The organism is Thalassolituus alkanivorans, assembly GCF_020447205.1.
Classification (GTDB): domain Bacteria; phylum Pseudomonadota; class Gammaproteobacteria; order Pseudomonadales; family Oceanobacteraceae; genus Venatoribacter; species Venatoribacter alkanivorans.
The window spans coordinates 335580-417354 of record NZ_JAJAEL010000049.1 but is presented as its reverse complement, the minus strand read 5'-3'; the positions used below and the strand labels follow the sequence as shown (position 1 = coordinate 417354).

Below are 81775 nucleotides of genomic sequence, written 5' to 3'. Positions count from 1 at the left end.
GATTGATACTGGAAAATCATCGACTTAACCGGGTGAGTGACATGCAGATTTGCGAGGTCCACTTAACCGCCGCAACAGGTTCCTGTGTCTTTATTGCCCTGTGACAACTGTATCGGCGGGCATGGTACCGAGCCATAGGAACAGTAGACACAGCAGTCACCGAGCTTCGGCTTCAATAAAACATGGCACTGCTCACACTCGTAGAACCACTGACACGCGTCGGTGGGCATGGATTCTGTTTTTTTATGGCCGCATTCGGGACAAGTCAGCTCGGACTGCAAAATCACCTCTGACATCATGGTGTTTCCTTTTTTACAATAGTTGACGGATAACCGGCATTGGTGGTCGCTTCGACCAATCTGTCAGCGTTGGTCAGAGAATCCTCAAAGGTCACTACGGCTTGCTTATGCTCATAACTGACCTCGGCTTCTATCACGCCTTGGACCCTGGTCAGCGCCTTTTTAGCCGTGATCGGGCACATGGCACAGTTCATGGTTGGCAGATCCAGCGTGATGGTTTGTGGCTTGGCCCAGGCCGAGAAGCTGGCGATGGTGAATACGAGACCGAGAATGATTTTCTGCATGGTTAGCTCCAGGGTGTTCATGCGAACAGAGGAATCCAGTGGGTACTGGTAACAAGAACCAGCGCGACGATTACCGCGATCCAGAAAACTATTTGCCGCCGTTTCCGAGTATGCGGCACAGCGCAGGCGGTTCCCGGTTCACAGGCCTCGACCGGTCGATGTATCTGCCAGCCCGCCCAACCGAACAACAGCATAACCAGCATGACGAATACGGGACGGTAGGGCTCCAGCAGGGTCAAATTACCAATCCAGGCCCCGCTGATACCTAGTGACAAGAGCAGGAAAGGCCCAATACAACACAGGCTCGCGCCGATGGCAGCGGTAATGCCACCGATGATAGGCAGCCTTGTGTTGGTGAATCTCTCTTTTCCCGGCATCGCCGACTCCACTTTATTGATCTGATGAAATCAGTGTAAATGCCGTACCAAAGTACGGAGTCAAGCCCAATGCCTTTTATTGACGAGGATCAGGTTGGAGGGATTCAACAATAGGACAAGCCGCATTATCAGGATTGGTCCGACACTTTGTGACGAGTTCTTCCAACACCTGTTCCAGGCGGTGTAGATCGTTAATTTTTTCACGCACGCTGGCCAGCTTTGCTTCGGCCAGCTCCTGGATTTCCGAGCAATGCGACTCGCCCAATGACAGCAGGTTGTTGATCTCCTCCAGCGTAAAACCCAGTTCCTGGGCGCGTTTGATGAATAAAATCCGAGCCAAGGTTGCGTTTGGGTAGGTACGGTATCCCTCTGCGGGTTTGGGTGGTTGACGGATCAAACCACGGCGTTCGTAGTAGCGGATGGTTTCGACGTTGACACCTGCTGTCTTGGCCAGCTGGCCAATGGTGTGGTTTTCGTTCATGACCAGAGCGCTCCCAGCGGGACAGCAAAGAGATTGTCACCAAAAGCCGTCGTATGATCGCCATCGTAGAGCAGGACACCGATTTTAAAGCGCTTGCCGGCCACACTTTGAAAGCGTTTCAAGCCGGTAAAATCTTTCGTGCTCAAGGTTGCCGCCGCTTTGACTTCAATGGCAAAACAATCGCCCATGGCGTTTTCAATGATCACATCGACCTCCACCTTGTCCTTGTCACGGTAGTGGTAGAAGTTCAAGGGCTCCTCGATCCACACCGCCTGTTTGCGCAATTCGTTGTAGACGAAGGATTCCAGCACCAACCCAAAATCACCTGGCTGTTTCAGCAGGCGCTCCCGATTGAGGCCCCGCACGGCGCACATCATGCCGGTATCGACCGAGTGCAGTTTGGGTGTTTTCACCAGGCGCTTATATTCGTTGGAATGCCAGGCCGGCAGCTGTTCCACCAAAAACAACTGCTCCAACAACGCCATGTATTTTTTGATGGTCAGTCGATCCAGCCCAAGTTTAGCGCCCAGTTCGGTCAGGTTAACCAGTTTCCCCGCATAAAAGGCGGTGAGTTTGAGTAACTTGGCCATCAGATCGGGGTGATCGATATGGGTCAGATCGCGGATATCCCGCTGGATCAATGTACTGACGTACTGTTGATACCAAGCGGTGCTTCGCCGCTCATTGGCACGTTGCAGAGGCTCGGGGAAACACCCCGTAATCAACCGTTGCAGTAGATGATCCCGCACACGAATGTCCTGAGCCGAAGGCGCTTCCTGGTTCAGTAGTTTGCTTAAAAAGCTGGGGGGTCGTCCATGGATCTCACATTCGGAAAGCGTTGTCAGGCGAACCGACTCCATCCGGCCGGCCAGGGAATCCGATAGCCGGGGCAATAACAAGGCATTGGCAGAACCCGTCAGGAGAAAGCGACCTGCCGTGCGTTGTTCATCCACAGCCTGCTTGATGGAGACGAACAGTTCAGGCAGGCGCTGAACCTCATCGAGCGCAATTCGTTTCGGTGGCAGATTACGGATGAACCCGACGGGATCAGCTTGTGCAATTTCGAATTGGGCCTGATCGTCCAGGGTAATGTATTCCCAGTTTTCAGCGCCCATCTCACCAATCAGCGCCTTCACCAGAGTGGTTTTACCGACTTGGCGCGGCCCCATCACAAAGACCACCGGGGTGTCGCTCAGCGCTTCTTTGACATTGATTTCAGAATAACGTGGGTACATAAAATAAGCGCTCGGCTAATTGATGGTTGAAATTCGTCTATTCGTTATTTTATTATCGTCTATTCGTGATTACAATGCCGTCTGATTGTTAGATACGACAATAGCGACTCACGAATGTAAAAAAAATCAATAAAAACAACGCTATAGGAATAGTTGGCGTGACTGAGCCCAAGTGAGAACCCATGACAGCCAAAGAGCAGTTCTTAACCAACCAGCAGCGAAACCAGCCGTTAATGCTGCCACAACGATTTTCCGACGAAGAAATGGTTCGCGATTGGACGCTGAGCCGACGCGATTGCCAGGTGGTCAACAAGTACCGTAAGCAATACCGTCTGGGATTTGCTATCCAACTGTGCGCCATGCGTCTCTATGGCCGGTTTCTTAACCAACTCCATGATCTATCCCCCCGGGTAATCAGCTACCTGAGCAGTCAACTCGACCTCCCGCCCACGCTAACCGTGGACGTGCCCGAGCGGGAAGCGACACTATTGGAGCATCGGAACAACATCCTCAAGTATCTGGGCTTTCAGCGGTTTGATGACAAAGCGGAAGCGGATCTGGACCGCTGGATTGAAGAATATGCTCGCCAGGGGCTGCTGCCGGATGAACTTTTTCACCGGGCAGAGCGCTACCTGCTGCTGAACCGTATTGTATTACCCGGGCCCTCGACCATCGAACGGCAGATCATCCGTATTTGTAACCAGGTTCACACTCAGCTTTTTGAGCAGGTGTTTGATCAGATGTCCCCTGAACTGCGCGGTGCCATCGACGATCTGTTGCAAACCACAGACGGTAATCAGCGAACCTACTTCAACCAACTCAAAGAGTATCCACCGGCCGCCAAAATCTCATCACTGAAACGCTATTTGGAGCGCTATGACAATCTGGTGGCCACCGGCGTTAATGAATTCGAGGAAAAGGTCATTGATACCGCTTTTCTTCACTACCTGTATCGACTGACCAAGCGCTACAGCGCCAAGGACATGAAACGCTTCAAAGACCACAAGCGCTATGCCCTGATGGTGTGCTTCCTGTTAGAATCCCGCAAGATTCTGCTGGATAACCTGGTCAAAATGCACGATCAGTACATGACGGAACTGTGCCGACAAACCAGAAACAGTCACGACAAAAAGCACAAGGAATTCCGCAAACGCCAGAAGAAAGCTATCGACGCCGTGCTCGATACCACGCATGTTTTGCTGGAATGGCCGGATGAACAGCCGTTGTACAAGAATGACTTATGGCAGCGTATTGACGAGAAACACTTGCTAGCCTCCATTGACGACCTGCACATTTTTAAACGCCTGGAAGAATGCGGCTACTGCGATTTGTTGCTGACCCGTTACCCCAGTTTACGAAAGTATTTTTCCGACTTTATACGGTTACCGTTTGAAGTGGCGAAAGGTTCTGGGCCACTGATAAAAGCCATCCAGTTCGTCCGGCAGTTGGATGACGGCGATCTGAAAAAACTGCCGGAGAATACACCGACTGCGTTCATTCCCCGCGAGCTGCGTCGCAGCCTTAAAGATCAAGCCGGCAACATCAATCGCAATGTTTGGGAAATGGGCCTTGCTCTCGCGATGAAAGATGCGTTGCGTTCCGGCGATTTGTATTTACCACAGAGCAAACAGCATGTGTCGTTCTGGGATCTGACCTTGAACGAGCCCAACTGGGATGAAACCAAACACACCGTCTATACCGGCTACAGCAGCCTTTGCCACACGAAGTGCGTTCCGCCATTTCAACCCAGTTCCACGAAGCGGTGTCAGCAGCGCAAAAGCGTTTTGGACTGGATAATTTCGCCGAGATACACAATGGCCGGCTGAAACTCAAGCGTGACGACAAGCTGGACGTACCGGATAAAGTCAACCAACTGCAAAAGGTGATCGATGCGCATATGCCCAGCATACGCATCGAGCAATTGCTGATGGAGGTGGATCAAATGACGCATTACAGTCGTCACTTTGTCCCTATCCAACATCACCAGTCACGGCCCAAAAACTTTTACAAAAGCCTGATGGCTGCCATTATTTCACAAGCCACAAACCTGGGCGTCGTGTCCATGAGTAACAGCGTCAATGGCGTTACTGTCGATATGCTAAGGCATATCCTGCAATACTATATTCGCGAAGAAACCCTGATCAACGCCAGTGCTGAAATTGTGAATCAACACCATGAGCTGCCGTTGAGTGCGGTGTATGGCTCCGGTACATTGTCCTCTTCAGATGCGCAACGCTTTAAAATCCGCGCCGACAGCCTGTTGGCTTCATACTATCCCCGCTATTACGGCTACTATGAAAAAGCCATCGGGATCTACACCCACGTATCCGATCAATATTCCGTGTTCAGCACCAAGATCATTTCCTGTAGCCCTCGTGAAGCCCTGTATGTTCTGGACGGTCTGCTGGAAAACAACACAATTCTGAAAATCCGAGAGCACACCACCGATACGCATGGGTACACTGAAATCGTCTTCGCCCTCTGTCATTTGCTCGGCTTCTACTTTATGCCACGCATTCGGGATCTGAAGGATCAGCAGCTATACCGTATCGACAAATCCGTCGATTACGGTGACCTCAACCATTTACTCACGAAAACAGCTGATTTGGCGATTATTGAGGAGCAATGGGAATACATGATGCGGGTGGTCATTTCTCTGAAACAAAAAACTGCGCCAGCACACGTCATCGTTCAACGGTTGACCAACAGTTCACCCTCCGATCGCCTCACCAAGGCCTTTACCAACCTGGGCCGGATCATCAAGACCGAATACATTCTGCGGTACCTAACTGACAAAGACCTGCGCCAAACCGTCCAGCGGCAACTGAATAAAGGGGAATACCGGCACAAACTGCCGCGCTGGATATTCTTTGCGGACCAGGGTGAATTCACCACTGGGGACTATGAGGAAATCATGAACAAGGCCAGCAGCCTCAGCTTTGTATCCAATGCCATTCTGTACTGGAACACGATCAAGATAAATGACGTGGTTGAGCAGCTCCGGCAGCAGGGGGAGGATATCGACGACAAGACCTTATCCCATATCTCGTTATTGCCCTATAAGCATGTGTTGCCCAATGGTACGTACTTTATTGAAGATGAGGGGAAGGGGTGATTATTCGGAAACCTACGGTTACGCGGAGGGCCTGGGAGTCAAAACCGCAGGTTTTCGTTCAAATGCCCCCGCTGGTCCTACTTGAGTTAATTCTGACAAAGAATAGCTTACAACGCTTGATATTACTGGGTTAGACTACATATCACATGTTCAGTCAGCGAGCTGAGGGCATAGTGTCTGTCTCAATGAAAGTACTCACAAGGCTTCACCGAATGAAGCGAGGTGAGCCGTTCCCTATAACAGGGTTCTATGCCTTGGGAAGTCGTACATCTGTTCAAAAAGCCATCAGCCGCCTTGCCCAAGAAGGAGAGGTAGTAAGGCTGCGAAAAGGTTTATATGTGCGACCAAAACCTTTAGCGAGCCTGCCCTCGATCAAAACAACCGCCAGTGCTGAGCAGGTCGCTAAAGCCTGGGCAAAGCAATATGGCTACAAACTGGTAAGTCAGGGCCTGGAAGCTGCATATCGTATAGGCTTCCAAACCCAAGCTCCCATGAAAAAAGTATTCTGGAGCAATGGCAATAATGCGCAATTCAAAATCGGAAACCAAATTGTAGAAGTCAGACATGTAAGCCAGCAAAAGCTGCTCTGGGAAGCCAAACCTGAAGGCATTCTACTAAGAGCCATGTTAGTGACGCCTCCAGAAGCAGTTGACACAGCGAATTTAAAGAAAGCAATTCAACGACTATCACTCACTCCAGCTCAAATTGCTGAGATTGCGGAGAAACTCATTACTCTCAATATCCTGAGCAACTGGAAGGAGAACCTGAAAAGACTAAAGGAACTAGCATGATGGATATATTGGATTTCTACCGTTCAGAAGAAAAGTGACAAGAGCTAAAGCAGTTACTGACAATGGCTGCACAGAGCCACCCGGACGGACTGCCGGATTTTTTTATTTTATTGGCTGTTAGATTTTGCTTGTCGATGGCCTTTATAAGAACCGTTGTCATAAAATAGTCTTTAAGGATGCTGATCGTCCGAAGTCATTAGAGGATGCTACTATGAGCACCACCACTCAAGCCACCAACGTACTGAACACGAAGAGCGCCGCGGCCACCGCCATTAAACTGGCCGCCCGCATTCTGTCCAGCTGGGGCGCCACCTACGATCAAGCAGCCGCAGTGCTGCGCATCAGTCGCAGCGTGTACGCTAAAGCAATCAACGGCGCACTGTCCGAAGTGAAGCTCGACCGCGACCAGGTTCAGCGGACTGCCCTGGTGGTGGATATGCACGCCGCTATCCGCACCGTATTCAGCAACCCGGACAACGTGAAGCAGTTCATGGGACTTCCAAACAACAATCCGTTCTTCGACGGCCAAGCTCCGATGGCTGTCATCCAGGGAGGGGACTTCATTGCACTGTACGAAACCCATAAAAGGATCGACGCGCTGCGAGGTGCGAGATGGTAACGGTTGCTGAATTGCCAGTACTGGTAGACGGCGGCCATTGCCGGCCACCGCCTTGTGAACTCCAAGCTTCCACCAATCAGCCTATTTGACGACGTACCACACAGGATGAGTTTGAGGTGGCGTATGCGCTCCAGGTGCTGGTTAACCCGCGAATTCAGACCGAGATCAGCAACCCTTACCTGCTGCGCCGCGATGAAATCCATCTTAGCACTCCAGGCTAGGCTGCTCTTGCGCCACAGCGCCGTTCACTAACGTAAACCCGTCCGGCTCACGCTTCTCTACTGGGAGCTTTGGCGTACTGTATCTGGTAGACACGCCTGAAACTGCGGTTGCTGAAGTAGCACGCCACCAGAAAACGTACTGGAATAACGTGCCGGGCCTGAAATTCGACCGGTATGCTTTTGGCGGATTTCGGATGTATAGGTATTCACGATGCTTCCTTGCTTCCTTGCTTCCTTGCTTGCTTGCTTGCTTGCTTCCTTGCTTCCTTGCTGCCGGCGAACCACCCGATCTATGCACCTGCGAGCTATGCAGCCTCTCATGCGCTTGGCCGCGAACTGCACGCCATTGATTCTCAATACCGCTCTGTGCGTAATACTGGTGCGACTTGTTGGGGTCTTTTAACCCCGACCAACGTAACCCGCGTGATTCAGGCTGCGCACTACAAATGATCTGGATTGGCCCCGGCGCTGATGTTTAGGTGTGCAAAATATCCAGCGTCTGATCGAGTACCCATTTCACCGCTAATTTGTACCGGTAGCAAATCGACTAAAAACAATTCACAGGCAAAGAGATTCGAGACAGTCAAACTGAAAGGCTAGAGGAATGGGCTATCTGCTATAGAAAACGCGCAACTTCCTGTCAGGCCAATCAGTATCAGTCACTCAGCATGGTGCTAACGACTTTAGTGCTTTTTGTGATTGCCCATTGATCCCATTTTACTCAACAAATGAGAACGATATTTTAGCGCTTTTTGTGGATAACATTACTATAAGTAATTGATATTGCTGTGATATTTCAAGGTATTGGTTTAGCACTTGTTGTTGTCATCCACGTCCATCGGCACGAGTTCTAATAAATCTGCACATCTTTGATTTATACGCCGGATGCAATCCTGCACCGCTAATCACAAACCTGCCCAGCGTGACGTTCACTTGCAACCCGTTCAAGAATCTGCAGCCTAGCTGAATCTCTGGTCCAGCTGAGTCTCAGGCCCGGCGCCGTTGCCTGAGTATGACGACTCAGGCGTTATCACCACTGATAGTCCGCACCGGCATAAACCTGATGCTGAGTGAAATCGTACAGCTCAAAACGGTCATTCGCTTTACCCGCCATCACTCCGGCATGTAGTCGCCACTGGTTTGTACGCCATTGCAGATCGGCACTGATACGCCAGAGCTCCTGACGGCGGCGAGCAGTTTTTTCTGTACCATCGAGATCAATGATCGTCAGTGAGTCATGGTACAGAGCATGGCGTTTTTCCAGCTGAGCGCGCAGGCTCAGTCCCTGCGCCCAGCTCATTTTTGCGCCGGTAAACACTGAGCGCAGCATGCGGCCGCTATTGGTGAATGATGCCTCCGTGCCTGATTGGCTGGTGTCTTCCAGCTGGTAACCCAGCCAGCCACGCCAATAGTAATTGCCCGATTCCAGACTCAGGCGCAGGCGTTGCTGCAGGCGGTCATCCGTATTGTCGCCAAAACGATACTCATAACCGGCGGAATATAAGGCTGAGAGCTCAGCTCCATATTTCCGATAATTTGAAGATATATCTACAAAAGGTGTTGCGGCATATTGCTGGCGGAATCGACCGGAGCATCAGTCACATTCAGTGACAGGCGGCCGGTATCTGAACCGGAGGAGCTGCTGTTACAACCAGCAACCAATGCAGACGTCACCGCCAGAAACAGTGAATTGCGTAACCAGTTAGTACGAAACATCGGAGTACCTCTTTATATGTTGGCGTGTGTGCAGTAACACGAACCAGGGCGGCAAAGGGTTCCATCTTTTTTTATTTTCTTTTCCAGCAGGCTTTAACCACTACCAAGGGATGATGGAAATCATTAAATATCAATAACTTAAAAATTTTATTTAAAGTGAAATGCATTTCGCATCCTGAGCGTTCAACCCCGTTCGAACGCACTCTGGCCTCCTCCGGCGTTAGCCGTTATGCTTCAGCAACTCTGAATTTCCGATAATTGATAATGCTAAACACCCCTCCCGCTCCACTAATAGACCAGCTCGACTACCTGGGCAATCCACTGAGCAGCGCCCGCCGCATTCTGGCACTGCACCCCGAGCTGCAGCGCATTGATGGTGCCTTTGAAGATCTGGTGCACAGCTTCAGTTTTCTGGTCAGCTATAACGGCAGTACCGCTACCTTCAACAGCTACCGCCGTGAAGTTGAGCGCCTCTTGCAATGGTGCTGGCTGGTGCGCGGTTGTGGTCTGGGCGAGCTTAAGCGGCAGGATCTTGAGGCTTACATCCATTTCTGTCAGTCACCTCCCAAAGCCTGGATTGGCAGTAAGCAGGTGGCGCGTTTTAAAAACCATCAGGGTGAACGGGTCGCCAACCCCGACTGGCGCCCCTTTGTGAATCAGGCGATCAAGGCCGATCCGCAGGCCCGTACGGCTTTTTCACTGTCACAGAAAAGCCTGCAGGCGTTGTTCGCCGTACTCTCAACCTACTTTAATTATCTGCTGCAGGAAGATTACCTGCGCATCAATCCGGTGGCGCTGATTCGCCAGAAGAGCAAGTTTCTGCAACGTCATGCCTATCAGGAGCCGGTGCGGCGCCTGTCGAATCTGCAGTGGGATTTCATTCTGGAAACCGTCGAACAACTGGCGAAAGAAAGCCCGGCCGAGCACGAGCGCTCGCTGTTTGTGATGCGCCTGCTGTTTGGTATGTATCTGCGCATCTCCGAACTGGTAGCCGATGAACGCTCAACACCGGTTATGGGTGATTTTCATACCGATGCCGATGGTAACTGGTGGCTCAGGGTTGTCGGTAAAGGCAACAAGGCGCGCCTGGTAACAGTGTCTGACGACATGCTCGCCGCGCTGCGCCGCTACCGCGAGCATCTGAACCTGCCACGCCTGCCCTATGTCGGCGAGCAGACACCACTGGTGCAACGACTGAAAGGACGCGGCCCGGTGACCAGTACCCGCCAGATCCGCTATCTGGTGCAGTCCTGCTTCGATCAGGCCTTTGAGCGCATGCGCAGTCAGGGGCTGGAAGATGAAGCACAGGAGTTACGCGTGGCCACCGTGCACTGGCTGCGCCACACCGGTATTTCCGAAGACGTAAAATTCCGCCCCAAGGAACACGTTAAGGAAGACGCCGGTCATGCCAGCATGGCCACGACCGACCGTTACATCGACACCGAGCTGCGTGAGCGCCACGCCAGTGCCCGCCATAAAAAGCTGAAGCCGGAGCTGTAACCCCGGCTTCGCCTCTTTAATACCGGAATACACCGCATGAAATGCGGTGCGAAACAGCAGGCTCAGTGCATATACTGACCGCCGTTAGCGGAGATATTGGCACCAGTCACAAAACCCGCCTTTTCATCGGCCAGAAAGCTCACCACGCGGGCGATATCTTCTGGCTCGCCAAAACGTCCGACCGGAATACCCTTACGGATGTCTTCACGGATCTCTTCCGGCACGTCCATGATCATGCTGGTGGCGATATAGCCTGGCGATACTGTATTCACGGTAATACCTTTGCTGGCGACCTCCTGCGCGACGGCCTTGGTAAAGCCGTACATGCCGGCTTTGGCGGCAGAATAGTTAGCCTGACCGAACTGGCCTTTCTCGCCGTTAATGGAAGAGATATTGACGATACGCCCCCACTTTTTCTCCAGCATGTCATTAATTACCAGACGGGTCATATAGAACACCGAGGTCAGGTTGGTCTCAATCACATCGTGCCAGTATTCCGGAGACATTTTACGCAGCGTAGTGTCACGGGTGATGCCACCATTATTGATAAGTACATCGATGGTGCCGAAGTCCTTGCGGATCCCCTCAATGCAGGCTTCACAGGAAGCAAAGTCGCGGATATTGCCGTACGCCAGGGCGATGTCGTACCCCTCTTCTTTCAGCTTATCCTGCCAGGTCTGCGCTTTGTCGTGATTGCCGCCGTGGTAGTAGCCTGCCACCACCTGATAGCCATCGTCATGCAGCTGCTTGCAAATCGCGGTGCCAATGCCGCCGGTTCCGCCGGTTACCAGTGCAATTCGTTTTGTCATGTCCTACTCCTTCAGTTTCATGATGAGACCCCAAGCCTGTGGGGCGCTATAACAGAGATTGCTGAGCCAATATGACACTACGATGACCCTGCCCCATATAGCAGCACCGCCTGCGGAAGCCTCATACTTTGGACTTGGTTCCGTCCTGAGCAAAGCGGTCGAAATTGACACTGGCTCACCCCGCGGATGCCCCGGACATGGAAGTAGGATATACTTCGCGCCCCAAATTTTACCGCCCCGCCTCCCTATGAAGCTCGTAATCAAGCTGTTCCCGGAAATCACCATCAAATCCACCAGTGTGCGCAAGCAGATGACCAAGATTCTGCGCCAAAATCTGCAGAACATGTTCCGTCGCCACGCCATTTCGGTGGACGTACAGAACCGCTGGGACAGCCTGATCGTTCTGGTCAACCGCGATGACGATGCGGCCCGCCGCCAGACCATTCAGATCCTGTCGCACACGCCAGGCATTGCTGCAGCACTGGAAATCACGGAATACACCTTCAGCACGCTGGACGAAGCCTATCAGCGCGTACGCGATGCCTACCGTGAGCGCGTCGCCGGTAAATCCTTTTGTGTGCGCATCAAGCGCGCGGGCCAGCACGATTTCACCTCCCACCAGGCGGAAATCTATATGGGTGGCGGCTTTCTGAAAGAAACCGAGGCACTGCGCGTCGATCTGCACCGCCCGGAAGTGACCGTGCTGGCGGAACTGCGTAACGACAAGGTTCAGGTGGTGCAGCAAACCATCAAAGGCCTAGGCGGCTATCCGCTGGGCAGTCAGGGCGAAGTGCTGAGCCTGATTTCCGGTGGCTTTGACTCCACCGTTGCCAGCTACCTGATGACCCGCCGCGGTCTGAAAACCCACTTTTGCTTCTTTAACCTTGGCGGCAGCGCGCATGAAATCGGCGTGAAGCAGGTTTCCCATTACCTGTGGAGCACCTTTGGTGAAAGCCACCGGGTTAAGTTTGTTACCGTGCCGTTCGAGAAGGTTGTGGCCGAAATTCTGACCAATGTAGATACCGGCCAGATGGGTGTTGTACTCAAGCGTATGATGCTGCGCGCCGCCTCGCGCGTGGCTGAAAACCTGAACCTGCCGGCACTGGTGACCGGCGAAGCCGTGGCTCAGGTCGCCAGCCAGACCATTACCAACCTGGCAGTGATCGATGAAGTGGCCGACCGTATGGTGCTGCGCCCGCTGGCGGCTATGGATAAGCAGGACATCATCGATACCGCCCGTCGTATCGGCACCGAAATGTTCGCGGCCACCATGCCGGAATACTGTGGTGTGATTTCAGTGAACCCGACCACCGTGGGTGATCGCAGCAAAGTGGCCGAAGCTGAAGCCAAATTTGATATGGCAGTACTGGAGCAGGCGCTGGCCGATGCCACCTACCAGCGCATCGACGATGTGCTTAATGGCGCCGAGAGTGGTCTGGAGAATGTCGATATTATTACTACTCCGGGCCTGAATGATGTAATCATCGACATCCGCCACCCGGCGGAAGCGGCTGACGCGCCACTGACGCTGACCAACAACAGCGTGCTGACCATTCCGTTCTTTGATCTCGATAACCGCGTGAACGAACTGACAAAACAACAGCCGGACACCCGCTTCCTGCTCTACTGCCAGAAAGGCACCATGAGTAAGATTCATGCCCATCACCTGATGAGCGAGCAGCGTGGTAACTTTGCGGTGTTTATGGAACCGGGCTTTGTTAAACCAGCCTATAAGGCCGAAGCCGTCGACCACAGCGAAGACTAACGCTCTGCTGTGCGCATAAAAAAGCCGGAGCGGCTGTCGGTACTGAACAGTCACTCCGGCTTTTTTATGACCGGCAGGCTATGCCGGTCATACCCTCAATCCTTAACCTCGCTTCTCACTCCCTGCGATTTACAGGCCCGCGCTGATCTCAAAGCGATAGCCGGTGCCCGGCGCTTCAATAAAGCCACTGTCGATATAGTCCGCGTCCAGCACATTGGTCGCCGCAACGGCCCAGCTCCAGCCATTATTCTGCTGCTTTAAGCCCAGATCCCAGATGCGGTAGCCATTCTGGTCGTAGCGGTCTTCGAATTTATACAGCGAAGTTGCACTCAGCCCCGGCAGCAGCTCATAGGTCAGCGCCAGAACCACCTGGTGTTCAAGCTGTGATTTACTGTAGCGGGCCTTTTCATACTGATTGGTAAAGTCCTGAATCAGGCGGGTATAGCTCAGACTTGCCTTCTGCAGACCGCTTGCCGCCAGCAGGCCGGTGGCATCCAGCTCGGCATCGTAACCTTTGGTGTCAATCGCATCGATATTACGTGCGGTGTAGTAATTAATGGCCGGATCGGCGACTTCGGCCGCGGTCTGGGTGTAATCGATGGCATCTGTGGTGTTGCGCTTAAAGACCGCCAGACGGGTCTGCAGCCCGGCCAGATTCAGACGCGCACCCAGCTCAGCGCTGCGGGTTTCTTCTGCTTTAAGGTCCGGGTTACCCTTGTTGGTGCTTTGATTCAGATACAAATCATTCATGGTCGGCACACGCACGCTTTTGCCTGCATTCAGATACAGCTGCTGACCAGCCGCCAGCGGCAGGGTCAGACCCAGCACCGGCAAGGTATAGCTGTCGCCGCCGTCATAATCGAGATACGACAAACTGCCCGCCAGCTGCACGGCGCCAAAGTCGTACTGACCAAACGCAAAGGCGCTGCCGTATTCACGCTTATGGCGATCACCCAGCGTCGAGGTGCTGTCGATGTCTTCCTGATTAAACTCATAGCCCAGCGCCAGTGATTCATTCAGACGAAAACGCAGGCGGCTCTGCCAGGCGTTGGTCTGATGCACAGAAGGCGCATAATTCAGATAGTAAAATTCATCGTCGTGCTGGCGCCAGTTAACGGCAACATCGACACTGCGCCCGGTGGAATAACGCTGCTCGTGGGTAAGGTAAGCGTAGCGCTGAATGGTGTTTTCGTTCGCGCGCTTGTCGGCTCCGGCATAAAAGCCCTGAGCACCAAAGCCCCGGTCCAGATAGCCCAGTCCAAGCACCGTGGTGTACGCATCGTTCTGATGCACTAAACGGTAATTACCCTGCTGGCTGATGTAATCCAGATCAGCCCCCTTAATGTAGGTGTCCGACTCCTGCTGGCTGATCGCCGCAAAGTGGCTCCAGTTGCCCTGGGTTTTGGCCAGACTCAGTAAACCACGGGCGTAATCTTTACTGCCGGCTTCGGCTTTTAACAGCGCGCTGCGGCCATTTTCAGACTCCACCTGCTTGCGGGTAACCAGATTGATCACCCCGGCATTACCGTTCGGGCCATACTGTCCGGCACCCGGGCCGCGGACAATCTCAATGCGTTCAATATCTTCCAGAGTAACCGGCAGATCGAAATTATGATGGCCGGTCTGCGGATCATTCATGCGCACACCATCGACCAGAATCAGTGTCTGCTCATAACCGGCGCCACGGATGCCAAGATCAACCTGAGCACCGCTGCCACGCTGGCGCACATCCAGTCCGCCCACCCATTCCAGCGCATCAGCCAAATTGGTCACCGGTAATAATTTCAGGTCGGCGCGTTCAATCACCTCAACCGCAAATGCCTGCTCGGCAATGCTCTGGCTGAATAACTGGCCGGTAACGCGCTGCGCATCCAGCTCGACGGTATCAGCTGCCTGAGACTGACTGGCAAGCATCTGAGCAATCAGTGCCGCCAGAATGGCCGGTTTAAAAGGTGTGCGGTTCATGTTGACCTCATCGGTTGCAATGGCCGGACTGGCCGGTAAAAACAATGGCGCTCAGTGTAGTGATTTTGACTGATCACCCAACAGGAGTGATCAGTCCGGGTTTTCATCTGCTTGTTTTTCAGTCAATCAACTTGTGCTGCCCTGCTCCGGCCGACCAACACTCGACCTGACCTGATGTTGTCAGGCTGTTATTATGGCGGCTGTTTTTATTAGGGCCTGTCGACACTAATTGAATAGGTCCTGCTGAGAGCCAGTTTTTCTCAGAACAAGGAGAGAGACGTGATATTAGCGGGCTAAATGAATGACGAACGACGATGTTCATGGGGGAAACTGGCCTCAGCCCGAAGGGTTATGGCTAAAAATCCCTCATCCTGCGTTGCTGTTCGTTCGCTTAACCCGTTACCAATCTGTCTGGAACAGATTGGCGTGCCAACCCCGAAGGGGTGAGGCACAGGGATGTGCTGAACATCCCACACTCTCAGCGCCTTGTTTGAGATATTTTTAGCCAATAACAGGCCTGTTTAATTAGTGTCGACAGGCCCTAGCGTCAGGATCAGCCATGACCACCATCATCAGTTTCAATATTAACGGCGTACGCGCCCGGCCTCATCAACTGGAAGCCATTCGCGACCAGCTTAATCCGGATGTGCTTGGCCTGCAGGAAACCAAGGTGCAGGACGCCGAATTTCCGCTGGCGGATATTCAGGCACTGGGATTTCATGTCGAGTTTTTTGGCCAGAAAGGTCATTACGGTGTAGCCCTGCTGAGTAAAACCGCCCCCGTCTTTGTGCAGAAAGGCTGGCCATGGGATGACGCCGAAGCGCAGAAACGCATTATTCATGCACGCTACGAAATTGACGGAAAAATCTGGAATGTGCTGAACGGTTATTTCCCACAGGGGGAAAGCCGTGACCACGAAACCAAATTCCCGGCTAAAGAAAAGTTTTACGCCGACCTGCAGCGTTACCTGAGTGAAAACTTCACCCCGGCCGACCGGGTGATCGTGATGGGTGATATGAATATTTCACCGGAAGACACCGACATCGGTATTGGTGAGCCGAACCGTAAGCGCTGGCTTAAAACCGGCAAGTGCAGTTTCCTGCCGGAAGAGCGCGAATGGTATCAGCGCCTGCTCGGCTGGGGTTTGCAGGATACCTATCGCAAACATTATCCGGCCAGCAACGACACCTTCAGCTGGTTTGATTACCGCTCCAAAGGCTTTGATGACGAGCCCAAACGCGGCCTGCGTATCGACCATATTCTGGCAACGCCTGCGGTATACGAAGAATGCACCGCAGCGGGTGTCAGCTACGATATTCGCGCACTGGAAAAACCGTCAGATCACGCACCGATCTGGGCAACCTTTTCCTGAGCAGGCTTTATCTCCGGCAATAAAAAACGGCGCCTTATAAGCGCCGTTTTTTATTTAAATCCGCATGGTCAGATATCAGCCCGGATACTGCTCCAGCGTATCCAGATAATCCAGCCATACGCGGGCGTTGGCTGCAACCGCCGCCAGCGTCAGCGCCTGCTGGAAATAGCGCCGTGCCGCGGCAAAATCTTTCAGTTCATAAGCACAGCTGCCGGCCAGCATAAGTGCCCGGGGTTTATCCCGCTCTGACAGGCCTTTTTTCAGCGCCGCTTCGCTGTCATTCAAAGCTTCCTGATATTGTGCAGCCTGTTGCTGCATCTGTGCCGCACGGTACAGCAGACTGCCGTCGTCCATAAAAGCACTGGCTTCACGCATGGCGATTACGGCTTTATCGCGCTCGCGCCCCTGCTGCCAGGCCGCCGCCAGTAAGCGCCAGTTACGCTCATTTAATTCAACGGTCCCGTCTTTGATATGTGCCTGCAGAATACGTCCGGCGCGCTCAGGGATATTTTCGCTGATCAACAATTGCACCAGCAGCAGAATGCTGTCGGCTTTTTTCAGATAGTGTCCGGCGTATCCCAACTCCAGTGTGCGCAGGGCCAGCTTCGGCTTTTCCAGCAACTGATAAATAGCCGCCAGCTGCTGCCAGTAATCTTCTTTGCCAGGATTTATACGCAGCAGATCGTCCAGCACCATGGCGGTTTTCAGATAGGATTTTTGCTGATAGTGCGCCGCCATCAGCATCTGCAGCCAGTTTTCTTTCGGCTTGTCGCCACGTGCCTGTGTGCGTTCAATGCCCTGCAGCAACCAGGGAATGGAGGCGGCGTAATTTTTTTCCAGCTGATAGGCCGAAGCCAGCGTGATAAAGCTCAGCGGCTGAATCCAGTCGGCATTTTTTTCTTTGTCGCCTTTTCTCTTGCTGCTGTTTTTATCTTTTTCCAGCTGCAGGATCTTTGTCAGCCGTGGTTCAAGCTCAGCGATAGCCGCACTGGTATTTTCTGCTGCCAGATGCAGTTGCGCCAGCGTGGTCGACAGCGCTGATTCCTGCGCCGGAGCCAGCGCACTCAGGCTTAGCGCTTTGCTGTACCAGGTCATGGCTTCAGTGTTTTTTTCCTGCAGCAGATACAGCTGGCCGTGCAACTGATAGCTTAGCGCCAGACCGAATCCGGGCGTTAAATCCTCTTCCAGCTCCAGCAAGGCCTCTTCGGCTTCGCTGTACTGCTGTGCCGCCAGTTGCTCCTGAATAGAATTCAGTTCTTCGTAGGTTGACTGTGACAGGCTGTTATTGGCAGCCAGCAATGCCGGAGACTGCAGACAGAACAACAGACAGAACAACAGCGTAATAAAGGCACGCATCAGGAATCACCCAGCTTAAATTCAATGGTCTGGGTTGCCTGTTGCGCAACCGGCCGGCCATTTTCCATTTTCGGTTTGAATTTGTATTTATACAGTGCACGGATGGCTTCACGTTCAAACACGCCACGCGGCTCAGCTTCGATGATTTCCACATTATCGACTGTGCCTTCGGGGTTGATCGCCAGGCGCGCCGTCACATAGCCTTCGATTTTCTGACGCACTGCTTTTTGTGGATACACGGCATTCATCCGCACCAGCGGAATAACATCGGTATCGCCAAAGCCCATGCCGACCACGGCGTCGCCCAATAGCGAGTTCTGCGCCAGTGATAAATCCGGATTTACATCAGGCATATTAAACGGCAGTTGCTGCATCGGCGTATTTTGCTCGGCCACCGATTCTTTTGGCAGTTGCGGTTTTTTCGGTTTGGGTGGCTCCTGCTTGCGCCGTTCTTTCAGCTGGGTTTTGCTTTCCTGCTTCAGGCGCACAAAGTCGACATAGGTGTTGTCGCGATTATCGCGCTTAAGCTCACCCGGACCAGACACCATCTGATGCATTGCCCAGAACAAGCCGAGACTGACCCCGCAAGCCAGTAATAAAGCAATCGCAAAACGGGGCATCAGTTAGCCGCCTCGGCGGAAATAGATATATTGGTAATTCCGGCCAGGCGTACCTGATCCATCACCTTGACCAGAAGGCCGGTCGGTGAAAATTCGTCAGCCTGAATAATCACAGCCCCTTCCGGGTTTTCTGCTTTCATGCGCTCAATGTTCGGACGTACTGCGCGCACATCAATGGCGCGGCGGTCGATCCAGATTTCACCATTGGCGCGAATCGCCAGCAGAATATTACTGCCCTTTTTCTCTTCGGCGGTCTGCGCACTCGGGCGGCTGACGGTTACGCCGCTTTCTTTAACGAAAGAGGTCGTAACAATAAAAAAGATCAGCATGATAAAGACGATATCCAGCATCGGGGTGATATCGATATCGTTGCCATCGGCTTCACTATCGGTGTGACGACGTGCCATAACAAATAATCCGTAAATTCAGTCGGTCGTTAGCCATTCGGCGAGCTGATGCACGCCGCGCTCACTTAAACGTTTAAAGCGGGTGCGGAAATACAAACCGGTCAGCGCCACCACCAGTCCGGCCATGGTCGGAATGGTCGCCTGAGAGATGCCCGACGCCATAGCCCGCGCATTACCGGTACCGGTCACCGCCAGCACATCAAACACGCTGACCATACCCGTCACCGTTCCCAGCAAGCCCATCAGCGGACAGATGGCGATCAGAATGCCAACCAGTGACAAATATTGCTGCGCCGCCTGCTTTTGCTGACTGAGCCAGGCCGCGCGGATTTTGCGCGCATTCCAGCTCTGGTGTTCGCTGCGCTGTACCCAGCGTTCGGCAATAGCGTGATTCAGGCGTGGCATCTCGCGGTAGAAAAACCACAGGCGCTCAATGATCAGACTCCAGAGCAGCACGCACAGCACCAGAATGCCGTACAGTACCGGGCCGCCCTGGGCCATAAAGTCCAGCAGCCACTGCATCTCAGTTGCCTTTCGGGTTCTGGCCGGAGCGGTTTTCCAGCGCCTGGGCGATCAGTCCGGCAGACTGTTCATCCAGCAGCTGAATCAGCGCCTTGCTGCGTGATGCCACCCAGTTGTGTGCCAGCAGCAGCGGGATTGCGGCCAACAGACCCAGTACGGTGGTGATCAGTGCCTGAGAAATACCGGACGCCATCAGCTTCGGATCGCCGGTGCCGAAATTGGTGATTGCCTGAAAGGTCGCGATCATGCCGGTTACCGTACCCAGCAGACCCAGCAGCGGCGCGATGCCGGCAAAGAGTTTGATGATGGTCTGGCCACGCTCCAGCGCCGGCAGTTCGCGCAGAACCGCCTCGTCCATTTTGGCTTCCAGTACATCCACATCCAGCGGTTGCGGCAGATTGCGGTAGCTGGCCAGTACACGTCCGAGAGGGTTGTCTTCTGCAGCGCTGTCGATGTTATCCAGCTGCTGACGAACCTTGCGACCAACCGTACCCAGCACGACTAAGCGCCAGCCCGCCAGTGCCAGACCAATCAGGCCCAGGCCGATAATGATGTAGCCAACCAGCGCGCCCTGCTGTACCCGCTCCAGCAGGTCCGGGCTTTCCAGTGACAGGTTCAGCAAGGCGCCACGGCTTGGGTCCAGTGCAAAAGGCGCGACGGCCGCATTGGCGTTCAGCCATTCAGGGATCATATCCGCCGCACCCGGCTGACGGCCCAGCATCTGCAGCTGCTTCAGTTCGGCGTCATAAGCCAGATAACCGCTGTCATCCACGGCATTGAACACACCCAAACGGGTAACGCTGCGCTTCTGTGGCTTGCCATCGGCGCCAATCACCACGCTATCAAAGGAAGATACTGCACCATTGATGGTCATTTCCTGCTGCAGGCTGAACCACAGCGCTTCCAGCTCGGCGATGGTCGGCAATTCTTTGGCTTCCGCCAGCTTGTTCAGATCGGCTTTGCGCTCAGGAATCTCAACCGAGGTCAGGCTGTCGCCCAGCACGGTGTTCAGATCGTTAGCAACCTGACGCACCACGCCAAACATCTCGCCCAGATTCCCCACCCGCAAACGCAGTTCTTCTTCACGTTCGGTCAGTGCCTGCTCGTTATTGTCGAAGCGATCTTTCAGCGAGTCGGCCAGTTGCTGTTCACGTTTCAGTGCGGCGCGAGCCTCGCTCAGCATGCGCTTCTGGGTATTCAGGTCGCTGAGGAATTTGGCTTCACGGGCCTTGTTCTGTGCCGCTTCTTCACGGCTGTAACTGCCGATCTGATTCAGCAGACCCGTCAGTGGATCGCTGTTTTTAGCGGTTTGTTCAGCAGCATCCGCGGCGATTGCCGTAGCGCTGAAGGTGAAGCTCAGAAGCGCCGGCAGTAACACGGAGGACAGGAAAGGTTTCATTATTGTGCCTCCGCCTGATTGTTGATTGAGGTTGTCATAACGGACTCAAGGGAGGCCTGAGTCGGCAGAGGCAAAACCATCAGCTCGGGGGCGGCAATCTGCTGCGCCACTTTGAGTGCTTTGCGCAGGTCGCGCATATAGCCATCATCCAGTGCCAGCCAGTTGCCCTGCCCTTTATGCCAGAGCCAGGCATGCTGGCCGTCATTGCTGATGCGGTACAGCGCCAGACGTCCGACCCGCAGAAAATCGTAAGAAATGTTATCCATCTGGCCACGGTAGGCTTCGATATTGCGGCCGTAATCCACTTCCACCTGATAAGCCTCCAGCACCCGGCGGAATTTTTCTGACACGGTAACGTCGGCACGGGTCAGCAGGTCTTTCAGCAGTGCGATACGGGCACCGCGCTCCTGTGGCAGAAAAGGTGTATCCAGTGCCACGAACTGCTCAAGAGAATCCAGCATGCGGCTCATCAGCGGCAGAATGCCTCGTTCGGTACGCTCAATTTCGGTAATCTGACGCGCGAGCGACTCCAGCTCTTTATCCTGGTTATAAACGATGGCGGCCATCTGACGGTTATAGAGCGCCAGCTGTTCCGTTTCGGCACGCAGCTGACGGTACTCGTTCAGCAGCAGCTGGGTCTGATCATCCAGTTTCTCAACCTTCTGCTGGCTGTTGCGGCCACTGTTGTCGGTAGCACTGATCTGCTGCTGAGCGCTGGTCAGAGTATCTGACTGGCTGTCGGCCCGGGTTCCGGTTTGAGTCCCGGTTTGAGGGGCAGCCTGAGCACTGAGCGTGCAGGCCAGCAAGCATGTGGCGAGGATATACGGGGTTTTCATGACCGGTCGTGTCCCTGTCAATGTGAAGTGATATTTCAAGCGAGAAGTCTAACGGCTTTGTATTAACAAAAACTGAATGCGCCCGGGTATGGCTGCAAACCGGCGGCATTATGCCGCCGGATTAGTCCTCAATCAATAATCATTCGCAATTAAGCCAAGATTATTTGCAACTTTGTCAGTTCCGCGTGGCGCAATAACGGCCTTGCTGCCTGTCTGGTTGTGCAGATATTGCTCAGCAACGCGCTGCACATCTGCCCAGCAGGTGGCCAGAATGCGCTCACGGAATTGCTGACGCAGTGCCCGCGAGCGGCCGCTCTTATCCTGATGGAAGCATTGCTTGGCTTCACCTGCTGGTGAGCCCGGACGATCCATACCACCGATCAGACCCAGCACCGATTGCTCAATCAGGTCGTCACCACTGCTGCGCGCCAGTAACCAGTCGATGGAGGCGGCGAAATCCGCAAAGGTGCCTTCCACCCGCGGATCACGGTAGGAATAAAATTTAAAGCAGCCCAGCGCCGAATCCTGGGTCGCGCCGGCACCGTAAGCACCGCCGCGTTCACGAATAGCGGTGTGCAGGAAGGCATTGCGTAACAGGCCTGCCAGTACCGCTAGCGGTGCAGCATCGGCGTGATCCATGGTCACCGTCGGCAGCGCCCAGGCACAGAAATTCACCTGCGAATCCACCATCCAGTAGGTTGCGGTTTCCGGCATTTCCCAGCTCAGTGCCGCTGCAGGTGCGGCAGCCTGTGGCGTCCAGCAGTTGTGCAGGCTGGCAAGATGCGCGGCCGCGCCCTGCTCGTCATGCACCAGCAGCGCCTCCTGTGGCAAAGCGATCTGCCGGTAAATATCCTGCAGGGCGGCTGACAGGAAACCTGCGCCTTCTTTCTGCGCACGCTGCAGACGTTCTTTCAGGCGTTTTACCTGCGGCAGGCCGCCGAGGTCATTTGACACATTGGCGGCGCGGTTCAGTGGTGCTGCCGCCAGCGACATAGCCAGGCCGTGACCATTACCGGTAATCCCCTGTTCACGGCGTGATTTGGCCTGAGTCAGCAAATCGAGCAGACGATTCTCCTCAGCAAAGGTCGGTGCCTGCCAGGTTTCCTGCATCAGCGCACTGAAATCATCAGCCTTGGCTGCCAGCGCCTTACCGCTCATAACCAGATAGCCTTCCAGCTGGTCGGCATTATCGACCTTGCCTTTCAGGCTGGCATACGCCGACAGGCTGCCAACCAGCGCGGTCTGTTTCTGTTGCTGGTAGAGGTAATCGTTACCACCGGCGCCTACTTCACTCCAGGCCTGGGTAAAGAACGGCAGCCAGCTCAGCTGTTCGGCATTAAACGCAGGCAGGTCTACCAGCAACTGCTGGTAGATCAGACCGTTGGTGCCGGCAACGTATTCGGTGGCCGGCAGACCATCCTGATAGGTGCTACTCGGCGCCACATAACTGACTTGTGGGCGCACATCGGCCAGCGTCACCTGTGGCAGCAGGCCCGGATCATCCTCCTGCTGCTGGCGTTCTTTCAGTGCCTGAGCCTGATCGAGGATTGCTTGTTTCTGCTCAGCAGTCAGACCGGCTTTAATCTCTGCCAGACGCTGCTCTTCCAGGCGTTTCATTTCGTCGTTTACGCCGTTATCCGGGCGCAGGGTAAAGCGCACACGGTGGCGGTTATTGAGCAGCAGACGCTGTACCGCCTCCTGCATAAAGCCTGGCTGACTGGCTTTGGCGCGCAGACGCTCAAGCGCCGGATCAAGGTTCAGCAGGGCTGCCGGATCGCCGTAATGGGTCGCCGCCGGTAACGAGTTAAAAATAAGCTGCAGACCATAAGGGTAATGGTCGCCACCGATTTCACGCTGATGCAGTTCCAGCTGATGCAGCGCGGCATCAATCATGCTCTGCTCCACGCCGTTGTCGGCGACGTTCTGCAGGGTGTCGAGCACCAGCTGCTCCAGCGCCTGGGCGTGTTCCGGCTCACTGCCTTCGATGCCGCACATAAAGCTCATTTCGCGGTTGGAATCTTCCAGCCCGCACAGCGGTGATGGTGAGCCACCCAGATCGGTTTCTTCCAGCGCGCGGCGCAGTGGTGAGGCGCTGTTGTCGAGCAGCACCTGACTGACCAGATGGGCTTCCAGCTGGGCGTCCAGATCGGTTGATTCGCCCAGCAGCCAGCCCAGCACATGATGGGTCTGGGCGCTCAGATCGTCGCTGTCGATGCCGTAACATTGCTCAACCGCCAGTGGCGCGGCGTAGCGTTTTTCCGGTTCAACACGCCATTGTTTGTCCTGACGCTCAAAGCGGCTCAACGCCTGGGTTTCAAGGGTTTCGTGCAGCTCACTCACGTCCAGATTACCGAAGGTCATAAAGATGGCATTCGATGGGTGGTAGTGGGTTTTGTAGAAGCTGACCAGTTGCTCATAGGTCAGATCGGTGATTTCTGCCGGCTCACCACCACTGTTGTAGTGATAGGTGGTGGTCGGGAACAGGTAGCTGCTGATGCCCTGCCATAACTGGCTGACCGTGGACGACATCGCCCCTTTCATCTCGTTAAACACTACGCCTTTGTATTCCAGCGGCGAGTCGGCGTTGCCTTCTTCGCTGAATTCAATGCGGTGACCTTCCTGAGCAAAATCCAGCTCGTGCAGACGCGAGAAAAACACTGCATCCAGATACACATCGAGCAGGTTTTTAAAGTCTTTGTCGTTTTGTGAGGCAAAAGGATACGCGGTCCAGTCACTGCTGGTCATGGCGTTCATAAAGGTATTAAGCGAGCGGCGCGTCATCATAAAGAACGGATCGCGCACCGGATATTTCTCGCTGCCGCACAATGCGGTGTGCTCCAGAATGTGCGCTACGCCGGTGGAGTCGTGGGGCATGGTGCGCAGGGCGACCATAAAGGCTTTTTCATCGTAGTCGGTAGCCAGATGATAATGCACTGCGCCGGTGGTGATGTGCTCGTAATGAAGAATATCGATATTCAGCGATTCAACGCGGGTGCTGCCGAGATGACGAAAAGCGTTTGATGATGACATACAGCTCTCTGCTTATCCTGATGTGTAAACTCAGGTATGTTAACAGGTGTCTGACAGGCACAGAACCTCAGCCGTACAACCGCGTTGCACCAGCCTGTTCTTTCTGTGCACTAATGCCCTATGTAATGAAACCGCAGGAGCCCTATGAATACCGAAGCGCGCTGGGACGATGAATTCCCGGTCAATCACGAGTGTCTGTATCTGAATCACGCTGCCGTTGCGCCCTGGCCAGAGCGCGCGCGCGTGGCGGTCAGCGAATTTGCTGCCGAGAATACCGCCCTCGGCGCCAGCCGCTATCCACAATGGAGCTCGATGGAAGCTGGCCTCAAACGCAACCTGGAAGCCCTGATCGACGCCCCGAAAGGCTCGGTCGCTCTGGTTAAAAATACCTCAGAAGCGTTGTCTTTTGTGGCTGCCGGGCTCGACTGGCAGCCGGGTGACATGGTGGTGATCAGCGATCAGGAATTCCCGTCCAACCGCATCGTCTGGGAAGCGCTGGCACATAAAGGGGTGCAGGTTGTGGAAGTCGCACTGCCCTGGGATGACCCGGAATCCCTGCTGCTGGAAGCCTTAGAGCAGAAGCCACGATTGTTGTCGGTCAGTGCAGTGCAGTACGCCACCGGCCTGACGCTGGATCTGGTCCGGCTGGGCGAAGCCTGTCGGGCGGCGGGCACTCTGTTCTGTGTTGATGCTATTCAGGCGGTGGGCGCCCTGCCGTTTTCGGTTCAGGCGATTCAGGCCGATTTTGCTATGGCTGACGGCCATAAATGGCTGCTTGGCCCGGAAGGTCTGGGGTTTTTCTATGTACGGCCACAGATTATGGATCAGCTGAGCCTGTCCGAATTCGGCTGGCATATGGTTGAGGATATGGGTAACTACGACCGTAAAGACTGGCAACCCGCCGCCGATGCGCGGCGTTTTGAGTGCGGCAGCCCCAATATACTGGCCGCTACTGCCCTGAAAGCCAGCACCGATTTGCTGCTCGAAGTCGGCATGGATCAGGTCGCTACCCGCGTGGTAACCAACGTGCTGTACCTGAAGGAATTACTGGACGACAAGGGTGCCACCTTTATCAATCCACTGTTGCATCAGCGTCCGTCGGGCATTCTGACCTTCCACTTTATGGGTAAAGACAGCACACAGCTGTACAAACTGCTGATGCAGGCTGGGGTGATTTGCGCTAATCGCGGCGGCGGTATCCGCTTCTCGCCACACTTTCATACCACTCAGGAAGTGATGGAAGACGCCGTAGATGCCGTGGAGTGTTTGCTTGAAGCGCTCTGAGCGCAGCTTGCGGGCATAAAAAAGAGCGCATCTGCGCTCTTTTTTCTTTCCGGTGTTCGCTACAGCATGGCTGCCGCTTACATCGTATGGGTTATGCGATCCGACTTCAGGGCACCAGCCAGATAGGTTTCGATCTTGTCGCGGGCCATGCTTTCGTCGCCGGTAAACTGCACGCCGATGCCGGCCACTTTGTTACCCTGAGCACCCTTTGGCGTAACCCAGATAACCTTACCGGCCACCGGGATTTTTTCCGCCTCGTCCATCAGCTTCAGCAGCATGAAGACTTCATCGCCCAGCTGATACTGCTTGTTGGTCGGAATAAACAAACCGCCTTCTTTGATAAACGGCATATAGGCGGCGTAAAGAACCGATTTATCTTTAATGGTCAGCGACAAAATGCCGCTGCGGGCACCTAAATTGGCGGTCATGCATGCTCCCCGCGATGACTGTCCTGAACGATCTGCTGCCAATCCAGCAACAGGGATTCAAGCAGCAACTGCTTATTATAGTTACCGCCACCGGACAGCAACTGCCCGAGTACGGCCTGAACTTTATGCTGCAAGGTTATCAGCTTTGCCGGATTCAGGGTAGCGCACGGCAGCAACTGAAAAACCTGATCGGTAAACACCAGCTGCTCCGGACCGACACCCAGCTTCGCTTTAAGACAATCAGACAAAATTGAATAAAACCAGGAGGTTACGTCCTGAAACTCAAGTTTATTCCAACCTTCCGCCGCGGCCTGCAGCGGAATTTGCCCCTGACTCCACTGGCGCAGCAGCTCAAACCACTTCTGCTGCTGACTGCTTTGCTCACGCGTCAGCCAGTCCAGCGCTTTCAGCGGCGCCTGATGATTCATGCGCAACGCCTGTTCTGCCACCTCGGCGCTGAAGCCTTGCTGCTGCAGCCAGCTCAGGGCTTCGGCCTGCCCCGGCGGACTGAGCTGCAGGCGCTGGCAGCGGCTGCGGATGGTCGGCAACACCGAGCCGAAACGCTCGGTTTCCAGCAACAGAAAGCTCTCACCCGGCGGCTCTTCCAGAGTTTTCAGTAAGGCGTTGGCGGCATTGGTGTTCATCACTTCCACCGGACGCAGGCTGACCACCTGGCAGCGGCTGATCTGCGGTGTCTGGGCGAGAAAATCATTCACCTTACGGATCGCATCAATACGGATCTGGCGACTACCATCTTCCGGCTGACACAGCATAAAATCGGGATGCGTCCCTGCCGCCCAGAGCTGACAACTGTGGCACTGGCCACAGGGTTCAGCCTCATCGCGCAGACATAACAGCCATTGTGCCACATGCAGTCCCAGCTGATGCTTGCCAATACCCTCAAGGCCGGTCAGCAGCAGCGCGTGGGGCAGCCCTCCGCTTTGCTGACGGCGCACCAGTTCATGCCAGACACTCTGATGCCAGGGCTGCACACTCATGCCTCACCTCTCATTGCATTCCGCCCGATGGCAGCAAACTTTGCAAAACCTGTTCGATCTGCTGCTGTACCTGTGCCAGCGGCTGTGCGGCATCGATACGGCGGAAGCGTTCATGCTGAGAGGCCAGCCAGTCAAAGCCCTGCTGGACCCGCTCAAAGAAATCCAGCTGCTCCTGCTCAAAACGATCAACCGCTTCGCCGGCCTGATCGGCACGGCCACGGGCACGACCCATGCCGACCGCTAATGGCGCTTCCAGCAGTAAGGTGCAGTCCGGTTCCAGCCCCTGCTGCACCAGTGCTTTCAGCTGTTCAATCTGTGCCAGTGGCAGCTGGCGGCCAAAGCCCTGATAGGCGATGGTGGAGTCGGTAAAACGATCACACAACACCCAGGCACCGCGCGCCAGTGCCGGTTGAATGAATGCCTGCAGGTGCTGGGCACGGGCAGCAAACACCAGCAGCAGTTCGGTCAGAGGCTGCATGATTTCAGTGTGATGAGCCTTAAGAAGGCGCTCGCGGATGGTTTCGGCAATTTCAGTGCCGCCCGGTTCACGGGTAACGACCACTTCAATGCCGCGGGCGTGAAGCCACTCAGCACAGAAGGCGATATTGGTGGATTTACCCACACCTTCTCCGCCTTCAAAGGTAATAAACAAGCCCTGTTGCGGCTTTGTCATACGGGATGTTCCTGCTCAGGATTCTGACGCGGCGGCTTCAGCCGGCGCCGATCGGTAATCTTTTTTACGGCGGAAAATCTGGTATTTCCGCACCGCTTTATTGTGTTCTTCCAATGTTGCCGAAAACTGATGACTGCCGTCGCCGCGGGCAACAAAGTACAGCTCATCGCCATCAGCGGGATTCAGCGCCGCATCGAGCGCGGCACGCCCGGCCAGCGCAATCGGCGTTGGCGGCAGGCCTTTCTGGCGGTAGGTATTGTACGGATTTGTCCGGTCCTGCAGATGTTTTTTGCGCAGATTGCCATCAAATTGTGGCCCCAGGCCATAAATAACCGTCGGATCGGTCTCCAGGCGCATATTTTGTTGCAGGCGGCGCACAAAAACGCCGGCAATCACCGGGCGTTCAGCCACTACGCCGGTTTCTTTCTCCACAATCGACGCCATGATCAGTGCTTCATAAGGGCTTTTGTACGGCACGTCCGCCGCACGGGCCTCCCACGCAGCAGCCAGTTGCTCACGCATACGCTGGTAGGCCTGACGGATCACCGACGAAACCCCTTCACCGCTGTGATACACGTAGGTATCCGGATACAGCCAGCCTTCCGGGTTGCCCTGCAGGCCAAGCATTTCGCCAACCCGTTCCGGTGTCAGCGGGTTCAGATCCTGAGTCAGACGCGGCGCCTCGGCCAGCGCCGTCAGCGCTTCACGCAACTGCAGCCCTTCAATCAGGCTGACGCGATAAGTTACCGGTGTCGCATTGGCGAGAAAGTTCAGTAATTCAGTGCCACTGAGCGCTGCCGGCACATCGTATTCGCCGACGCGCAACACCCGCTCCTGACCGGTCAGTCGCGCCTGAAGTCGCAACAACAGCGCCGATGGCAACCAGCCGTCGGCCTGCCAGCGGCGACTGAGGCTGCTGATGGTGTCACCACTGACTACTTCAATACGGACAGGTTGCTCGTTACTGGTTGGCAGCTGCCAGAAGGCCAATACGGTGGCACTCAGTAACAGGAAAACAAGGGAGGACAAAGCCAGCAGGCGTTTGCTCAGTGTCATGCGTAAAGATTCTCCAGATCCTTCTGCAGCGTTGCGATCTGATGCTGCGCTGCCGGGTGTTCGAATTGCCGCCCGTCTATGCGGCTGACCATAACAATCCCCTGCAGCGTATTGCAGAAGAAGACGGCATCAGCGGCCAGCAGGCGTTCGCGTCCAAAAGGGGTAATGATGACATTCTGATGCGTCAACAGCCAGCGCCGCACAACGCCATTCACTCCGCTGCTACTGAGATCCGGGGTTACCAGTTGTCCATTTTCCAGCAGAAACAGATTGCTCATACAGCCTTCAATCACCTGCCCCTGCGCATCCAGCATCACCGCTTCCTGCCAGTCGGGCTCAAAGCGCTGGCGCGCCAATACCTGTTCTAAGCGGTTCAGATGTTTGAAACCCGCCAGTGCCGGCTGAATCGCCAGCCGGATATCGCTGAATCCGGCCACCATGCCCTGCGGCAGACGGAGATAGCCCCAGTCAGGCGGCGTAAATTCCTGCCACTGTAACAGTAGTTCCGGCTCTGCCGGCGGCGCATAGCCACGCGGGCCGGCGCCGCGACTGATCAGCAGCTTACCGGCCAGCAGCGGGCTTTGCGGGCGCTGAGCCAGAGCCTGTTCGATTTGCTGAAAGCTGTCGATCGGGAAATCCAGTGCACATAAGCCCTGCAGCAGACGCTGTTTATGGTATGGCCATAATGGAATGCTGCCATCGGGTGCAAAACGAATGGTTTCAAACAGACCATCGCCGTAGTGCAGCGCGCGGTCATTGGACGGCCAATGGCTCTGAGCTTGGCTATGACCCTGCCCCCGCCACTGACCGTTAACCCAAACGTATGCAGTGCTGACTTCAGACATCATAACGACGGAACAGCAGGCTGCCGTTGGTACCACCGAAACCAAAGGAGTTGGAAACAGCAGCACGGATATCCATTTTACGCGCTTTATGCGGAACGTAATCCAGATCGCATCCTTCGGCAGGATGATCAAGATTAATGGTTGGCGGCGCGATGCCATCGCGTACCGCCAACACTGTAATCAGAGCTTCCAGAGCGCCGGCAGCCCCCAGCAGGTGGCCGGTCATGGACTTGGTCGAAGAGACAGCCAGGCGGCTGACATAATCACCAAACAAATCCTTAATCGCCTGGGTCTCGGCAATATCGCCAATCAGTGTCGAGGTGCCGTGAGCATTGATGTAATCAATATCCTGCGGCTGCAGACCGGCATCGTTAAGCGCATTGGCCATCGCCATGCGCGCGCCCTCGCCATTTTCCGGCGGACTGGTGATGTGATGGGCATCATCACTCATGCCCAGACCACTGAGTTCGGCATAAATAGTCGCGCCACGGGCCTGAGCATGTTCAAGAGATTCCAGTACCAGTACAGCCGCGCCATCGCCCAGCACAAAACCATCACGGTCTTTATCCCAGGGGCGGCTGGCTTTTTCCGGTTCATCGTTGCGGGTACTCATGGCGCGGGCCGCGGCAAAACCGGCGACACCAAGAGGCGACGATGCCATCTCGGACCCGCCGGCAATCATCACATCCGCATCGCCGTAAGCGATGGTACGGGCGGCATAACCAATATTATGAGTACCTGTGGTGCAGGCGGTGGTAATAGCAAAGTTAGGGCCGCGGAGTTTGTGGCGGATAGCAATATTGCCGGACGCCATATTAATCACGGCAGCAGGCACAAGAAACGGTGATACCCGGCGCGGGCCACTGCTCTGTAATTGCTGGTAATTCTGTTCAATAGTCGTGATGCCGCCGATGCCTGAGCCAACAGCCACACCAACACGGTCACGGTTTAACGATTCGGGAAAGGCTGCATCAACAATGGCCTGCTCTGCCGCCACCATGGCGTATTGCAGAAAGAGATCCATTTTGCGCGCATCTTTTTCGCTCATCACACTGGTGACGTCGAACTGTTTAACAGCGCCGCCAATCTTCGTGGCGTACCCTTCCGTGCCAAAGTGTTCAATACGGGTGATACCACTTTCTCCGGCGCAGAGTGCGCGCCAGGTATCCGCCACATTCAGACCAAGCGGGTTAACACTGCCCAGTCCCGTAATTACCACACGTCGCTTTGTCATATTCCGTTTTTCATCCCAGTAGTCGCAAACACGGCCGCCAAAAGGTCACATAACAGGCATAAAAAAAGCCGCGTCAGAAGAGGCGGCTTTCGGGCTCGCTGACCTTACAGGTTGGCGATGATGTAGTCGATCGCTTCCTGAACGGTAGTCAGCTTCTCAGCGTCTTCATCAGGAATTTCAGTTTCGAATTCTTCTTCCAGAGCCATAACCAGCTCTACAGTATCCAGAGAATCCGCGCCCAGATCGTCAACAAAAGAGGATGAAGCCTTAACATCTTCTTCTTTAACACCCAGCTGTTCACATACGATTTTCTTTACGCGTTCTTCAATGTTGCTCATGGTTTTTTCCTACCGTTTCAAGTTTCCTGGTGGTCTTAATGACCTCAGCCCATATTCATGCCGCCATTCACATGAATGGTCTGGCCTGTAATGTATTTCGCGTCGTTTCCGGCCAGAAAAGCAACCGCACCAGCGATTTCTTCTACCTGTCCGAAGCGCTTGCCTGGAATGGTGGCTAGGATCGCCTCTTTTTGCGTTTCAGGCAAGATTTCCGTCATATCTGTTTGAATAAATCCCGGCGCGACACAATTCACCGTGATGTTCCGGCTGGCAATTTCCTGCGCCAGAGAGCGGCTGAAACCTTCCAGACCCGCCTTGGCAGCAGCGTAGTTTGCCTGCCCGCCATTACCGGTAGTACCGATAATGGAACTGATATTAATAATGGCGCCGGCCTTCTGCTTCAGCATCGGCTTAACCATGGATTTGCATACGCGGAATACGCCGGTGAGGTTGGTGTTAATCACCTCGCCCCACTCGTCATCCGACATGCGCAGAAACAGGTTGTCGCGCGTGATTCCGGCGTTATTCACCACAACCCGTGGCGTGCCGTAATTCTGCAAAAACTCTTTCAGGGCGTTGTCTGTTTGTGCCGCATCGGCAATATTCAGCACCAGTGCATCGTTATCACCGTCAATCTGCTGCAGCGCTTCGCGTACAGAAGCTGCACCGGATTCGCTGGTTGCGGTACCAACAACACGATAGCCGTCACGCGCCAGACGTTCGGCAATCGCGCGACCAATGCCGCGGGAAGCGCCAGTCACCAGGGCGAGTAATTTTTCACTCATATTCAGGATCCTTGAATAAAGGCAATGGTTGCCTGTAAGGACGCGGCATCACCCGTATTATGGGTTGCCAGCGTTTTATCGATGCGCTTGTTCAGGCCGCTGAGCACTTTGCCCGGGCCGAATTCAATCGCATTATCGGCGCGTCCGCGGCAAGCCTGTACGGCACCAGTCCAGTTAACCGGGCTGTACAGCTGCGCCAGCAGACGCGATGGAATTTCTGCCAGAGTTGCCACCGCATTATCAACGTTGTGGTACACCGGAAATGCCGGTGCGCGGAAGGAAACCGCATTCAGTGCTTCGCCAAATTCTTCGGCTGCGGCTTTCATCAGGCTGGAGTGGAACGGACCGCTGACCGCCAATGGCAGTGCGCGCTTGGCGCCTGCAGCCTTGGCAAGCTCAATGGCTTTTTCCACACCGCTCATGGCGCCGGCAATAACAATCTGGCCGGGTGCATTAAAATTCGCTGGCTCAACCACACCGGCAGCAGAAGCCTCAGCACACACGGCGCGAATCTGATCTTCTTCCAGGCCCAGTACGGCGGCCATGCCACCCTGACCCGCCGGTACCGCAGCTTCCATCAGCTCACCACGTTTTTTTACCAGACGCACAGCATCGGCAAAATCGATCGCATCGGCAGCAACCAGTGCGGAATACTCTCCCAGAGAATGTCCTGCTCCGGCAATAACATTCAGCGCCGGACAGGTTTCCTGCAGTACACGCCATAAAGCAACGCTGGCCGTCAGCAACGCTGGCTGAGTGTTATAGGTCTGATTCAGCGTTTCTGCCGGGCCGTCCTGACACATGGCCCAGAGATCAAGATTGATGGATTCAGACGCTTGTGCAAAGGTGCTCTGAATCTGAGGATATTCGGCCGCCAGATCCGCCAGCATACCAACCTGCTGCGCGCCCTGACCGGGGAAGAATGCAATTACATCGGTCATCACTTGCCCTGTATTCACGGTAAAAATCACTGTTGTACGAATTCTGAATAACGTTTCTGAATACGCGCTATCAATTGCGTTCCAACATCAGTGCCGAAAGCCGGACACATAATATGGAGAGCAATTGTTACAATAAATAGTCAACAATGCACAATATTATTGAATCAGATTCACCGCTCAATGATTTTGCAGACGATTAAGCTCGGCCAGCAAACGGGGTTTGTCGAAGCGCTCAACCTTCTGTAGCAGGTACTCCAGCGCATAGCGATAAGCGCGCTCGTCGGATTTGCCATGGGTTTTAACTACCACACCATCCAGCCCCAGCAGCAAAGCACCACCATGACGGGCCGGTGATATGCGCCGTTCAATGCGACCAATGGCCGGCGCCCAAAGGAATGACAGCCAGCGCAAAAACCAGGTATTGCGGAATTCGCTCTGCAGCTGCTCACTGAGCCATTCCGACAACCCTTCGCTGGCCTTCAGGGCGATATTGCCGGCAAAACCATCGGTTACCAGTACATCCAGCTCGCCGCGGTAGAGGTCATCACCTTCGTAAAAGCCGACATAGTAGTCCGGCATAATACGCTGCAGCTGTTCGGCCGCATGACGCACATTATCCGTCCCCTTGGTTGACTCGCGCCCAACATTCAGGAGACCAAGGCGTGGCGCCATCGCACACTGGGTGCAACTCCAGGCCGCACCAATACAGGCAAACTGCACCAGCTGATCAGCGCTGACACCTAAATTGGCGCCCAGATCGAGCATCAGCAGTGGTTTTTTGCGCGTGGGCAGCTGGGTTGCCAGCGCCGGACGGTCAAGACCAGGCAGCATCCCCAAAAGATGACGGGCAAGCACCATCAGTGCCCCGGTATTGCCAACAGAAAGCACACCCTGTGCGCGACCCTGCTGATATTCATGCAGCACCGCAGCCATGGTTGACTTCAGCCCCTGGCGCAGCATTTGCGCGGGTTTATCCTGCATGGATATCTGGGTTTCACAAAGGAGAATGCGTACCCGAGATTTACGGGAAGCAAAGAACGACTCCGCTTCATCAGCGAAGTCCTGAGTCACCGCCACAATCAGATGAACATCCGGGCGCGACTTGAGGAATTTCTTACAGGCCTGAAACGCAACGCGGGGACCTAAGTCCCCGCCCATTACATCTACCGCAACGGTAAACATATTAGTTGTTGCCAGTCTCCACGACTTTTTTGCCACGGTAGAAACCGTCAGCGCTTACGTGGTGACGACGGTGAGTTTCACCAGAAGTCGGATCGGTAGACAGTGCCATTACTGCAGTGTCCAGAGCATCGTGTGAACGACGCATGCCACGCTTGGAACGAGTTACTTTGTTTTGCTGAACCGCCATTTTAGGCTCCTAACTATTCGCTATTTCTGTTTGAGCTTAGCTAAAACGTCAAACGGGTTGGGTCGTTTGTCGTCTGAATCTGTTGTTTCCGGCTTCGACTCAGGTTGCTTAAACTGACAATCGCCTTCCGGGTGTGTTGGAAACATGGGCAGTGCCAGCAGCACTTCGTCTTCCATCACTGACCACAGATCCAGCTGACCATTTTCGTCAACTTCGACCGGCTCAAACCGTTTCGGTAATTGCTTGGCCTGATCATCGTCAAATACAAGTCCCAGCTGAAAGCTGCTTTCCACAGGAATGGTGACATTCCCGAGACAGCGCTGACAGATCATGACAACACTTGTATTACAGCTGCCCTGCAGTAACCGGTGCTTTTCCTGATCACGTTCGAAACGAATTTCGCAGTGAACAGGAGCGACGCAGTCTTCGACTGCTTCGTTAAGCCTGGTTAGCTGTTTGCTGTCAATATCGGCACTGAATTGCTGTCCAACAGTAACCAGTTTTACCGCATCAACACGCTTGGGAAGCTGAGCCTCTGCCATAGTGCGCGACATCATAGGTACGCAAAGCCCCTCTGTCAAAATTATTTAACGCAGACTCAGAGTCTGCTCAGTCAGCAGCGTCGCAAAGCCACGCCCCATACTTGCACCGAAGCGCTTCACCAGCTCATCCCAGGGGCTTGGCTGGTAGGTAAAGTTAACCAGTTCTTCGGTATCCAGTTTTTCCCGGGCAATCTGACTGCTGGATGCCAGCCCGTCAATCAGCCCCAGATCCAGCGCCTGCTCACCAGACCACACCAGACCAGAAAACAGATTCGGATCATCTTTCAGACGCTCACCGCGACCCAGCTTCACCTGCTCGATAAACTGCTTATGGGTAACCTTGAGCACGCCCTGCCAGAAGGCTTTTTCATCTTCATTCTCAGGCAGGAAAGGATCAAGGAAGCCCTTGTGCTCACCGGCAGTATACTGGCGACGCTCGACGCCGAACTTCTCCATCGCTTTCACAAAGCCAAAGCCGGAGCCCACCACACCGATAGAGCCCACCAGACTGGCTTTATCGGCATAGATTTCATCCGCCGCCGCGGCAATGTAGTAAGCGCCGGAAGCACCCAGATCCATAATCACCGCATACACAGGAAAATCAGGACGGGTTTCTTTCAGACGTTTGATTTCGTCATAGACGTAACCGGCCTGTACCGGACTGCCACCCGGGCTGTTAATGCGCAAAATTACACCCAGTGCCTTCTCATCATCGAAGGCGTCACGCAATGCACCAATAAGCGCATCAGCGCTGGCGTCCTGATCGGCAGCAATTACCCCATTCACCTCAATTACGGCCGCATAATTTCCTTCCGGCAGCATTTCTGTTCCATGCTCGCCCGGCATGCGCAGCAGCCAGATAATGGCGAACAGGTAAATAAAGGTGAGCGCTTTAAAGAAAATACCCCAGCGACGGGCGCGCTTCTGCTCGCCCTGCATATCCATCAGTACTTTTTCGATCAGCTTCCATTCTTTGCTGTTATCGTCCGGGCGGTTTGCCGGCTGATTCTGGTTAAGGTTTTCGTTATCCATTAATACGTATCCAGTCGTTAAGTTCTTGAATGCTATGGCAGATGGCCAGCGGACCACAAGCCAGAAGCACGCGATCATCATGCGCGCCATGCCCCATGGCCACAGACGCCATACCGGCAGCATTGGCCATATCCAGGTCGTAGGTGGTATCGCCGACCATCAGCGCCTCATCCGGCGCAATGTTCAGCTCACTCAGCAATTCCCTGAGCATCTGCGGATGCGGCTTCGAGCGGGTTTCATCGGCACAGCGGGTCGCAGCGAATCTGTGCCCTATTTTCAGGTCGCGCAGCATCCGGTCGAGTCCGCGCCGGCTTTTGCCAGTAGCAACCGCCAGTAAATGGCCCCGCTCAACCAGACCTTCCAGAAACTCCGGAGTTCCGGGAAAGAAGCCCATGGCAACCTGACTGTCAGCGACGAAATAGCGCGCATACACCTGCGTCATGGCCTGCAATTGCGGCTCATCAATCGCCGGCCATACCGTACGAAGCGCCTCCGGCAAGCCAAGACCAATAATGTTCTGTACTGCAGCATCTGGCACCTGCGGCAGTCCCACCTCGCCGGCGGCCTGCTGCATACTGTCAACAATGCGCTGGGTGGAGTCGACCAGCGTACCGTCCCAGTCAAAAATAATCAGTTTAAAGCGCAAACTCACACCCCGCCTTCTTTAAAATACTGCTGAATTCATCGTCCGGCAGCGCACTGATCTGCAGGCGCTCACCACTGTCAGGATGGCGGAAAGACAACTGCCAGGCATGCAGAAACAAACGCTTAACCCCCTGACGCTTGTCGATATCCTGCTGCGAGCGGTCGCAGTACTTCACATCACCGGCAATACTGCAGCCCTGAAACTGACAGTGCACCCGAATCTGATGGGTACGCCCGGTCACCGGCTCTGCTTCTATTAATGAGTAATGCGACCCCGAGGCCTTCAGGGTGGTTTTGGTCAGTGACGTTTTACCTTCCGGACTCACCATCACCATGCGCTCACCGGACTGGCGTTCAAAACGCAGCAGCGGTTCGCGCACTTCGGTCACAGAAGCAGGCCAATGCCCGTGCACCATGGCCAGATACTTTTTACTGATACCTGATTTGTTCGCCAGCATGCGCTGCAAAGCCGTCAGTACTGAACGCTTTTTGGCAATCATAATAACGCCCGAGGTATCACGATCGAGACGATGCACCAGTTCAAGAAAGCGATGATCCGGGCGCATTTTACGCAAGGCTTCAATCAGCCCCAGATTCACCCCGCTGCCACCATGCACGGCCAGCCCGTGGGGTTTATTCACCACCAGAAGACCATCATCTTCATGCAGGATGGCATTCTGCAGAATTTCCTGCAGTGCCGGTGATACATCCGGCGTCTCATCGCGCTCGGCAATCCGCAGCGGCGGCACCCGCACCACATCACCAGACACCAGGCGGGTATCCGCCTTCACCCTTCCTTTATTTACCCGCACCTCGCCTTTACGGATGATGCGGTACACCAGCGTCTTGGGCACACCTTTTAAAACAGAGATAAGAAAATTATCGACACGCTGACCATCGTTATCGGCGGTCACCGTCAACAGCGATACTTTACCGGTATCGATTTCGTGATTTGACATAGGTTCGAAGCAGCCCAGGCGGCGGATTTATTTGTGGTATGGCATTTGCGGGGCGCAACCAATGTTGCTATATTCGCCCACGGCCTTGGTCGGCACAGAGAAAGCGTACAACCCAGCCGACGATCAAGATCAGCCGAAAGGCGAGGCCAGGCCGATCAAGCGGCAGAGTATAAGGAAGAAGACATACTGTTAAAACTCTTCCTGACGAATAATTACGGCGAGCGCAGGCCAATGGCCGCCCGCCCAGTGAGATAAACCACGCAGCGACCTGCGGGCAATCTCGCATTATCAAATTATGGACAGTGTTGGTGCACAACAAACCAGAGGCACCACTGCGAGACAGGTCAGGCGACCCGAAAACGGCGCTGACAACTGCTGCAAAGCACCCATAAATATTTTGGTAGTGGCCGGAATAGTCCGGCATTGCCAGCCGGTACGTTGCCAGAACGAGCTTAACGTACAGCATGAAAAGAATGCTTATCAATGCAACTCAGCCTGAAGAGTTGCGTGTAGCCCTTGTAGATGGCCAGAAACTCTACGACCTCGATATTGAGTCCGGCTCCCGCGAGCAGAAGAAGTCCAATGTCTATAAAGGTAAAATCACCCGCATCGAACCCAGCCTGGAAGCCGCGTTTGTCGACTTCGGTGCTGAGCGTCACGGCTTTCTGCCACTGAAAGAAATTGCCCGCGAATACTTTGTTAAAGACCCAGGCCCAGGCCGCATCAACATCAAAGATGTGCTGCGCGAAGGTCAGGAAGTCATCATTCAGGTCGACAAAGAAGAGCGTGGTAACAAAGGTGCCGCACTGACCACTCAGGTATCCCTGGCTGGCCGCTACCTGGTACTGATGCCAAACAATCCACGTGCCGGCGGCATCTCCCGCCGCATCGAAGGCGACGAACGCACCGAACTGCGTGAAGCCATGAAAGGTGTGACCGTACCGGACAAAATGGGCGTTATCGTCCGCACGGCCGGTATTGGCCGCAGCGCCGAAGAACTGCAGGCTGACCTGAATTATCTGGTTCACCTGTGGGACGCCATCAAGCGCGCCTCCGACGAGCGCCCTGCTCCTTGCCTGCTGCTGCAGGAAAGCAACGTTATCATCCGTGCCATCCGTGACTACCTGCGTCAGGACGTCGGTGAAGTACTGATCGACACCGATGCCGCCTACGAAGAAGCTCTGGGCTTTGTGCAGCAGGTCATGCCGCACTACCAGAACAAGTTCAAGCGCTACACCGATGCCGTACCGCTGTTCAACCGCTATCAGATTGAAAGCCAGATCGAATCGGCCTTCCAGCGCGAAGTGAAACTGCCATCCGGTGGCTCTATCGTTATCGATCCAACCGAAGCCCTGGTGTCTATCGACATCAACTCGGCGCGCGCCACCAAAGGTGCCGATATCGAAGAAACCGCACTGAACACCAACCTGGAAGCGGCCGACGAGATTGCCCGCCAGCTGCGCCTGCGCGATATGGGCGGCCTGGTAGTGATCGACTTTATCGACATGCTGTCCAGCAAGAATCAGCGCGAAGTTGAAACCCGCCTGAAGAAAGCACTGGAAGTGGATCGTGCCCGCGTACAGGTTGGCCGTATTTCCCGCTTCGGTCTGATGGAAATGTCGCGTCAGCGTCTGCGTCCGTCGCTGGAAGAAACCAGCGGCCACGTATGCCCGCGCTGTAACGGTACTGGTGTTGTGCGTGATATTCAGTCTACCGGTCTGTCAATTCTGCGCCTGATCGAAGAAGAAGCCGCAAAAGAGAACACCGGACAGATCCGCGCCATTGTGCCGGTATCCGTTGCTACCTTCCTGCTGAACGAAAAACGCACCCTGATCGCCGGTATCGAAGCCCGTCACGGCAGTAAAGTCGTGGTTCTGCCGAATCCGAACATGGAAACACCGCACTACGAAGTATTGCGTCTGCGTCCGGATGACAGCCTGATCGGCGAAGTCAGCTACGAACACAAGATGGAAGAAGAAGAGACCGAATACGGTCTGGATCTGACCATCCGCGAAACCAGCAAAGTACAGCAAGCTGCGGTTAAAGCCGGTGCTCACAGCGTTCCTGCCGCTGCACCGGTTGCAACGACAAGCGAAGCAACAGCCAGCAAAGGTCTGTGGAGCAAAATTGGCAGCGCCCTGTCTGCGCTGTTTGATGGCGGTGAAAAGCAGGAAGAAAAACCTGCGCCGAAAAAAGCCCGCGAAGAAAGCAGTAACGGCCGCAATGAGCGCAACCGTAACGAACGCAACCGCAATGACCGTGGCCGCAACCGCAATCGTAACGAGCGCAACCGCGATGACCGCAGCGATGGTGATAACGAGCGCGGCAATCGCAGCGAAACCCGTAGCGAAAGCCGCAACGAAGGTCGTGGCGAACGCTCCGGTCGCAACCGTAATGACCGCCCTGCCCGCAATCGCAACGATAACCGTAACGACGGTGAACGTAACGACAACCGTGCCGAGCGCAATGAAGCCGAAGCCAGCAACGAACCACGTGCACCACGCCGTGACCGCAGCGGCAATCGTGCACCACGCAACGAAGTCCGCAATGACAAAGTTGAACTGACCGAAAACGAAGCAGCCAGCAGCGTAGTGGCCAGCGAAACCGCCGATGCCGGTAACCGCAGCAGCGAAGGCCGCCCAGAGGGTCGTCGTCGTCGCAACCGTGGTGAACGGGGCGAGCGCAACAATACCCAGGCTAACACTGCCAACACTGAAGAAAACAGCAACGAACAGGCCGCTGAAGAACAGGCTGTAGTAGCTGCAGATAGTGCTGTAAGCGAAAATGCAGCACCCCCTGCCGATGCCGGTAACAGCACGGATGCGGGCAGCGAAAGCAACGCTGATGAGAATGGCGAAAAGACAACCCGCCGCTCACGTAACAGCCGTCGCCGCAACCGCAACCGTGACGACCGCCCGGCCAAAGCCGGTGCCGCTGAAGCAGACAACGGGGAAAACACTGACGCCAATGCAGCGGATGCCGCTGTCGAAGCAGCCAATGCTGAGACCAGCGAAGTAAAAGCAGAAACCGCTGAGCAGTCAGCAGCTGTTGAAAGTGCTGATGCTCAGGAAGCCGTAGCGGAAGTTCCGGCGACTGAAGCTCCTGCAGCTGCAGAAACCCAGACTACAGAGGCTCATACCACTGAAACTCTGGCCACTGATACTCAAGTCACTGAAGCCCCTGCTGCTGAAACACAAACTGCAGAAGTACAGACTACTGAAGCAGCTGAAGCGCAGGAAGCTGTCGCTCAGCCAGCTGAAGGAACGGCCTCCCAGCCTGAAGTGACTGTTGCTGAGGAAAAACCAGCCGCCACAGAAAAGGCCCTGGCAGAAGCAACCGAAGCAGAAACAAGCGAAGCAGAAGTAACGACTTCTCAGGAAGAAGCAGCTACAGCAACCCAGGGCAATGATCGTGCATCCCGTCGTGGACGTCGTCGCAACCCGGGAGGTCGTGCGCCTAATGATCCGCGCAACCGCCGCAATGCGGATAGTGCGGAACAGGCAGCAGCACCGGCCGAGCAAGCCGTTGCAGAGCCAGCTGCCGAATCTGTGGTTGTAGCTGACGCTGAACCAGCGGCAGAAACCACTGCGGCAACTGAAGCTGAAACAGCAACAGAAGCCGACGAGCACAACAAGTAACACCGACAGGCGACAACGTACGTCGCCGTCTGTTACTGACTGAAAACCGCCTCCGGGCGGTTTTTTTATAGCCCGCAAAAACGTTTCACTGCTGACTGACGAGACAGTTATCAGTAATATCCTCACCCGAATCAGAAATTTTCAGCAAGGACGATCCATGGCCAAAGCCCTATCCATTATGCCCGTCGCATATTCAGCCAAGCAGCCTTATTTACAGCTGCTGCTGGCACTGATCATCTGCACAATATTCAGCCAGAGCGCCAGTGCCGAGTCGATGACCATGGTGCGTGAGTACACCTACAACGCCAGCGAAAATGATTCAAAGGTTTCCGCCCGCAAAGCCGCCCTGCAACAACTTCAGGTGCTGTTAATTGAAGAAGTCGGTGTACAGGTGCAATCCAGCTTCAGCAACACCGAAACCCTCGATAAAGAAGAATTCAGCCGTACTGTGCAGGCCAACTACCAGACATTTGCCAGCGCGCTGACAAAAACAAAGATCCTTGAAGAAAAATGGGATGGCGAAAATTTTTACCTGAAAGCGGAAATTGAAGTCGACCCTGATGGTTTAAGCACCCAGATTGCAACCATTATTGGCAGTGGTGGTAAAAACCCCTGTGACGCCGTACGTGAGCAGGTAAAAATCACATTACATAAAGCCCCAAGCCCGGATAAAAATGCCGAGCTGGTCGCTTTTGCATTAAAAGCGCCTTTCGATAACGACTGCAACGACTGGCAATATAACGTGCTCTACTCCCTCACCCAGAGCCGCTATCCCGCTACTGGCTACCGGGACTATCTGTTTGTCCAGCTGGCACAGATTGCACCGCATAATCTGTCCGAATATCTTCCAGGCATCGCAAAATACGCCATTACCAAAGATAACGGCATCACACCAACTGAATGGGAAACCATGCTCAGCAGCCTGCAGCGCCTGCCAGAAGACCGCCTGCAGCCTCTGCTGTCAGCGTTATCCAATTACAGCGATAAATCCCCCGATGATACGCGCAGCGGTAAGCCCAGCTATCAGCCACAAACCGCGCTACAACTGAAAAATCAACTGCAGTCATTGATTCAGGCGGCAGAAAAAGGAAAAGTCGGCAACCCTGCCCTGAGCGCTGGGGAACTGACCGCACGCATTATTAAAGCCAGCGCTTATCGCCAGCCGGCTATCGGGGCTGAATTATTCCAGCAGTACAGTGGCGAGCTGCCGGACATTAATGACATGGTTAAACCCATTACCGATTTTTATAAAAACCAGCTGAAGGCAGCCGGCAACCAGGAACTGGCCAGCAACAGCTTTAATCTGCTGCTGGAAAAACTGAACGAGCAAAAAGACACCCTCAACGACAACACTGCCAAAACAATGTATTACCTGCTGACAACACTGGAACGTAACGCCGAAGAAAATCAGCAGCAGGCAGCATTAATCGAGAATATACTCGGCCGCTATCCAAAGCTGTTTGCTCAGATCATCAAAGGCCAGCGCATTAATGAGGTACAGAAGAACCTGTGGTTTATCCGTTATAACCTGCCCGACTCCGAAGCCTGTACGCCAAGAGAATGTGCTGACCGGTTATTCGGTGACGGCAATGCCATGGAATTAAATGCTTACGGAGAGTATCTGGTTGCTTACGGAACGCGCGCGGCGGCTTCAGAAGACCTCGTTATCCGTAAATTGGAGCGTGTGCGCGTGCAGGCCAGCGGCCCTTACCGCACGACCATGAAACGCCATCTGATCACCGTACTGGGAAATATCCGCACCCAGGATTTACGCGCACAGGAACTATTGATAGAAAGCCTCGGCGATCTTGATCATAAAATTCCGGAAGAGGCACAAAACGCCCTGATTAAATTAGGCAGAGGTGTGCAGGAAAAGATGATGTCGATGATTTCCACCTACGAACCTCTGGTGCAGCGCCGCATGGTTGAGACCTTAGGAAAAATGCAGCCGGATACAGACATTGTGAATTTTCTTAAACGCATTCCTCAGAACGATCAATATATGCGCTTTGCCGTTGAAGATGCACTGCGCGACCAGCAGCGGGCGCTTTAAAAAACATAAGGCACAGCCTTTGGGCTGTGCCTTAGCTTGTATGCCCACTACCATGTACAAATATTTCAGCGACGCTCCATACTCAGAGATTCATCAACTCTTCATATTGATGAGTAATGGCATCCATTTTCCACAAAATGGATTCTGTCGTTACAGCGATAACCGTCGGCACATAACGGCCTTCCTTATTTAAGGCAAAACCGGTCTGGGAAAAAGTCCATTGCGAATCAACCCTGGCCAACGCCTGACGAATCTGTTCGGTACTCTCAGGGCTACCCTGCAATTGCGTCATGGCCAATGAAAATTGCTGCACAGCCTGCTCAAATTCGGCCTTTAACCCCTCATCCTGAACATTCCAATAAAGAGCAAAATAAGCTTTGGCAATTTTCTGCGATAGCATCCGTTGTCGTCCGGCAATATTAATCAGCAGAGCTTCGGGCCTGTTGGTGGCTTGAGTAATGGCCTGACTGATGGCATGAGTAGTTTGCTCACATAAAGCCAGCAAGCGATTATTATCCTGCAACAAGGTTTTTGCCTGATCTTTTTGTGGTGTGGACAGCAGCATCTGGCGCTGCTGTTGCCACAAAGATTCGATCTGGCGTAACGATTTTTGCAAATCAGAATCTGCAGCATAATCAAGCAGCTGCTGCAAGTGTTGTTCAAATTCCGCAACACTTTCATCCAATTGCTGATGGGCCTTATCGGGGCGAATAGCAGCGCCAACCGCCAGATAATTTTTCATAACCCGCTGCGACAAATAACGCAGACTACCGGCATAATTAACGGCTTCCGCATCATTTAACCTCTCAGCAGCCTGACTTACCCCAACGCCTGGCAACAGCAACAAAAGAACCAGCAAGAACCGACGCATACATTAGCCATCCATATAAAAAGATTACTCATGTTAAATACGTCGTAAGGTCAAACCCTGACTTACAGCAAGACCGAACCTTTGCCATACGGGCCATTAATGAGTATGGAGTACTCCGGCCGGAGTACCCCTATAAGGAATGTTGCTTCAGAGATGGATGTTGTCGGCAGGAATATGCACATTACCTTCCATAATTATCCGCGCACTGCGGCTCATTACAGCTTTGGTCGCCGTCCATTCGCCATCAACCAACGCCGCCGCTGCACCCACGCGTAATGTACCGGACGGATGACCAAAGGTTACGGAGTCACGTTCGGTACCGCCGGCCGCCAGATTCACCAGCGTACCAGGTACCGCCGCCGCCGTTGCGATGGCCACCGACGCCGTACCCATCATCGCATGGTGTAATTTCCCCATGGATAACGCACGTACGCAGACATCGATATCGGCTGCAGAAATCTGTTTGCCACTGGATGCTTCGTAATCCGTTGCAGGTGCCACGAAAGCAATTTTCGGCGTGTGTTGGCGCGCAACCGCTTCGGAAATGTCGGCAATTAAACCCATTTTTACCGCGCCGTAAGCACGCATGGTTTCAAATTTCGCCAGCGCTTCGGCATCGGAATTAATGTCTTTCTGCAGCTCGGTGCCTTTGTAACCAATATCCGCCGCATTGACAAAAATGGTCGGAATACCGGAATTAATCATGGTGGCTTTGAACGTACCAATGCCCGGAACTTCGAGATCATCGACTACGTTACCGGTCGGGAACATAGAACCTTCGCCATCCGCCGGGTCCATAAATTCAATCACCACTTCCGCTGCCGGAAAGGTTACGCCGTCGAGCTCAAAATCGCCGGTTTCCTGCACCTCACCATCGGTGATCGGTACATGGGCGATAATGGTTTTCTGAATATTTTTTTGCCAGATACGCACAGTACAAATGCCGTTGTGCGGAATACGATCGGCCGCGACCAGACCTTTGGCAATGGCAAATGCCCCAACGGCAGCGGTTAAATTACCGCAGTTACCTGACCAGTCCACAAAAGGCTTATTAATCGACACCTGGCCGAATAAATAATCCACGTCGTGATCCGGCTGTTCGCTTTTCGCCAGAATAACGGTCTTTGAGGTGCTGGACGTGGCACCGCCCATGCCATCGATCTGCTGACCGTACGGGTCTGGACTGCCAATAACACGCAACAGAATGTTATCGCGCACGTCTCCCGGTACCTGAGCCGCTTCAGGTAAATCGGTCAGGCTGAAAAATACACCCTTAGAGGTGCCGCCACGCATATAGGTGGCCGGAATTTTAATTTGTTTGGACATAGTCATTTCTCTTTCAGGACGTTACTGAAAACGTCGATGCCCTTAAAAGAAAGGTGGGCAGTGCCCACCCTACTTTGGATTTTTTAAAACGCCGCAAAACTATATTTTGCGGCGTTTCGGAAGCGTTAACGAGGCAGTCTGCTTCGTTATTCGCCCTGCAGGAAGTCCTGAGCGAACTTCTGCAACACCCCGCCGGCACTGTACACATCCACTTCCGCGGCGGTGTCCAGACGACAGGTCATCGGTACTTCAACTACTTCACCATCTTTACGGGTAATCACCAGTGTCAGATCGCAACGCGGGCTCAGATCGCCTTTCACGTCGTAGGTCTCAGTACCATCCAGGCCCAGAGTCTTGCGCGTGGTGCCGGCTTTGAATTCCAGCGGCAGTACGCCCATGCCGATCAGGTTGGTGCGGTGAATACGCTCGAAGCCTTCGGCAGCAATTGCCTCAACACCCGCCAGACGCACGCCTTTGGCAGCCCAGTCACGGGAAGAACCCTGACCGTAGTCGGCACCGGCGACGATGATCAGCGGCTGCTTGCGGTTCATGTAGGTTTCAATCGCTTCCCACATACGCATCACCTTACCTTCCGGCTCTACGCGCGCCAGAGAACCCTGCTTCACGTTGCCGTTTTCATCCAGCACCATTTCGTTCAGCAGTTTCGGGTTAGCGAAGGTTGCACGCTGTGCCGTCAGGTGGTCACCACGGTGAGTTGCGTAAGAGTTAAAGTCCTCTTCCGGCAGACCCATTTTGTGCAGATATTCACCCGCCGCACTGTCCATCATGATGGCGTTGGATGGCGACAGGTGGTCGGTGGTGATGTTGTCCGGCAGCACAGCCAGAGGGCGCATGCCTTTCAGTGTACGCTCACCGGCCAGAGCGCCTTCCCAGTAAGGTGGACGGCGGATATAGGTGCTCATCGGACGCCAGTCGTACAGAGGGCTGATGGCCTTCTCTTTGGCACCCAGATCAAACATCGGAATGTAGATCTGACGGAACTGCTCCGGCTTCACGCTTTCTTTAACGATGGCGTCGATTTCTTCATCCGATGGCCAGATATCCTTCAGGCGGATTTCTTTACCATCAACGACCGCAAGCACATCCTTTTCAATATCAAAACGAATAGTACCGGCGATGGCGTAGGCCACGACCAGTGGTGGCGATGCCAGGAACGCCTGCTTGGCGTACGGGTGAATACGGCCATCGAAGTTGCGGTTACCGGACAGTACCGCCGTGGCATACAGATCACGATCGATGATTTCCTGCTGAATCACAGGGTCCAGCGCACCGGACATACCGTTACAGGTAGTACAGGCGAAAGCCACAATACCAAAGCCCAGTTTTTCCAGTTCCGGCAGCAGGCCGGAGTCTTTCAGGTACAGCTCGGCCACTTTGGAGCCCGGCGCGAAGGATGATTTCACCCATGGCTTGCGGATCAGGCCCAGCTCGTTGGCTTTTTTCGCCAGCAGACCGGCGGCGACCACGTTGCGCGGGTTAGAAGTATTGGTACAGGAAGTAATGGCGGCGATGATGACCGCACCATCCGGCATCAGACCTTCGGCTTCCTGTGCTTTGGCCGCATCCAGATTACCGGCAATACCTTTGGCGGCCAGGTCAGCCGTTGATACACGGGCATGCGGGTTAGACGGGCCTGCCATATTACGGCCGACAGCCGACAGGTCGAAGCTCAGTACACGTTCGTATTGCGCGGTTTTCAGCGCATCGGCCCACAGACCGGTTTCTTTAGCGTACTGTTCTACTAAGGCCACCTGCTCAGGCTCACGGCCGGTCAGTTTCAGGTAGTCGATGGTTTGCTCATCGATGTAGAACATCGCTGCGGTCGCACCGTACTCCGGTGTCATATTGGAAATGGTTGCCCGGTCACCGATGGTCAGACTGGACGCACCTTCACCGAAGAATTCCACATAAGCACCCACCACGCGCTCTTTACGCAGGAACTCGGTCAATGCCAGCACGATATCGGTGGCGGTAATGCCAGGCTGGCGTTTGCCCTTCAGCTCAACACCAACAATATCCGGCAGACGCATCATGGATGGCAGGCCAAGCATCACGGTTTCGGCTTCCAGACCACCCACACCAACAGAAATAACACCCAGCGCATCGACGTGCGGGGTGTGGGAGTCGGTGCCGACACAGGTATCCGGATAGGCTACACCATTGCGCGCCTGAACCACCGGCGACATTTTCTCCAGGTTGATCTGGTGCATGATGCCGTTACCTGCCGGAATCACATCCACGTTGTCGAATGCGGTCTTGGTCCAGTTAATAAAGTGGAAACGGTCTTCGTTACGGCGCTCTTCGATCTCGCGGTTTTTGGCGAAGGCATCCGGATCAAAACCGCCGCATTCAACCGCCAGCGAGTGGTCAACGATCAGCTGAGTCTGCACCACCGGATTGACTTTGGACGGATCACCGCCCTTTTCAGCGATGGCATCACGCAGACCAGCCAGATCGACCAGAGCGGTCTGACCGAGAATGTCGTGACATACCACACGCGCCGGATACCACGGAAAATCCAGATCACGCTTACGCTCGATCAGCTGCGTCAGGGCATCGGTCAGCAGTTCAGGCTCACAGCGGCGCACCAGCTGTTCGGCCAGAATACGGGAGGTATATGGCAGGCCGTCATAGCTGCCAGGTTTAATAGCATCGACCGCGGCACGGGTATCAAAGTACTCCAGTGCGGTGCCGGCCAGTGGTTTACGGAATTCGGTGTTCATGGGGTGTTCTCTCAAAAAAGCCGAACTGCCCGCAGGCAGTTCATACCAGGGCCTGTCGACACTAATTAAACAGGCCTGTTATTGGTTAAAAATTTCTCAGGCAAGGCGCTGAGAGTGTGGCCTAACGGGTTAAGCGAACGAACAGCAACGCAGGATGAGGGATTTTTAGCCATAACCCTTCGGGCTGAGGCCAGTTTTCCCCATTAACGTCGTCGTTCGTCATTCATTTAGCCCGCTAATATCACTCCTCTCTCCTCGTTCTGAGAAAAACTGGTTCTCAGCAGGCCTGATTCACTTAGTGTCGACAGGCCCTGGATTCTTAACGCTGGGCAATCGCCGGTACCGGGCGGAACTCTTCACCGGTATATTCCGCGCTTGGGCGGATAATGCGGTTGTCGGCGCGCTGCTCCATCACGTGCGCTGCCCAGCCGGTCAGGCGGGAGCATACGAAAATCGGGGTGAACAGCTTGGTTGGAATGCCCATGTAGTTGTACGCCGAGGCGTGGAAGAAATCGGCATTACAGAACAGTTTCTTCTCGCGCCACATAACGGCTTCACAACGTACGGAAATATCGTACAGCGAGGTATCACCGTTCGCCTTGGCCAGCTTTTCAGACCATTCTTTAATCACGGCATTACGCGGATCAGATTCAGAGTAAATCGCGTGGCCAAAGCCCATGATTTTTTCTTTGCGTTCCAGCATACCCAGCAGTTTTTGCTCAGCATCTTCCGGATCGTTCATACCTTCAATCAGCTCCATCGCTGCTTCGTTGGCGCCGCCGTGCAGCGGGCCACGCAGGGAACCAATGGCACCGGTTACACAGGAGTGCATATCACTCAGGGTGGAAGCACACACACGGGCGGTAAAGGTAGAAGCGTTAAATTCGTGCTCGGCATACAGCGTTAATGACGCGTGCATCACCTGAGTGTGCAGTTCAGAAGGCTTTTCGCCATGCAGAGTCCACAGGAACTGCTCAGCGATAGAATCTGCAGCGGTTTCAACCTCGATACGTTTGCCATTGTTATGGCTGAAGTTGTACCAGTAGTTGATCATGCCCGGGAACAGCGCCAGCATACGGTCGGTGGCATCCTGCTGCTGATCAAAGCTTTCTTCGGTTTCGAGATTGCCCAGCATGGAGCAACCGGTACGCATCACGTCCATCGGGTGCGCTGAAGCCGGAATACGTTCCAGTACTTCTTTTAATGCCTGCGGCAGAGCGCGCATGGATTTCAGCTTGGCTTTGTAGGCGTCCAGCTCAGCCTGATTCGGCAGCTTGCCTTTCAGAATCAGGTACGCCACTTCTTCAAATTCACACTGTGCGGCCAGATCTTTTACGTCATAGCCACGGTAAGTCAGACCAGAACCGGATTTACCCACGGTCGACAGTGCGGTTTTACCGGCAACCTGACCACGCAGGCCGGCACCACTGAGTTGTTTTGCTGCTGCCATTACATTCTCCTGTCAGAGCCGGCCATGTTACCGGAGGCCTTGCTGGCCATTCCGGCAACCTCGCCACGCTCTTTTTCTTAGTGAAAATTTTAAAATTATCGGTTTGCGCTAACGGCCAAACACTTATTTGTTTTTGCCTTCCGCAAACAGCGCATCCAGCTTCTGCTCAAAATCGTGGTAGTTCAGGTAATCGTACAGCTCCATACGAGTCTGCATGATGTCGACCACCTTGCGCTGGTCACCCTCTGCCAGGATGCTTTTATACACGGTTTCTGCGGCTTTGTTCATCGCACGGAAAGCGCTCAGCGGGTACAGCACCATGGCCGCGCCCCACTCACCCAGCTGTTCACGGTTCCACAGTTCGGTCTGGCCAAATTCGGTGATATTTGCCAGCAGTGGTACATCCAATGCTGCAGAGAATTTACGGTAGTCATCTTCGGTTTTGATTGCTTCGGCGAAAATACCGTCGGCACCAGCGGCTACACAGGCCTGAGCGCGCTCGATGGCAGCATCCAGACCTTCCTGCGCGAACGCATCGGTACGGGCCATGATAAAGAAGCTGTCGTCGTTACGGGCATCGACACAGGCTTTGATACGGTCAACCATTTCTGCCTGAGAGACGATTTCTTTGTTCGGACGGTGACCACAGCGCTTCTGCATCACCTGATCTTCAATATGCACGGCTGCGGCGCCGGCTTTTTCCATCTGCTGGATGGTACGGGCAATGTTAAACGCACCGCCCCAGCCGGTGTCGATATCCACCAGTAATGGCAGACTGCTGGCGGAGGTGATGCGACGCACGTCTTCCACCACGTCATTGAGCGAGGTCATACCCAGATCCGGCAGACCGTAAGAGGCGTTTGCCACACCGCCACCCGACAGATAAATGGCCTGATGACCAATACGCTCCGCCATCATCGCCGCGTAAGCGTTAATGGTGCCGACAATTTGCAGCGGTTTGTTATCCGCCAGTGCTTTACGGAATTTCTGACCTGGAGTCATGAGTGACCCTCCTCTTCAGCTAATCGATTTTCCAGATTGGTCAGCGATGCCTGGATATGACGTCGCATCAGTAATTCAGCCAGCTCGGCATCACGCGCCGAGATAGCTTCAACAATTCGTTGGTGTTCCTGCAGTGCCTGCAGCGGGCGCTTGGCGCTGGTACTGGTCTGGTAGCGGTACATACGCACGATGTGGTACAGCTCGCCGCACAGCATCTGATGTAAACGGTGATTCTGACTGCCTTTGATGATGCGGTAATGAAAATCGAGATCACCGGCTTTCTGGTAATAGGCCTGCCCCTGCTCAGCCGCAATGGAGGCTTCATGCTCCTGCAGCAGGCCGTACAGCTCCTGAATCTCGTCATCGCTCATGCGCAGTGCTGCCAGACGGCAGGCCATGCTTTCCAGCTCAAGACGCACTTCGTAGATATCCCGCAGCTCAGCCAGACTCAGCGATACCACGCGGGCACCGGCATGGGGAATACGCACCACCAGATGACGGGCTTCAAGCTTCTGAATGGCTTCGCGCATCGGCGCGCGACTGCCACCATAACGCTCAACCAGGGTCTGCTCCGACAATTTGGTGCCCGGACGCAACTCACCACGCACAATGGCGGTAGTCAGTTCCGCGAACACTTTGTCGGCCAGCGTTTGGTTATCATTCATCAGCTTTGTCTACAATACTCTTTAAGTTTGGCTAGGTTACGCCGATAAAATCATATTTCAAGCGAATTAAGACTAAGATTGTATACAATCATCGAGGGCAGCCAATAAAACAGCAAAGTTGACAGCGCAAACTCTGGGATCTGCCCAGGCTTTGCGCTAACCTCGGCGCAGATTTCACAGGAAAGTGCCTTCATGCCTGCCCAACCCGCCGCTCCATCCACTCCCATTAATCGCCAGCGTATCGCCATTATTGGCTCCGGCATTGCCGGCCTGAGCGCCGCCTGGCTGCTGAGTCGCAACCACGACGTCACGCTCTATGAACGCGCCGCGAAGCCGGGTATGGGCATCTACAGCGTAGACATTCCCTGGGCTGACAAAAGCACATCCATTGATATTCCTCTGCGGGTTTTCACTCCGGCGTACTATCCCAGCCTGCTGCGCCTGTACCGCGATGCCGGCGTGCGTACTGAAACCACCGACCATGCCGCCGCTTATGCCGATGCCGATAACCGCCTGTTTTTTCATTACGGCAACCTGCAGCTGGGCAAGCGCAGCCTGAGCTTCCCCAAGTTGCTGAACGGCCCATTGCTCGCCCAGCACCTCAACCTGTTCAACACGCTGCAGCAACATAAACACAGTCCGGATACGGATCAGCAGAGCTTCGGTAGTTTTCTGCAGCAGCACAGCCTCGACAACGATTACTGCCGCCAGATATTGCTGCCGGCACTGGCGACCGTGTGCACCTGTGACTACGACGACGTACTGGCCTACCCGGCGGACATTCTGATCAACTACCTGACCTGCGGTGTAATGAAAGACGGCCTGATGCGCGCCAGTGGCGGAGTTGATGAGGTGGTCGCACACCTGCTGGAAAGCAACGTCAGCCTGCGTACCGCAACGGCCATTGACCATATAGAAGAAGACAATCACGGCGTGCGCGTCTGCAGCGGCGCACAAACCGCTGTGTTTGACCGCGTGGTTATTGCCACCCAGCCGCATCACGCCAGCCAGATCCTCAGCAAGCTGCCCAGCGCCCAGCCACGCTGCCAGCAACTGCAGCAGATCCCGGTGGTTGAATCACGCATGCAGCTGCACACCGATACTTCACTGCTGCCCGCCAGCCTGATGCCGCTGGCGCCGGTCAGTTATTTCTTACCGGGTGACGAAAACCGCCCGGAAGCCACCGTCGATCTGGCCAAAGCCATTGGTCATCTGCGCAACGGCCCGGCCATTCTGCAGGTGTGGAACCCGCTGCGTGCGGCCAATCCGTCAAGTGTGCTCGCCGATGTTACTTTCAGCCGGCCACTGGTTACCCTGCAGAGCCGTCAGGCGGTACGCGAGCTGCGCCGCCAGGACGCCAGCCAGCGTATTCTGCTGACCGGCTCTTATCTGTGCGATGGCATTCCGTTGCTCGACGGTGCCGTTGAAAGCTCTCTGCGCGTAGCGCACCTGATTGGCAGTTCACGCGCCTGGTAGCTGACCACAGCAAATCCCAGACACAAAAAAGCCGGCGCAATGCCGGCTTTTTTGTTCGCTCTCAGATGCGCGTGAGGCCGCCTTATTCCGGCATGTTCAGCGTCTTACTCCGGCATGCTCAGCGCCTGAGGAGACACGATGATGCCGTTGTTGTCGGCGTACACGAAGTGACCCGGTACAAATTCAACACCACCGAATTTAACGGTAACGTTCACATCACCCAGGCCGCGCTTGTCGGTTTTCAGTGGGTGAGTCGCCAGCGCCTGAACGCCCAGATCGGTCTGCATGATAACGTCGACGTCACGGATGCAACCGTAAACGATGATGCCTTCCCAACCGTTTTTCGCCGCTTTTTCAGCCAGCATATCGCCCAGCAGCGCGTGACGCATGGAGGCGCCGCCGTCCACAACCATCACTTTGCCTTTGCCGTCGGTATCAACCAGCTCTTTTACTTTGGAGTTATCTTCAAAGCACTTAACGGTAACGATTTCGCCACCAAAAGACTCGTTGCCACCGTAGTTGTTGAACATTGGCTCAACCACCTGAATCAGCTCAGGGTAGGCATCGCACAGATCCGGAGTTACGTACTGAGTCATTTCTTTGTCCTTACTTGTGATGGAGGATAATAAAATTCTGTTGTCTGCCTAAGCCTATTCAGGCTCAGGCCAGACGTTTAATGTCACGCACGCGATAGCGCATAACGGATGATTCGGAGCCAGATTCAGGTTCAGACTCAGAGCCAAGTTCAGAGGCTGAAGCAGCCGCCGCAATCATAGCGCGGGCAATACGCTCACCCGCCAGCGCCTGCACATTACCAAGCAGCGGCAGGCGTAATATCCAGCCACTCAGGTGTTCAGCCAGACGAAAATCGTCGCGCTCGCCCAGCAACAGTGATGGCTGCCAGATCTGCAGCCGGGGCAGATTCATCTGCTCCAGCGCCTGCTCCATATCGCCTTTGACGCGGTTATAGAAAAATGGCGAACGGCGGTTGGCGCCCAGCGCACTAACCACCGACACCAGTTCAGCGCCCTGCTGTTTAGCCCAGGACGCACAATCGACAACCAGCTGATAATCCACCTGACGCAATCCGGCCTTACCTGCCTTGGTCTGGGTCGTACCCAGCGCGCAGAACATCAGATCAACGGGCTGCTGGCTGGCAAACAGTTCGTCGTAAGTCAGCACCTGAATGCGTTTATCTGCCGCCAGTTGCGGATATGCAGCACACCATTGTTGTGACTGACGCACAGGCAGCAATATGTGCCCGACCCAATCCGTCAGCAACAGATTGTCCAGCAAGGCACGGCCAATCAGCCCGGTACCGCCAGCCAGCAACAGGCGCCGCGTGCCCATCTCAGGCGCCAGCCTGTTGACCAAGCTGACTCAGCCAGCGCTGAATACGCGGCCAGACTTCCGTCGCCGCCTCTTTGCTGACCACCATATCGACATGGCCATAATCGCGACTGAAACCTTCAGCTTTGCCCAGCAACAGATTGTCTTTCTGCGTCCCGCCATACAGGGACGCAAAGCGCAGACAGGCTTTCGCCGGGTCGGATTTATCTGCCGCGGCGGCAACCGCCAGCAACGGCAGATCAGCCCCCTGCTTCCAGGCTGGCAGCAGCCTGAGCTTTTCACTGCGGATCTGCCAGCGGCCAAACAGGCTGTGACGCGCCAGATATTCATTCACCAGACCGGCCGGCTCATTTTCCGGACCGATGCCCAGCTTACGACCATCCAGCTCAGCCTTGCTTTTTACCAGCACGCGCAGCACCAGACTGGTGAGTGGCAGCCACAGGTACCAGGGCCGGCGCACCACCTGAGTGCCCAGCAGCACCATGGCGCGACTGTTATCCGCATGCAGGCGACCGGCAGCCACGCTGCTGGAAATAATCACACCGCCCAGCGAATGACCGATCCAGACCGGCTTCTGCCCGCTCTGTTCGTGCACAAAATCGTTCACCGCCGGAATATCGCTGAGCACATAACGCTCCAGCGTATTGCGCACATAATCGTGGTTGCGCGGTGACAGGCCATGGCCACGCTGCTCCATCAGCCAGACATCAAACCCCTGTTCGAGCAGATAGCGCGCCAGCCCTTCCCCCTTATCGGACAGCCAGAAGCCGCGATTGGTAAAGCTGCCATGCAGCAGAATCAGTGGCTGGCCACTGTGTCCGCCACGGGAGCGCAGGCCAAGATGCGAAACCGCGATCTGGACGCTGCGGTCCGGATCGCGGTTGTGTTTTACCAGATAAACGTCTTCGGTGAGATCGCCCAGAACATCCGCTCTGAGCAGGCTCACCGGAAATAATTCACTGCTGCTTTTCATTCAGGAATTTTTGTCCGCCAGGAAGAACCAGGTATCCAGCACGGAATCCGGGTTCAGTGACACGCTGTCGATGCCATGCTCCATCAGCCACTTGGCAAAGTCCGGATGATCCGATGGCCCCTGACCACAGATACCGATGTATTTACCGGCTTTCTTACAGGCGTTAATGGCATTTTCCAGCAGTGCCAGAATGGCTTCGTTACGCTCATCGAACAGGTGCGCAATGATGCCGGAGTCACGGTCCAGACCCAGGGTTAACTGAGTCAGGTCGTTGGAGCCGACAGAGAAACCATCAAAGAACTCAAGGAACTGCTCGGCCAGAATAGCGTTGGCTGGCAGCTCGCACATCATGATCAGCTTCAGATCATTTTCACCGCGCTTCAGGCCGTTTTCTTCCAGCAGGTTAACAACCTGCTCGGCTTCGCCTACGGTGCGCACGAAGGGCACCATGATCTCGACATTGGTGAAGCCCATTTCGTTACGGACTTTTTTCATCGCCCGGCACTCAAGCTCGAAACAGTCACGGAAGTTTTTCGAGATGTAGCGTGACGCACCACGGAAGCCCAGCATCGGGTTTTCTTCTTCTGGCTCGTACAGGCGGCCGCCAATCAGGTTGGCGTATTCGTTGGATTTGAAGTCAGACAGACGCACGATCACGCGCTTAGGCCAGAATGCCGCCGCCAGCGTTGAAATACCTTCCACCAGTTTTTCAACGTAGAAATCCACCGGGCCGGCATAACCGGAAATGCGGCGCTCAACGGTAGGCTTCACTTCTTCCGGCAGATTGTCGAAATTCAGCAAGGCCTTCGGGTGTACACCGATCATACGGTTAATAATAAATTCGAGACGCGCCAGACCCACACCGGCATTCGGCAGGCCCTGGAAGTCGAAGGCACGATCCGGGTTGCCGACGTTCATCATGATTTTGAATGGCAAATCCGGCATCTGATCGACGCTGTTGGTGCGGATATCAAAATCCAGAGCACCTTCGTAAACAAAGCCGGTGTCGCCTTCCGCACAGGAAACGGTAACATCCTGGCCATCCTGCAGCTTGGAGGTGGCATCTTCGCAGCCAACCACCGCCGGAATACCCAGTTCGCGCGCAATGATCGCGGCGTGACAGGTGCGGCCACCACGGTTGGTTACGATAGCCGCCGAGCGTTTCATTACCGGTTCCCAGTCCGGGTCGGTCATATCGGCAACCAGTACATCACCTTCCTGCACCTGATCCATCTGATCGATGCTTTTAATGACGCGTACTTTACCTTTACCGATGCGGTGGCCAATGGAACGGCCTTCAACCAGCACGTTGCCGGTTTCTTTCAGCAGGTAACGCTCCATCACGTTTTTGCTGGCGCGGCTCTTCACGGTTTCAGGACGGGCCTGAACGATGTAGAGCTGCTGGTCATCGCCATCTTTGGCCCATTCGATATCCATCGGACGGCCGTAGTGCTTTTCAATAATCATTGCCTGACGGGCAAGATTTTCGACCTCGGCGTCGGTTACCGAAAAGACCTGGCGCAGCTCACGGTCAACACGCTGGGTTTCTACCGACTTACCAACGGCGGCTTCTTTGTTGTACACCATCTTAATGGCTTTAGCGCCGAGGTTACGGCGCAGAATTGCCGGGCGTCCGGCCGCCAGGTTGTTCTTGTGAACGTAGAATTCATCCGGATTAACTGCACCCTGCACCACGGTTTCGCCCAGGCCATAGGACGAGGTGACAAACACTACCTGATCGAAGCCGGATTCAGTATCCAGGGTAAACATCACACCGCTGGAGGCTGTTTCAGAGCGCACCATGCGCTGAATGCCGGCCGACAGTGCCACCTTATGGTGGTCGAAGCCCTGATGATCACGGTAGGCAATTGCGCGGTCATTGAATAAAGAGGCGAACACATCACGGATGGCATGCAGGACGTTATCAATACCGACGATATTCAGGTGGGTTTCCTGCTGACCGGCAAAGGATGCATCGGGTAAATCTTCTGCGGTTGCGGAAGAACGTACGGCAACCGCCATTGCCTCATTGCCTTCCTGCAGTTTGGCGAAAGCGGTACGGACATCGGCTTCCAGCTGCGGTGGCAGTGGTGCGTCCAGAATCCAGTTACGGATTTTGGCGCCGGTTTCGGTCAGGGCACGGATATCATCGACGTTCAGATCATCCAGCGCCTGCTGAATGCGGCTGTCGAGACCTTCGTAACTTAAGAATTCGCGGTAGGCGTCGGCGGTGGTGGCGAAGCCGTTGGGCACGGAAACTCCGGCGCTGGTCAGGTTGCTGATCATTTCACCGAGCGAGGCATTTTTACCACCTACCCGCTCGACATCGCCCATGGATACCTGATCAAACCAGAGTACGTAATCTGTCAACGTCTTTCTCCTGTAATGTCCAACGCCTGTGTTCTGTCTCGCCACACAGGACATAATCACCTAAAATCGCCTGCTGCGGCGAACGGCTGCGTAATACTAAGGGCAGAGGGAACAAATTTCCACATGAAGCGAACCGCCTATTTTATCTCCGACGGCACCGGCATTACCGCCGAAACGCTGGGCAACAGTCTGTTGGCTCAGTTTGAAGCCATTGAATTTGAACGCATCACCCTGCCGTATATCGATTCAATCGAGAAGGCTGAGAAAGCCGTAGCCAAAATTAACCTGGCAGCGGAAAACAGCGGCGCTCCGGCCATTGTGTTCGACACCATTGTCGATAAAAAAATACGCACTATTATCGACTCAGCCAACGCCCTGAAGATCGATATTTTTGCCGCCTTCCTCGCGCCACTGGAAGCGGAACTGCAGGTTGAATCCTCCTACAGTGTGGGTAAATCCCACTCACCCACAACCAGCACCAGCTATCTGGCGCGCATCGATGCGGTAAACTTTGCCCTGGATAACGACGACGGCGCCCGCACCCGCCAATATGCCGAAGCCGACATTATTCTGGTGGGCGTATCACGCTCAGGTAAAACGCCAACCTGCCTGTATCTGGCGATGCAGTTTGGCATTAAAGCGGCAAACTATCCGCTGACCGAAGAAGATATGGCCGACCTGAAATTGCCCAACAGCCTGGAACAACACCGCCACAAACTGTTTGGCCTGACCATCGACCCGGACCGACTGGCCGCCATCCGCAATGAACGCCGCGCCAACAGCCGTTACGCGTCACTTAAGCAGTGCTATCACGAAATTGATGAAGTTGAGATGCTGTATCAGCGCGAGCAGATTCCGTTTCTGAGCACCACCGACCGTTCAATCGAGGAAATTTCGACCCGCATCATGGCAGAGACCGGCCTGCAGCGTCGCCTGCAGAGCTAAGCAAAATATGCGTCGTCAGCCCCGCTGGCGACGCTCATTCATCACTTTGGCAATGGTGCGCGGCTTGGTAAACACCAGGCTGTGATCAGAATTATCCACCACATGGTATTGCCAGTCGGCACTTTGCTCTGCCAGCAAACGATGACGGCCAAGCATGGTCGCATGGCTCAATCCACCGACAAAACTGATGCCCGGCCAGGGTGCGATCCAGCCCGCGTAAGTTGCGCAGTCGTCCAGCAACATCTGACTGACCGCACGCAATGCCTGGGCAAAGCCCTGAGCATTTTCCTGTAAGCGCGCAATCGTCAGCCGGTCAACTTTGTCATTTCGCGTACGTTGCGGAGATACCGAATCCAGAAAAGTGAAATAGGCCTCCGCATCCTGCGGATTCTGTTCAACCCGGTCGGCAACGGTCAGATAATCATCCGCTTTCTGCCGTATTTTGCCGCAGTCAGCCGAAAACAGCATCGCCGGCTCCAGCAAAAAACATAAGCCCCGCGAACCATACTGCTGCAGATAACGCACGGCAACCATGCCGCCAAAGGAATAGCCGGCGATATCAAATTCCGTCCAGTCGAGCGCCTCACACAACTCGCGAATCTGAAGCACATAATCACTCAGACGCGGCGGGGTATCCACGAGAAACCGGGAACGCCCCATACCGGCAAAGTCCGGTATTAGAATCTCATCCCATTCGTGGAGGTAATTCGCGACATAGGTCCAGGTCACTTCGCCCGGCACACCGGCGCCGTGAAGCAGCAATAAACGGCGCGGCGCAGAAGCTTCGCGTAAAGACGGATACTGAAGCAGAAGCGCATGTTGCTCGCAGCCTGCAGTACGGCAATTAATCTGATGTTTTTCCATGCATCCATTCTACCTGCAGCGAAGCGGAAGCTGGCACGGATTCAGGAAAATAAATAATGAATGCGGAAACTTCAGCATCAAGAATACTGACCAGACTTTCCCGGTAAGCCTCAGAACGCCAGGTAGACAGATAACTTTGAGTAATCAGCTGCGGAATAAAATACAACGGCTGGAGCTGCTTATTCAATGCGATAAGCGCAACCGTAGCAGCTCCCTTCTCTGGCTCATCGGTTCCACGCAAATACAGATTCAGCGCGCGGCGTGCGGCACCATTACTGCCTGTCAGGCGAAAATACCATGCAGGCTTATCGCCTGAGCGGGTTTTGAAAGGAACCGACATTTGTGGCTGTGAAAAAACAACCGAATCATATTCCGGAATCGTTTCTTTAAACAGATGAGTATATCGTGCACAGCAACCGGCATCCCTTATCTCAGCGGCTACACGCAGTGGCGGCAGCAGTGAATGATCCGCCGCCTGCAACTGAGTAAGCTCCTCAACCTCGATATTAACCTGAGGAATTTCCTGACTTTGCAGACGCCCCTGCGCATCAATCCAGGTATAAAAAGGAGGATTATCGGCGTTATCTTTTGCCAGTTTTTCCTGAAATTCTTCTTCCGTCAAAAAATCACTTTCCTGCGCATTACTTGCCTGCGGAATATTTTCAGGTTTTTCAGAAGGAGGTTTAATGCTGTTATGGATGCGCCCCTGCTCATCCACCCAGGTGAAATACTCCTGCTCAGCCCCGGCAGGAAATGCCAGAGCCAAGCAGAGCAGAATCAGAATTTGGTACGGAAGCTGATACCTGCTGCACCGATGGTCAGCTTGGTGTCTACATCCAGACCCGGATAAGGGTTGGTTACGGTACATGTCAGACAGTTACGGTTAATGGCATCACTTGAATTAGGGTATTCGCCGGTAGACTCAGCATCCTGAGGGTCAGCGAGAATGGTTTCTTTAGACTGCATGAAACTCAGTGACAAATCCACTACCGTATCCAGATCCCACTGATAGCCCATGCCTACACTGTACAGCTTGGCAAAACCCAGCGGCGCCTGAATGCTGCGCGCGTCATCCGGAATTGAGCTTTTACGCGGCTCATAACCCAAGCGCAGCTTGATACGAGAATTCAGGTCGTACTGCATACCGAAACCAAAACTCCAGACGCTCTTATAGTTCAGCGGCTGGCGTAAAGAAGTATCGCTAACCAATGTCGGCGCCAGGGTTTTAGCCGTACTGAGAAAGCTCACCTGACGATCAAAATCAAATTTAAGCGCATCCCACTTATCGTAATCAGTCCAGCCGGCATCCATGTTTAACTGGTATTTATCCAGGAAACGTAATTTAACACCAGTCTGAAAGTGCTGCGGATACGTCAACTCAGTAGAAACCTGACCACTCTCTTTTTTCACACCGGTTGGTAACGAGAAGATGGCGCCGCCAATCGCACCAATAATGGATGAACGGAAAGTGCGGAAGAAATTAGCAAACTCGTCAGTGTACTCAAGATCATAAGTACCTTTCAGACGCGATACAGCTTCACTCTGATAGCCAACACCAAAGGCAACCCAATCAGCCGGCTCCCATAAAAAGCCAAGGTTGAATGATGGAGAGAGACTTTCTTCCGTGATAATTTTCAGTGTACCGACATCTTCATAAGGTCCAACCTTACCACCACAGAGTGTGATCAGTGGCGCCAGAGGATCATTACCTGTTGGATTACCGTCACTATCAAAACAACCAAAGGCTGTCTGTAATTGCTCCAATACACCAATCAGAACACTTGGCGCACGAATATCCTGAACAACCGCAACAGCCTGGTGAGAAAAAAGGAAACTGGCACCGACCGAAAACTCATCGGTTACCTTATAGCCAAAAGAAGGTGACAAATAGGTAAAACGCTGCAAAGCAACCTGTTTGGCCTGATAACGACCCGGGTCGTTATCGTCTTTGGCAAAGCCTGCAGCCATTGGTGCATACACCGCATTGGCAAAGGTAAACTTTGAACCGGGCGGCTGAATGGACACACCGCCGGTCGGCAGTGTCAGTACTGGCAATGTCATTGGCATAAGGCCAATGCCTGGAATATAGGCCGCCGCCGTCGCATGACTTTCAGCACGACCATCACTGCCCAGGATCGGATCCTTGCGAATATCCAGCAGCCCCGGATCATAGTCATCCCCTCTGGCTTCGTCAGGTAAGGTGAACGTTGCCTCAGATGAGAGCAAAATATTCATCAACTGAATCTGGATCTGCCGGCCTTCAAGCTTGGTAAGACCCGCCGGATTAAAATGAATATCCATAATCCCGACCGGGTCTGCTGTAACAGCATTACCCAGCGACATAGCTTTGGTATCCAGAAACAGGTTTTGAGCCAACTGTGCACTGGCCAACCCTGGCACCAGAAAAATGAATAGGAAAAGAATGCGCATAATGCTTCGCCGAAACCCTGTTATTTTTATCGTTATAGAAGCCATAGCCTATTAGCTACCGGACGAAGGTTTCACACCCTCAATGTCGATCGGTAACGATAATCCAAGGATAATGTCGGGAGATAATTCCGTCATACCAAAACCAACGTTGATATTGGCAATGGTTTTAGGTGAAACACGAACACCCAGCGCAAAGTTCATAATGCCGCTCATCTGACTGCCAGAAATAGAGCTCTGAGTTTCTCCGGTACTCGGCGTATATATCTGGAAGCGCGTACGATCGTTAAATGAGCCCTGAAAAGAAGCACTCAGTGACACGTCATAAGAAAGCGAGTACGCAAAACCCATAGAGAATGACAGGCTGTTACCCGGATGAACCTCTTGCAGAATAGAGCTGCCACGTACCTGATTCAGACCTTTTTCCGGCATGTTATAACCGTAGCTACCCGATCCGAACAGCACAACCGGATCGAGCACCTTGGATACGCTCAAACCACCACTCAGACTATAAGTCCCCGAACCACTGGATAAGTTTCTATCCAGATCAATCTCATAGGGGCTATCGCCGGTTTTCAGTTTCAGCGAGCCGAATACAGTCTGACTCATCTGTCCCGGAACGTATTCATAAGGCTGCCAGCGTACCGAGCCACTGATATCACCCAGCGCATAAGCGGTCAGTTCATCTTCGGTTTCAAACTTGGCAACCAGAGGCAGACGGGCACTCAGCGTCAGGTTATTGAACAAACCATAATCAAAGGTAAAGGCGTTGGTAAAAGTATGACTTGCTACTGGTGATACATCCGCATTGCGGATCGACGACGACCCTGTCGGCTGCCCCTCCGAATCCAGATTGGGTTCAATAACCAGATCAATACGCTGATCACCATAGTAGCTGTAATCGAAGTTATAATTCAGTGCCACGCCCCCCCGTTTCAGCAGAGAATAATTTTTCTCTGCCGCCTCAAACACTTCTTCCAGTGCTTTTTCGGTGTCAGCATCGCTATCCTGTTTGGTCAACGCCTCACGGGCTTTTGACAAATTTTGAGCCTGGTCAGCGTGAACATTAGCCCCCCATGCAAGCAGCAGCGGTAGCGAGATCAGCGTGGTTCGAATAAACATGAATTTTCCTTAAATCCCGTATCGTTATTATTTTCTTCTGAAGCGCAGTTCTTTAACCAGGCGTTCATTAGGATCATCGGTTGTGACTCTGACGTTGAATTCATCCGAACTCACACCGTCAGCCGCATCTTCCAACTTAATTTCATACTTCACATTGCCATCTTCGTCACGCAAGGCTTTGCCGCTAGCGTCCAGCTGAGGAACAAATGACGATTTAGCATTATTACTCATTGATGCGATTTCATTACCGATAGCATCTTCATACTTCATGGCCATCAGCGGAAATTCTTTATAGCTGTTTTCCGCGATAATAAAATCAGAAACATAGCGCATATCTTCTTCGCGCAATTCCAGACCGCTTGCTGGTTTATGGCCGTTAGGGAAAACGATAAACAGCACGTTATTGTCCCAGATTTCCAAAAACCGACTAAGGGTAAAACTGATATTACCCAACGCAGGATCGGCCAGATAAACGCGGTTTTCATAGACAGCACGAATAACCACAAAATGCTTAAACCCAGCATATTCAATAGGGGCAATCGCCGGGTGATCCAGTTCCAGCAAATCTTTGGCTTCTGCTTTAAAGCCACCGGACGGATGTCCCAGCGCAGTTACCAGACGTTTCATATCCAGCAGGGAAAAGCCACGACGCTGAACAATACGCTCTGTCTCGCCAAAACGAAGCAGGCCTTCCATCACCTGACGCTCCTGAAAGTTACGACCCAAATAAAAGTCGAGCAATGTGGTCAGTGCAGCAGAGCCGCAGGAATAGTCATACGCCTGGCGCACAATGTTATTGAATTTTTTAACGGACAGAGGCTCAACATTTACCAGCTGATCATACTGATAAGGCTCGTTCACGGCCACGCGAACAAAGGCATCACCCTGCTGGCGGTCGTTCACAATAGCCAGCTCGTGAACCATGGCAAAGCCAATAATGGAACCTAGGAGAATGATAAACACAGATGATGGCCTGAGGCCCCTCCGACTTATTACTTGTTATTGTTATGGTGAGTCGAAGCTCATGTTACATAAAATCACACAAACGACCAACACAAAAAGTGTCAATTTCGTTTCTTTTCCGGCCTTTTCGAACCGTTGAAACAGAAAAAACCCGCCTTAGCGGGTTTTTTTCTGGGGAGATCTTTTTTAATGGCCATAAATACGCTGAGTCATTCCACTCAGGTCAATATCCCTCACCTTAACCCCACCCAGAGAGGCCCCACCAACCTCCACAGCCGCAACATCAAGAACCCCATCAAAGCGACCAATATTAATATAAACGCCACCACCACTGGCCGCATCACCACCCCTAGCCCAGATAGTCTGCTCAATAACAGCCTTACTACCAACGCCTGCCGCGCCATACAATTTAAGACCACGAACCTTCACTGCAGCACCATTGGCCAGATTGCCTGCCAGATCAGCAGCATCAACAACAGCACCTGCATCAACAACACCCTGCTGAGCACCAGTCACAACATTTCCAGCAAGAATGGCATCGGCCGCTGCCGAATCAACAGCTGCTGCATCTGCAGAATAGGCTGACGAAGCAATATCAATAACCGCATTACCCGAATCACGAATTTCCTGAACCGATCCGTCAGCAGCAAAAGATACCGAAAAACCATCAGCCACAACGGCATTTTGCAAGGTCGTCTGAGTCGAGCCAAGAAGAGTCTGCGCACTCCCCAGATTCGTTTGAGCGGTAGCAAGCTGATCCTGAGCCTGAGTCAAATCCGACTGTGCCGCGGCAGAAAACTGACCAAGATTCTGACCACTCAAATTAATACCCACACGATCAGCCGCCTGCTGTGCGGTATAACCAAAGAGGCCCATATCAAAACCAGTGATTTCAAGTGAGCTAGACGAACGAATAGCGACAGACCCGGAACGTGCCGCCACAGGCAGGTCCGCAATCAATGCAGCATTACCTGCAGTCTCAGCCATATTAACAACCGCGGTACTTCCGGCACCCAGATCAACCGTCATCGAGATATCATTGACCAGCTCAGCCGTTTCACCAGCAACACTCTTCAGCGCAACAGCACTGTACTTTCCATCAGTGTCAACCGCACTATCACCAACCAAGAGCTGAATACCAGAAACTTCACCATGAGCAATGATTAAATTACCATTCGAATCCACATCGATAGTTTGCGTCAGGTTATTTACATCACTGATCTGAATATTTTGCAGAACAACAGCCCCTTCATCCCTGTATTCCACTTCACCAACCGAAACACCTGAAGAGTCGATATCAATTTCAATAGTGACACCAGCCTGCCCGGCAATACCAGACATCTGCTGATCACTCAATTCCTGCATTGCAGCGGCATAAACATGAAAAGAAGAACATAAAGATACAACCGCGAGGGCTAATTTATTTCTGAGCATCCCTACTTCCATTTATTGTTAAATTTATAATGCGGATATTAAAAAAATAAATTTACAAAAGAAAGACAAAACAATATTAGAGCAAAAAAAACCCGCCGAAGCGGGTTTCTTTTTTTACGACAAACCAAGCAAAACTTAGTTGTGACCGTAGATACGCTGGGTCATACCAGCCAGGTTAATATCGGAAACTTTAACAGAACCGATTGAAGCACCACCCATGCTGATTCCGGCGATATCCAGAGTACCAGCAATCTGGCCCATCTGAATATAAACACCACCACCCTGAGAAGCATCACCACCTTTAGCCCAGATGGTTTGCTCGATAGTAGCTGCAGTACCAACACCACCAGTACCGTAGAACTTCAGACCAGAAATCTGAACTGCCGAGCCATTTGCCAATGCGTCAGCTGTAGTTTGCTCAGCACCATCAATAACACCGTTACCGTTACCACCGTAAGCAGCAGCATCAGCCCGAGTCTCCGCCTGCTGCACGGTATAACCAAATGCACCGACATTCATATCGGTAATTTCAAGAGAAGTATTCGCCAGAATAGCAACTGAGCCAGTAGCCGCATCACCAGTAATACCCAGCGCAGCAGCATTACCAGCAGCTGCCAAGTTGGCGATTGTGGTGGTAGAAGCACCCAGGTTCAGAGTCATATCCAGATTATTAACCAGCTCGGTGGTTTCACCTGCAGTGCTACGCAGAGCTACCGCACTGTACTGACCAGTAGTGTCAGCAGCAGTATCACCCAATGCGATTTGCATACCAGTAACACCAGACATACCCAGCAGCAGGTTACCGCTAGCATCAACATCGATAGTCTGAGTCAGGTTGGTTACATTGTTTACAGTCAGGTTTTGCAGGGATACAGAACCTTCATCGGTGTATTCAATCTCACCAACAGAGATACCTGAACCACCGATTTCAATTTCAATTGTCACACCAGCCTGACCGGTGGTTGCAGACATAGTAGCGTCATCCAGAGCAACCATTTCTGCCTGAGCAGAGATTGATGCTGCTGCGATAGCCGCGGCGAGAGAAGCTTTCTTAAGGAATTTCATGTGCACACTCCTGATTATTTTTCTTAGGTTTCCGGGCATTTTCCGTGCCCTATCACCGATCCCATACCGTCAGGCCGTTACAGCCCCACCCGGTACAATCTCTGTGAATTTTTTAAAATTGGTTTCTGATTACAGTTTTCTTTATTCTTATTTCTGTTCAGGCAATTCGTAACTGCCCGGAGAATTGTTGAACAATCTATTATGGGGGTTTGGTGTTGTCCACCACTTTTTTACAATTAATTACACGCTCTAACCCAACTCCCCATTACGACACTGGTACTTTCTGCTAAACACCCCTTAATATCCCTTACAATTCAACAACTTAATCTTAAATACATCTTAAAAAACTGGCCTGAAATGATACACAAAAAACTACCCTTCTCTGCCCTGGAAGCCCTCCTGTCAGGCCACTTATTGGATAATCCAATACTGATGTTTTCCGGCAAATCCCGGGGCAGTCATCAACCAAATGTGTCGCAAAACGTCCATCCTAGCAATTCAGAGGAGAGCACAGCGATACTGGCCTGCCTTCCTGACAAGTCACTGACAGCCAGCAACAAGCAGGATCTCCAGCAGATACGCAAAGTCATTCGGAAACACTCAGCAAGCAACCGCAACCGGCCACACTCCTCGCCAGTAACAGCGCCTTTTTGTAGCGGATGGGCGGGCTACCTAAGCTACGAGGCCGGCAGGGTTCTGCAGGGGCTGCCTGCATCGCAATCAACTACCCCGCTTGCAGAGTTTTTTCACTACCCCTTGAGTATTTATCTGGATTTTGCTGAAAACAGCTGCAACCTGCAGAATCCGCACAATCTGCCCGACACAGTCACGATTCCTTTTATCAATCACATTCAGGCAGCCATACAGAAGCACAGAAAAACAGATAACCCATCATCCCCACAGCAGCAATGGCAGAGCGGCTGGAGCAAGGAGCAATATCAGCAGGCCTTTGGCGCTACGCGTAATTATCTGGTAGCCGGTGATTGCTATCAGGTTAACCTGGCAATGCCTTTTCATTGCCAGTCAGACCTTACCAACCACAACCCGGCATCGCTGCTGCAAACCTTCAATGCACCCTTTTCGGCGTATCTGAAAACACCGGCACAGACACTGTTCAGCGTCAGCCCGGAGCGCTTTATCCGCATTGATGGTGACCGTATCGAAACCAAGCCAATCAAGGGCACCATTGCCAGAGGTGAAACGGCCGAAGCCGACGAACACAATCGTCAGTGGCTGGCCAACAGCCCCAAGAACCGTGCCGAGAATCTGATGATTGTGGATTTGCTGCGCAACGATCTGAGCCGCAGCGCCGAACCCTTCTCGGTTAAAGTGACCAAGCTGTTTGATATTGAGAGCCACGCCAATGTGCATCATATGGTCAGTACCATCGTAGCGACCAGACGCCCTGATCAGCACGCAGTGGATGTGATCTTTGACGCCCTGCCCGGCGGTTCAATCACGGGCGCACCCAAGCGCCGGGCCATGGAAATCATTGATGAGTTGGAACATGAATCACGCGGAGCCTATTGCGGTGTTCTGGGCTACTTCGATGATGCCGGCTATGCCGACTTCAACATTCTTATCCGCACCATCGCCGCAACTAAAAATGGAGCCGTCTGCTGGGGCGGAGGTGGCATCGTGATGGATTCCACCTGGGAAGATGAATGGCAGGAGATTCACAGCAAAGTAGGCCGCATTCTGAACACGCCGCTCTGAGCCTTTACCTGCCCCCTTTTCCACCCCCTCCAGACATCAGATGCCCTCCAGAAACAGCAATGCCGGCAATTGCCGGCATTGTTGTTTTTACTGCTTTTGAGCGTTTTATGCTCAGAGAGTCAGATCGCGATTACTGGCTTTGATGAATTCCTTCTTCAGGTCTTCATAGGTGTGTACGGCCGGGAATTGCGGGAACTCATCAATCACATTCTGTGGCGCATGGAACAGGATGCCTGCATCGGCTTCCGCCAGCATAGTAGTGTCATTGTATGAGTCACCAGCCGCGATGGTACGGTAGTAAATAGTCTGCAGCGCACGGATTGACTGGCGTTTGGGATCAGCCTGACGCAGCTTGTAATCAACCACACGGCCGCTTTCGTCAGTGATCAGACGGTGGCAGAACAGGGTCGGAAAACCCAGCTGGCGCATCAGAGGCTGAGAGAATTCATAGAAAGTATCCGACAGGATAATCACCTGAAAGCGCTCACGCAGCCAGTTAACAAACTCCACCGCACCTTCAAGCGGCTTCAGGGTGGCAATCACCTCCTGAATATCCTGAATCTTCAGGTTATGCTCATCCAGAATGCGCAGGCGCTGTTTCATCAGCACGTCATAGTCGGGGATATCGCGCGTCGTTGCCTTCAGCTCTTCGATACCGGTTTTTTGGGCAAACTCAATCCAGATTTCCGGAACCAGTACACCCTCAAGGTCAAGACACGCGATTTCCATGAATACTCCACAATTAGACAGAAGACTGTTATTCGGCGCGTACTCTAGCCATATGCACCCCGATTGACAACATCCCTGCAGATACACACCATAATAGCGGCATAATAATATTCTTTTTTATTATTATTTGAGCTAAAAATGCCATGCTAATCTCCACCACAAAGAATGCACGGCGTCTGCCCTGGTGCCATCAGCGCAAGCCAACAGAAAACGCCGGCCCACAGCAACCGATTAGGCCAGAACCATGACCCAGGATTTTACCGCTCTCAATGAGCAATTTGCCGACAAGCGCCCGAAAGATCTGATCCGCCACGCCATCGGAAATCACGATGCAATCGCAGTATCCTTCAGCGGTGCCGAAGACGTTGTACTGATCGACATGGCCGTAAAAATTAAGCCTGATGTCGAAATTTTCACTCTGGATACCGGCCGCCTGCACCCTGAAACCTACGAATTTATCGAAGCGGTACGCAAACACTACAACATCAGCATCGACGTGCGTACGCCAGAGCAAGCTGCACTGCAGAACTTCGTCCGCGAAAAGGGTCTGTTCAGTTTCTACGAAGATGGCCATCAGGAATGCTGCGGCGTCCGTAAGATCGCTCCCCTGAAAGCCAAGCTGGCAACCCTTGACGCCTGGATCACCGGCCAGCGCCGTGACCAGAGCCCCGGCACCCGCAGCGATGTACAACTGGTCGAAGCCGATGGTGCTTTTCAGGGGCGCAACGGTGAGCTGACCAAGTACAACCCACTGGCTCTGTGGAGCTCAGCTCAGGTGTGGGAGTACATCAAAGTATTCGACGTGCCTTACAACAAGCTGCACGCACAGGGTTTTGTCAGCATCGGCTGTCAGCCATGCACCCGCCCAACCCTGCCCAACCAGCACGAGCGTGAAGGCCGCTGGTGGTGGGAAGGCGCCGGCCACAAAGAATGTGGCCTGCACGCCGGCAATATCATCAGCAAGGGCTGATACCGGAAAACAACAAAAAAGCCGCTCACTGAGCGGCTTTTTTGTCACAGGAATAAATCATCAATGCTCCGGTAAAGTTACTCCGGCAAACAGCTCATCAATTTCCTGCTTGTTATGACACTGCGCCGCCCGCTCAACCAGATCGCGGGTAAGATGCGGCGCAAAGGCGGCAATAAAATCGAACATATAACCACGCAGGAAGGTGCCTTTACGGAAGCCGATTTTGGTCACGCTGGACGCAAATAAGTGGCTGGCATCCAGTGCCACCAGATCATCATCCAGTTCTTTATCGAGCGCCATACTGGCAACAATACCCACACCGACACCTAGACGCACATAGGTCTTGATAACGTCGGAATCGGCCGCAGTAAAGGCAATGCGTGGCGTCAGGCCGCGGCTCTTAAAGGCATCATCCAGCTTGGAACGCCCGGTGAATCCGAAGACGTAGGTAACCAGTGGATAAGCGGCCACCTGCTCCAGCGTCGGCCTTGGGTGCTGCGCCAGCGGATGCGTGCGCGGCACCAGAATACTGCGGTTCCAGCGGTAGCACGGCATCATAATCAGATCGCCGAACAGCTCCATCGCTTCGGTGGCAATAGCAAAATCGGTCGTGCCGTTGGCGGCCATTTCTGCAATCTGCATCGGTGTCCCCTGATGCATGTGCAGGGAAACATCCGGATACTGCTGCATAAACTTCTCGATTACGCCAGGCAGCGCATAACGTGCCTGAGTATGCGTCGTCGCAATGGACAGACTGCCCTTGGCTTCATCGCTGAACTCCTGCGCAACCTGCTTAATGCTTTCAACTTTGCGCAAAATTTCGCCAGCGACCTGCAAAATGGCCTCGCCAGCAGGAGTGATTCGGGTAAGGTGCTTGCCGCTGCGGGCAAAAATCTCAACCCCCAGCTCATCCTCCAGCAGACGGATCTGCTTACTGATGCCCGGCTGCGAGGTATACAGCACCTGGGCTGTTGCCGACACGTTGAGGTCGTGATGCGCTACCTCCCAGATGTATCGCAATTGCTGCAATTTCATAATTCCTCCCTGCCAAACCTCAGTATTTGTTATAAAAATATAAACAAATATTCTTTTCCAGAATAGATGCCACCCTCTACATTAGCATCAATCGCCTCTCTTAGAGCCTCCTGTACTACTTTAGACCATATTTCATGGATATTTTGTTATATATAGCAGCTGGCGCTGGCGTTGGCTTGATTGTTGGCATGACAGGCATTGGCGGTGGCGCTCTGATGACCCCGCTTTTGTTGCTGTTTGGCTTCCCGCCGCAGGTCGCCGTAGGTACCGATCTGATGTATGCCGGCATTACCAAAGCAGGAGGCGCATGGAGCCACCACAAGCAGAGTCATGTCCGCTGGGCCTTAGTAAAACTGTTGGCACTGGGCAGCATTCCCAGTGCACTTCTGACCGGCCTGCTGCTTGAATATCTGTTCCAACACCCGGAAAACTACGCCCACCTGCTGCGCAATGCTCTTGGCATCATGCTGCTGCTCACGGCGGTGGTCATACTGCTGCGCAAACAGATCCAGCAATGGGCCAGCAGAGCCAGCTCACGCAACTGGGCCAGATGGCGACCTCAGGCTACTTTTGTTATGGGTGTTTTTCTCGGCGTATTCGTTACGTTATCGTCGGTTGGCGCAGGCGCCATTGGCACCGCCATTCTGATGCTGCTTTATCCTGCATTGCGTTCAACCCACATTGTCGGCACCGACATTGCTCACGCCGTGCCGCTGACACTGTGCGCCGGCTTTATCCATATGTATCTGGGTAATGTTGATTTCGCCCTGCTCGGCGCGCTGTTAATCGGCTCTCTTCCGGCCATCCATGTTGGCAGCCACCTGAGCCGAAAAATGCCGGATGAACTGTTAAAGCCCATACTTGCCAGCCTGTTGCTGATGCTGGGAGCAAAATACGCATTCTTCTGATTCCTGCCCAGGTGCGCACCGGAAATGTTCACCCTCTTGTTTTTCACCTGACATTTCCTTAATTCTGCCAACACCCGGAGAAATCCGGTCTAGGCTTACAGAAAAATACGGAGGGATATCTGTGAGCATATCGGAAAAACTGTCATTGGAACAAGTTGCGGAAATTCTTGAACTCAAACCCGTCACGGTAAAACGCTATGCCCGCGAGGGTCTGCTTGACGGCGAAGAGACTCAGGGCACCTGGGTATTCGAAGCCGAAAAAGTAATGAAATTTAAAGAACTGCAAAGCAAGCTGCGCTGATCCCGGCAGCAACTTAAGCAAACAAATCCGCTGTATTTCCTGCAGCGGAATTGCCTCCGGCCCCCTCTCCCGGCCAATCAGCCATAGTACCCTGCCAGAACCTAACCAGATAACGTGCGAACTCCGGGCAATCATGATTCCCGGCGGTATGCACAAAGAAATATGGCGACCGGCCTTCGCGCAGCCATTGCTGAATTTTAGTTTGCCACTGTTGCAGATACAGCAGATTCTGCTGCCAGTCTGAATGGCCGATAAAACGGACAACGGGATTCTGTGCCGTTGCCAGAGGATGCACCGGCAGGCGCGGCTTTTTACTTTGCGCATGAATAACCGCGTCTGTTATCGAGCCATCCCGGAACAGGCCACGGCTGTCAAAGACAACCCGATTAACCGCCAGCCACTTTAACTCCTGCAATAACGTCACTTCGTGCTGATCTTTGAGGAAAAATCCCGGATGGCGGCACTCAACCGCCAGCGGCAGCTTTACCAGCCGTTGTAGTATTTCCAGCGCGGAAAATAGCTCTGCACTGCGCTGAGGTGTAAAACTGGCCGGCAATTGCAGTAACAGCACACCAACACGCTCACGCAGCGGAGTAATAAAATCCGCCAGCAACGGACCTTCTTTTAGCAGCTGACGGGGAATATCGTCTGCGTGACTGATACTTTTCGGCACTTTAAAACAAAAGCGGAAATGTTCAGGAACCTGCCGCGCCCAGCGCTCTGCCCGATCAGCAGACGGCAGCCCATAAAAGGTGGTATTACCTTCCACCGAGCTGAATACCTGCGAATAACTGCTCAGTGCGTCTGCGGCACCACAATGGGTATTCAGCAGCCCTCCTTTCCAGTCCGGCATAAACCACATAGGCAGGCCCAGATACAATTGCGCAGAATTGCGTGCATCTGTCAGCGGGAATGGATGTGCAAGCGGGTTATCATTTGTCATAATCGGGCATCATTGTAACAGAATTACATTCGCCCACATTCGCCCACAATCAGGAAGCAGAATGACTGACAATCGCGTAGAAGATCTCAATATTGAGTCGATTGTTCCGCTGATCACCCCGGAACAACTGAAAACCGACATGCCCAGCAGCGAAGCCGCTGTTGCCAGCGTACAGCAAGGCCGCCAGGTCGTGCGCGATATTCTGGACCGTAAAGACCACCGCATTTTTATCGTCGTTGGTCCCTGCTCCATCCATGACGTAGAAGCCGCCAAAGAATATGCAGCTCGCCTGCGCGATCTGGCCGAAGAAGTCAGCGATACCCTGTATCTGGTAATGCGCGTTTACTTTGAAAAGCCGCGCACCACCGTCGGCTGGAAAGGCCTGATCAACGATCCCTATATGAACGATACGTTCAAGATTCAGGACGGCCTGCACATTGCCCGCCGCCTGCTGATTGATCTCGCCGAGTTCGGCCTGCCACTGTCTACCGAAGCTCTGGACCCGATTTCTCCGCAATATCTGCAGGATCTGATCACCTGGTCAGCCATCGGTGCGCGCACCACCGAATCCCAGACTCACCGTGAAATGGCCTCTGGCCTGTCTTCTGCTGTCGGCTTTAAAAACGGCACTGACGGCAGCCTGACCGTTGCAACCAATGCCCTGATGTCGGTTGCCAACCCGCACCGCTTCCTCGGTATTGATCAGGGCGGTAAAGTATCCATCGTATCGACCAAGGGTAACCCATACGGTCACGTGGTTTTACGTGGTGGCGGCGGCAAGCCGAACTACGACTCAGTGAATATTTCCCTGGCCGAACAGGCGCTGGCGAAATCCGATCTGGCGCAGAACATCATGGTTGACTGCAGCCATGAGAACTCCAATAAAAACCCGGCGTTACAACCTCTGGTTATGGATAATGTCACCAACCAGATTCTGGAAGGCAACAAATCCATTATCGGCCTGATGGTGGAATCCAATCTGAAACATGGCCGCCAGAACATCCCGGCCAATCTCGACGATCTGGAATACGGTTTATCAGTTACCGATGGCTGCATCAGCTGGGACGAAACAGCAGAAGCTATCCGCAGCATGCGCAATAAACTGAAAGACGTACTGCCAAAGCGTAACGCCTGATCAACATCCGGCGCGTATAAAAAAACCCGCTGATGCGGGTTTTTTTATACTGACCAGGCGGAGAACATTATTTATCCCAATCGTCTCCCCAGTCTTCTTCATCATCGAAATCGTCAAAGTCATCTTCGAACTCATCCTGCACAACGCCATCGTTAATCAGATATTCACGACGCTGCAGATAAAAGCTGCGGATAAAGGTATAACGATCGCCGGAGATCAGCCCCTCAGAGGCAATTAAGTCGGCACGCAGGTCAACCCCACGCACGGTATAAAGCCCAATCTCCTGTGCGTAGTTGTTGCCAATTCCGGTGTACCCCAGATCACTCTGGTAGTCGATCAACAGACCAGTACCATCACGCAAAGTGCTGGGCCCAAGGAACGGCAACATCAGATAAGGTCCGCTGCCCACACCCCAGTAGCCAAGCGTCTGACCAAAATCTTCGTCATGCTTTGGCAGGCCAATATGCGTAGCCACATCAAACACGCCAAAGAACCCAACAGTGCTGTTAATAAGAAAACGGGCTGTATCTGATAACGCCTGCCCCATTTTCAGCTGGCCAATATCATTAACGATAACCAGCACATCACCAAGGTTGGAGAAAAAATGCGTTACCGACTGATCGACAGGCTCGGGGGTTATGTACTGATACCCCTGCGCCAGAGGCTTGGCGATGTATTTATCCAGATTTTCATTAAACGCAAATACAGAGCGATTAAACCCTTCCCAGGGGTCTGGATCTGTCGTCTCTGCCGCCCAGCTTAATGAAGAAGCAAGGCATAAGGGGAGCAACCATGGTGCGCGCATCATGAATTCTCTACTGTAAATTTCGCATCATTAAAACAGCTCAGAACCGATAAAAACAGACCCACGCGCACCACGAACGCAACACGTACGGAACACTCTATTGCGCCCGGTAACGTTGCTCGATCCAGTAGTCCAGACTGAACCAGCGGCCAGCCCCCTGAAAAAACAAAACCAGCAGCATCAGCAGATAGGTGACGCCCCATTCAATACCGTTATTGGACACCACAAAACTGTAACGTCCATCCGCCGTCAGCCAGGCATAGTTGCCATATTCCTGCAATATTTCACGTGCCCGTTCCAGACGGGTTAATGCCTCTGCTGTCGCCGCCGTGGCCCCCGGAGAATTCAGATCCGCAACCGCCTGCCAGCCATGATCCCAGTGCACGGTAAAAATGGCGACCAGCATGGTAATCATAAGGGGCACAGCAATGTAACGGGTGCCAAGCCCCAGCAGCAGCAAAACCGCACCGCCCACTTCAGCAGCCGTCGCCAGAAATGCCATCAGCCAGGGGAAAGGTAACCCCAATCCCCAATCGCTGTTACCAAACCATTCGACCACATTATCGAAGCCGGCCACTTTATTCACACCGGCTACCCAAAAAACAGCAGCCAGGTACAGGCGCAAAGCAAGAGGAGCCAAAAAATCGAAAGCACGGGTTGAATTTAACCGGTCGTGCTGCGCATCAAGAAAACTGACTAATGACATAACATATTCCTCAGATTAATCCGCTTCGGTTACGGCCTGAACACCGGTAATTAATCCCTGCCCGGCCCATTGCTGCAGAATAGCCATACCACCGGCAACTGCAGCATCGCTGACACTCATTCCGGCCTGTTGCAGTAACATGCAGACAGCGTCATAGCCACTGAGCGTTTGTTCTTTCAGCAGAGCCAGTAATTGCAGGGTAAAAGGATTGGTTTCGATAAAGCGGACCTGATCATCCGGTGCACGATAAACGATCAGCGCCGTTGCTTTCGCTTCAGGGAATTTATTCTGTAACGATATTTCGTGTACCGGATACTGATAAAGAAAACCTTCAGCCACTGCCACTAAGGGAATGCCGGCTGCCAGATTCTGTTCGGTCAACTCACTCTTCAGTCCGGTAGTATCAGCAGCAACAGCGATATCAAGCGCAAGCTCCAGCCACTCATAATGGGCCAGCTCATAAAAATACTCAGGATCATCAGCGTAAGGCTGATAATGCGTTTCGAGATAAGTCAGGAATTCACGCGGAATTTCCAGAAAATAAGGACTCTGGGCGCGGTAACTGGCAAAAAAATCACGCGCCAAGGCCTGCCAGCGAGATTCGCCCAGCACTTCGGCACAGACCGGAAAGGTTGTGTCCAGAAAGCCTTTAACGTTATTAAAAAACAGTTCGCGATAAACTGACAGGCGGCGCTCATCGATACTCCCGGGCGCAGCTACCACCTCTGGATTGCGCAGATGAGCGGCAAATTCCCGCTGCAGCTTAAGGTGCTCACGCTCAGCGATTGCCATAAGTACCTCCGCTGACCAGTGGGGTATTTTTTAAAGCGCACCGTGCGTCAGCCTGATACTGGCGGACAATATCGAGCTCAGCCACTAACTCAGCCACCTCCGGGAAATTAAAGTCCCGCTCCAGCAGCGTCGGCAGCACCCGATGACACTGATAAGCATGCTGCAACAATTGCCAGACATCGGCTTTAACCGCATTGCCATGGGTATCAACCAACAGGTCATCGGCTTCATCATAATGACCGGCAATATGCAGATAGCGGATACGTTCTGATGGCATGGCGCGGATATAAGCCAACGCATCCTGACCATGGTTAATACTGTTCACATAAACATTATTAACATCCAGCAGCAGGTCGCAGTCGGCCTTTTCCAGTACTGCGCAGACAAAATCCTGCTCCGACATTTCTTTACCGGGTTCGGCATAGGTTGACACATTTTCGATAATCAGACGCTGCCCGAGAATATCCTGCACCCGCATAATGCGCTCAGCGACATAATTAACGGCAGTTTCGGTCATTGGAATAGGCATCAGATCATATAAATGACCATCATCACTGCAATAGCTCAGGTGCTCGCTGTAGGCCTTAATGCCATGTTCCTGCATAAAGCTTTTGACCGAGCGGACCAGTGCTTCATCGAGTGGTGCCGGGCCACCCAGAGATAAAGACAGACCATGACAAAGAAAATCATACCGTTCAGTAAACTGGCGTAACTGTTTGCCAAAACGGCCACCAATTCCGATCCAGTTTTCCGGCGCAATTTCCATAAAATCAATCGCCGAATCCGGCACGCCTGCCAGCGGGCCCATCAAAGCCCGCCGCAAACCCAACCCGGCTCCGGAAACGAAGTGGGAGGATGTTTTCATCGTTATTTATCTGCGCCGCATTTGCCTTCAGCTTTCGTTTTGCTGGCACCGCACTTGCCTTCGCCGCACTTACCTTCAGCATTTGCCTTGGACTTTTCAGCACCACATTTGCCTTCGCCGCACTTGCCTTCGGATTTGGTTTTTTCTGCGCCGCACTTGCCTTCAGATTTTGTTTTTTCGGCGCCGCATTTACCTTCACCGCACTTGCCTTCATGGTTTGCAGCCAGCTTATAACCAGACTGTAACTCGGCGGATGCAAATGGGTTTTCAGCAGCAGAGGCTACCGGCGCCTGAGCCAGCGCGGCAATAAAGGCGGTACCCAGTACAGCAGCAACGGGGTTCATTGTTTTCTTAGCCATGATGTAGTCCTGTTCATTGGTTATTAAGAGTCTGGCCCCGCATCCGTAGAGCGGAGGCTGACACATTAGTGCCCGGAAAAGGTAATTAATTCAACCCTTTTGCCGTGCACCTAACCTTAGTCGCAGGGTATTCCCGCTTCTTACAGAACAGACGAAAAAAAATCAGATATCACGGATTTCCAGCCAACGCTTCTGCAGCCGTTTCATCGATACCGGCTCACGGGTACCCAGCGGCTGAGCAAACAACGACACCCGCCACTCCTCCAGCAGCCAGCCAAATTCCTGCAATTGTGGGTGGTCATCGATGTCAACACGCGCCAGTAATTCCAGATAAGGGGTTGCCAGCGCCTCATACTCAATCATCGACTGCCGGTCACGCGGCAGATTGCCCTGCAGCTTATCGATGCGGTATTCCATTGCGCGTAAATAACGGCTGTAGCATTGCAGCTGAACCCAGGGGGTGCGGCTCATAAAACCGGAAGCCAGCAGCCGCTGCAGATGAGCTTTTACATCGCTGTAGGCCATCGCACGATCAAGACTGACCGCACCACCAATACGTTTCAGGATGGTATGGCGCAGCTGCAGCCACTCAATATATTGCGCCAGTAACCGTTCGCCATGGGCAATCAGCTCAGCGCGGCGCTCCAGACGGGCTTTATATTCAGCCTCAGTGTAAGGCAGCGCCTCATCCAGAGGCACAAACACCTGAATAAACGCAGCCTCAAGCAGGTCATTGGCAATATCAGCCTGACCGCCCAGACCTTTTGCCAGCAACCAGCGGCTGGCCATGGTTTTCTGAATATGGGCTTTCAGCATCCGCTCCTGTTCAGGCAGAGCGTTGCGGATCAGGCGACTGACGCCGGTGCGGTGTGCGCGGCGGGCGTCGTTAATATTGGCCTCAACCGTCAGCTCCAGCTGCTGGCCCTGCAAACGTAAACACGGAAAAGCGCGTACCGGTAAACCATTCACCTGCGTTTGGATAGTCTCCGGTAAATCGGCAAAATCCCATTGACTGATATCGCTGCGCTGATAATCCTGATGCGCCAGCGTCAGTACCTGCTGCTGACTGGCATCACTCAGCTGCGCTTTTAACGCAGTCAGATCGCGCCCCTGCGCCAGTAACTTGCCATCGGACATCACCCGGATATTCATGCGCAGATGCGGCGCTAACTCAACCTCCAGCAACTGTGATAATTCCAGCGGCGGACGCTGGGTTTTATTAAGAAAATTCAGTAACTGAATATACAGACCACCCTGAGAGGCATCCGCCTGACGCAGAAATACTTCTACCGTATTCGGTACAGGTACAAAGTTTTTGCGCACGGCCTTGGGTAAACCTTTAATCAGCTGAGCGGCTTTTTCACCGATAAAGCCGGGCACCAGCCACTCCACCTGAGCATCCGGAACCTGTTGCAGCATAGCCACCGGCACACTCAGACTGACGCCATCATTATCGGTTCCTGGTGCAAAGGTATAGCTGAGCGGAAAAGCCATGCCCTGCCATTCCAGTTCGCCGGGAAAATCCCTGGCGCCAATGCCTGCGGCATCCGCGCTGAGTAACTGATCGCGGGTAAATTCGAGTGCTTTTTTCTCCGCCGCGGAGGCTTTTTCATACCAGCGCTCAAGGTGTCTGACCGACGGAATTTCCAGTGGTAAATGCCGTCGATAAAACTCGGCCTGCCAGGCATCGTCAATGACCAGATCACGGCGGCGGGATTTCTCTTCGTACTCAGTGACTTCTTTCAGCAGTGCAATATTTTTGCGGTAAAACGGCAGTTTGCTGCGCAACTGCTGCTCTACCAGGCCTTCCTGAATAAAGACTTCCCGTGCTTCCTGCGGATGCGTTAACGCATAGTTAACCCGTTTGCGCGGATTAACGATCAATCCGTATAACGTACTTTGCTCAAAAGCGGTTACCTGCCCACGCTGGGCATTCCAATGTGGTTCAAAATACTGATATTTCAGCAGCGGCTTGCCGACCTGCTCTATCCACTGCGGTTCTATGCGCGCCACCGTACGCGCATACAGCTTACTGGTTTCAACCAGTTCAGCGGTCATCATCCATTTCGGTTTTTTCTTGTATTGCCCCGACGCCGGAAAAATAAACAATTTACGGTTACGGGCGCCCAGATATTCCTGCCCTTCCGATTTAAAACCAATCTGACTGAGCATACCGGCCAGCAAGGCTTTATGTACGGCTTCGTAGCTGGCCGGTTCGGTGTTTTCTTTTAATTCCAGCTCTTTGCACAATACATGCAGCTGGCGATGGGTATCGCGCCATTCACGCATGCGCATAAAAGACAGAAAATGTTTGCTGCACCATTTACGCAACTGCGCCTGCGAGGTTTCCTGACGCTGTTCTTCATAGGCAAACCATAAATTCACCAGACTGAGAAAATCGGATTCTTCGTGCTGCCAGAGGCGGTGTTTTTCATCCGCGGCCTGTTGTTTTTCCGGCGGGCGCTCACGCGGGTCCTGCACGGTTAATGCCGCAGCAATAATCAGCACCTCGCGCAATGATTGCTGCTGCTTTGCTTCGAGCAACATCCGGCCAATACGCGGATCGACCGGCAGACGCGCCATCTGCCGGCCCAGCGTTGTCATATTCCCGTCTGCATCAACCGCTTCAAGTTCCTGCAGCAGATTAAAACCGTCTTTAATAAAACGCTCGTCGGGGGCATCGATAAAGGGAAAGTCCTGCAGACGCCCTAATTTCAGATGCAGCATCTGCAAAATAACCGCGGCCAGATTCGTGCGCTGAATTTCCGGATCGGTAAATTCTGAGCGGGCAAGAAAATCGGCTTCTTCGTACAGACGGATACAGATACCTGGCGAAGTACGGCCACAACGACCGGCACGCTGATTGGCACTGGCCTGAGAAATAGCCTCAACCGGCAACCGCTGTACTTTACTGCGGTAACTGTAGCGGCTGATGCGCGCCACGCCGGAATCAATCACATAACGGATGCCCGGCACCGTCAGCGAGGTTTCGGCCACGTTAGTGGCCAGCACCACCCGCCGGCCACCGTGAGGCTTAAAGATTTTCTGCTGATCGGCACCGCTTAAACGCGCATAGAGCGGCAGGATTTCGGTGGCCGGTAATTGTGCGCGGCGTAAAAATTCGGCGCACTCGCGGATTTCACGCTCACCCGGCATAAAAATCAGTACATCACCATGCTGACCGGATTTTTTATCTTCTTCGCGCAGTTCTGCCAGTGCTTCAGCCACACCCTCAAACAAAGTGCGGTCATCCGCGTCCTCTTCATCACGTAATAAAGAACGGTATCGGACTTCAACCGGAAAAGTACGACCGGATACTTCAATCACCGGAGCTGCTTTACCACTGGCATCGGCAAAATGCTGAGCGAAACGGTCAACATCGATGGTGGCCGAGGTAATAATAATTTTCAGATCCGGGCGCTGTGGCAGCAGCTGCTTTAAATAGCCCAGCAAAAAATCAATATTCAGACTGCGCTCATGCGCTTCGTCGATAATGATGGCGTCGTATTCATTAAGAAAACGGCCATGCTGGGTTTGCGCCAGCAAAATACCATCGGTCATCAACTTTACCCGGCTGGCATCGACGCTCTGGTCGGTAAAGCGCACCTGATAGCCAACCTGCTGACCAAGCTCACAACCCAGTTCTTCAGCAATTCGCTGCGCAACCGCACGCGCAGCCAGACGCCGTGGCTGGGTATGAGCAATCCGCCCCTGACGGCCAAAACCGGCTTCCAGGCAAATTTTAGGTAATTGCGTGGTTTTACCGGAACCGGTTTCACCGGCGACCACCACTACCTGATGGTCGCGCAGTGCCGCGAGAATTTCATCTCGCTTGCCGCTGACCGGCAGTTCTTCCGGATAGGCAATACGTAAAGGCTGAGCGCGCAACGCTACCGTCTGCTGGCTGCGCTGAATGCGCTGCAGC

74 protein-coding genes and 1 pseudogene are annotated in these 81775 nt (G+C 53.6%); 18 read left to right on the top strand and 57 right to left on the bottom strand.

What is annotated here, in order from left to right:
* Window positions 1–62: 62 nt before the first annotated feature.
* The 5 genes from LGT44_RS20220 to LGT44_RS19905 form a co-directional block, all read right to left on the bottom strand.
* The gene (locus LGT44_RS20220; protein WP_081758368.1) at window positions 63–296 is read right to left on the bottom strand and encodes a GDCCVxC domain-containing (seleno)protein; all 234 of its coding nucleotides are present in this window, start codon (window positions 294–296) and stop codon (window positions 63–65) included.
* Complete coding sequence (gene merP, locus LGT44_RS19920) at window positions 296–583, bottom strand: mercury resistance system periplasmic binding protein MerP (RefSeq protein ID WP_188740393.1); 288 nt, start codon at window positions 581–583, stop codon at window positions 296–298. Before merP ends, LGT44_RS20220 begins: the two co-directional genes overlap by 1 nt.
* 17 nt (window positions 584–600) lie before the next feature.
* Window positions 601–960 (bottom strand): mercuric transporter MerT family protein, encoded by a 360-nt coding sequence (locus tag LGT44_RS19915; protein WP_140907625.1) that lies wholly within the window; start codon window positions 958–960, stop codon window positions 601–603.
* Window positions 961–1036: 76 nt separating this feature from the next.
* Window positions 1037–1441 (bottom strand): Hg(II)-responsive transcriptional regulator, encoded by a 405-nt coding sequence (gene merR / locus LGT44_RS19910; protein ID WP_408033940.1) that lies wholly within the window; start codon window positions 1439–1441, stop codon window positions 1037–1039.
* Window positions 1438–2676 carry an ATP-binding protein gene (locus tag LGT44_RS19905; protein WP_025265557.1) on the bottom strand — a complete coding sequence of 413 codons (1239 nt, stop codon included), beginning with the start codon at window positions 2674–2676 and terminating at the stop codon, window positions 1438–1440. The genes merR and LGT44_RS19905 overlap by 4 nt, the downstream gene beginning before the upstream one ends.
* Window positions 2677–2858: 182 nt before the next feature.
* On the opposite strand from LGT44_RS19905, the gene LGT44_RS19900 reads away from it, so the two are divergent.
* The 5 genes and pseudogenes from LGT44_RS19900 to LGT44_RS20300 form a co-directional block, all read left to right on the top strand.
* On the top strand, window positions 2859–4502 hold the full coding sequence (locus LGT44_RS19900) for a DUF4158 domain-containing protein (RefSeq protein ID WP_230332776.1): 1644 nt from the start codon (window positions 2859–2861) through the stop codon (window positions 4500–4502).
* A complete protein-coding gene (locus tag LGT44_RS19895) occupies window positions 4391–5791 on the top strand; it encodes a Tn3 family transposase (RefSeq protein WP_230332777.1) in 1401 nt (466 codons plus the stop codon). The genes LGT44_RS19900 and LGT44_RS19895 overlap by 112 nt, the downstream gene beginning before the upstream one ends.
* Before the next feature lie 212 nt (window positions 5792–6003).
* Entirely contained in the window at window positions 6004–6582 is a 579-nt protein-coding gene (locus LGT44_RS19890) for a DUF6088 family protein (RefSeq protein WP_230332778.1), read from the top strand.
* Between the two features lie 211 nt (window positions 6583–6793).
* Complete coding sequence (locus LGT44_RS19885; RefSeq protein ID WP_230332779.1) at window positions 6794–7201, top strand: antitoxin Xre-like helix-turn-helix domain-containing protein; 408 nt, start codon at window positions 6794–6796, stop codon at window positions 7199–7201.
* A 292-nt stretch (window positions 7202–7493) separates the two neighbouring features.
* Window positions 7494–7772, top strand: a pseudogene (locus tag LGT44_RS20300) (hypothetical protein); the annotation flags it as partial.
* A 680-nt stretch (window positions 7773–8452) separates the two neighbouring features.
* Here the strand turns inward: LGT44_RS20300 and LGT44_RS19880 are convergent.
* Both LGT44_RS19880 and LGT44_RS19875 read right to left on the bottom strand, forming a co-directional pair.
* On the bottom strand, window positions 8453–8722 hold the full coding sequence (locus tag LGT44_RS19880) for a hypothetical protein (RefSeq protein ID WP_230332780.1): 270 nt from the start codon (window positions 8720–8722) through the stop codon (window positions 8453–8455).
* Between the two features lie 248 nt (window positions 8723–8970).
* A complete protein-coding gene (locus LGT44_RS19875; RefSeq protein ID WP_230332781.1) occupies window positions 8971–9138 on the bottom strand; it encodes a hypothetical protein in 168 nt (55 codons plus the stop codon).
* 264 nt (window positions 9139–9402) lie between these two features.
* Between LGT44_RS19875 and LGT44_RS19870 the strand changes: the two genes are divergently transcribed.
* The gene (locus LGT44_RS19870) at window positions 9403–10638 is read left to right on the top strand and encodes a tyrosine-type recombinase/integrase (RefSeq protein WP_230332782.1); all 1236 of its coding nucleotides are present in this window, start codon (window positions 9403–9405) and stop codon (window positions 10636–10638) included.
* Between the two features lie 62 nt (window positions 10639–10700).
* On the opposite strand, the gene phbB is transcribed toward LGT44_RS19870, so the two are convergent.
* Complete coding sequence (gene phbB, locus LGT44_RS19865; RefSeq protein WP_145468758.1) at window positions 10701–11447, bottom strand: acetoacetyl-CoA reductase; 747 nt, start codon at window positions 11445–11447, stop codon at window positions 10701–10703.
* A 247-nt stretch (window positions 11448–11694) separates the two neighbouring features.
* On the opposite strand from phbB, the gene thiI reads away from it, so the two are divergent.
* Entirely contained in the window at window positions 11695–13212 is a 1518-nt protein-coding gene (thiI, locus tag LGT44_RS19860; protein ID WP_230332783.1) for a tRNA uracil 4-sulfurtransferase ThiI, read from the top strand.
* Window positions 13213–13341: 129 nt separating this feature from the next.
* Here thiI and LGT44_RS19855 read toward each other — a convergent pair whose 3' ends face one another.
* Window positions 13342–15177, bottom strand: a complete 1836-nt coding sequence (locus LGT44_RS19855; protein WP_230332784.1) for a TonB-dependent receptor plug domain-containing protein — start codon at window positions 15175–15177, stop codon at window positions 13342–13344.
* Window positions 15178–15736: 559 nt separating this feature from the next.
* Here LGT44_RS19855 and xthA point away from each other — a divergent pair.
* Window positions 15737–16549 carry an exodeoxyribonuclease III gene (xthA, locus tag LGT44_RS19850; protein WP_145468761.1) on the top strand — a complete coding sequence of 271 codons (813 nt, stop codon included), beginning with the start codon at window positions 15737–15739 and terminating at the stop codon, window positions 16547–16549.
* Between the two features lie 75 nt (window positions 16550–16624).
* On the opposite strand, the gene LGT44_RS19845 is transcribed toward xthA, so the two are convergent.
* From LGT44_RS19845 to LGT44_RS19815, 7 genes are all read right to left on the bottom strand, one after another.
* Window positions 16625–17905 (bottom strand): tetratricopeptide repeat protein, encoded by a 1281-nt coding sequence (locus LGT44_RS19845; RefSeq protein WP_230333717.1) that lies wholly within the window; start codon window positions 17903–17905, stop codon window positions 16625–16627.
* Window positions 17905–18525 carry an energy transducer TonB gene (locus LGT44_RS19840; protein ID WP_230333715.1) on the bottom strand — a complete coding sequence of 207 codons (621 nt, stop codon included), beginning with the start codon at window positions 18523–18525 and terminating at the stop codon, window positions 17905–17907. The genes LGT44_RS19845 and LGT44_RS19840 overlap by 1 nt, the downstream gene beginning before the upstream one ends.
* On the bottom strand, window positions 18525–18932 hold the full coding sequence (locus LGT44_RS19835) for an ExbD/TolR family protein (protein WP_145468764.1): 408 nt from the start codon (window positions 18930–18932) through the stop codon (window positions 18525–18527). Before LGT44_RS19835 ends, LGT44_RS19840 begins: the two co-directional genes overlap by 1 nt.
* Window positions 18933–18950: 18 nt before the next feature.
* Complete coding sequence (locus tag LGT44_RS19830) at window positions 18951–19454, bottom strand: MotA/TolQ/ExbB proton channel family protein (protein ID WP_230333713.1); 504 nt, start codon at window positions 19452–19454, stop codon at window positions 18951–18953.
* A 1-nt stretch (window position 19455) separates the two neighbouring features.
* Complete coding sequence (locus tag LGT44_RS19825) at window positions 19456–20853, bottom strand: MotA/TolQ/ExbB proton channel family protein (RefSeq protein WP_230333711.1); 1398 nt, start codon at window positions 20851–20853, stop codon at window positions 19456–19458.
* Window positions 20853–21689 (bottom strand): DUF3450 domain-containing protein, encoded by an 837-nt coding sequence (locus LGT44_RS19820; RefSeq protein ID WP_230333709.1) that lies wholly within the window; start codon window positions 21687–21689, stop codon window positions 20853–20855. The genes LGT44_RS19825 and LGT44_RS19820 overlap by 1 nt, the downstream gene beginning before the upstream one ends.
* Window positions 21690–21821: 132 nt before the next feature.
* Window positions 21822–24719: an insulinase family protein gene (locus tag LGT44_RS19815; RefSeq protein WP_230333707.1), complete on the bottom strand. Its 2898-nt coding sequence runs from the start codon at window positions 24717–24719 to the stop codon at window positions 21822–21824.
* Between the two features lie 144 nt (window positions 24720–24863).
* Between LGT44_RS19815 and LGT44_RS19810 the strand changes: the two genes are divergently transcribed.
* Entirely contained in the window at window positions 24864–26003 is a 1140-nt protein-coding gene (locus LGT44_RS19810; protein ID WP_230333705.1) for an aminotransferase class V-fold PLP-dependent enzyme, read from the top strand.
* A gap of 77 nt (window positions 26004–26080) precedes the next feature.
* Here the strand turns inward: LGT44_RS19810 and LGT44_RS19805 are convergent, their stop codons facing one another.
* The 15 genes from LGT44_RS19805 to rluC all read right to left on the bottom strand — a co-directional run bounded on the left by LGT44_RS19805 (window position 26081) and on the right by rluC (window position 37848).
* Window positions 26081–26431 (bottom strand): PilZ domain-containing protein, encoded by a 351-nt coding sequence (locus tag LGT44_RS19805; RefSeq protein WP_225692736.1) that lies wholly within the window; start codon window positions 26429–26431, stop codon window positions 26081–26083.
* A complete protein-coding gene (locus LGT44_RS19800; protein ID WP_230333703.1) occupies window positions 26428–27429 on the bottom strand; it encodes a DNA polymerase III subunit delta' in 1002 nt (333 codons plus the stop codon). Before LGT44_RS19800 ends, LGT44_RS19805 begins: the two co-directional genes overlap by 4 nt.
* A gap of 10 nt (window positions 27430–27439) precedes the next feature.
* Window positions 27440–28102: a dTMP kinase gene (gene tmk, locus LGT44_RS19795; RefSeq protein WP_230333701.1), complete on the bottom strand. Its 663-nt coding sequence runs from the start codon at window positions 28100–28102 to the stop codon at window positions 27440–27442.
* A 15-nt stretch (window positions 28103–28117) separates the two neighbouring features.
* Complete coding sequence (mltG, locus tag LGT44_RS19790; RefSeq protein WP_230333699.1) at window positions 28118–29158, bottom strand: endolytic transglycosylase MltG; 1041 nt, start codon at window positions 29156–29158, stop codon at window positions 28118–28120.
* On the bottom strand, window positions 29155–30006 hold the full coding sequence (pabC, locus tag LGT44_RS19785) for an aminodeoxychorismate lyase (protein WP_230333697.1): 852 nt from the start codon (window positions 30004–30006) through the stop codon (window positions 29155–29157). Before pabC ends, mltG begins: the two co-directional genes overlap by 4 nt.
* The gene (fabF, locus tag LGT44_RS19780) at window positions 29996–31237 is read right to left on the bottom strand and encodes a beta-ketoacyl-ACP synthase II (protein ID WP_230333695.1); all 1242 of its coding nucleotides are present in this window, start codon (window positions 31235–31237) and stop codon (window positions 29996–29998) included. The genes pabC and fabF overlap by 11 nt, the downstream gene beginning before the upstream one ends.
* 104 nt (window positions 31238–31341) lie before the next feature.
* Complete coding sequence (gene acpP / locus LGT44_RS19775; RefSeq protein WP_145468776.1) at window positions 31342–31575, bottom strand: acyl carrier protein; 234 nt, start codon at window positions 31573–31575, stop codon at window positions 31342–31344.
* A 44-nt stretch (window positions 31576–31619) separates the two neighbouring features.
* Window positions 31620–32360, bottom strand: a complete 741-nt coding sequence (fabG, locus tag LGT44_RS19770; RefSeq protein WP_230333693.1) for a 3-oxoacyl-ACP reductase FabG — start codon at window positions 32358–32360, stop codon at window positions 31620–31622.
* A gap of 2 nt (window positions 32361–32362) precedes the next feature.
* Window positions 32363–33301 carry an ACP S-malonyltransferase gene (gene fabD / locus LGT44_RS19765; protein WP_230333692.1) on the bottom strand — a complete coding sequence of 313 codons (939 nt, stop codon included), beginning with the start codon at window positions 33299–33301 and terminating at the stop codon, window positions 32363–32365.
* A gap of 177 nt (window positions 33302–33478) precedes the next feature.
* Window positions 33479–34483 carry a phosphate acyltransferase PlsX gene (gene plsX, locus LGT44_RS19760; RefSeq protein ID WP_230333691.1) on the bottom strand — a complete coding sequence of 335 codons (1005 nt, stop codon included), beginning with the start codon at window positions 34481–34483 and terminating at the stop codon, window positions 33479–33481.
* A 1-nt stretch (window position 34484) separates the two neighbouring features.
* Window positions 34485–34670 (bottom strand): 50S ribosomal protein L32, encoded by a 186-nt coding sequence (gene rpmF / locus LGT44_RS19755; protein ID WP_230333690.1) that lies wholly within the window; start codon window positions 34668–34670, stop codon window positions 34485–34487.
* A 20-nt stretch (window positions 34671–34690) separates the two neighbouring features.
* Window positions 34691–35227 carry a YceD family protein gene (locus tag LGT44_RS19750; protein ID WP_145468781.1) on the bottom strand — a complete coding sequence of 179 codons (537 nt, stop codon included), beginning with the start codon at window positions 35225–35227 and terminating at the stop codon, window positions 34691–34693.
* 30 nt (window positions 35228–35257) lie between these two features.
* Window positions 35258–36244, bottom strand: coding sequence for a S49 family peptidase (locus LGT44_RS19745; RefSeq protein ID WP_230333689.1), 987 nt, complete (start codon window positions 36242–36244; stop codon window positions 35258–35260).
* Complete coding sequence (locus tag LGT44_RS19740) at window positions 36237–36896, bottom strand: HAD family hydrolase (protein WP_230333688.1); 660 nt, start codon at window positions 36894–36896, stop codon at window positions 36237–36239. The genes LGT44_RS19745 and LGT44_RS19740 overlap by 8 nt, the downstream gene beginning before the upstream one ends.
* A complete protein-coding gene (gene rluC / locus LGT44_RS19735) occupies window positions 36880–37848 on the bottom strand; it encodes a 23S rRNA pseudouridine(955/2504/2580) synthase RluC (RefSeq protein WP_230333687.1) in 969 nt (322 codons plus the stop codon). The genes LGT44_RS19740 and rluC overlap by 17 nt, the downstream gene beginning before the upstream one ends.
* A gap of 464 nt (window positions 37849–38312) precedes the next feature.
* On the opposite strand from rluC, the gene rne reads away from it, so the two are divergent.
* Complete coding sequence (rne, locus tag LGT44_RS19730; protein WP_408033939.1) at window positions 38313–41486, top strand: ribonuclease E; 3174 nt, start codon at window positions 38313–38315, stop codon at window positions 41484–41486.
* A 157-nt stretch (window positions 41487–41643) separates the two neighbouring features.
* Window positions 41644–43539, top strand: coding sequence for a hypothetical protein (locus LGT44_RS19725; protein WP_230333685.1), 1896 nt, complete (start codon window positions 41644–41646; stop codon window positions 43537–43539).
* Window positions 43540–43621: 82 nt separating this feature from the next.
* Here LGT44_RS19725 and LGT44_RS19720 read toward each other — a convergent pair whose 3' ends face one another.
* The 6 genes from LGT44_RS19720 to LGT44_RS19695 all read right to left on the bottom strand — a co-directional run bounded on the left by LGT44_RS19720 (window position 43622) and on the right by LGT44_RS19695 (window position 51597).
* Window positions 43622–44410 carry a type IV pili methyl-accepting chemotaxis transducer N-terminal domain-containing protein gene (locus LGT44_RS19720; RefSeq protein WP_145468787.1) on the bottom strand — a complete coding sequence of 263 codons (789 nt, stop codon included), beginning with the start codon at window positions 44408–44410 and terminating at the stop codon, window positions 43622–43624.
* Window positions 44411–44557: 147 nt separating this feature from the next.
* Window positions 44558–45742, bottom strand: a complete 1185-nt coding sequence (gene prpF, locus LGT44_RS19715) for a 2-methylaconitate cis-trans isomerase PrpF (RefSeq protein WP_230333684.1) — start codon at window positions 45740–45742, stop codon at window positions 44558–44560.
* Between the two features lie 140 nt (window positions 45743–45882).
* The gene (acnD, locus tag LGT44_RS19710; RefSeq protein WP_225692751.1) at window positions 45883–48480 is read right to left on the bottom strand and encodes a Fe/S-dependent 2-methylisocitrate dehydratase AcnD; all 2598 of its coding nucleotides are present in this window, start codon (window positions 48478–48480) and stop codon (window positions 45883–45885) included.
* Window positions 48481–48799: 319 nt separating this feature from the next.
* A complete protein-coding gene (gene prpC, locus LGT44_RS19705; RefSeq protein WP_230332087.1) occupies window positions 48800–49930 on the bottom strand; it encodes a bifunctional 2-methylcitrate synthase/citrate synthase in 1131 nt (376 codons plus the stop codon).
* 123 nt (window positions 49931–50053) lie between these two features.
* Window positions 50054–50932, bottom strand: coding sequence for a methylisocitrate lyase (gene prpB / locus LGT44_RS19700; RefSeq protein ID WP_145468790.1), 879 nt, complete (start codon window positions 50930–50932; stop codon window positions 50054–50056).
* Window positions 50929–51597: a GntR family transcriptional regulator gene (locus LGT44_RS19695; protein ID WP_145468791.1), complete on the bottom strand. Its 669-nt coding sequence runs from the start codon at window positions 51595–51597 to the stop codon at window positions 50929–50931. Before LGT44_RS19695 ends, prpB begins: the two co-directional genes overlap by 4 nt.
* 192 nt (window positions 51598–51789) lie before the next feature.
* Between LGT44_RS19695 and LGT44_RS19690 the strand changes: the two genes are divergently transcribed.
* A complete protein-coding gene (locus LGT44_RS19690; protein WP_230332086.1) occupies window positions 51790–53073 on the top strand; it encodes an FAD-dependent oxidoreductase in 1284 nt (427 codons plus the stop codon).
* A gap of 104 nt (window positions 53074–53177) precedes the next feature.
* Here the strand turns inward: LGT44_RS19690 and rraA are convergent, their stop codons facing one another.
* The 4 genes from rraA to ppsA all read right to left on the bottom strand — a co-directional run bounded on the left by rraA (window position 53178) and on the right by ppsA (window position 57766).
* Entirely contained in the window at window positions 53178–53669 is a 492-nt protein-coding gene (gene rraA, locus LGT44_RS19685) for a ribonuclease E activity regulator RraA (RefSeq protein WP_145468793.1), read from the bottom strand.
* A gap of 64 nt (window positions 53670–53733) precedes the next feature.
* Window positions 53734–54423 (bottom strand): Rossmann-fold NAD(P)-binding domain-containing protein, encoded by a 690-nt coding sequence (locus LGT44_RS19680; protein WP_230332085.1) that lies wholly within the window; start codon window positions 54421–54423, stop codon window positions 53734–53736.
* Between the two features lies 1 nt (window position 54424).
* Window positions 54425–55396: an alpha/beta fold hydrolase gene (locus tag LGT44_RS19675; protein ID WP_230332084.1), complete on the bottom strand. Its 972-nt coding sequence runs from the start codon at window positions 55394–55396 to the stop codon at window positions 54425–54427.
* On the bottom strand, window positions 55397–57766 hold the full coding sequence (ppsA, locus tag LGT44_RS19670) for a phosphoenolpyruvate synthase (protein WP_230332083.1): 2370 nt from the start codon (window positions 57764–57766) through the stop codon (window positions 55397–55399). It abuts the gene before it with no gap.
* Between the two features lie 123 nt (window positions 57767–57889).
* Here ppsA and ppsR point away from each other — a divergent pair, with 123 nt between their 5' ends.
* Window positions 57890–58711 (top strand): posphoenolpyruvate synthetase regulatory kinase/phosphorylase PpsR, encoded by an 822-nt coding sequence (gene ppsR / locus LGT44_RS19665; protein ID WP_145468797.1) that lies wholly within the window; start codon window positions 57890–57892, stop codon window positions 58709–58711.
* 15 nt (window positions 58712–58726) lie between these two features.
* Here ppsR and LGT44_RS19660 read toward each other — a convergent pair whose 3' ends face one another.
* The 7 genes from LGT44_RS19660 to LGT44_RS19630 form a co-directional block, all read right to left on the bottom strand.
* Window positions 58727–59575 (bottom strand): alpha/beta fold hydrolase, encoded by an 849-nt coding sequence (locus LGT44_RS19660; protein WP_230332082.1) that lies wholly within the window; start codon window positions 59573–59575, stop codon window positions 58727–58729.
* On the bottom strand, window positions 59556–60443 hold the full coding sequence (locus tag LGT44_RS19655; RefSeq protein WP_230332081.1) for a DUF4124 domain-containing protein: 888 nt from the start codon (window positions 60441–60443) through the stop codon (window positions 59556–59558). The genes LGT44_RS19660 and LGT44_RS19655 overlap by 20 nt, the downstream gene beginning before the upstream one ends.
* Window positions 60353–62005: an OmpP1/FadL family transporter gene (locus LGT44_RS19650; RefSeq protein ID WP_230332080.1), complete on the bottom strand. Its 1653-nt coding sequence runs from the start codon at window positions 62003–62005 to the stop codon at window positions 60353–60355. Before LGT44_RS19650 ends, LGT44_RS19655 begins: the two co-directional genes overlap by 91 nt.
* Before the next feature lie 51 nt (window positions 62006–62056).
* Window positions 62057–63124 (bottom strand): transporter, encoded by a 1068-nt coding sequence (locus LGT44_RS19645; protein WP_230332079.1) that lies wholly within the window; start codon window positions 63122–63124, stop codon window positions 62057–62059.
* A 27-nt stretch (window positions 63125–63151) separates the two neighbouring features.
* Window positions 63152–64087: a C39 family peptidase gene (locus LGT44_RS19640; RefSeq protein WP_230332078.1), complete on the bottom strand. Its 936-nt coding sequence runs from the start codon at window positions 64085–64087 to the stop codon at window positions 63152–63154.
* Window positions 64088–64273: 186 nt separating this feature from the next.
* On the bottom strand, window positions 64274–65521 hold the full coding sequence (locus LGT44_RS19635; RefSeq protein WP_230332077.1) for a DUF6160 family protein: 1248 nt from the start codon (window positions 65519–65521) through the stop codon (window positions 64274–64276).
* 135 nt (window positions 65522–65656) lie between these two features.
* Complete coding sequence (locus tag LGT44_RS19630) at window positions 65657–66586, bottom strand: DUF6160 family protein (RefSeq protein WP_230332076.1); 930 nt, start codon at window positions 66584–66586, stop codon at window positions 65657–65659.
* A 357-nt stretch (window positions 66587–66943) separates the two neighbouring features.
* Between LGT44_RS19630 and pabB the strand changes: the two genes are divergently transcribed.
* Complete coding sequence (gene pabB, locus LGT44_RS19625) at window positions 66944–68302, top strand: aminodeoxychorismate synthase component I (protein ID WP_328296362.1); 1359 nt, start codon at window positions 66944–66946, stop codon at window positions 68300–68302.
* A 111-nt stretch (window positions 68303–68413) separates the two neighbouring features.
* On the opposite strand, the gene thrH is transcribed toward pabB, so the two are convergent.
* Window positions 68414–69031, bottom strand: coding sequence for a bifunctional phosphoserine phosphatase/homoserine phosphotransferase ThrH (gene thrH / locus LGT44_RS19620; RefSeq protein ID WP_225692763.1), 618 nt, complete (start codon window positions 69029–69031; stop codon window positions 68414–68416).
* A gap of 244 nt (window positions 69032–69275) precedes the next feature.
* Here thrH and LGT44_RS19615 point away from each other — a divergent pair, with 244 nt between their 5' ends.
* On the top strand, window positions 69276–70001 hold the full coding sequence (locus LGT44_RS19615) for a phosphoadenylyl-sulfate reductase (RefSeq protein WP_230332075.1): 726 nt from the start codon (window positions 69276–69278) through the stop codon (window positions 69999–70001).
* Window positions 70002–70061: 60 nt separating this feature from the next.
* Here the strand turns inward: LGT44_RS19615 and cysB are convergent, their stop codons facing one another.
* Window positions 70062–71036 carry an HTH-type transcriptional regulator CysB gene (cysB, locus tag LGT44_RS19610; protein WP_145468806.1) on the bottom strand — a complete coding sequence of 325 codons (975 nt, stop codon included), beginning with the start codon at window positions 71034–71036 and terminating at the stop codon, window positions 70062–70064.
* A gap of 134 nt (window positions 71037–71170) precedes the next feature.
* On the opposite strand from cysB, the gene LGT44_RS19605 reads away from it, so the two are divergent.
* Window positions 71171–71944 (top strand): sulfite exporter TauE/SafE family protein, encoded by a 774-nt coding sequence (locus LGT44_RS19605; RefSeq protein WP_230332074.1) that lies wholly within the window; start codon window positions 71171–71173, stop codon window positions 71942–71944.
* 121 nt (window positions 71945–72065) lie between these two features.
* On the top strand, window positions 72066–72245 hold the full coding sequence (locus LGT44_RS19600; RefSeq protein WP_230332073.1) for a helix-turn-helix domain-containing protein: 180 nt from the start codon (window positions 72066–72068) through the stop codon (window positions 72243–72245).
* Window positions 72246–72258: 13 nt separating this feature from the next.
* On the opposite strand, the gene LGT44_RS19595 is transcribed toward LGT44_RS19600, so the two are convergent.
* Entirely contained in the window at window positions 72259–73188 is a 930-nt protein-coding gene (locus LGT44_RS19595) for a DUF72 domain-containing protein (protein WP_230332072.1), read from the bottom strand.
* Window positions 73189–73249: 61 nt separating this feature from the next.
* On the opposite strand from LGT44_RS19595, the gene LGT44_RS19590 reads away from it, so the two are divergent.
* Window positions 73250–74323: a 3-deoxy-7-phosphoheptulonate synthase gene (locus tag LGT44_RS19590; protein ID WP_145468809.1), complete on the top strand. Its 1074-nt coding sequence runs from the start codon at window positions 73250–73252 to the stop codon at window positions 74321–74323.
* Between the two features lie 67 nt (window positions 74324–74390).
* Here LGT44_RS19590 and LGT44_RS19585 read toward each other — a convergent pair whose 3' ends face one another.
* The 6 genes from LGT44_RS19585 to hrpA all read right to left on the bottom strand — a co-directional run.
* Entirely contained in the window at window positions 74391–75131 is a 741-nt protein-coding gene (locus LGT44_RS19585; protein ID WP_225692767.1) for an MlaA family lipoprotein, read from the bottom strand.
* Between the two features lie 94 nt (window positions 75132–75225).
* Window positions 75226–75834 (bottom strand): HvfX family Cu-binding RiPP maturation protein, encoded by a 609-nt coding sequence (locus tag LGT44_RS19580; RefSeq protein ID WP_230332071.1) that lies wholly within the window; start codon window positions 75832–75834, stop codon window positions 75226–75228.
* 15 nt (window positions 75835–75849) lie between these two features.
* Window positions 75850–76626: an HvfC family RiPP maturation protein gene (locus LGT44_RS19575; RefSeq protein WP_230332070.1), complete on the bottom strand. Its 777-nt coding sequence runs from the start codon at window positions 76624–76626 to the stop codon at window positions 75850–75852.
* The gene (locus LGT44_RS19570) at window positions 76613–77491 is read right to left on the bottom strand and encodes an HvfB family MNIO-type RiPP peptide maturase (protein WP_230332069.1); all 879 of its coding nucleotides are present in this window, start codon (window positions 77489–77491) and stop codon (window positions 76613–76615) included. Before LGT44_RS19570 ends, LGT44_RS19575 begins: the two co-directional genes overlap by 14 nt.
* Before the next feature lie 2 nt (window positions 77492–77493).
* Window positions 77494–77850, bottom strand: coding sequence for an HvfA family oxazolone/thioamide-modified RiPP metallophore (locus LGT44_RS19565; protein ID WP_230332068.1), 357 nt, complete (start codon window positions 77848–77850; stop codon window positions 77494–77496).
* Between the two features lie 162 nt (window positions 77851–78012).
* The coding region (gene hrpA, locus LGT44_RS19560; protein ID WP_230333683.1) for an ATP-dependent RNA helicase HrpA at window positions 78013–81775 on the bottom strand (3763 nt) is incomplete at its 5' end.

Coding starts and splice junctions, on each gene's coding strand:
- LGT44_RS20220 (WP_081758368.1), bottom strand. CDS start 296: ATGTCAGAGGTGATTTTGCAGTCCGAGCTGACTTGTCCCGAATGCGGC.
- merP (WP_188740393.1), bottom strand. CDS start 583: ATGCAGAAAATCATTCTCGGTCTCGTATTCACCATCGCCAGCTTCTCG.
- LGT44_RS19915 (WP_140907625.1), bottom strand. CDS start 960: ATGCCGGGAAAAGAGAGATTCACCAACACAAGGCTGCCTATCATCGGT.
- merR (WP_408033940.1), bottom strand. CDS start 1,441: ATGAACGAAAACCACACCATTGGCCAGCTGGCCAAGACAGCAGGTGTC.
- LGT44_RS19905 (WP_025265557.1), bottom strand. CDS start 2,676: ATGTACCCACGTTATTCTGAAATCAATGTCAAAGAAGCGCTGAGCGAC.
- LGT44_RS19900 (WP_230332776.1), top strand. CDS start 2,859: ATGACAGCCAAAGAGCAGTTCTTAACCAACCAGCAGCGAAACCAGCCG.
- LGT44_RS19890 (WP_230332778.1), top strand. CDS start 6,004: ATGAAGCGAGGTGAGCCGTTCCCTATAACAGGGTTCTATGCCTTGGGA.
- LGT44_RS19885 (WP_230332779.1), top strand. CDS start 6,794: ATGAGCACCACCACTCAAGCCACCAACGTACTGAACACGAAGAGCGCC.
- LGT44_RS19880 (WP_230332780.1), bottom strand. CDS start 8,722: ATGAGCTGGGCGCAGGGACTGAGCCTGCGCGCTCAGCTGGAAAAACGC.
- LGT44_RS19875 (WP_230332781.1), bottom strand. CDS start 9,138: ATGTTTCGTACTAACTGGTTACGCAATTCACTGTTTCTGGCGGTGACG.
- LGT44_RS19870 (WP_230332782.1), top strand. CDS start 9,403: ATGCTAAACACCCCTCCCGCTCCACTAATAGACCAGCTCGACTACCTG.
- phbB (WP_145468758.1), bottom strand. CDS start 11,447: ATGACAAAACGAATTGCACTGGTAACCGGCGGAACCGGCGGCATTGGC.
- thiI (WP_230332783.1), top strand. CDS start 11,695: ATGAAGCTCGTAATCAAGCTGTTCCCGGAAATCACCATCAAATCCACC.
- LGT44_RS19855 (WP_230332784.1), bottom strand. CDS start 15,177: ATGAACCGCACACCTTTTAAACCGGCCATTCTGGCGGCACTGATTGCT.
- xthA (WP_145468761.1), top strand. CDS start 15,737: ATGACCACCATCATCAGTTTCAATATTAACGGCGTACGCGCCCGGCCT.
- LGT44_RS19845 (WP_230333717.1), bottom strand. CDS start 17,905: ATGCGTGCCTTTATTACGCTGTTGTTCTGTCTGTTGTTCTGTCTGCAG.
- LGT44_RS19840 (WP_230333715.1), bottom strand. CDS start 18,525: ATGCCCCGTTTTGCGATTGCTTTATTACTGGCTTGCGGGGTCAGTCTC.
- LGT44_RS19835 (WP_145468764.1), bottom strand. CDS start 18,932: ATGGCACGTCGTCACACCGATAGTGAAGCCGATGGCAACGATATCGAT.
- LGT44_RS19830 (WP_230333713.1), bottom strand. CDS start 19,454: ATGCAGTGGCTGCTGGACTTTATGGCCCAGGGCGGCCCGGTACTGTAC.
- LGT44_RS19825 (WP_230333711.1), bottom strand. CDS start 20,853: ATGAAACCTTTCCTGTCCTCCGTGTTACTGCCGGCGCTTCTGAGCTTC.
- LGT44_RS19820 (WP_230333709.1), bottom strand. CDS start 21,689: ATGAAAACCCCGTATATCCTCGCCACATGCTTGCTGGCCTGCACGCTC.
- LGT44_RS19815 (WP_230333707.1), bottom strand. CDS start 24,719: ATGTCATCATCAAACGCTTTTCGTCATCTCGGCAGCACCCGCGTTGAA.
- LGT44_RS19810 (WP_230333705.1), top strand. CDS start 24,864: ATGAATACCGAAGCGCGCTGGGACGATGAATTCCCGGTCAATCACGAG.
- LGT44_RS19805 (WP_225692736.1), bottom strand. CDS start 26,431: ATGACCGCCAATTTAGGTGCCCGCAGCGGCATTTTGTCGCTGACCATT.
- LGT44_RS19800 (WP_230333703.1), bottom strand. CDS start 27,429: ATGAGTGTGCAGCCCTGGCATCAGAGTGTCTGGCATGAACTGGTGCGC.
- tmk (WP_230333701.1), bottom strand. CDS start 28,102: ATGACAAAGCCGCAACAGGGCTTGTTTATTACCTTTGAAGGCGGAGAA.
- mltG (WP_230333699.1), bottom strand. CDS start 29,158: ATGACACTGAGCAAACGCCTGCTGGCTTTGTCCTCCCTTGTTTTCCTG.
- pabC (WP_230333697.1), bottom strand. CDS start 30,006: ATGATGTCTGAAGTCAGCACTGCATACGTTTGGGTTAACGGTCAGTGG.
- fabF (WP_230333695.1), bottom strand. CDS start 31,237: ATGACAAAGCGACGTGTGGTAATTACGGGACTGGGCAGTGTTAACCCG.
- acpP (WP_145468776.1), bottom strand. CDS start 31,575: ATGAGCAACATTGAAGAACGCGTAAAGAAAATCGTATGTGAACAGCTG.
- fabG (WP_230333693.1), bottom strand. CDS start 32,360: ATGAGTGAAAAATTACTCGCCCTGGTGACTGGCGCTTCCCGCGGCATT.
- fabD (WP_230333692.1), bottom strand. CDS start 33,301: ATGACCGATGTAATTGCATTCTTCCCCGGTCAGGGCGCGCAGCAGGTT.
- plsX (WP_230333691.1), bottom strand. CDS start 34,483: ATGTTTACCGTTGCGGTAGATGTAATGGGCGGGGACTTAGGTCCCCGC.
- rpmF (WP_230333690.1), bottom strand. CDS start 34,670: ATGGCGGTTCAGCAAAACAAAGTAACTCGTTCCAAGCGTGGCATGCGT.
- LGT44_RS19750 (WP_145468781.1), bottom strand. CDS start 35,227: ATGATGTCGCGCACTATGGCAGAGGCTCAGCTTCCCAAGCGTGTTGAT.
- LGT44_RS19745 (WP_230333689.1), bottom strand. CDS start 36,244: ATGGATAACGAAAACCTTAACCAGAATCAGCCGGCAAACCGCCCGGAC.
- rluC (WP_230333687.1), bottom strand. CDS start 37,848: ATGTCAAATCACGAAATCGATACCGGTAAAGTATCGCTGTTGACGGTG.
- rne (WP_408033939.1), top strand. CDS start 38,313: ATGAAAAGAATGCTTATCAATGCAACTCAGCCTGAAGAGTTGCGTGTA.
- LGT44_RS19725 (WP_230333685.1), top strand. CDS start 41,644: ATGGCCAAAGCCCTATCCATTATGCCCGTCGCATATTCAGCCAAGCAG.
- LGT44_RS19720 (WP_145468787.1), bottom strand. CDS start 44,410: ATGCGTCGGTTCTTGCTGGTTCTTTTGTTGCTGTTGCCAGGCGTTGGG.
- prpF (WP_230333684.1), bottom strand. CDS start 45,742: ATGACTATGTCCAAACAAATTAAAATTCCGGCCACCTATATGCGTGGC.
- acnD (WP_225692751.1), bottom strand. CDS start 48,480: ATGAACACCGAATTCCGTAAACCACTGGCCGGCACCGCACTGGAGTAC.
- prpC (WP_230332087.1), bottom strand. CDS start 49,930: ATGGCAGCAGCAAAACAACTCAGTGGTGCCGGCCTGCGTGGTCAGGTT.
- prpB (WP_145468790.1), bottom strand. CDS start 50,932: ATGACTCCAGGTCAGAAATTCCGTAAAGCACTGGCGGATAACAAACCG.
- LGT44_RS19695 (WP_145468791.1), bottom strand. CDS start 51,597: ATGAATGATAACCAAACGCTGGCCGACAAAGTGTTCGCGGAACTGACT.
- LGT44_RS19690 (WP_230332086.1), top strand. CDS start 51,790: ATGCCTGCCCAACCCGCCGCTCCATCCACTCCCATTAATCGCCAGCGT.
- rraA (WP_145468793.1), bottom strand. CDS start 53,669: ATGACTCAGTACGTAACTCCGGATCTGTGCGATGCCTACCCTGAGCTG.
- LGT44_RS19680 (WP_230332085.1), bottom strand. CDS start 54,423: ATGGGCACGCGGCGCCTGTTGCTGGCTGGCGGTACCGGGCTGATTGGC.
- LGT44_RS19675 (WP_230332084.1), bottom strand. CDS start 55,396: ATGAAAAGCAGCAGTGAATTATTTCCGGTGAGCCTGCTCAGAGCGGAT.
- ppsR (WP_145468797.1), top strand. CDS start 57,890: ATGAAGCGAACCGCCTATTTTATCTCCGACGGCACCGGCATTACCGCC.
- LGT44_RS19660 (WP_230332082.1), bottom strand. CDS start 59,575: ATGGAAAAACATCAGATTAATTGCCGTACTGCAGGCTGCGAGCAACAT.
- LGT44_RS19655 (WP_230332081.1), bottom strand. CDS start 60,443: ATGTACCGTAACCAACCCTTATCCGGGTCTGGATGTAGACACCAAGCT.
- LGT44_RS19650 (WP_230332080.1), bottom strand. CDS start 62,005: ATGCGCATTCTTTTCCTATTCATTTTTCTGGTGCCAGGGTTGGCCAGT.
- LGT44_RS19645 (WP_230332079.1), bottom strand. CDS start 63,124: ATGTTTATTCGAACCACGCTGATCTCGCTACCGCTGCTGCTTGCATGG.
- LGT44_RS19635 (WP_230332077.1), bottom strand. CDS start 65,521: ATGCTCAGAAATAAATTAGCCCTCGCGGTTGTATCTTTATGTTCTTCT.
- LGT44_RS19630 (WP_230332076.1), bottom strand. CDS start 66,586: ATGAAATTCCTTAAGAAAGCTTCTCTCGCCGCGGCTATCGCAGCAGCA.
- pabB (WP_328296362.1), top strand. CDS start 66,944: ATGATACACAAAAAACTACCCTTCTCTGCCCTGGAAGCCCTCCTGTCA.
- thrH (WP_225692763.1), bottom strand. CDS start 69,031: ATGGAAATCGCGTGTCTTGACCTTGAGGGTGTACTGGTTCCGGAAATC.
- LGT44_RS19615 (WP_230332075.1), top strand. CDS start 69,276: ATGACCCAGGATTTTACCGCTCTCAATGAGCAATTTGCCGACAAGCGC.
- cysB (WP_145468806.1), bottom strand. CDS start 71,036: ATGAAATTGCAGCAATTGCGATACATCTGGGAGGTAGCGCATCACGAC.
- LGT44_RS19605 (WP_230332074.1), top strand. CDS start 71,171: ATGGATATTTTGTTATATATAGCAGCTGGCGCTGGCGTTGGCTTGATT.
- LGT44_RS19595 (WP_230332072.1), bottom strand. CDS start 73,188: ATGACAAATGATAACCCGCTTGCACATCCATTCCCGCTGACAGATGCA.
- LGT44_RS19590 (WP_145468809.1), top strand. CDS start 73,250: ATGACTGACAATCGCGTAGAAGATCTCAATATTGAGTCGATTGTTCCG.
- LGT44_RS19585 (WP_225692767.1), bottom strand. CDS start 75,131: ATGATGCGCGCACCATGGTTGCTCCCCTTATGCCTTGCTTCTTCATTA.
- LGT44_RS19580 (WP_230332071.1), bottom strand. CDS start 75,834: ATGTCATTAGTCAGTTTTCTTGATGCGCAGCACGACCGGTTAAATTCA.
- LGT44_RS19575 (WP_230332070.1), bottom strand. CDS start 76,626: ATGGCAATCGCTGAGCGTGAGCACCTTAAGCTGCAGCGGGAATTTGCC.
- LGT44_RS19570 (WP_230332069.1), bottom strand. CDS start 77,491: ATGAAAACATCCTCCCACTTCGTTTCCGGAGCCGGGTTGGGTTTGCGG.
- LGT44_RS19565 (WP_230332068.1), bottom strand. CDS start 77,850: ATGGCTAAGAAAACAATGAACCCCGTTGCTGCTGTACTGGGTACCGCC.